The organism is Paenibacillus filicis, assembly GCF_038070315.1.
In the GTDB taxonomy this organism is placed as follows: domain Bacteria; phylum Bacillota; class Bacilli; order Paenibacillales; family NBRC-103111; genus Paenibacillus_G; species Paenibacillus_G filicis.
This window is the reverse complement of record NZ_JBBPCC010000013.1, coordinates 56391-171733: the sequence shown is the minus strand read 5'-3', so window position 1 is coordinate 171733 and position 115343 is coordinate 56391. Positions and strand designations below refer to the sequence as shown.

Annotated in this window: 102 protein-coding genes and 3 pseudogenes (2 of these 105 cut by a window edge); 102 read left to right on the top strand and 3 right to left on the bottom strand. The window is 53.8% G+C overall.

What is annotated here, in order from left to right; translation table 11 throughout:
- The 40 genes from fliR to dut all read left to right on the top strand — a co-directional run.
- A protein-coding gene (gene fliR / locus WMW72_RS20140) for a flagellar biosynthetic protein FliR (RefSeq protein ID WP_341417341.1) crosses the window boundary here: on the top strand, positions 1-332 show its 3' end. 448 nt of this gene lie to the left of the window's left edge; the window shows 332 of its 780 coding nt (coding positions 449-780); its start codon lies beyond the left edge, outside the window; it ends in the stop codon at positions 330-332.
- Between the two features lie 17 nt (positions 333-349).
- A complete protein-coding gene (flhB, locus tag WMW72_RS20135; RefSeq protein ID WP_341417404.1) occupies positions 350-1462 on the top strand; it encodes a flagellar biosynthesis protein FlhB in 1113 nt (370 codons plus the stop codon).
- Positions 1463-1503: 41 nt separating this feature from the next.
- Positions 1504-3537: a flagellar biosynthesis protein FlhA gene (flhA, locus tag WMW72_RS20130; protein WP_341417340.1), complete on the top strand. Its 2034-nt coding sequence runs from the start codon at positions 1504-1506 to the stop codon at positions 3535-3537.
- On the top strand, positions 3534-4889 hold the full coding sequence (flhF, locus tag WMW72_RS20125; protein ID WP_341417339.1) for a flagellar biosynthesis GTPase FlhF: 1356 nt from the start codon (positions 3534-3536) through the stop codon (positions 4887-4889). Before flhA ends, flhF begins: the two co-directional genes overlap by 4 nt.
- Positions 4886-5761, top strand: coding sequence for a MinD/ParA family protein (locus WMW72_RS20120; RefSeq protein ID WP_341417338.1), 876 nt, complete (start codon positions 4886-4888; stop codon positions 5759-5761). The genes flhF and WMW72_RS20120 overlap by 4 nt, the downstream gene beginning before the upstream one ends.
- A gap of 74 nt (positions 5762-5835) precedes the next feature.
- A complete protein-coding gene (locus tag WMW72_RS20115) occupies positions 5836-6972 on the top strand; it encodes a protein-glutamate methylesterase/protein-glutamine glutaminase (RefSeq protein ID WP_341417337.1) in 1137 nt (378 codons plus the stop codon).
- Positions 6973-7013: 41 nt separating this feature from the next.
- Positions 7014-9068, top strand: a complete 2055-nt coding sequence (locus WMW72_RS20110) for a chemotaxis protein CheW (RefSeq protein ID WP_341417336.1) — start codon at positions 7014-7016, stop codon at positions 9066-9068.
- A gap of 43 nt (positions 9069-9111) precedes the next feature.
- Positions 9112-9573 (top strand): chemotaxis protein CheW, encoded by a 462-nt coding sequence (locus WMW72_RS20105; RefSeq protein WP_341417335.1) that lies wholly within the window; start codon positions 9112-9114, stop codon positions 9571-9573.
- Positions 9574-9611: 38 nt separating this feature from the next.
- The gene (locus WMW72_RS20100) at positions 9612-10199 is read left to right on the top strand and encodes a chemotaxis protein CheC (protein ID WP_423227571.1); all 588 of its coding nucleotides are present in this window, start codon (positions 9612-9614) and stop codon (positions 10197-10199) included.
- Positions 10196-10690: a chemotaxis protein CheD gene (locus tag WMW72_RS20095; protein ID WP_341417333.1), complete on the top strand. Its 495-nt coding sequence runs from the start codon at positions 10196-10198 to the stop codon at positions 10688-10690. Before WMW72_RS20100 ends, WMW72_RS20095 begins: the two co-directional genes overlap by 4 nt.
- 2 nt (positions 10691-10692) lie before the next feature.
- Entirely contained in the window at positions 10693-11130 is a 438-nt protein-coding gene (locus WMW72_RS20090; RefSeq protein WP_341417332.1) for a hypothetical protein, read from the top strand.
- A 17-nt stretch (positions 11131-11147) separates the two neighbouring features.
- On the top strand, positions 11148-11930 hold the full coding sequence (locus WMW72_RS20085; RefSeq protein ID WP_341417331.1) for a FliA/WhiG family RNA polymerase sigma factor: 783 nt from the start codon (positions 11148-11150) through the stop codon (positions 11928-11930).
- 23 nt (positions 11931-11953) lie between these two features.
- Entirely contained in the window at positions 11954-13363 is a 1410-nt protein-coding gene (locus WMW72_RS20080; protein WP_341417403.1) for a DUF342 domain-containing protein, read from the top strand.
- A gap of 20 nt (positions 13364-13383) precedes the next feature.
- Positions 13384-13716, top strand: coding sequence for a hypothetical protein (locus WMW72_RS20075; protein WP_341417330.1), 333 nt, complete (start codon positions 13384-13386; stop codon positions 13714-13716).
- 28 nt (positions 13717-13744) lie between these two features.
- On the top strand, positions 13745-14380 hold the full coding sequence (locus tag WMW72_RS20070; RefSeq protein WP_341417329.1) for a DUF6115 domain-containing protein: 636 nt from the start codon (positions 13745-13747) through the stop codon (positions 14378-14380).
- Entirely contained in the window at positions 14370-14882 is a 513-nt protein-coding gene (locus tag WMW72_RS20065) for a hypothetical protein (protein ID WP_341417328.1), read from the top strand. The genes WMW72_RS20070 and WMW72_RS20065 overlap by 11 nt, the downstream gene beginning before the upstream one ends.
- 237 nt (positions 14883-15119) lie before the next feature.
- Positions 15120-15818, top strand: a complete 699-nt coding sequence (gene rpsB / locus WMW72_RS20060; RefSeq protein ID WP_159884346.1) for a 30S ribosomal protein S2 — start codon at positions 15120-15122, stop codon at positions 15816-15818.
- Between the two features lie 111 nt (positions 15819-15929).
- On the top strand, positions 15930-16580 hold the full coding sequence (tsf, locus tag WMW72_RS20055; protein WP_341417327.1) for a translation elongation factor Ts: 651 nt from the start codon (positions 15930-15932) through the stop codon (positions 16578-16580).
- A gap of 92 nt (positions 16581-16672) precedes the next feature.
- Positions 16673-17398 (top strand): UMP kinase, encoded by a 726-nt coding sequence (gene pyrH / locus WMW72_RS20050; protein ID WP_341417326.1) that lies wholly within the window; start codon positions 16673-16675, stop codon positions 17396-17398.
- Positions 17399-17401: 3 nt separating this feature from the next.
- Positions 17402-17959: a ribosome recycling factor gene (frr, locus tag WMW72_RS20045; RefSeq protein WP_341417325.1), complete on the top strand. Its 558-nt coding sequence runs from the start codon at positions 17402-17404 to the stop codon at positions 17957-17959.
- A 66-nt stretch (positions 17960-18025) separates the two neighbouring features.
- Positions 18026-18793 carry an isoprenyl transferase gene (locus WMW72_RS20040; RefSeq protein WP_341417324.1) on the top strand — a complete coding sequence of 256 codons (768 nt, stop codon included), beginning with the start codon at positions 18026-18028 and terminating at the stop codon, positions 18791-18793.
- A 21-nt stretch (positions 18794-18814) separates the two neighbouring features.
- Positions 18815-19603, top strand: a complete 789-nt coding sequence (locus WMW72_RS20035; protein WP_341417323.1) for a phosphatidate cytidylyltransferase — start codon at positions 18815-18817, stop codon at positions 19601-19603.
- A 162-nt stretch (positions 19604-19765) separates the two neighbouring features.
- Entirely contained in the window at positions 19766-20926 is a 1161-nt protein-coding gene (locus WMW72_RS20030; protein WP_341417322.1) for a 1-deoxy-D-xylulose-5-phosphate reductoisomerase, read from the top strand.
- 152 nt (positions 20927-21078) lie between these two features.
- On the top strand, positions 21079-22344 hold the full coding sequence (gene rseP, locus WMW72_RS20025; protein WP_341417320.1) for an RIP metalloprotease RseP: 1266 nt from the start codon (positions 21079-21081) through the stop codon (positions 22342-22344).
- Positions 22345-22385: 41 nt separating this feature from the next.
- Complete coding sequence (proS, locus tag WMW72_RS20020) at positions 22386-23843, top strand: proline--tRNA ligase (RefSeq protein WP_341417319.1); 1458 nt, start codon at positions 22386-22388, stop codon at positions 23841-23843.
- Positions 23844-23927: 84 nt separating this feature from the next.
- Positions 23928-28253 carry a PolC-type DNA polymerase III gene (locus WMW72_RS20015; protein ID WP_341417318.1) on the top strand — a complete coding sequence of 1442 codons (4326 nt, stop codon included), beginning with the start codon at positions 23928-23930 and terminating at the stop codon, positions 28251-28253.
- Between the two features lie 182 nt (positions 28254-28435).
- Complete coding sequence (gene rimP / locus WMW72_RS20010) at positions 28436-28894, top strand: ribosome maturation factor RimP (protein ID WP_341417317.1); 459 nt, start codon at positions 28436-28438, stop codon at positions 28892-28894.
- Between the two features lie 54 nt (positions 28895-28948).
- On the top strand, positions 28949-30046 hold the full coding sequence (gene nusA / locus WMW72_RS20005) for a transcription termination factor NusA (RefSeq protein WP_341417316.1): 1098 nt from the start codon (positions 28949-28951) through the stop codon (positions 30044-30046).
- A gap of 46 nt (positions 30047-30092) precedes the next feature.
- Entirely contained in the window at positions 30093-30410 is a 318-nt protein-coding gene (gene rnpM, locus WMW72_RS20000; RefSeq protein ID WP_341417315.1) for an RNase P modulator RnpM, read from the top strand.
- Positions 30397-30696: a YlxQ family RNA-binding protein gene (locus WMW72_RS19995; RefSeq protein ID WP_341417314.1), complete on the top strand. Its 300-nt coding sequence runs from the start codon at positions 30397-30399 to the stop codon at positions 30694-30696. The genes rnpM and WMW72_RS19995 overlap by 14 nt, the downstream gene beginning before the upstream one ends.
- A gap of 23 nt (positions 30697-30719) precedes the next feature.
- The gene (gene infB / locus WMW72_RS19990) at positions 30720-33611 is read left to right on the top strand and encodes a translation initiation factor IF-2 (RefSeq protein ID WP_341417313.1); all 2892 of its coding nucleotides are present in this window, start codon (positions 30720-30722) and stop codon (positions 33609-33611) included.
- 13 nt (positions 33612-33624) lie between these two features.
- Positions 33625-33981, top strand: coding sequence for a 30S ribosome-binding factor RbfA (rbfA, locus tag WMW72_RS19985; RefSeq protein WP_341417312.1), 357 nt, complete (start codon positions 33625-33627; stop codon positions 33979-33981).
- Complete coding sequence (locus WMW72_RS19980) at positions 33978-34964, top strand: DHH family phosphoesterase (protein ID WP_341417311.1); 987 nt, start codon at positions 33978-33980, stop codon at positions 34962-34964. Before rbfA ends, WMW72_RS19980 begins: the two co-directional genes overlap by 4 nt.
- Complete coding sequence (gene truB / locus WMW72_RS19975) at positions 34961-35908, top strand: tRNA pseudouridine(55) synthase TruB (RefSeq protein WP_341417310.1); 948 nt, start codon at positions 34961-34963, stop codon at positions 35906-35908. The genes WMW72_RS19980 and truB overlap by 4 nt, the downstream gene beginning before the upstream one ends.
- An 83-nt stretch (positions 35909-35991) precedes the next feature.
- The gene (locus WMW72_RS19970; protein WP_341417402.1) at positions 35992-36936 is read left to right on the top strand and encodes a bifunctional riboflavin kinase/FAD synthetase; all 945 of its coding nucleotides are present in this window, start codon (positions 35992-35994) and stop codon (positions 36934-36936) included.
- Positions 36937-37128: 192 nt separating this feature from the next.
- Positions 37129-37398, top strand: a complete 270-nt coding sequence (rpsO, locus tag WMW72_RS19965; protein WP_159884307.1) for a 30S ribosomal protein S15 — start codon at positions 37129-37131, stop codon at positions 37396-37398.
- A gap of 237 nt (positions 37399-37635) precedes the next feature.
- Entirely contained in the window at positions 37636-39741 is a 2106-nt protein-coding gene (gene pnp / locus WMW72_RS19960; RefSeq protein WP_341417309.1) for a polyribonucleotide nucleotidyltransferase, read from the top strand.
- Between the two features lie 192 nt (positions 39742-39933).
- Positions 39934-40977 (top strand): polysaccharide deacetylase family protein, encoded by a 1044-nt coding sequence (locus tag WMW72_RS19955; RefSeq protein WP_341417308.1) that lies wholly within the window; start codon positions 39934-39936, stop codon positions 40975-40977.
- 78 nt (positions 40978-41055) lie between these two features.
- On the top strand, positions 41056-42306 hold the full coding sequence (locus WMW72_RS19950) for a M16 family metallopeptidase (RefSeq protein WP_341417307.1): 1251 nt from the start codon (positions 41056-41058) through the stop codon (positions 42304-42306).
- Positions 42299-42754, top strand: coding sequence for a dUTP diphosphatase (gene dut, locus WMW72_RS19945; protein ID WP_341417306.1), 456 nt, complete (start codon positions 42299-42301; stop codon positions 42752-42754). The genes WMW72_RS19950 and dut overlap by 8 nt, the downstream gene beginning before the upstream one ends.
- Positions 42755-42817: 63 nt before the next feature.
- Here dut and WMW72_RS19940 read toward each other — a convergent pair.
- Positions 42818-43225: pseudogene (locus WMW72_RS19940) on the bottom strand (PD-(D/E)XK nuclease family transposase); the annotation flags it as partial.
- A 134-nt stretch (positions 43226-43359) separates the two neighbouring features.
- Here WMW72_RS19940 and dpsA point away from each other — a divergent pair.
- From dpsA to hrpB, 36 genes are all read left to right on the top strand, one after another.
- Positions 43360-44256, top strand: a complete 897-nt coding sequence (gene dpsA / locus WMW72_RS19935; protein ID WP_341417304.1) for a dipicolinate synthase subunit DpsA — start codon at positions 43360-43362, stop codon at positions 44254-44256.
- Complete coding sequence (locus WMW72_RS19930) at positions 44257-44850, top strand: dipicolinate synthase subunit B (RefSeq protein WP_341417303.1); 594 nt, start codon at positions 44257-44259, stop codon at positions 44848-44850.
- 66 nt (positions 44851-44916) lie between these two features.
- The gene (locus WMW72_RS19925) at positions 44917-45957 is read left to right on the top strand and encodes an aspartate-semialdehyde dehydrogenase (RefSeq protein ID WP_341417302.1); all 1041 of its coding nucleotides are present in this window, start codon (positions 44917-44919) and stop codon (positions 45955-45957) included.
- Between the two features lie 94 nt (positions 45958-46051).
- On the top strand, positions 46052-47266 hold the full coding sequence (gene dapG, locus WMW72_RS19920; protein WP_341417301.1) for an aspartate kinase: 1215 nt from the start codon (positions 46052-46054) through the stop codon (positions 47264-47266).
- 26 nt (positions 47267-47292) lie between these two features.
- On the top strand, positions 47293-48168 hold the full coding sequence (dapA, locus tag WMW72_RS19915) for a 4-hydroxy-tetrahydrodipicolinate synthase (protein WP_341417300.1): 876 nt from the start codon (positions 47293-47295) through the stop codon (positions 48166-48168).
- A gap of 217 nt (positions 48169-48385) precedes the next feature.
- Entirely contained in the window at positions 48386-50062 is a 1677-nt protein-coding gene (locus WMW72_RS19910) for a ribonuclease J (protein ID WP_341417299.1), read from the top strand.
- 170 nt (positions 50063-50232) lie between these two features.
- Positions 50233-50994, top strand: a complete 762-nt coding sequence (locus WMW72_RS19905; protein WP_341417298.1) for a ClpP family protease — start codon at positions 50233-50235, stop codon at positions 50992-50994.
- Positions 50991-51236: a YlzJ-like family protein gene (locus WMW72_RS19900; RefSeq protein WP_341417297.1), complete on the top strand. Its 246-nt coding sequence runs from the start codon at positions 50991-50993 to the stop codon at positions 51234-51236. The genes WMW72_RS19905 and WMW72_RS19900 overlap by 4 nt, the downstream gene beginning before the upstream one ends.
- 64 nt (positions 51237-51300) lie before the next feature.
- The gene (locus WMW72_RS19895; RefSeq protein ID WP_341417296.1) at positions 51301-53901 is read left to right on the top strand and encodes an FtsK/SpoIIIE family DNA translocase; all 2601 of its coding nucleotides are present in this window, start codon (positions 51301-51303) and stop codon (positions 53899-53901) included.
- Positions 53902-54038: 137 nt separating this feature from the next.
- Positions 54039-54863 carry a spore cortex-lytic enzyme gene (sleB, locus tag WMW72_RS19890; RefSeq protein WP_341417295.1) on the top strand — a complete coding sequence of 275 codons (825 nt, stop codon included), beginning with the start codon at positions 54039-54041 and terminating at the stop codon, positions 54861-54863.
- A gap of 113 nt (positions 54864-54976) precedes the next feature.
- Entirely contained in the window at positions 54977-56260 is a 1284-nt protein-coding gene (yfmF, locus tag WMW72_RS19885; protein ID WP_341417294.1) for an EF-P 5-aminopentanol modification-associated protein YfmF, read from the top strand.
- The gene (gene yfmH, locus WMW72_RS19880; RefSeq protein WP_341417293.1) at positions 56261-57547 is read left to right on the top strand and encodes an EF-P 5-aminopentanol modification-associated protein YfmH; all 1287 of its coding nucleotides are present in this window, start codon (positions 56261-56263) and stop codon (positions 57545-57547) included.
- Complete coding sequence (ymfI, locus tag WMW72_RS19875; RefSeq protein ID WP_341417292.1) at positions 57544-58305, top strand: elongation factor P 5-aminopentanone reductase; 762 nt, start codon at positions 57544-57546, stop codon at positions 58303-58305. The genes yfmH and ymfI overlap by 4 nt, the downstream gene beginning before the upstream one ends.
- Positions 58306-58382: 77 nt before the next feature.
- The gene (locus WMW72_RS19870; protein ID WP_341417291.1) at positions 58383-58637 is read left to right on the top strand and encodes a DUF3243 domain-containing protein; all 255 of its coding nucleotides are present in this window, start codon (positions 58383-58385) and stop codon (positions 58635-58637) included.
- 142 nt (positions 58638-58779) lie between these two features.
- The gene (locus tag WMW72_RS19865; protein WP_341417290.1) at positions 58780-59628 is read left to right on the top strand and encodes a hypothetical protein; all 849 of its coding nucleotides are present in this window, start codon (positions 58780-58782) and stop codon (positions 59626-59628) included.
- Between the two features lie 84 nt (positions 59629-59712).
- The gene (locus tag WMW72_RS19860; RefSeq protein WP_341417289.1) at positions 59713-60498 is read left to right on the top strand and encodes a DUF3388 domain-containing protein; all 786 of its coding nucleotides are present in this window, start codon (positions 59713-59715) and stop codon (positions 60496-60498) included.
- 54 nt (positions 60499-60552) lie between these two features.
- Positions 60553-61428, top strand: coding sequence for a helix-turn-helix domain-containing protein (locus tag WMW72_RS19855; RefSeq protein ID WP_341417288.1), 876 nt, complete (start codon positions 60553-60555; stop codon positions 61426-61428).
- Positions 61429-61552: 124 nt separating this feature from the next.
- Positions 61553-62044 carry a YajQ family cyclic di-GMP-binding protein gene (locus WMW72_RS19850; RefSeq protein ID WP_341417287.1) on the top strand — a complete coding sequence of 164 codons (492 nt, stop codon included), beginning with the start codon at positions 61553-61555 and terminating at the stop codon, positions 62042-62044.
- A gap of 148 nt (positions 62045-62192) precedes the next feature.
- Entirely contained in the window at positions 62193-63521 is a 1329-nt protein-coding gene (rimO, locus tag WMW72_RS19845) for a 30S ribosomal protein S12 methylthiotransferase RimO (protein WP_341417286.1), read from the top strand.
- Positions 63518-64096 (top strand): CDP-diacylglycerol--glycerol-3-phosphate 3-phosphatidyltransferase, encoded by a 579-nt coding sequence (pgsA, locus tag WMW72_RS19840; RefSeq protein ID WP_341417285.1) that lies wholly within the window; start codon positions 63518-63520, stop codon positions 64094-64096. The genes rimO and pgsA overlap by 4 nt, the downstream gene beginning before the upstream one ends.
- 78 nt (positions 64097-64174) lie before the next feature.
- The gene (locus WMW72_RS19835) at positions 64175-65422 is read left to right on the top strand and encodes a competence/damage-inducible protein A (protein WP_341417284.1); all 1248 of its coding nucleotides are present in this window, start codon (positions 64175-64177) and stop codon (positions 65420-65422) included.
- A 184-nt stretch (positions 65423-65606) separates the two neighbouring features.
- Positions 65607-66656, top strand: a complete 1050-nt coding sequence (gene recA, locus WMW72_RS19830; protein WP_341417283.1) for a recombinase RecA — start codon at positions 65607-65609, stop codon at positions 66654-66656.
- A gap of 69 nt (positions 66657-66725) precedes the next feature.
- Positions 66726-67430, top strand: a complete 705-nt coding sequence (locus WMW72_RS19825) for a RecX family transcriptional regulator (protein WP_341417282.1) — start codon at positions 66726-66728, stop codon at positions 67428-67430.
- 256 nt (positions 67431-67686) lie between these two features.
- Entirely contained in the window at positions 67687-69234 is a 1548-nt protein-coding gene (gene rny / locus WMW72_RS19820) for a ribonuclease Y (protein WP_341417281.1), read from the top strand.
- Between the two features lie 84 nt (positions 69235-69318).
- Positions 69319-70113, top strand: coding sequence for a TIGR00282 family metallophosphoesterase (locus WMW72_RS19815; protein ID WP_341417401.1), 795 nt, complete (start codon positions 69319-69321; stop codon positions 70111-70113).
- A 129-nt stretch (positions 70114-70242) separates the two neighbouring features.
- Positions 70243-70503, top strand: a complete 261-nt coding sequence (locus tag WMW72_RS19810; protein WP_006286829.1) for a stage V sporulation protein S — start codon at positions 70243-70245, stop codon at positions 70501-70503.
- 117 nt (positions 70504-70620) lie between these two features.
- Entirely contained in the window at positions 70621-71562 is a 942-nt protein-coding gene (locus tag WMW72_RS19805; RefSeq protein WP_341417278.1) for a dipeptidase, read from the top strand.
- Between the two features lie 224 nt (positions 71563-71786).
- Positions 71787-73538, top strand: a complete 1752-nt coding sequence (locus tag WMW72_RS19800) for a 2-oxoacid:acceptor oxidoreductase subunit alpha (protein WP_341417277.1) — start codon at positions 71787-71789, stop codon at positions 73536-73538.
- Entirely contained in the window at positions 73526-74392 is an 867-nt protein-coding gene (locus tag WMW72_RS19795; protein ID WP_341417276.1) for a 2-oxoacid:ferredoxin oxidoreductase subunit beta, read from the top strand. The genes WMW72_RS19800 and WMW72_RS19795 overlap by 13 nt, the downstream gene beginning before the upstream one ends.
- A 122-nt stretch (positions 74393-74514) precedes the next feature.
- Entirely contained in the window at positions 74515-75087 is a 573-nt protein-coding gene (pduL, locus tag WMW72_RS19790; RefSeq protein ID WP_341417275.1) for a phosphate propanoyltransferase, read from the top strand.
- Between the two features lie 258 nt (positions 75088-75345).
- Positions 75346-76938 carry a tRNA (N6-isopentenyl adenosine(37)-C2)-methylthiotransferase MiaB gene (miaB, locus tag WMW72_RS19785; RefSeq protein WP_341417274.1) on the top strand — a complete coding sequence of 531 codons (1593 nt, stop codon included), beginning with the start codon at positions 75346-75348 and terminating at the stop codon, positions 76936-76938.
- A 14-nt stretch (positions 76939-76952) separates the two neighbouring features.
- The gene (locus WMW72_RS19780; RefSeq protein WP_341417273.1) at positions 76953-77396 is read left to right on the top strand and encodes a YlbF/YmcA family competence regulator; all 444 of its coding nucleotides are present in this window, start codon (positions 76953-76955) and stop codon (positions 77394-77396) included.
- A 150-nt stretch (positions 77397-77546) separates the two neighbouring features.
- On the top strand, positions 77547-78026 hold the full coding sequence (nikR, locus tag WMW72_RS19775; protein ID WP_341417272.1) for a nickel-responsive transcriptional regulator NikR: 480 nt from the start codon (positions 77547-77549) through the stop codon (positions 78024-78026).
- 132 nt (positions 78027-78158) lie between these two features.
- On the top strand, positions 78159-78344 hold the full coding sequence (locus WMW72_RS19770) for a hypothetical protein (RefSeq protein ID WP_341417271.1): 186 nt from the start codon (positions 78159-78161) through the stop codon (positions 78342-78344).
- Between the two features lie 83 nt (positions 78345-78427).
- Complete coding sequence (locus WMW72_RS19765) at positions 78428-78862, top strand: YmaF family protein (protein WP_341417270.1); 435 nt, start codon at positions 78428-78430, stop codon at positions 78860-78862.
- Between the two features lie 137 nt (positions 78863-78999).
- Positions 79000-81522, top strand: a complete 2523-nt coding sequence (gene hrpB / locus WMW72_RS19760; RefSeq protein WP_341417269.1) for an ATP-dependent helicase HrpB — start codon at positions 79000-79002, stop codon at positions 81520-81522.
- A 160-nt stretch (positions 81523-81682) separates the two neighbouring features.
- On the opposite strand, the gene WMW72_RS19755 is transcribed toward hrpB, so the two are convergent.
- Complete coding sequence (locus tag WMW72_RS19755; RefSeq protein ID WP_341417268.1) at positions 81683-82006, bottom strand: hypothetical protein; 324 nt, start codon at positions 82004-82006, stop codon at positions 81683-81685.
- Positions 82007-82243: 237 nt separating this feature from the next.
- Between WMW72_RS19755 and WMW72_RS19750 the strand changes: the two genes are divergently transcribed.
- From WMW72_RS19750 to WMW72_RS19720, 7 genes and pseudogenes are all read left to right on the top strand, one after another.
- Positions 82244-83512: a M48 family metallopeptidase gene (locus WMW72_RS19750; protein WP_341417267.1), complete on the top strand. Its 1269-nt coding sequence runs from the start codon at positions 82244-82246 to the stop codon at positions 83510-83512.
- The gene (locus WMW72_RS19745; protein WP_341417266.1) at positions 83496-84239 is read left to right on the top strand and encodes a hypothetical protein; all 744 of its coding nucleotides are present in this window, start codon (positions 83496-83498) and stop codon (positions 84237-84239) included. Before WMW72_RS19750 ends, WMW72_RS19745 begins: the two co-directional genes overlap by 17 nt.
- A gap of 264 nt (positions 84240-84503) precedes the next feature.
- Positions 84504-84752 (top strand): HPr family phosphocarrier protein, encoded by a 249-nt coding sequence (locus tag WMW72_RS19740; RefSeq protein ID WP_341417265.1) that lies wholly within the window; start codon positions 84504-84506, stop codon positions 84750-84752.
- A 339-nt stretch (positions 84753-85091) separates the two neighbouring features.
- Positions 85092-85778: an L-serine ammonia-lyase, iron-sulfur-dependent subunit beta gene (sdaAB, locus tag WMW72_RS19735; RefSeq protein ID WP_341417263.1), complete on the top strand. Its 687-nt coding sequence runs from the start codon at positions 85092-85094 to the stop codon at positions 85776-85778.
- Positions 85775-86712 (top strand): annotated as a pseudogene (gene sdaAA, locus WMW72_RS19730) (L-serine ammonia-lyase, iron-sulfur-dependent, subunit alpha). Before sdaAB ends, sdaAA begins: the two are co-directional and overlap by 4 nt.
- 358 nt (positions 86713-87070) lie before the next feature.
- On the top strand, positions 87071-87940 hold the full coding sequence (locus WMW72_RS19725; protein ID WP_341417262.1) for a sugar phosphate isomerase/epimerase family protein: 870 nt from the start codon (positions 87071-87073) through the stop codon (positions 87938-87940).
- 816 nt (positions 87941-88756) lie between these two features.
- The gene (locus tag WMW72_RS19720) at positions 88757-89800 is read left to right on the top strand and encodes an alpha/beta fold hydrolase (protein WP_341417261.1); all 1044 of its coding nucleotides are present in this window, start codon (positions 88757-88759) and stop codon (positions 89798-89800) included.
- 198 nt (positions 89801-89998) lie between these two features.
- Here WMW72_RS19720 and WMW72_RS19715 read toward each other — a convergent pair whose 3' ends face one another.
- Positions 89999-90733, bottom strand: coding sequence for a stalk domain-containing protein (locus WMW72_RS19715; RefSeq protein ID WP_341417260.1), 735 nt, complete (start codon positions 90731-90733; stop codon positions 89999-90001).
- 354 nt (positions 90734-91087) lie between these two features.
- Here WMW72_RS19715 and WMW72_RS19710 point away from each other — a divergent pair, with 354 nt between their 5' ends.
- The 19 genes and pseudogenes from WMW72_RS19710 to WMW72_RS19620 all read left to right on the top strand — a co-directional run.
- Complete coding sequence (locus WMW72_RS19710; protein ID WP_341417259.1) at positions 91088-92911, top strand: outer membrane protein assembly factor BamB family protein; 1824 nt, start codon at positions 91088-91090, stop codon at positions 92909-92911.
- 133 nt (positions 92912-93044) lie between these two features.
- On the top strand, positions 93045-96389 hold the full coding sequence (locus WMW72_RS19705) for an ATP-binding protein (RefSeq protein WP_341417258.1): 3345 nt from the start codon (positions 93045-93047) through the stop codon (positions 96387-96389).
- A 179-nt stretch (positions 96390-96568) separates the two neighbouring features.
- A pseudogene (locus WMW72_RS19700) lies at positions 96569-97257 on the top strand (beta-galactosidase); the annotation flags it as partial.
- A 248-nt stretch (positions 97258-97505) separates the two neighbouring features.
- Positions 97506-98117, top strand: coding sequence for a hypothetical protein (locus tag WMW72_RS19695; protein ID WP_341417257.1), 612 nt, complete (start codon positions 97506-97508; stop codon positions 98115-98117).
- 42 nt (positions 98118-98159) lie between these two features.
- Positions 98160-99083, top strand: coding sequence for a hypothetical protein (locus tag WMW72_RS19690; protein ID WP_341417256.1), 924 nt, complete (start codon positions 98160-98162; stop codon positions 99081-99083).
- Positions 99084-99535: 452 nt separating this feature from the next.
- Positions 99536-101899, top strand: a complete 2364-nt coding sequence (gene helD, locus WMW72_RS19685) for an RNA polymerase recycling motor HelD (protein ID WP_341417255.1) — start codon at positions 99536-99538, stop codon at positions 101897-101899.
- 148 nt (positions 101900-102047) lie between these two features.
- The gene (locus WMW72_RS19680) at positions 102048-102938 is read left to right on the top strand and encodes a YihY/virulence factor BrkB family protein (protein ID WP_341417254.1); all 891 of its coding nucleotides are present in this window, start codon (positions 102048-102050) and stop codon (positions 102936-102938) included.
- A gap of 160 nt (positions 102939-103098) precedes the next feature.
- Positions 103099-104199, top strand: a complete 1101-nt coding sequence (locus WMW72_RS19675; protein WP_341417253.1) for a polysaccharide deacetylase family protein — start codon at positions 103099-103101, stop codon at positions 104197-104199.
- Between the two features lie 268 nt (positions 104200-104467).
- The gene (locus tag WMW72_RS19670; protein WP_341417252.1) at positions 104468-105400 is read left to right on the top strand and encodes an ABC transporter substrate-binding protein; all 933 of its coding nucleotides are present in this window, start codon (positions 104468-104470) and stop codon (positions 105398-105400) included.
- Positions 105401-105495: 95 nt separating this feature from the next.
- Entirely contained in the window at positions 105496-106488 is a 993-nt protein-coding gene (locus tag WMW72_RS19665) for a FecCD family ABC transporter permease (protein ID WP_341417251.1), read from the top strand.
- Positions 106485-107486 (top strand): FecCD family ABC transporter permease, encoded by a 1002-nt coding sequence (locus WMW72_RS19660; protein ID WP_341417250.1) that lies wholly within the window; start codon positions 106485-106487, stop codon positions 107484-107486. The genes WMW72_RS19665 and WMW72_RS19660 overlap by 4 nt, the downstream gene beginning before the upstream one ends.
- A 28-nt stretch (positions 107487-107514) precedes the next feature.
- Positions 107515-109101, top strand: coding sequence for a helix-turn-helix domain-containing protein (locus WMW72_RS19655; protein ID WP_341417249.1), 1587 nt, complete (start codon positions 107515-107517; stop codon positions 109099-109101).
- Positions 109102-109193: 92 nt separating this feature from the next.
- A complete protein-coding gene (locus WMW72_RS19650) occupies positions 109194-109850 on the top strand; it encodes a deoxynucleoside kinase (RefSeq protein ID WP_341417248.1) in 657 nt (218 codons plus the stop codon).
- Positions 109851-109881: 31 nt separating this feature from the next.
- On the top strand, positions 109882-111333 hold the full coding sequence (locus WMW72_RS19645; protein ID WP_341417247.1) for a phosphodiester glycosidase family protein: 1452 nt from the start codon (positions 109882-109884) through the stop codon (positions 111331-111333).
- A gap of 127 nt (positions 111334-111460) precedes the next feature.
- Positions 111461-112366 (top strand): SDR family oxidoreductase, encoded by a 906-nt coding sequence (locus WMW72_RS19640; RefSeq protein WP_341417400.1) that lies wholly within the window; start codon positions 111461-111463, stop codon positions 112364-112366.
- Between the two features lie 88 nt (positions 112367-112454).
- Complete coding sequence (locus WMW72_RS19635; protein ID WP_341417399.1) at positions 112455-113153, top strand: response regulator; 699 nt, start codon at positions 112455-112457, stop codon at positions 113151-113153.
- Positions 113140-114294, top strand: a complete 1155-nt coding sequence (locus tag WMW72_RS19630; RefSeq protein ID WP_341417246.1) for a sensor histidine kinase — start codon at positions 113140-113142, stop codon at positions 114292-114294. Before WMW72_RS19635 ends, WMW72_RS19630 begins: the two co-directional genes overlap by 14 nt.
- Positions 114295-114437: 143 nt before the next feature.
- Positions 114438-115250: a class I SAM-dependent methyltransferase gene (locus tag WMW72_RS19625; RefSeq protein ID WP_341417245.1), complete on the top strand. Its 813-nt coding sequence runs from the start codon at positions 114438-114440 to the stop codon at positions 115248-115250.
- Positions 115251-115313: 63 nt separating this feature from the next.
- Positions 115314-115343, top strand: the beginning of a protein-coding gene (locus tag WMW72_RS19620) for a VOC family protein (protein WP_341417244.1). The gene runs 648 nt beyond the window's last position; the window shows 30 of its 678 coding nt (coding positions 1-30); the start codon lies at positions 115314-115316; its stop codon lies off the right edge, out of view.

Genomic DNA, 115343 nt, shown 5'->3' with positions numbered 1-115343 from the left:
AGTGGATTCCGCTTTCGAATGATTTGTTTGACAGGATGTACGGGGGACAAATTTCGGAATTCATCGTGAAGACATTCTCTGAGGTGTTTGCGTTAAGCTTTCAGATGGCGGCGCCCCTCGTCGTAGCGATGTTTCTGACCGATGTCGGTCTCGGGCTGCTCGCCCGGGTGGCCCCACAGTTCAATATTTTCGTCATCGGGCTGCCGCTCAAATTATTGATCGGGCTGCTGATGCTGGTGCTGTTGTTTCCGGGCTATGAAATTTTGTTTACGGACATATTCGCCAAGATGATGGAAGCCATGAAAGGGTTCTTCGGACTCTTTCAGAATTGATGGGAGGAATGGCTGGTATGGAAGGGATGGACGTGGCGAGTCCGGCATTTCGCCTGCGGCTTGACCTCCAGCTGTTCGCTGGAGAGAAGACGGAGCCCGCGACACCTAAGAAAAAGCAGGATGCCAGGAAAAAAGGGCAAGTTGCGAAGAGCATGGAATTACCTGCCGCCTTCATTCTTTTTTTCTCCTTTCTCTCGTTTTTTGTTTTCGGAGGGTTCATGAAAACCCATCTTGTCGGCATGTTCCGTTCCGTCTACACGGATTTTCTGCTGCTGAGTGTGACCGCAGACAATGTGCTTGTACTGTTCGAGAAGCTGGGTCTTCAAATTCTGATGATTGTAGGGCCGATCTTCCTGATCTCCGTAATCATCGCCATTGCAGGCAATTACCTGCAGATCGGCTTTCTGATGACGGGCGATCCGCTGATGATGAAGTTCAGCAAGATCAATCCGCTCGAAGGGGCTAAGAAGCTGTTCTCGATGCGGGCTGTCGTCGATTTCCTGAAATCGATGCTCAAGATGTCCGTTATCGGATACATTGTGTATTCGACACTGATGGGGGAGCGCGAGCATATTATGCAGCTGGCGCATCTGCCTTTGGAAGAAATCTTGTCGTTTACCTCTTCGCTCGTCCTGATGCTTGGTGTGAAGATTGGTGCCGTATTGATTGTACTGGCGGTCCTGGATTATATGTACCAGAAGTATGAGTATGAGAAGGGGCTGAAGATGTCCAAGCAGGACATCAAGGATGAGTACAAGAAGTCGGAGGGTGACCCGCTGATCAAAGGTAAGATCCGGGAGAAGCAGCGCCGCATGGCTCTGCAGCGGATGATGCAGGATGTGCCGAAAGCCGATGTGGTCATTACGAATCCGACTCACTTTGCCGTCGCGCTTCAGTATGACGGATCCCAGATGCAAGCACCTACAGTGATTGCCAAGGGTTCGGATTACGTCGCTCTGAAAATCAAGCAAGTTGCCAAAGATCACGGGGTTACGACGATTGAAAATAAACCGCTCGCCCGTGCTTTGTACGCACAAGTGGAAATCGGCGAAGCGATTCCCGCCGACATGTTCCAGGCTGTGGCCGAGGTACTGGCCTATGTGTACAAGCTGAAAGGCAAAGCCAATTAAGAAACGCATGATGCGTACGTTACGGAAAGGGGGCACCGGCATTGAAACCAAGAGACTTTGTCGTTCTTATTGGCGTAATCGGCATCATTCTCATGATGGTCGTACCGCTCCCGATTTGGCTGTTGGACTTTTTGCTTATTATGAATATTACGCTGGCGCTTATGATTATCCTGGTTGGCATGAATACGACCGATGCGCTGCAATTTTCCATCTTTCCTTCCCTGCTCCTGATTACAACCTTGTTCAGACTGGCGCTCAACGTTTCTACGACCCGGAACATCCTGGCTCATGCGGATGCCGGTAATGTGGTCGAAACCTTTGGTTCTTTCGTCGCGGCAGGCAACCTGGTTGTCGGTTTCGTCGTGTTTATCATTCTCGTACTCGTGCAATTTATTGTCATTACCAAAGGTTCCGAGCGCGTTGCCGAAGTAGCGGCAAGATTTACACTCGATGCTATGCCGGGCAAGCAGATGAGCATTGACGCCGATCTGAACGCCGGTATGATCAACGAGCAGCAGGCCAAGGAACGGCGTGAAAAAATCGCCCGCGAGGCAGACTTCTACGGAGCGATGGACGGTGCGAGTAAGTTCGTCAAAGGTGACGCGATTGCTGGGATTATCATGCTCCTTATCAACATCATCGGCGGGTTGATTATCGGGGTTGCCATGAAGGGCATGAGCTTTGCGGAAGCAGGGGAGAAGTACTCGATCATGACGATCGGTGACGGTCTGGTCAGCCAGATTCCCGCGCTTCTGATCTCGACGGCTGCGGGAATTATCGTGACCCGGGCCGCCTCGGACGGCAACCTGGCACATGACCTGACCAGCCAGTTGTTTTCCTATCCCAAGCTGCTGTACATTGCGGCAGGTACGGTTACGGCGCTGGGTCTGTTTACGCCGATTCATTTCTGGACGACCTTCCCGATCGCTTTGCTGCTAGGGTTCGCCGCTTACCGGATGACACAAACGATGCAGCGGAAGCAAGCGGAAGAGGTGCAGCTCGAAGAAGAGCAGCAGATCGAGGAAGTCCGGAGTCCGGAGAGCGTCATCAGTCTCCTGAACGTCGATCCGATCGAGTTCGAATTCGGTTATGGCCTCATCCCTCTGGCTGATACGCAGCAGGGTGGCGACCTGCTTGACCGGATTATCCTGATCCGCAGACAGTGTGCTTTGGAGCTTGGCGTTGTGGTACCGGTCATTCGGATACGGGATAACATTCAACTGAGACCTAACGAATATATCATCAAGATCAAAGGCAACATCGTGGCTCGCGGAGATTTGCTGCTCGGTCATTATCTCGCGATGAGCCCTGGTTTCGATGACGATTCCATTACGGGCATCGATACGCTGGAGCCTGCATTCGGACTTCCAGCGCTATGGATCGATGAGCCGACCAAGGAGCGCGCCGAACTGTCTGGTTACACTGTCGTCGATCCGCCGTCTGTCGTAGCGACGCATCTGACCGAAATTATCAAGAAGCATGCCCATGAGCTTCTCGGGCGTCAAGAGACGAAGGCACTCATCGAGAATGTCAAGGAAAGCTATCCGGCTCTCGTGGACGACCTGATCCCGAATGTACTGTCGCTTGGGGATGTACAGAAGGTGCTGGTCAAGCTGCTCCGCGAGAAAATCTCGGTCCGCGACCTGGTCACCATTCTCGAGACGCTCGCCGATTACGGAACGTATACGAAGGATCCGGATGTGCTGACCGAGTATGTACGCCAGGCATTGTCCCGCCAGATCACTCAGCAGTATACGACAAGCGGAGATTCGCTCAAGGTCATTACCGTCGGGCCGAATCTCGAGAAGAAGATCGCCGAGTCGGTGCAGCAATCGGATCAGGGAAGCTACCTGTCCCTCGATCCGACCTCGACGCAGGTGATTTACCAGCGGGTGACCGATCAGGTCACGAAGCTGCTCCAATCTGGGCAGCAGCCGATCGTGCTTACATCACCGACGATTCGTATGTATTTGCGCCAGCTGCTGGAGCGGACGATGCAGGATATTCCGGTGCTGTCTTACAGCGAGCTGGAGCCGAGCGTTGAAATTCAAAGCATGGGGGTCGTTAACTTATGAGAGTGAAGCGATACGTCGTCGATTCCATGCCGGATGCCCTGCAAAAGATTCGCAACGATCTCGGCAAGGATGCGGTCATTATCAATACCAAGGAGGTCCGCACTGGCGGCTTCCTGGGGATGTTTACCAAGAAAAAGATTGAAGTTATCGCCGCTATGGATCAAGCGGCCTCCGGTCCGTCAGGGAAACCTGCGGACCCGCCGTCGTCTTCGCGCCAGTCAGCACAGCCGCAGGCTTCCTTGTCTGCGGTCGCCACGACGGCCAAACCGTTGGTGGCCGCTGCTTATGGCGCCCAGGCGGGTCATGCGCCGCAAGCCGTTCAACCCGCGATGACACAAGCTTCGCGAGAAGAGAAGCTATCGCTGGCCTTTCCTGAGGTACCGGATGTTTTCCCGGAAACGCCCGCACCGGCCGCTTCGCCGCTCCCCATCGCGCCGTTTCAGCGCTCGCAAGCAGCAGGCATGATTCGGGCCAAGGAGGATATGCTGCTCGATGAGATCAAGCAGATGAAGGACATGATGCTGAAGCTCTCTCTACGGCAAGGCGAGGTGGAGGAGCAGCACCCAAGTCTGCAGCGATATGAACGCAGATTGCTGGAGCAGGAGGTAGATCCGCTGCTCGTCGATGAGCTCATGGCTGTCGCAGCCGAAGAGGCGGTGCGGGAGGAGGCGGAGCTGACCGAGGAGTTCGTCAGACATTCCCTGGAGAAGCAGCTGCTCGCGATTCTCGCGGGCGATGGTGTAAAGTCGATCGCTGCGGATACCCGGATTGCCCATTTTGTAGGGCCGACCGGTGTTGGTAAAACGACAACCATCGCCAAACTCGCTGCGGAACAGGTGCTTAAGCATCAGCGCAAGGTAGGCTTTATTACGTCCGATACGTACAGGATCGCAGCGGTCGAGCAGTTGAAAACATACGGGACGATATTGAATGTGCCGCTGGAAGTCGTTTTCTCACCGCTTGACCTGAACAGAGCCTTCGAGAACCTGAAGGACTGCGACCTCATCTTCATGGATACGGCGGGCCGGAATTTCCGCAATGAGATGTACGTATCCGAGCTGAATGCCCTTCTGCGGTCCGGAGGGAAGAGCGAAACATTCCTCGTGCTTAGTCTGACGACGAAGTACAAGGATATAAAGGCCATTACGAGTAATTTCAATAAGTTCAAACTGGATAAAGTGTTGTTCACCAAGTTGGACGAGACGGATTCCTATGGAGCGATTCCTAACATCATCCGCGAATTTGGACTGCAGCCTTCCTATGTGGCGAATGGACAAAGCGTGCCCGATGATATTAGGGTACTGCAAGAAAAGCAAATTATTGATCTGATTCTGGAGGATCGGGAACCATGACGGACCAGGCACAAGAGCTTCGGAATCTGATCAAGCATCAAGGTGCCCTGCAAGGGGAGAAATCAACGCGCATCATAACGATTACCAGTGGCAAGGGAGGCGTCGGTAAGTCTAACTTCACGTTAAACTTCGCGCTGGCTTTGCAAAATAAAGGGTTTAAGGTGCTGATCTTCGACGCCGATATCGGCCTCGCTAATATTGACGTGCTGATGGGGATTACATCCAAATACAGCCTCTATCATCTGCTCAAACGGGAGAGGACGGTCTGGGATATTATTAACACCGGGCCGCAGGGGCTGCAGTTTATTGCCGGAGGCTCGGGGTTCAATGACCTGATCAGGCTCTCGGAGGAGCAGCTCGATTATTTTGCCGACCAAGTCAATCAATTGAATGGGCATGTTGATTTCATCCTGTTTGACACGGGAGCCGGCTTATCGAAGGAAACCTTGAAATTTATTCTGGCGGCCCAGGAAACGATCGTCGTCACGACGCCGGAGCCGACCTCGATTACCGACGCGTACGCGATCATTAAAATGGTTCATTCGATGGACCACAACGTAAATTTCAGGCTGGTCGTCAACCGGGTGCTGGACTGGAAGGAAGGCCGGCAAACCGCTGATAAGATCAGTATGGTAGCTAAGCAGTTTATGAATCTGGACATTCCCACGATCGGTTATGTATGGGATGATGCGGCAGTTTCGCGGGCGGTCAGAAAACAGGTGCCGTTTATGCTGGCTTTCCCGGAGAGCTCCGCAGCGAAGTCCCTAGGCCATCTGACGAATGATTTTCTAGCCAATCAGATGCCTGCGGAGACTCAGTCCGCTTCGGTCAAGGGCTTCCTGAACCGGATGGTCCGTCTGCTTAAACAATAATCGACCGGTATTCCTTCCTGTGCGAATCAGCTACTGGCCTTCAGACCTAATTGACAACGTAGAGGAGTGGTACTATGCAGCAGCCGTATGATGTTCTGGTCGTGGACGACTCGGTCTTCATGAGGAAGCTGATCTCGGACTTCATATCGGAGGACCCGTCATTACGCGTCGTAGGTACGGCGAAGAACGGTAAAGAGGCTATTGAACTTGTGAAAAAATTCCGTCCCCATGCCGTAACGATGGATATCGAAATGCCCATCATGAACGGCCTGGAGGCGTTGCGTGTCATTATGAAAGAGTGCCCGCTGCCCGTCATTATGCTGAGCAGCTTGACTCAAGAAGGAGCCTCCGAGACCATCAAGGCATTGGAGTGGGGCGCTTTTGATTTTGTAGGCAAGCCTTCGGGCTCCATTTCGCTCGACCTGCACAAGGTAAAAAGGCTCATCTTGGAGAAGCTTCACGCCGCTGTCCGCACCAAAATGAAGCGGGTCAGCTTCTCGCCAGAGGTATTGGAGCGACAGGCGCCCTTACCGCCTCCGTTATCCAATCCGCTGCTGCCTCGTCCTGTGGCTGCTCGTCCGCCTTCGGCGGAGCCTTTGTCCGGGCGCAAGCTTGGACCCGTGCAGCAATTGGTTGCCATCGGTACATCTACGGGGGGCCCGAGGGCACTGCACCAGGTGCTTGCCCATCTTCCGGGGGAGCTGGCCGCTCCGGTCGTTATCGTTCAGCATATGCCTCCCAATTTCACCAAATCGCTGGCGATCCGGCTTGACTCGGTCTCCGGGCTGAAGGTTGTCGAGGCCGAGGAAGGCATGGTGCTGGAAAACGGAGCGGCCTACGTGGCTCCCGGCGGATTCCATATGGCTGTCGCGCGGAATGGATCAGGCGGATACCGGATTCATCTGAGCAAGGATGAACCCCGTGGCGGACACCGGCCTTCTGTGGATGCGCTGTTCGAATCGCTGCTGCCGCTCAAGGAGCTGAAGCGTCATATCGTTATTATGACCGGTATGGGCTCGGACGGAGCGAAGGGAATGAAGGCTTTGCTCGATGCGGGAGCTGTCACGACGATCGCCGAAGCCGAGAACACTTGTATCGTCTACGGGATGCCTCGCGCCGCAGTGGAATTGAAAGGAGTCACTCACGTATTGCCGCAGCAGGAAATTGCTGGGAAACTGGTAGCCGTTGTCGGTGCTGCAAATCTGTCTTAGTGTGAAATACATAAAATGATGACCATGACGGAGGTGTGCTTATGGAGATGAATCAATATCTCTCGATGTTTATTGACGAATCCAAGGATCATTTGCAAGCGATCAATGAAAACATGTTAAGCCTCGAGAGCAGTCCGGAAGACATCAGCATTGTTCAGAACATATTCCGCTCCGCCCATACCCTCAAGGGAATGTCGGCTACGATGGGCTTCGAGGATATCGCTTCCCTTACCCATGAGATGGAAAACGTGCTGGATTTGGTTCGCAATCATAAGCTGAAGATGGACTCGTTCATTTTCGATTGTTTGTTCAAGAGTTTGGATTCTCTCGAAACCATGGTTGACGATATTATTCAAGGCGGAACCGGTAAGGCCGATGTTACCGCCGTCGTTGCTGCACTCAAGTCCATTGTCTCCGGAGATTATCTGAAGGCTGCCGGCTCAGCAGGAGCCCAGGTTTCTACGGCTGCCAATGGCCAAGGGGGCGCTGCTGAGCTTGACGAGTTCCAGCTGTCGATTCTCGAGCAGACGATTGAGGCAGGCATTCCGGTATTCTGGATTGAGGTATCCGTCAGACCGGATTGCGTCCTGAAGGCGGCGAGAGCCTACATGGTGTTCAACGTGCTGGAGCAGAATGGGGAAGTGATCAAGTCGCTGCCGGCTGTCGAAGACATCGAGCAAGATAAATTCGATCAGAAGTTTTCTGTTTACTTCATATCCCAGACGGACCAGGACACGCTCCATGCTCAGATTGCCAGTGTCTCTGAAATCGATCGTGTAGAGATCGTCGTGCTGGATCAAGAGAAGCTGACTGCTCGGATGCAGCCGGCAGCTGCGGAGATCATTCAGGCGAAGGCTGAGGTAGCCGCTGGTTCCGCTCCGGCTCCTATAGCGGAACCAGCCAAGGCGGTGGAGAAGAAGCCTGCGGCATCCGGTACGCCGGTTGCCAACCGTACGATCCGCGTCGATATCGAGCGTCTGGATACGCTGATGAACCTGTTCAGCGAGCTGCTGATTGACCGCGTGCGGCTGGAGCAGTTAGCCAGCGAAATTCGCAAGAATGATTTGACCGAGACGGTCGAGCATATGGCCCGCGTAAGCAGCGACCTGCAGAACATCGTGCTCAAGCTGAGAATGGTGCCGGTCGATACCGTATTCAACCGGTTCCCGCGGATGATCCGCGACGTTGCCAAAAGCCTGGACAAAAAAGTCGATCTCATTATCACCGGCGCCGAGACCGAAATGGACCGTACGGTAGTCGATGAAATCGGCGACCCGCTCGTGCATTTGCTGCGTAACGCGGTCGACCATGGACTCGAGCCTACGGTGGATCGCATTGCTGCCGGAAAGCCTGAGACGGGAACGATCAACCTGCGTGCTTATCATAGCGGAAATCATGTGTTCATCGAAATTGAAGACAACGGTCGCGGAATCAACCGGGACAAGGTGCTGGATAAGGCGATTCAGAACGGAGTCGTCACCAAGGAGCAGGCGGCCCGTCTGTCGGACAATGAGGTCTTTCTGCTGCTGTTCGCCTCGGGCTTCAGTACGGCTGACAAGATCTCGGATATTTCCGGCCGGGGCGTCGGTCTGGATGTGGTCAAGACGAAGATCGAGAGTCTCGGCGGCCGTGTGCAGGTAGAATCGACCTATGGCGCAGGGTCCAAGTGGACAGTTCAGCTGCCTCTGACCTTGTCGATTATCTCGGCGATGCTGGTGCGGCTGAAGAACGAGAAGTATGCCATCCCGCTTTCGTCCATTGTGGAGACGGCTGCCATCAAGCAGGAGCAGATCCGCAAGGTTCACGGTAACCGCATGGTCGATTACCGCAATTCGGTCATTCCGGTCGTGTCACTGGCCGAGCTGTTCGATGTACCGGGTGAAGAGAGCAGCCGTACTGCTGATACCCAGATCGTCGTCATCCGCAAGGGGGAGAAGATGGCTGCGCTCGTCGTGGATGAGTTCATCGGTCAACAGGAGATCGTCCTGAAGACGCTTGGCAAGTATTTGACCAACTTGTTTGCCACTTCCGGAGCGACAATTCTGGGAGACGGGCAGGTTGCCTTGATCATCGATACGAACGCCTTAATCAAATAAACTGCCGATTTCAGGCGAGCACGATCATTTAAGGAGGATGGGTATGGGACAAGAAATGAAGGTCATCGTATTTGCACTTGCTCATGAAGAGTATGGGGTCGAAGTAGAGAAGGTCAAAACAATCGAACGGCTGCAGCCGATGACACGGGTGCCCAAAACGCCGGAGTTTGTGAAAGGCGTCATCAACCTGCGGGGCGTGGTTACGCCTGTTATCGATTTGCGGGGGCGGTTCGGTTTCCCGGAGAGCGAGTATACGGACAACTCACGCATTATTATTGTAGCGGTAGGTGATATAGAAGTCGGATTGATTGTAGATTCGGCCAATGACGTGATCGATGTCGACTCCGATCATATCGACGACCCGCCGGAGATTGTGGGCGGCATCAAAGCGAAATACCTGCATGGCATCGCTAAGGTAGGCGATAACCGTCTTTTGATCCTGCTCAACCTGCAGGAAGTGCTCAATAAAAGTGAAATCGTTCAATTGGAAAACGCAGAGGAGTAGTCAGCGTGGAAGCATTTAACGCATTTGCCGAGTTTCAAATGGACGTACTGAAGGAAGTAGGCAATATCGGTGCCGGACATGCTGCTACCGCGTTGTCCAAGCTGCTCGATAAGCCGGTCGATATGCTGGTGCCTAAGGTGCGGATGGTTCCCTTCGAAGAAATTGCCGATAGCGTAGGCGGAGCCGAACAGGTCGTGATTGCGATCTTCCTCCGGGTCGAAGGGGAAACGCCAGGCAACTTGTTCTTTATCCTGAGCTTGGATTCCGCAAAGAGGCTGCTGCATAATCTGGTCGGCATCGATGTGGTGAGCGATGAAGAATATACGGAGATGGAGCTTTCGGCCTTGAACGAGATCGGCAATATATTGGCCGGATCGTACCTGACCTCTCTCGCCGACTTCACGAACCTGAATATGCAGCCTACGGTTCCTTCCCTGGCGATCGATATGGCCGGTGCCATCCTCGGTTACGGATTGCTGCAGTTCGGTGAGATGGGTGATCAGGCGCTTCTGATTGATACGAAGTTTCTGGATGGACAGGAAGAGATGGAAGGTCATTTCTTCCTGATCCCTGATCCGGAATCTTTCGAGAAAATTTTCATTGCTTTGGGAGTGCATACTCCATGATCCAAGAGAACCTCATCAAGGTCGGGATGGCCGATCTCAATGTGGCGCATCAGACAGGTGTGCTGAAGACGACGGGACTCGGCTCTTGCGTAGGCCTGACTTTGTACGATGCAAGAGCGAAGGTTGCCGGCATGGCTCATGTCATGCTGCCAAGCTCTGAGATTGCCAGAGAAGGCAAACTCAATATCGCCAAATATGCCGATACGGCGCTGCCGGAAATGATACGCCAGATGGAGCAGCTCGGCGCGCAAGCCAGCCGGATGGCTGCGAAGATGGCTGGAGGCGCACAAATGTTCTCTTTCGGCAGCCAGTCGGACACGATGCGGATTGGTCCGCGAAATGTCGAGTCCTGCAAGGAAGTTCTCGCCCGTTACCGCATTCCCATCCTGGGGGAGGATACGGGCGGCAACTATGGAAGAACGATCGAATTCGACTGTGTGACGGGAGTTCTCGTCATCCGCAGCGTCCAACACGGAGTGAAGGAATTGTAGCCATGATCGGATCAATCAAATGGAACTTCATCGTCGGCGGCCTTGCTTTTGTCATTACCTTCGCGTTGTCTGCCGGGAATAATATCTGGCTTACTACATTATTAAGAAGCTGTTACAGCTTTGCCATCCTGTTCGTCGTGATCTTTGCCTGCCGGTGGCTGCTCGGGACGTTTGCAGGGCTTGGCCATGCAGGCCAGTCCGAGTCTGAGGAAGAAGGGGATCCCGGCAAGGGTACCACCTTCGACGCCGTTACGCCGCCGGATCAGGACGCTGAGCTTCACCAGATGCTGAAGAACCGGATCGACGAGGCTGCTCCGGCTGCCCAGGACGCCTTGTTCGCACCGTTAAACCCGCCGAAATTGTCAACCAAGGTCGACGAATCGTCTGAGGAGACTTCCAAGGAGCTCTCTGAGGCGCTTCGCCGGATGATTGAAAAGTAAAGGTTGGTGAATCCTTCATGATCGGGCAAAAATCGCATCTAGCGAATATAGATAAATGGAAGCAGTGGAGAGAGGAACGGAAGCTGGAGGCCAAGCAGACTTTGATCGAAACCTATCTGCCTCTGGTCGACTATGTGTCCGGGCGCCTGTCCATCGGCTTGCCCAAAAATGTATCGAAGGATGATCTCACGAGCTATGGGGTCATGGGCCTCATCGATGCGATTGAGAAGTTTGACTACGAGCGCGGTCTGCAATTCGAAACGTATGCTTCCTGGCGGATTCGCGGTGCGATTATCGACGGTCTGCGCCAGGGGGACTGGGTGCCTCGCTCGGTCCGCGAGAAGGCCAAGAAAATCGAGGAAGGCTATCAGAAGCTGGAGCAGCAATATCTTCGCTCGGTGACGGATGCCGAGATGAGCCAGTACCTGCAGATCACTGAAAGTGAATTCCAGCAGATGGTGCAGGATATTGCTGTGACGACGGTTTGCTCTGTCGATGACCCGATTCGTGAGGAAGAGGCGGAGACGCGCTTGTCCATCCTGATTGATGATAAAGCCAAAAGCCCGGAGTCTACGGTTCATGATGTGTACTTGAAGGACACGCTGGCTCTGGCCATCGAGCGTCTGACAGAAAAAGAAAGAACGGTCGTATCCTTGTTTTACTACGAAGAACTTTCATTGAGCGAGATTGCCGAGGTCATGAGTCTTTCCCCATCCAGAATCTCGCAGTTGCACTCCAAAGCGATTCTGCGGTTGAGGGGTTCCCTAAGCCGCCACAGAACGCAATTGTTTCAAGACTAAAGCGAGGAAAGCGGGGGATCATGATGGGCGAAATGACGATGCCGTTAAATTATTACTTGGATGTCGTATTATCTGATGATAAGCTGACAGCATTTTTGCAATTTACGAACCGTGATGAGAAATTTGCGGCTACGCTGGAGCAACTGCAAGAACTGATCCGGTCCTATCATGTTGTGCACGGAGTGGACCAAGCGATATTACTGGAAATTGTGAAGGATCCATCCTCGTTTTTTTATGCGAAGACGGCTATTGCCACCGGACAGGCGCCTAATCATGGTGCTGACGGACAAATTCGGATGCTGTACGATCTGAGCGGTCATGCGAAGAAGCCGACGGAGATGGAAGATGGGAAGGTTGATTATAAAGAAGTAACTACTTTTCATAATGTGCGTAAAGGCCAGCTTATTGCGCAGCGTATTCCGGCCGGTCAGGGCGCACCTGGGAGGGCCGTAACGGGAGAAGTCCTCTTTGCCAAGGATGGTAAGGAAGCACGGTTCAAGTTGGGGAAAAACGTCGTGACCGACCCGGAGCAGTTGGCGCTGTATGCGGCCATCGATGGAATGGTGACGAAGACCGACAGGGAAAAAATTAATGTGTTTCCGATTTTCGAAGTCAACGGGGACGTCGACTACAATATCGGCAATATCGATTTTGTCGGGTCTGTTGTTATTCGGGGCAGCGTGCTTCCGGGCTTCCGGATCAAAGCTGCGGGGGATATCCGTATCACAGGCAACGTAGACGGAGCAGATCTCGAAGCCGAAGGCTCTATCGAAATCAGTGCTGGAATTCTCGGACATAACAAGGCTGTCGTGCGGGCAGGTAAGCGGGTCAAGTGCTCCTTTATCCAGGACGCTACCGTGGAAGCCGGCGAGGAAGTCTTGGTTACGCAGAGCATCATGCATTCGCAGATCCGTGCAGGCAGATTCGTTTACTGTCAAGGAGCCAAAGGGCTGATTGTCGGAGGCCAGATCCAGGCCGGCGAGTGTGTCATTGGACGGACCGTGGGCAATGCGATGTCTACGGTTACGGCTATTGAGGTGGGTGTGCTGCCGGAACTTCGTAACGAGATGCAGCAGCTTCGCGCAAACTTGAGGTCCTATAATGAGAACCACGACAAGACCGATAAGGCGCTGGTGTTGCTTGATCAGCTTGCCGCCGCAGGTCATCTGACCCCCGACAAGGTAGGGCTGCGGATTAAGCTGAACCACACCAAGAAGCAGGTGGCCGAGGATATATCCAATGCCAAGGAACGGATCATGGAGATTGAAAAATCGCTGGAGGATTCGGAACAGGCGAGGGTAGAGGTTATCGGCAATGTATTTAGTGGAACCAAGATTGTGATCGGCCGTTATACCAAGTTTATTAAGGATACTTCTCCGCGAGTGAAGTTTCAGCTGGTCGATGGCGATATCGCGATGATGCCGATACATTAAGGAGCCGGGAGGGAAGCCGGATGAGTATGAAAGCCGTCGAAATGCAGTTCGCCCTCCATAAGAATGATGAGGCCGGGCTGAAGCAGCAGCAGATGATGCACAAGCCGGTGCATGATCAGGCTGCCCTGTCTCAGGAGTCGGAGAAGCAGCTGCTTGAGCAGCGGCGAATCAGCACGAAGGCCGAAGAATCGAACCGGACCGCTGCGGATCGGGAGGGTGGACGGGAAGGCCGGCCGCGCAAACGTCGTTCCGCTGGGCCAGCGGAACGCGTGCAGAATGCTCAGGAGCGTGCAGACTCGGCTCCCCATGACGGACATCCTTTCAAGGGACATCATATCGATATATCGCTTTGACATCTTGTTGTGAAATTAGGTGATAGCTTTGAATCAACCCTGGGTTTACATCGTGCTGTTCGGTTTGCTCCTGATCGTCTATGCCAAGCTGCTGCCTCGTACGCCGGTTAACTCCAAAGAAAGCTCAGGCATGAAGGAAGTCGAGAGCGCTATGGACCATTTCGCCGTAGAGCTGGAGGAGCAGAACAAGGCCATCGTTCAGTTATTTACAGATACCAAGAAGGACTATGACACGCATGCCGCCAAGCTGGCCGTCCGTGTCGAGACGCTGGAGAAGCATAACCAGCAGCTGCAGTCGGAGCTCAGCCGTGTCGGATTCGTAACCGAGCAGATTCAGAAGCAGCAGACCGCTACAGCGCCTGAGGCTGTCCTGGGAACGCAATTAGAGGCCAATCCGAGTAATTATGCCACAGCTGTCCGTGCATCGGATTCGAGTGCTGCAGAAGCTCCCGTACCCTCTCAAACGGAAGCGGATAGGGCTGCCGTTCAGGTAGAAGTCAGTGAGAAGCCGATGAATATCAGGCAGCGGTATGCCGAAGTCTTCCAGTTATACGCCCAAGGCAAATCCATAGACGTGATTGCCAAGAAGCTCGATATAAACAAAGGCGAAATCGCCCTGATCCTGCAGCTCGGCAAACAGGAGGAGAGTGCGAATGTCGAATAAAAAATCGCTCTTCTACGGGCTCGGCAGCGGATTGATTGCCGGGGCCATTCTGCTGCAGTTGATGAACGCCGCACCGAGTGCAAGCTCTCTGACCCAAGAAGGAATGGACAAGCCGGCTCCGGCAGTCGCTGCGGAGTCATGGTCTCGCGAACAGCTCAAGGAGGCTGCCGCGGTTCATTACCAGGTCTACGAAAAGGATGCCAAGGTATATCTTCAGCCTCAGGTCGACGAGCTGATCCGTCAGCGGCTTGCCGAGGAGAAGGACAAGCAGCAGGCTCCTGAGCCTCCCAAAGACGTCTATATTTACGTGCAGAGCGGTCTTGTGCTGTGGCAGGTATCGGACATGCTGGTACAGAGCGGTCTGATCACTGATAAGAAAGCGTTCGAGGATGAGATGCGCAAGCGCCGTCTGACCGGCAGTATCATCACGGGCGTGCATGAGTTCAAAGGAGCACAGACCTTGGATCAGATCATTACGAATCTAACAACCAAGCAGGGCTAGGGGCCGGTTTTGTTGAGTTATGACGAAACAGCTCGCTAGTTGCAACCTTATGAGACTTATGATATAGTAAACCTTGGTGTAAAAATCCACACGCCGATGAATTCCGGTGAGGGTGCTTCCGCGTTGCGGCTGCTGCGCTGTCAGTGTACAGTTCTTGCAATAATCTGGAAGTTTCACCGTGAAGATGATATCGCGCGGAGGTACCAAAAACAACTATATTTGAGGAGGTGCGTGAGGATGGCAGTAATCTCCATGAAACAGCTGCTCGAGGCTGGTGTACATTTCGGTCACCAAACCCGTCGCTGGAACCCTAAAATGGATCGTTACATCTTCACCGAAAGAAACGGAATTTATATTATCGACCTGCAAAAAACGGTTAAAAAGGTTGAGGAAGCTTATAACTTCGTTAGATCAGTAGCCGAAGAGAACGGAACTATTCTGTTCGTAGGTACGAAAAAACAAGCTCAAGACTCCGTGAAGGAAGAAGCAGAGCGCAGTGGTCAATTCTACATCAACCAACGCTGGTTGGGTGGTACGCTGACGAACTTCTCCACGATCCAACAACGGATCAATCGTCTGCACGAGCTGGACAAATGGGAAGTGGACGGCACGTTCGACGTTCTTCCTAAGAAAGAAGTTATTATCCTTCGCAAAGAAAAAGATCGCCTCGAGAAGTTCCTGGGCGGTATCAAGCATATGAAGGGTCTGCCGAGCGCATTGTTCGTTATCGATCCTCGTAAAGAGCGCATTGCCGTGGCTGAAGCCCGCAAGCTCGGTATCCCAATCGTGGGTATCGTTGACACGAACTGCGATCCGGACGAAATCGACTACGTTATTCCTGGTAATGACGATGCGATCCGTGCCGTTAAGCTGCTGACTGCCAAAATGGCTGACGCTGTGATCGAAGCTCACCAAGGCGAGCAAACGACAGCTTAATACACATAACGTACGAATACGAAAAAGGGTGGTTCAAAGGTGCAAAATCCTTTCACCGCCCTTTTTTTAAGGTGTACATTTAAATCAGGAAACTATTAAGGAGGCCCTATCATGGCAGTAAATGCATCAGCAGTAAAAGAATTGCGTGAAAAAACAGGAGCAGGTATGCTCGATTGTAAAAAAGCGCTTGAAGAAGCCAATGGCGATCTGACGAAAGCATCCGAGCTTTTGCGCGAAAAAGGTTTGGCCGCTGCGGCTAAAAAATCCGACCGCCTAGCTACGGAAGGCATGATCGAGTCCTACATCCATGCAGGTGGTAAAATCGGCGTTTTGGTCGAAGTAAACAGCGAAACAGACTTCGTTGCGAAAAACGAGCAGTTCAGAACGTTCGTACGTGATGTTGCTCTCCACATCGCAGCTTCCAATCCTAAGTTCCTTCGCCGTGACGAAGTTCCTCAAGACGCGCTTGACAAAGAGCGTGAGATCTTGACGAACCAAGCTCTTAACGAAGGCAAGCCTGAGAAAATCGTTGAAAAAATCGTAGAAGGCCGCCTGGCTAAATACTACGAAGAATACTGCTTGCTGGAGCAACCGTTCATCAAAGATCCGGACAAAACGGTTGAGCAAGTGTTGAAAGAAAAAATCGCCACGATCGGCGAAAACCTCTCGATCCGCCGTTTCGTTCGCTACGAGCTCGGTGAAGGCCTGGAGAAAAAGCAAGAAAACTTCGCAGAAGAAGTTATGAGCCAAGTGAATCTGTAAGTCTTATAGCAACAATCATGCAGGGGACACCGACGTGTTCCCTGTTTGTTAAGTACGGGAAATGTGCTTGAACGAAAGGGAGGTATGTGGCTTTGGAACGTCCGAGTTTTAAAAGAGTCGTATTGAAATTAAGCGGTGAGGCCTTGGCAGGACAGCAAGGTTATGGGATTGATTCGGAGATGATCAGCTCCATTGCGCAGCAGGTGAAAGAAGTGATCGATCTTCAAGTTGAGGTTGCAATCGTCGTTGGCGGCGGCAACATCTGGAGAGGGATCGCCGGCAGCGCAAAAGGCATAGACCGGGCGACAGCTGATTATATGGGTATGCTTGCTACCGTGATGAATTCCCTTGCCCTCCAAGACGCACTGGAGACGATCGGCGTTCCGACACGCGTACAATCCTCCATTAACATGCAGCAGGTGGCTGAGCCTTATATCCGCCGCAGGGCGATTCGGCATCTGGAGAAGGGCCGCGTTGTGATCTTCGCAGCGGGAACAGGTAACCCGTTCTTCTCCACCGACACGACGGCCGCGCTCCGTGCAGCAGAGATCGAGGCGGAAGTCATCCTGATGGCGAAAAATAAAGTGGACGGCGTTTATTCCGCCGACCCATTCAAAGATCCGACTGCGAAGAAGTTCGAGACGCTTACATACCTCGAGGTGCTGAACAAGGACCTTGGCGTTATGGATTCCACCGCTTCTTCCTTGTGCAAGGATAATAATATCCCGCTGATCGTCTTTTCGATTACGGAAAGCGGCAATATCAAGCGCGTCGTGCTTGGCGAGAAGATTGGCACGATTGTAAAAGGGAGTGTATAGCCAATGCCTCAATCGATTAAAAAAAATGCCGAAGAGCGTATGGACAAAGCGATCTCTTCGTTGAAAAAGGAACTGTTGTCGCTGCGTGCAGGTCGTGCCACTCCGGCACTGCTCGACCGCGTCCAGGTTGAATACTATGGAGCGATGACGCCCGTGAACCAACTGGCGAACATCAATACGCCGGATTCCCGTACGCTGATGATTCAGCCGTGGGATAAAAGCTCGATGTCGGCCATCGAAAAGGCGATCCTGAAATCCGATCTGGGCTTGAACCCGTCCAATGACGGAAGCAGCATCCGGATCATCATCCCGGCCCTGACGGAAGAGCGCCGCGCTGAGCTGGTCAAGATGACCCGCAGATCCGGCGAGGATGCAAAGGTAGCAATCCGCAACGTCCGCCGCGATGCGAACGACGATATCAAAAAACTGGAGAAATCCGCCGGCTTGTCCGAGGACGAATCGCGCGGTCACCAGGAAGACATCCAGAAATTCACCGATAAATTTATCGCCGAGGTCGACAAGACGCTGCAAGCAAAAGAAAAAGAAATCATGGAAGTGTAATGGGCAAAGACCCCCTTTTTTTAGGGGGCTTTTAGTCTTTTAGTCTTTCCTGATGGAGGATTGGCAATGAAACCATTTGTAAAGTGGTTCGGCGGTAAGACGGAAACGACGGAAGCGGCTCAAGGGCTGGATTCCGACAACATTCCGAGCCATGTGGCCGTTATTATGGACGGCAACGGCCGATGGGCCCAAAAACGCGGACTTCCGCGTATTGCAGGACATCATTCCGGCATGAAAAACGTGAAAAAAATAACGATGGCGGCAAACGACATTGGGGTTCGGGTTCTTACGATGTATGCCTTCTCTACAGAGAACTGGAAGAGGCCCAAGGAAGAAGTCGATTACCTGATGAAGCTGCCGCTAGAGTTTTTCCCTAAAGAGATCGAAGAGCTGATCGCCAACAATGTGCAGATCCGGATGACAGGCTGGCCGCAGGATCTTCCTGATTACACGCTCAAGTCGATACAGGATGCCATTGACCAAACGAAGCATAATGATGGACTTATTCTTAATTTTGCACTCAATTACGGCAGCCGGAAAGAGATGCTGTCGGGCGTACAGCAGCTGGTTCGGGACGCGCAGGCAGGCAAGGTGAAGCCTGAAGAAATCGATGAAGCGATGTTCTCGCGTTATCTGCTGACCGATCCGCTACCCGATCCGGATTTACTGATCCGTACCAGCGGAGAGCTGCGGATCAGCAACTTTATGCTGTGGCAGCTGGCTTACTCGGAGCTTTGGTTTACAGACTTATGCTGGCCGGAGTTCACTGAGCGGCACTTTTATGAGGCCATACAAGAATACCAGCGGCGTGCCCGCAGATACGGCGGCTTATAAGCGGCAATTGGAGGAATAGTTTTGAAACAGCGGATCGTTACTGGAATCGTGGCAGGGCTCGCATTTTTTATTCTGCTGTATTTGGGCGGCTACTGGTTTACCGGTCTGATTGTCGCGCTCGCCGTCATCGGCTATGATGAATTTTTAAGAATGAACGGACTGAAAAGCAACCGGATGGTCGAGGGAATCGGTTACATCGGGCTTTTGCTTCTGACGATTCCCTGGCAGCTCGGAGCCTTGGACAATGGGCAGCTCCTCTGGCTGCTGATGTTTTTGTTCCTGGCGGCAACGGTCCTGACCAAGAACAAAACGACCATTGACCAGGTAGCCATGGCATTTCTTGGCATGGTCTACGTGGGTCTCGGTTTCCATTATATGATCGTAACCCGGGCCATAGCCGAGCATGGTCTTTTCTGGACGCTGCTCGTGTTTTTGTGTATCTGGACGACGGACTCCGGCGCTTATTTTACCGGTTCCAAATTCGGAAAAACGCCATTGTGGCCTACGATCAGCCCTAAGAAGTCGGTCGAGGGGGCTCTCGGCGGGGTTGTTCTGTCCATTGTGGTGGCGCTTGCTTTCGCATGGGTTCAGCCGGAACTACTCAGCTTCGGCCAGGCGATCTGGCTGGGCCTGCTGATCGCCATAGTCGGCCAGATGGGGGATCTGATCCAATCGGCTTATAAGCGGGTCAAGGGCATTAAGGATTCGGGCACGCTGTTGCCAGGACATGGTGGGGTGCTTGACAGGACGGACAGCTGGCTCATCGTCTTTCCGTTCCTGCAGCTGTTGTCGCTGATTCCCCATGCCTAATTAGACATTATTTATGGCGCTGCTATGCCGCGCCGCCAGCAGAAGATAAAATGTCGAGGAAGACTCTCAAATCGGCGTTGCCGATTTCGAGGCTTCCCTAACAAGGTCCTGCCATTGGCCCGGACCCTGTTGTTTCAGGATAGTACGGGAGGTATAACACGAGTGAAAAAGATCAGTATTCTCGGCTCCACAGGCTCCATCGGCACCCAGACACTGGATGTCATTTCGCATTATCCGGATCTCTATCAGGTAGTAGGTTTGGCCGGAGGCCACAATCTCGATTTGATCCGCGAGCAAATGAACCGGTTCCGTCCTGCCATGGTGTCGGTTGCCACCCGTGAGCTGGCGGAGCAGCTGCGTACCGAGGCTCCTGCAGGTACCCATGTGTATTATGGTCCAGAGGGACTGATGGAGATAGCGGCTGGCAATGATGCCGAACTCGTCGTCACGGCGATTGTGGGGAGCCAGGGGCTGGAGCCGACGCTTGCTGCTATTGAAGCGGGCAAGCATATCGGACTCGCCAACAAGGAAACGCTGGTCAGCGCCGGGCATCTGGTGACAGAAGCAGCGGCGCGGCGCAGGGTCACCCTGCGGCCTGTGGATAGCGAGCATTCCGCTATTTTCCAATGCCTGAACGGGGAAAACGCATCACGTATACATAAAATTACACTTACGGCCTCCGGGGGCTCTTTCCGGGATCGCACCCGGGAGGAACTCGTGGGCGTCACCGTACAGGATGCGCTCAAGCATCCGAACTGGTCGATGGGCGCGAAGATTACGATCGACTCGGCTACGATGGTGAATAAGGGCTTAGAGGTTATTGAGGCGCATTGGTTTTTCGGTCTGTCGTATGACCAGATCGAGGTACTCATTCATCCGGAAAGCATCATTCATTCTTTCGTTGAATTTGTGGACTTCAGCATCATTGCCCAACTTGGCTTGCCGGACATGCGGGTGCCGATTCAATACGCGCTTACCTATCCTGACCGGATGAGCGCGCCAGCCGAGCGGCTCCGTCTCTCTGAGATCGGGAAGCTGAATTTCAGCGAGATGAGCTTCGAGCGTTTCCCAGGACTTGCACTCGCCTATGAAAGCGGCCGGAAGGGCGGAACCATGCCGACGGTGTTCAATGCTTCCAATGAGGTCGCGGTCGCGCGGTTCCTGCAGGGTGCCGTTCCATTCCTGGCGATCGAAGAGATCATAGCTGGTGTGATGGCCAAGCACCATACGGTGGCCTCTCCCGATCTCGGCACCATTCTAGACAGTGACGCCTGGGCCAGGGCCGAGGCGGAGCGAATCGTAAAGGAGTCGTTCACAAAATAGCATGTTTGGGCTGCGGCGCTAATATGTTCATAGCATGGGGCTCGGCTTGTGTTCGGTTTATCATTAATGGTAATCTAAGAACACATGGAAAACGCCCTTCCCATGACTTGCATAGGATGAACATTCGTGTATTAAGGAGGCCGTGAGCTAGAGTGGATGTACTTCAAATCATCGTACTAAATGTGCTCTTGTTTTTTGTCCTTGTAACGGTTCATGAATGGGGACACTTTTATTTTGCCAAGCGCGCGGGTATTCTGACCCGCGAGTTCGCGATAGGCTTCGGCCCCAAGGTGCTGTCTTTCGTCAAGGGGGAAACCCGCTATACGCTTAGACTGCTGCCCATCGGGGGATTCGTACGGATGGCCGGGGAGGACCCGGAGATTGTGCAGATCAACCCGGGACAGCGTGTGGCCGTTGGTCTCAAGAATGATCAGGTTACGCATGTTTATCTGAATGATTTCGATAGCCGCCGGGGCGCGCTGGAAGGCGTCGTGGAGGAAATCGATCTGGAACGTAAGCTGTTTGTCTCCTTGGATGTCGATGGTGCCGTACAGAGGTATGCCGTTCATCCGCAGGCCATGATGGTAAGCAAGGATAAGGAAACGCAGATCGCGCCTTGGGACCGCCAGTTCGGGAGCAAGACCGTCGGTCAACGGGCGATGGCGATCTTTGCGGGACCACTGATGAACTTTATTCTCGCGTTCCTGTTGTTTGTGACGGTTGTCTTCGTTGCAGGAATGCCTCTGCCGGACCGGGTGCGCATCTCCGACGCCGTTCCCGGAGGGGCCGCTCAACAGGCGGGCCTGCAGAGCGGCGACGTGATCGTCGATGTCAACGGCGACAAAATCGCGGGGGACATGAAGAAGCTGACCACTCTGATTCAAGCCTCGCAAGGCAAGCCGATGAACTGGGTGATCGAGCGCGGCGGCCAGCAGGTGAGCAAGCAAGTCAAGCCTGTGCTTAGCGAGGACAAGGTATATCGGGTAGGCGTGTCACTAGGCCCGGATACCCGCCCGGCGTCGTTCGGCGAAGCGATTGGTGGCGGTGCGAAGAGCATGATGTCGGCTTCCACGATTATTCTCGACGGCTTCGGCAAGCTGGCGACGCTGCAAGTGAAGATGGACGATCTCGGTGGACCGATCCGGATTGTAGAATTTACCAGCGAGCAAGCAAGCGCCGGCTCGATTCAATACATCTACTGGATGGCGCTGATGAGTCTGTACCTCGGCTTGTTCAACCTGCTGCCGATCCCGGCACTGGATGGAAGCCGGCTCGTATTTCTGGCGCTCGAAGCAGTGCGCGGCAAGCCTGTCGATCCGAATCGGGAAAGCCTGGTTCATTTCGTCGGCTTTGCGATGCTGATGCTGCTGATGATCGCAGTGACGTACAACGATATTTTACGATTGATCAAAGGGTAGCGCTTCGCGCTGCCCGTTTACGTAGGGGGAGCATCCGGACCATGTCGAAGGATAAGCAGGAAAAACAATTTGTCAAAGAAATTACGCCACAGAGCGAAGACTTCTCGCGCTGGTATATCGATACGATCAAAAAAGCCGACCTGATGAGCTATTCGCCAGTGCGCGGGTGTATCGTATTCAAGCCGGACGGCTACGAAATTTGGGAGAATATCCAGCGGGAGCTGGACGGCCGTTTCAAGGAAACGGGTCATCGCAATGCCTACTTCCCTCTTTTCATCCCGGAAAGCTTCTTCCAGAAGGAAAAGGAGCATGTCGAGGGCTTTAACCCCGAGCTGCCGTGGGTCACGGAAGCCGGCGGCGAGAAGCTGGAAGAGCGTCTGGCGATCCGTCCTACCTCGGAGACGATGGTGGGCCATATGTACGCCGAGTGGATCAACTCGTACCGCGATCTGCCACTCCTGATCAATCAATGGGCCAACGTGGTCCGTTGGGAGAAAAAGACCCAGCCGTTCCTCCGTACTAGTGAGTTCCTGTGGCAGGAAGGCCATACGGCTCATGAGGATGAAGAGGATGCACGCAAGGAAACGATGCAAATGCTGGAAATTTATCGTGACTTCGCAGAGAATTTCCTCGCAATCCCTGTCATCATGGGACAGAAAACGCCATCCGAGAAGTTTGCCGGCGCTGTAGATACGTATTCGATCGAAGCGATGATGAAGGACGGCAAGGCGGTACAGGCGGGTACCTCGCATTACCTGGGAACGAATTTCGCCGTAGCTTTCGATATCAAGTATCTCGACCGCGAGAATCAGCATACGTTTTGCCATACGACTTCCTGGGGCGTAAGCACGCGGCTGATCGGCGCTTTGATCATGGTTCACGGCGATGACAGAGGGCTTGCACTGCCTCCTAAGGTAGCTCCGACACAGGTCGTGATGATTCCGATCGGACCTCCGAAGACGAGAGATGCCGTCATTGCCTGCGTAGACGGCTTGTACGCCGAGCTGAAGAAGGCTGGAGTACGGGTGAAGGTGGATGATCGTCAGGATCAAAGCCCGGGCTGGAAATTCAACGAATACGAGATGCGCGGCGTACCTGTACGTGTCGAGCTAGGACCTCGTGACATGGAGAACGGACAGGTTGTGCTGGTGTCCCGGATCACGGGCGAAAAGCGTATCGTCGCACAAAGCCAGATTGTGGAAGAAGTCCAAAAGCTGTTGACGGAAACCCAGCAGGAAATGTATGATCGAGCGAAGAAGTTCCGTGATGAGGCGATGACGAGTGCGGATACGCTGGATGAGCTGAAGGGCTTCCTGGCGCAAAAGCGCGGCTTCTCGCTCTCTGGCTGGTGCGGATCTGCGGCCTGCGAAGCAACGGTAAAGGAAGAGACCGGAGCGACAAGCCGGAACATTCCATTCCATCCGGAAGTGCAAAAGTCTACATGTCTGGTCTGCGGAGAACCGGCTAAGCATACGGTCGTATTCGGACGGGCGTATTAAGTTGAAGCGGATGTAAATAAGGAGGCAAACGGAATAGCAATTGGATTCCATTTGCCTCCTGCTTGTTTGAGGGGGAGGAACAAGATGAGCGGGAGCAGTACAGCGTTGAAGCGGGACAGGTTCGAGATGCTGATGCAGCAGGCAAGCGTCCCGTCGGAAGTAGTCCGAACCTTTTTTGCCGACGGCTACATTGATAAGGTGGAGACGAGCCGCAAGAACAAGGAATGGGTTTTTTATATCGTCAAAACACAGGTCGTGCCGAGCGATATTTACCGGACCTTCTGCAAGATGATCCGCGACAAGTTCGCGCATATCGCGACGATCCGTTTCGTGCTTCAGTATACACCGGATGTCGATTCCGAGAGCGTTGCTCATGAATATTGGAGCATGTTTCTCGAATGGGTCCAGCGCGAGGCGGCCTCCATCAACGGCTGGATGACCAAGGCCAAGATCGAGGTCAAGGGCAATGTGTTGACCTTATGCCTGCTCGACTCGATCGGGTTCGAACTGGCGAAGAAGAAGAACATCGGCGATTGGATTCGGCAATACTTTTTGGGATTTTTCGGCGTGGAGTTCCATGTGAAATACACGGTCAGCGAGTCCCGCGAGGAAGAGCTGGAGAAATTCACAAGAATTATCGAGCAGGAACAGAAGGAAGTGACGAGCCAGATCATCTCGGCGGTGGAGGCGGAAGAGGCTGCGATGGCAGCGCTCGCCGAAGTGCCGGAGGGTGAGATCAGGCTGATGGTCGGCTACGACATCAAGGAACCGGCCGTTTCGATCCAGAAGGTACAGGACGAGGAGAAGAAGATCACGGTGCAGGGCACGGTGTTCGGACTGGATATGAAGGAGCTGCGCAACGGGAGTACGCTGTTTACCTTCAACATCACGGATTTCTCCGACTCCATCATGGTGAAAAGCTTCGCCAAGACCAAGGAAGACGTCAAGATCTACAGTCTGATCAAAAACGGCTCGTGGCTGAAGCTGCGCGGGCGGGTGGAATACGACCGGTTCATGCAAATTCCAGAGCTGGTGATGATTCCTTCCGATGTGAACGAGATTATTGCGCCGCCGGACCGCAAGGACGATGCAGCGGAGAAGCGGGTGGAATTCCACCTGCACACAGCGATGAGTACGATGGACGGGATTACGCCGGTCGATCAGTACATCAAGATGGCTGCCAAGTGGGGCCATAAGGCGATCGCTATAACGGATCACGGGGGTGTGCAGAGCTACCCGGAAGCTCACAAGGCCGGCAAGAAGAACGGCATCAAGATCATTTACGGCGTGGAAGCGAATATCGTCGATGACTCGGTTCAAGTGGCCATGAATGCTGTGGATATGGCGCTTGCTGATGCCGAATACGTGATCTTCGACGTAGAGACGACAGGACTCTCGGTAACAAACAACAAGATCATCGAGCTAGCTGGCGTCAAGATGAAGGAAGGCAAGGAGATCGACCGGTTCGCTACTTTCATCGATCCGCATGAGCGCATTCCTTACAATATCCAGCAGTTGACGAATATTACGGATGACATGGTGCGCGGAGCGCCTGATATTTCGGAGAAGCTGCCTGAATTTCTAGATTTCGTAGGGGATGCTGTTCTCGTTGCGCATAATGCGCGCTTTGATATGGGGTTCCTCAATACGAACTGCAGACGGCTCGGCTTGCCGGAAGCTGCCAATCCGGTCATTGATACGCTGGAGCTGGCCAGGCTACTCTATCCGACGATGAAAAACCACCGGTTGAACACGTTGTCCGATAAGTTCAAGGTCAGCCTCGATAATCATCACCGCGCGATCGATGACTCCATTGCGCTTGGATTTGTCTTGTTTCATATGCTGAAGGAAGCAGCCGAGCACGGCTATGTACAGTTGAGTCAGCTGAATTCCCAAGTCGGTAAAAACCTGAAGACTCAGCGTCCGTTCCATTGCTGCATTTATGCGCAGAATATGGTCGGCAAGAAAAACCTGTATACGTTGATTTCCTTGTCTCATACCGAATACTTTCATCGGGTTCCTTGTATTCCCAGAACGAAGCTAATGGAGCTGAGGGAAGGGCTGATCATTGCTTCCGGCTGCGAGAAGGGCGAACTGTTCGAGACCGTGCTGAATAAATCGCAGGACGAAGCCGAAGCGGTAGCGCAGTTTTACGATGTGCTGGAGATCCAGCCGACACTTGTGAATATGCATTTGGTTGATAAAGGTTTGGTCGGAAGTCCTGCTCAACTGGAGGATGCGGCTCGGAAAATCATGCAGATCGGCCGCAAGCTGGGCAAGCCTGTCATCGCTACCGGCAACGTGCATTATTTGCAGCCTCGTGAAAAAATTAATCGGGATATTACGATTCACGGGATTACGGGCTTCAGCCCGCTCAAGGATATCCGTAAGCCGGATGTGCATTTCCGTACGACCAAAGAAATGCTCGCTGAATTCCAGTTTCTCGGAGAAGAAGCCGCGCATGAGGTTGTGGTAACCAACACTGCGGCGTTAGCCGACAGATTCGAGGAACTAGAGCTATTCCCAGACAAGCTGTTCACTCCAATCATCGACGGAGCGGATGACGAGATTCGCGCTACCTGCTATCAGACGGCCAAGGACATCTACGGGGAGCCTATTCCCGAGGTTATCGTAGCCCGCCTGGAAAAGGAACTCGTACCGATTATCAAATACGGCTTCTCGGCGAACTATCTGATCTCCGAGCGTCTGGTCAAAAAGTCAAACCAGGACGGCTATCTCGTCGGTTCCCGGGGTTCGGTCGGTTCCTCTATCGTGGCTACGTTCCTCGGCATCTCTGAGGTTAACCCGCTTCCGCCGCATTACATCTGCAACTCATGCCGGCACAGCGAGTGGATTCTTGACGGCTCCATGCCTTCGGGCTTCGATCTGCCGGATAAGATGTGCCCGAACTGCGGCAGCAAGCTGAAGGGCGAGGGACAGGATATCCCGTTCGAAACCTTCCTTGGCTTCAAGGGCGACAAAGTTCCCGATATCGACTTGAACTTCTCGGGCGAGTATCAGCCGCATGCCCATAACTTCACCAAGGAAATGTTCGGGGAGAAGAATGTGTTCCGGGCCGGAACGATCGGTACAGTCGCGGAGAAAACCGCGTTCGGCTTTGTAAAGAAATTTGAGGAAGAGCAAGGCCAAAAATGGCGCGGCGCCGAGGTAAGCCGGCTCGCTCTGGGCTGTACCGGGGTTAAGCGCAGCACGGGCCAGCATCCCGGCGGTATCGTCGTCGTGCCCGATTACATCGATGTCAATGACATCACCCCAGTACAATTTCCTGCGGACGATACGAGTGCCGATTGGAAAACGACGCATTTCGATTATCACGCCTTCGACGCGAACCTGCTGAAGCTCGATATTCTGGGGCATGATGATCCGACGATGATGCGGATGCTGCAGGATCTGACCGGTGTCGATCCGACGACGATCCCGATGAATGACCCGAAGGTCATGAGCATGTTTAACTCGGTCGATGCGCTCGGCGTTCCCCCGGAGAAGATCCGGACGCCAGTCGCGACCTATGGCGTTCCCGAGATGGGAACGAAGTTCGTCCGTCAGATGCTGGAGGAAGCGAGACCGTCGAGCTTTGCCGACTTACTGCAGATCTCAGGGTTGTCTCACGGTACGGGTGTCTGGTTGGGCAATGCCCAGGAGCTGATCAAAAAAGGCATCTGCACCATTAAAACGGTAATCGGCTGCCGGGACGATATTATGCTGTACCTGATCTACAAGGCAGGGATGGATGCAGGTCTGGCGTTTAAGATTACAGAGAGTGTGCGGAAGGGGAAGGGTCTGACCGAGGAATGGAAGGATGATATGAAGAAGCATCAGGTGCCGCAATGGTATATCGACTCGTGCGAGAAGATCGAGTACATGTTCCCGAAGGCGCATGCTTCCGCTTATGTCATCTCGGCCGTGCGGACGGCATTCTTCAAGCTCTATCATCCGATTGCTTACTACGCGACGTATTTCTCCGTTCGCGCTACGGACTTTGAGCTGGACCTGCTGTGCCAGGGCTATGATGCTATCGTACGCAGACTGGTTGAGATTGAGGATAAAGGCTTCCAGGCGCTGCCGAAGGAAAAAAGTATGATCTCGATTTTGGAGATGGCGATCGAAATGACGGCGCGAGGCTTCTCCTTCAAGCCGATCGATCTGTACAAGTCGGACGCGACGAAGTTCATTATTGAAGGTGATTCGCTGATTCCGCCGTTCTCGGCGCTTGCGGGTATCGGAGAGAATGCAGCGAAGAACATTGCGGCTGCCCGGGATGCAGGTCCGTATTTATCTGTAGAGGATTTTCAGTCGCGGAGCAAGGCTTCGAAAACCGTCATCGAACTGCTCAGCGGGATGGGCTGCTTCCGGGGTCTTCCAGAGACGAACCAGCTCTCGCTATTTTGATTTGAGGCGCGGGGAGCCGCCCGTGGACCGCCTACTTCCAGTTGCAAGCAGGCTGTTATCTATGGTATAATCTGCTATGGTAACAATGGTATATCTCGAAACCGGAGAGTGGGGAAACCCACTCTTTACATTTTGTATGAGTGTTTTCAGCGACTCGTTACGATGGAACAGGAGGATAACGTTTGAGCAATCAGATCAAATCGACGGTGGAAGCGTTGGTGCGTCCGTTTCTGGACGAGAATCAATTCGAGCTGGTCGACATCGAATATGTAAAAGAAGGCGGCAATTGGTTCCTGCGGGTATACTGCGATAAGGAAGGCGGTATCGATATCGACGATTGCGGACGCATCAGCGAATATCTGAGCGCCAAACTGGATGACAACGATCCGATTCCGGACGCTTATTTTCTCGAGGTCTCGTCTCCTGGAGCCGAGCGTCCTCTTAGGAAGGCGCAGGATTACATCCGCGCGGTCGGCCAACATGTTTTCGTTACGACCTATGAGCCTATCGACGGCTTGAAGGAATTCGAAGGAAAGCTTGCTTCCTTCGACGAAGCCTTTGTTGAGGTGGAGGTCGGTAAGAAGACGCACCGGCTGCCTGTCGAGAAAGTGGCCAGCGCACGGCTTGCCATCGTATTCTAACACCGCTGCCCGTTTTCGGGCTTCGCATTTTATGAGAGGGGGAGCTCCAAGCAAATGAATACGGATTTTATCGAAGCGTTAAACGAAATCGAGCGCGAGAAGGGCATCGCCAAGGAACTGCTGATCGATGCGATCGAAGCGGCTTTGATCTCAGGCTACAAGCGTAATTTCAACACGGCGCAGAACGTACGTGTAGACATCAACCGGCATACCGGTTTGATTAAAGTATACGCGCGCAAGACTGTGGTGGATGATGTGCTTGATGCCCGGCTCGAGATTTCGCTCTTCGCTGCCAGAGAAATCAATCAGAACTACCAATTGAATGACATCGTGGAGATTGAGGTCACGCCTCGGGATTTCGGCCGTATCGCCGCGCAGACGGCGAAGCAGGTTGTGACCCAGCGCATCCGCGAAGCGGAGCGAGGCTTGATCTACAATGCTTACGTAGACAAAGAAGAGGACATTGTAAACGGGATCGTGCAGCGCCAGGATCAGCGCAATATTTATATCGATCTGGGTAAGATCGAAGCCGTCATGCCGCTGACCGAGCTCATGCCTACGGACAAGTTCAAGCAGGGCGACCGTGTTAAAGCGTATATTACCAAAGTCGAGAATACGACTAAGGGACCGCAGATCATTCTCTCGCGTACGCATCCGGGATTGTTGAAGCGGCTCTTTGAGCTTGAGGTACCTGAAATTTTCCAAGGCGTCGTCGAGATTCGTTCCGTTGCCAGGGAAGCGGGCTTCCGCTCGAAGATTGCGGTACATTCCCGCAACGCCGAGGTTGATCCGGTCGGCTCCTGCGTAGGTCCGAAGGGCATGCGAGTTCAGACGATTGTCGGCGAATTGAAGGGTGAGAAGATCGACATTGTCCGCTGGGTGGAGAATGTGGATGAATACGTCGCGAATGCGCTCAGTCCATCCAAGGTTATCGAGGTGCAGGTATTCGAAGCCGAGAAGATGGCACGTGTGATTGTACCGGACTATCAGCTTTCGCTGGCGATCGGTATTAAGGGTCAAAATGCACGGCTGGCTGCGAAGCTGACCGGCTGGAAGATCGACATCAAGAGCGAAACGCAAGCCGAGCAGGAATACGGCCGTCCGAAGACGTACACGGAAGAAATGCATCAGGATTCGGTCAGCATCGATTAATTCGGTACTTGCGGGTCCGACATAAGCCATACGGGGGGAATAGCCGATGAAGCCGAGAAAAACACCGCTGCGCAAGTGCGTCGCATGCCAGGAAATGATGCCGAAGCGGGAGCTGATCCGCGTTGTCAAAACCCCGACCGGTGAGCTGCTCATTGATCTGACAGGCAAGAAGGCTGGCCGCGGGGCTTACCTGTGCGGCAAGCAGTCCTGTTTCAAGCTTGCGAAGAAATCAAGGGCGCTTGACCGCGCGCTGAAGGCGCAGGTCAGTCCGGAAATTTACGACGCACTGGAGCAGGATTTTATCAAAGTCGAAGACGAGTTTATTGCCGGGAAACAATCGGCGGATGAGGATGACGATGAATAAGCGCTTTTTTTCTAATTTAGGCCTTGCGATGCGCGCCGGCAAGATCATTACCGGCGAAGAAGCAGTTATTGAGTCGGTCCGCAGCGGGGAAGCTAAGCTGGTGATTGTCGCGGAGGATGCTTCCGAGAACACGCTGAAGAAGATAAACGATAAGTGCAGTCATTACCAAGTTCCTATTCATCAGTACGGCAGCCGGGAGCAGCTCGGAGGCAGTATCGGAAAAGAAACGCGGGTCGTTATTGCCGTCGCCGATGAGGGATTTGCACGACTGCTGCTGAAGCCGTAAATAAAGCTCGGAGGTGGACTGTATTGACAAAACAGGACAACAATAAAGACAAACTCAGAGTTTACGAATATGCAAAATCCTTGAGCATGAGCAGTAAAGAGATTATTACGATTTTGAAAAGGCTGGGACTTCCGGTTAACAACCATATGAGCGTAATGGAGAACGATGCGGTGAATAGTGTAGAAAAGTTTTTCAAAGACATCAAAGCCAATGCAGCGGCAAAACGTGATGGAGGCGCCGGTCAAGGTGCCAAGCCATCAGAAAGAGGTGCGGGTATTTCTAACTCGTCGAAACCACAAACAGTAGCAGTTCAACCAAAGCCGGAGCAACGTGCGAACGGCGGCCAGCAAGTTCAGGCGGCAGCTTCCAAAGCTGGCAGCCAGCAAGAAGAAAGAACGCCGAGCCAAGGCTCCGAGCGTCCGCAAGGCAGCGGGGCGGGTCAGACCTCTGAACGTCCGCAAGGCAGCAGCCAAGGCGGCCAGAACCGTCAAGGCGGTCAAGGTGGCGGATATCGTCAAGGCGGCCAGGGAGGCCAAGGCGGCGGATACCGTCAAGGCGGCCAAGGTAGCAGCCAGAACCGTCAAGGCGGTCAAGGTGGCGGATATCGTCAAGGTGGCCAGGGAGGCCAGGGAGGCCAGGGTGGTGGACAAAGCCGTCCGGCTGGTCAAGGCGGTCAAGGCGGTGGCTATCGTCAAGGCGGCCAAGGCGGGCAGGGTGGCGGACAAAGCCGTCCAGCCGGTCAAGGTGGTCAAGGCGGTGGCTATCGTCAAGGCGGCCAAGGTGGCGGTCAGAGCCGTCCGGCTGGTCAAGGAGGCCAAGGCGGAGGAGGCTATCGCCAAGGCGGAGGCCAAGGTTCCTATGGTGGAGGCGGCCAGGGTCAAGGCAGTCGTCCGGCTGGAGGCGCGAGTGCAGGCGGAGCTGCGGGACAGCGTTCCGAGAATCGCCGTGGTAACTTCAACAGCCGTCCGGCGGCAGCCGGTTCGTCTAGACCGAATACTTCGGTCGACAATGATGCGGATAAAGCAGGCAAAAAGCCGTCGAGACCGGGTCAAAGACGCTTTGACGACAACCGTCAGGGCGGTAAAGGACCAGGCAACCGCGGACGTTCGCAAGGCAAGGGCGGCAGATTCAATTCCGAGCCTCCTAAGCCGAAGATTGACAACACGCCGAAGAAAATTATTGTACGCGGCACGATGACAGTCGGCGAGCTCGCCAAATCGCTGCATAAGGACGCTTCTGAAGTCATTAAGAAGCTGTTGTTCCTTGGCGTAATGGCGACGATCAACCAAGAGCTGGATCTGGATGCGATTCACCTTCTGGCTTCCGATTATGGAGTCGAGATTGAACTGAAGATCCCGGTCGAGGAAGATAAGTTCGAGAACTTCGAAGAGAAGGACGAGGACGAGGATCTGATGGAGCGTCCGCCGGTTGTTACGATCATGGGTCACGTTGACCATGGTAAAACGACATTGCTGGATGCTATCCGCAAAACAAATGTTACCGAAGGCGAAGCCGGAGGGATCACCCAGCACATCGGGGCCTACCAGGTGGAGACACACGGCAAGAAAATTACGTTCCTGGATACCCCGGGTCACGAGGCATTCACATCGATGCGTGCCCGCGGCGCACAGGTTACAGATATTACGATTATCGTCGTTGCTGCAGATGACGGCGTCATGCCGCAAACGATCGAGGCGATTGCCCACGCTAAGGCAGCTAAGGTGCCGATTATCGTAGCGGTCAACAAAATCGACAAGCCGGATTCCAATCCGGATCATATCAAGCAAGAGCTTACAGCTTACGAGCTGGTTCCTGAAGAGTGGGGCGGCGACACGATTTTCTGCAACATTTCTGCGAAGCAGCGGATCGGACTTGAGAATCTGCTCGACATGATTCTGCTCGTATCCGAAGTGCAGGAATACAAAGCCAACCCGAACAAACGGGCCAGAGGTACGGTCATTGAGGCCGAGCTGGATAAAGGTAAAGGCCCGGTTGCCCGCGTCCTGATTCAGCACGGTACGCTCAAGGTGGGCGATAGCTTCGTAGCCGGCGTTCATTTCGGCCGTGTGCGCGCTATGGTCAACGACAAAGGCAAGAAGCTCAAAGAAGCGGGTCCTTCGACTCCTGTAGAAATTACAGGGATGACGGAAGTGCCGCAAGCCGGCGACCCGTTCCTCGTGTTCGAGGACGAGCGCAAGGCCAGAGCCATCGCCGAGAAGCGCACGATTACACTGCGTCAATCCGAGATGGGAGCGAACTCCCGCGTTACGCTGGACGATCTGTACAAACAGATCAAGGAAGGCGAGATCAAGGATCTGAACGTCATCATCAAAGCAGACGTTCAAGGTTCGGCTGAAGCGCTCAAAGGCTCCCTCGAGAAGATCGACGTGGAAGGCGCTCGCGTCAAGATCCTGCTTAGCGGCGTAGGTGCGGTTACCGAATCCGACGTTATTCTTGCTTCAGCATCCAATGCGATCGTCATCGGCTTTAACGTTCGTCCGGAGCCGCAAGCGAAAAACACAGCGGATCAGGAGAAAGTCGACATCCGTCTGCATAGCATTATTTACAAGGTGATGGAAGAGATCGAAGCAGCCATGAAGGGCTTGCTGGATCCGACCTTCAAAGAAGTGGTCATCGGTCAAGCCGAAGTCCGCAATGTCTTCAAAGTTTCCAAAGTCGGCACCATTGCAGGCTGCATGATCACTTCCGGTAAAATCAACCGGAATGCGGAGCTTCGCGTGATCCGCGGCGGTATCGTGGTATTCTCGGGCAAGGTAGACTCGCTCAAGCGCTTCAAGGACGATGTGAAAGAAGTGTCCCAAGGCTACGAGTGCGGTATATCTGTAGAGAAATTCAACGATATTAAAGAAGGGGACATTATTGAAGCCTTCGTCATGGAGACTGTAGAGAGATAAGAGGTGATTCGCTATGGCTAAAATTCGCGTAGGTCGAGTTGGCGAGCAAATCAAGAAAGAAATCAGCCAGATTATCCAATCTGAGCTGAAGGACCCGCGGATCGGTTTTATTACCGTGACCGGCGTCGATGTTACCAATGATTATTCTCAGGCTAAAGTGTACCTGAGCGTGCTGGGCACCGACGAGCAGCGGGAGGAAACGCTGAAGGCTTTGGCCCGCAGCTCCGGCTTTATCCGCTCCGAGCTGGGCAAAAGAATCCGGATACGCAAAATTCCGGATCTGCTGTTCAAGTTCGACGCCTCGATCGATTACGGCTCCAAAATTCAAAATATCCTTCAACAAATCCATGAAGGAGAAACGAACGCATGACGAATTCGGACTACGCCGTACAGCTTCAAGCGGCAGCCGATTTCATCCGCAATCACGACGACTTTCTGGTGGTGTCCCATGTCCAGCCTGACGGGGATGCCGCCGGATCGACGTTCGGTGTAGCCTGGATGCTGCATGCTCTCGGCAAAACCTTTACGCTGATCAATGAAGGGAAGATGCCCGGTAAGTTTCTTTACATGGCAGGCCCCCATCCCATTGTGAATTTTGAAGAGAATCCGCCTGCGCGCGTGTTTGGGGCGGTGATCTCGGTCGATTGCGCCGACTTTGGGCGGATCGGACAGGTTCACCAATGCTTTGCAGAGGATGCTTTGCTGCTCAATATCGATCACCATGCGACCAACGACGGCTTTGGCGCTGTCAATCTGGTACGGTCTGATGCTGCGGCAACGGTCGAGATCTTATATGATCTTGCCGGTGAACTGGGCATAACCTGCTCCGATGAGTGGAATATATGTATCTATTCCGGCTTGTTAACGGATACCGGAGGATTCCGCTACTCGAGCACGTCGCCCAAGGTGATGCGGATCGCAGCGGACTTGCTGGGCCGCGGTGTTCAGGGGCATCAGCTGGCGGAAAAGTTGTTGGAGACCATGACGTTCCCGCAAATTTCTCTGCTGAAGTCCAGCTTGAATACGCTCAGCTTTGCCCATGACAAGCGGGTCGCCTGGCTATCGGTATCCGAGGAGGAGCTGAATGCCTCGGGAGCTTCCAGCGAAGACATGGACGGGCTCGTGAATTACGCTCGCAACGTGGAGGGTGTATGGGTAGGTATACTGTTCAAGGAGAAGCGCCGGGGACTTGTGAAGGTTAGCCTTCGCTCGGGCGGGGAAGCCAATGTTGCGGAAATTGCCCAGCGCTTCGGCGGGGGCGGCCATATCCGGGCAGCCGGCTGTGCAGTCGAAGGCTCGCTGCAAGAAGTGATTGATCGTGTAGTTCAGGAAGTAGGGAGTGCGCTGTTATGACACTGGACGGCATATTGCCGATATGGAAGCCCAAGGGCTATACCTCTCATGACGTTGTTGCCAAAGCGCGCCGTATCCTGAAGATCAAACGTATCGGACATACCGGTACGCTTGATCCGATGGTGACCGGCGTGCTCCCTTTATGTATCGGGAAGGCAACGCGGGTCGTTGAATATATACAGGATCTCCCGAAAGAGTATGAGGCCTGTCTGTGGTTCGGCCTGTCAACGGACACTGAGGATTTGAGCGGGACGACGATCGACAAGGACGACACAGTGAAAGAGCGAATTACTCCGGAGGCTGCTGCTGACGCTGTCCGCAGCTTCGTCGGACAGATCGAACAGATCCCTCCGATGTATTCCGCTGTCAAGGTCGACGGCAAACGCTTGTACGACTTGGCGCGGCAGGGGATCGAAGTCGAACGCAAATCGCGCACGGTCACCATTTACCGCATCGAAGTGCTGGAGACGGATTGGAGCGGGGAATACCCGACGATCCGCTTTCGCGCACTCTGCTCCAAAGGAACCTACATTCGCACCTTGTGTGCGGATATCGGCAAGTCACTCGGAGTGCCTGCTGTGATGGGCGAACTGGTGAGAACCTCGACAGGCAGTCTGACGCCTTCAAGCTGTCTGACGCTGGAGGAACTTCAGGAGCTGGTGGACGGCGGAGACCTGGCATCGAGGCTGGTGCCGATCGAAGAAGCGCTTCGTCATCTTCCTAACGTGAGGCTTTCGGAAGAACAGACACTGAGAGCCAAGCAAGGCCAGAGAGTACGCTTAAATCTTGAACAGTATCATTCTATTCAATCTGCAGCTCCAGAGCAGCTTAGCCGGATCGCGGGCTTCTCCGGTTCGCCGGAGAGGGCCGTAGGGGTGTTTGAATGGAATCCGGATATGCAGGTGCTGCAAGCCGTCAAAATTTTCTCGCAAGAGCCATCCTAAGCTGTGTAAAGTGCGAGTTCAATAAGTTCATAGCTTCTTGAACGACCTCTTTTAGCCGAATTGTAGGTGAACGTAACGACATGATGCAAACCGTATCGCTCTCGTTTCCGCTCGAAGCCGGGCGTTGGGCCGATCAGCCGCCGCAAGTGCTGGCGATCGGAGATTTTGACGGTGTCCATCTGGGACATCAGGAAGTCATCGGGCGTGCTGTAAGCCGCAGCCGTGAGCTGGGAGCCGTCAGTGCGATTATGACCTTCCATCCGCATCCGCGCCAAGTGCTTGGCCAGGACCACTACATCCGGCTGCTCACGCCGCGCTGGACCAAACGGGAGTTTTTAAGCGAGCTTGGGGTAGATGTAACCTATATGGTTGATTTCAATGAGTCGTTCATGCGGCTCAGTCCGGAAGAGTTCGTGGAGCATATGCTTGTCCCGCTCAATCTGGATACGGTGTATGTCGGGTTTGACTTCAGGTTCGGGCATCGCGGGGCGGGTACGCCTGACACGTTGTGCGAGCTGGCCAAGGGACGCTTCGCCGTGGAGATCGTACGCCCTTACGAGCGTGGGGGAGAGAAGGTAAGCAGCACGCGAATACGGCAATGTCTGCAGGACGGACAAGCCCGTGAAGCGGGAGAACTGCTGGGCCGCTCCTACCAGATGGAGGGCGAAGTCGTACATGGGGATGCTCGCGGACGGACGATTGGATTTCCGACAGCTAATATTTTGCTGAAGGACCCGTATGTGCTGCCTGCCAATGGCGTCTATGCCGTCCGGGTACTCGTAGGAGCGCTTTGGTACGGCGGGGTGATGAATATCGGGGTCAAGCCTACGTTTGAAGGGGCGCTGATTCATCCCACGCTGGAAGCTCACTTATTCGACTTCGAATCCGATATTTATGGGGAAAACGTACAGGTAAGGCTCGTCGATTTTATCCGTCCGGAGCGCAAGTTTGGATCCGTCGGGGAGCTCGTCGATCAGATCAGGCACGACGCCGATCAGGCACGCCAGATGCTGTCCGAAAATAATTAGGCTTATCCTTTGTTTTTATTTTACTTTTAGCTATTCCTTATGCTATACTATGAAACGTTGTCGATTCGGAAAACGCCGTTCTTGGACGGCGGCTCGTCAAGGGTCCGTAATCGAATAAACCGTAGCGTGGAGAAACGAGACTCCGACGGTCTCTGGGCTACCGGGGATATACTATTATGGAGGTGAATCAACATGGCATTGACACAAGAGCGCAAGCATGAACTGATTGCTACTCACAAAACCCACGAGAACGATACGGGATCTCCAGAGGTGCAAGTTGCGATTCTCACTGAGAACATCGTAAACCTGACAGCTCACTTGAAGACCCACAAGAAAGACCATCACTCTCGTCGCGGTCTGCTCAAAATGGTCGGTCAACGCCGTAAGCTGCTGACGTACTTGAAAAATAAGGACGTTAAGCGTTACAGCGCACTGATTGAAAAACTCGGTCTGCGCCGCTAATCGCGCATGTCACGCAATCAAAGCAACCACGTTTGTCTTTGGGCGCTTCCAGATCATCGTCATTTGGATGCTCCAGGACCTCGGGGTTGCTTTTTTTGGCTAATGTTTTCACAAAAAGAAGGAAATACTAACCATTATGCAGAATGGTTAGATGATGAGCATGCGTGCGAACGGGCATACATAAGCGAATCCTCGCGACACATGTTATGAACGAACGCCAATAATAGGAGGTTGTTTATGGAGAGCAAGGTGCAAATGGATCTAGGCGGCCGACAGCTCGTGCTGGAGACGGGCCGCTTGGCCAAGCAGGCCAACGGCGCCGTTGTCGCCCGCTATGGAGATACGGTTGTGTTGTGTACAGTTACAGCTTCGGCTGAGCCGAAGGACCTGGACTTTTTTCCGCTGACGGTAAACTACGAGGAGCGTCTGTACTCCGTAGGTAAAATTCCCGGAGGCTTCATCAAACGTGAAGGACGTCCAAGCGAGAAGGCGATTCTGGCCAGCCGTCTGACAGACCGTCCGATTCGTCCATTGTTCCCGGAAGGGTTCCGTAACGATGTACAAGTCGTCGCGATCGTGATGAGCGTGGATCAGGATTGCACGCCTGAGATGGCTGCGATGATCGGTGTATCCGCAGCGCTGAGCATCTCGGATGTTCCGTTCAGCGGTCCGGTCGGCGGTGTCATCGTAGGCCGTGTGGACGGCCAATTTGTCATTAACCCAACCTTGGCGCAAGCTGAGAAAAGTGATATCCATCTGGTCGTTGCCGGCACCAAGGATGCGATCATGATGGTCGAAGCAGGCGCCGATGAAGTGGCGGAAGAAGTGATGCTTGAAGCGATCATGTTCGGACATGACGAGATCCGCAAGATCGTCGCCGTACAAGAGGAACTCGTCGCTCAGGTTGGCCGTCCGAAGATGGAAGTGAAGCTGCATGCCGTTGATCCAGAAGTCAACCAAGCCGTTCGCGAGTTTGCAGAGGCCCGTCTGGTCGAAGCGGTCAAAATCCCTGAAAAGCACGCGCGTCAGGATGCGATCGATGCGGTCAATGCGGAAGCGAAGGAGCATTTTGTAGCGGTATACGCCGAAACGCCGGACAAGATGGACGACGTGAAGGAAACGCTGTATGACATCGTGAAGGAAGAAGTACGCCGCCTGATTACGCATGATAAGGTGCGTCCTGATGGACGGGCTCTGGAAGAGATCCGCCCGATCGAGTGTGACATCAATTTGCTGCCTCGTACGCATGGTTCCGGTCTGTTCACCCGCGGGCAAACGCAAGCCCTGTCCATTTGCACACTAGGTGCGCTGGGCGATGTGCAAATTCTCGACGGCATCGATCTGGAAGAGACCAAGCGGTTCATGCATCACTATAACTTCCCTCCGTTCAGCGTAGGTGAAGCGAGACCTCTTCGTCCTCCAGGCCGCCGCGAAATCGGACACGGAGCACTTGGCGCACGGGCGCTCGAAGCGGTTATTCCGAATGAGGTTGAATTCCCTTATACGATCCGTCTCGTGTCCGAAGTACTGGAATCGAACGGTTCGACCTCCCAGGCTAGTATTTGCGCAAGCACACTGGCGATGATGGATGCAGGCGTTCCGATCAAAGCACCGGTAGCCGGGATCGCGATGGGATTGATTAAAAGCGGCGAGCATTTCTCCATCCTCTCCGATATCCAGGGTATGGAAGATCACCTCGGAGATATGGACTTCAAGGTGGCAGGTACGGCCAAGGGTGTTACGGCGCTGCAAATGGACATCAAGATCGACGGCATCAACCGTGAGATTCTGAGTCAATCGCTGGAGCAAGCCAAAGAAGGACGGATGCACATTCTTGGTAAGATGATGGAGCGTATCTCCACACCGAAGACCGAGCTTTCGCCTTATGCGCCTAAGATTGTTACGATGCAGATCAATCCGGACAAAATCCGCGATGTTATCGGTGCTGGCGGCAAGATCATCAACAAAATCATTGAAGAGACCGGCGTAAAAATCGACATTGAGCAGGATGGCCGCGTATTTATCGCATCGTCCAACAGCGAGATGAATGAGAAAGCCCGTTCGATCATCGAAGGCATTGTCCGCGAGGTCATCGTCGGCGAGATTTACCTGGGTACGGTTAAGCGCATTGAGAAGTTCGGTGCATTCGTTGAAATTTTGCCGGGTAAAGACGGACTGGTACATATTTCCCAGTTGTCGACCGAGCGCGTAGCCAAAGTCGAGGACGTTGTCAAGATCGGTGATCAGTTGACCGTCAAGGTCACGGAAATCGATGCGCAGGGTCGTGTGAACCTGTCCCGCAAAGTGCTGCTGACGCCACCTGCAGCTCCAGCTCAAACCTAATTCAATAACGCGCCTCCGGGCGTTTCATGAAGAAAGAGCCAGATCTTGTCTGTCTCTTTTTTGCTGTGTGAAGAAGCGTGTGAGGAATGACGTCGAACAGTTCTCAGCCGTACCCGGTTTTTGTACAAGGTCTAAACTCGTCCTTCCCAGCATATGAATGGGACAAACAAGGAAGAAACGGGAGACCTGACTATGAACCGGAAAAAGCAAAAATTACTGCTGTTTGCGACAGCCAGTCTTGGCGTTGTTCTGGTGCTGCTTCAGCAATCCACGGCTGTGGAGAGGTTTGTGACCCATGCCCGTCAAGCAAGCGGTACCCCCGGCAGCTTCGGAGAGGGAGAATCTCTGCAGACGCTGGCGCGCTATTTCCGGGGAGAGGATGAATCTGCCCGGTCCCATGCTCTGCAATGGATCCAGACGGAAGCAGGCAAGCGGTACATCGCACCGGTCGATGCCAAGATCGACCCGGTATGGAAGGCCGTACCTGGCTACAACGGCCGTGAGGTCGATGTCGAGAAGTCCCTCGCCGCGGCAGAAGCGAAAGGTTACCCGATGCCGCCGCCGTTGGTGTATCGCGAAATTCAGCCCCAGATTGGTCTTGACCAGCTTGGCCCGCATCCGGTCTATAAGGGAAATCCCAACAAGCGGCTAGTGTCCTTCATGATCAATGTCGCCTGGGGAGACGAGTACTTAAGCAAGATGCTGGCTACGCTTGAGAAGGAAGGGGTACACGCAACCTTTTTCCTCGACGGGATGTGGTTATCCAAAAATGTTGCGATGGCCAAGACCATTGCAGAGAAGGGGCATGAGCTGGGAAATCATGCGTATTCCCATAAAAATATGAGTACGCTCTCGCGAGGTCAGAATGAAACGGAAATTGTCAAGACGGAGAAGCTGCTTAGAGAACAGGTTGGAGTAGACGGAGGCTTGTTCGCTCCACCGTCGGGGGACTTTAATCAAACAACGGTGGATGTTGCCCACAGTCTCAAGCTGAGGACCGTCTTATGGACCCTGGACACGGTCGATTGGAAGAAGCCTCCCGCTTCCTCCATTATCCGCAAAATATCGTCCCGCGTGGAGCCTGGTACGCTCATCCTGATGCATCCGACCGCCTCCAGCAGCGAGGCGCTGCCAGAAATGATTCGTATCATCCGAAGCAAGGGGCTGCAGCTCGGCACCGTCAGCGAGGTGCTTTCCCCGCAGCGACTCCCTGAGGTTGAGTCCACCGGACAATAATGGTAATATCTAAATATTATGCCTGCATAGCAACTGGGGCAGGGGTATCAGTGAATACGAACGAGGAGGCATCCGTGCTTGGACAAATATACCCTGGGTAACGGTCTGCGGGTTGTGATCGAGAAAATTCCGACTTGCCGTTCCGTCGCTTTTGGCATCTGGGTGAAAACCGGATCGCGCAATGAGACGGAGACGAACAACGGGATTTCCCATTTTATTGAGCATATGCTTTTCAAGGGAACCGAGAAATACTCGGCCAAGGAAATCGCAGAAATTTTCGATGGCATCGGCGGGAACATTAATGCCTTTACATCCAAGGAGTACACCTGCTATTACTGCAAAGTACTCGATGAGCATTTGCCTATCGCCGTTGAGGTACTCTCCGATATGTTTTTCCGCTCCGTCTTCGATCCTGAGGAGCTGGAGAAGGAAAAAAACGTGATCTACGAAGAGATTTCCATGTACGAAGATACGCCGGATGATATGGTGCATGATCTGATCGCACAGGCTGCTTTCGGCGACCATACGCTGGGATATACGATCATCGGAACGGAAGAGAATTTGTCGGCCATGAACTCCGATACGCTGCGGGATTATATGAAATCCTACTATACCCCCGGCAATACGGTCGTCAGCATCGCAGGAAATGTCGGCGATGATGTGCTGTCGCTGATCGAAAGCCACTTCAGCGGCTTTGCCGGTTCAACAGCGCCGGAGATCCGTCAACCGCTTGGATTCCACAGCGAGCTGGCATACCATAAGAAGAAAACCGAGCAAAACCATATCTGTCTATCGCTGCCCGGACTACCGATTACAGATGAGAATCTGTATGCAATGATCCTGCTGAACAATGCGATCGGGGGCGGGATGAGCTCCCGCTTGTTCCAGGAAATTCGCGAGAAGCGGGGATTGGCGTACTCTGTTTATTCCTACCACACTTCCTACCAGGACGGTGGGATGTTTACCATCTATACGGGAACGGCTCCCAAGCAAACTTCCGAAGTGCTCAAGGTAACGCTGGAGATGATGGCGGAGCTGAAGGAGCAGGGATTGACGCCTGCCGAGCTGCGCAAAGGGAAAGAGCAGATGAAAGGCAGTCTGATCCTCAGTCTGGAGAGCACGAGCAGCCGGATGAACCGTATAGGCAAGAACGAGCTGATGCTGGGCAGACATTATAATCTCGACGAAATTATCGAACGTATCGAGCGGGTTGAGATGGAACAGATCCGCGAGCTAACAGCCAGCTTGCTGTCCACGCCTTTCGCTGTTGCTATGGTCGGTCATACGGATGATGCGATTCAAGGATTCAGGAGGGATCAGCTTGTCTGAACAATTTCAAGTGCAAATTAAACGACTGCCTGGCAATGAGGATGTCCCGCTGCCGGTGAAAATGTCAGAGCTCGCCAGCGGCTTCGATCTGTATGCCGCCGTGGCAGAGCCTGTCATACTGGCGCCGGGCCAGCGTGCCCTCATCCCTACGGGTTTCGCGCTGGCGATGCCGGGCGAGCTGGAGGCACAGATCCGGCCGCGCAGCGGTCTGGCCTTCAAGCACGGCATCACCAGCCTGAACTCCCCGGGAACGATCGATGCAGACTATCGGGGCGAAGTGAAGGTGCTGCTGATCAACCATGGCTCCGAGTCGTTCACGATCGAGCGCAAGGAACGGATTGCGCAGATGGTTTTTCAGCGCGTGCCGCAAATTATCCTGCAAGAAGTCGAGGAACTCGACGCGACGGTCCGTGGCGCCGGCGGCTTTGGCCATACGGGTACGAAATAAGAAAGAAGCATAGAAAATCGGCGAGCCTTTGTATAGGGGCCCGCCGTTTTTTTGTCTTTTTGATCAAATTTTCTTCAGCGCTGTGACTTCTTCTCTGGACAAACCGGAGGCTTTGGAAATAGCTTCTATGTCGAGTCCCATAGACAGCAAATTAGCAGCAATCTCCACAACTTTCTTGTACTCGCCCTCAGCTCTGCCCTCTGCTGGGCCTTGGGCTTTCGCCTCAGCCTTCACTCCTTCGATTCTTGAGGTTTCATCCCTTAGAAACTTGAGACGCGCTTCATACTCCAAGCGAGTCTCAGCGTCTTGACTTAAAAACTCCAAGGTGGTCATCGCCTTTTCAGCAAAGGTTCGTTCACCGTCAACGCCTCCCAGTGTTTGGTCTGCTTCCCGCAGAAATAAAAACCAGTTCACCAAGCCGCCGGTCACAGGGACCTCATGCTTATCCAGCTTTGGCAATTCCGTTACATGGCCTCCCCCTATCATGAAGCAACCTCCGTTAGCCAATCACGCGTATGAAGCGCACCTGTGTCTCGGTTGGAACCCATCTCTGGGCAGACGCATAAGATGACGTATCGAAAGCGATCTAGAAAGAGGTGAGAAAGATGCTTACCGGGATTCAAACGGCTCTGATCGGGGGGGACGCGAGACAGCTTGAGGTCATTCACAAATGCTCAGAGCTGGATGCGTCCGTAACGCTGATCGGATTCGACAATCTTCAGAACGGATTCAGCGGAATCACCAAGGCAGAGCTCACGCCGGAAGCCCTTGAAGGGATGGATGCGGTTATTTTGCCTGCGGTGGGAACGGATGATCATGGCCGGGTAGACAGCCTATTTTCCTCCAAGGAACTTCGTCTGACCCAAGAACATATAGCGGCTTTGCCGAAGCACGCCACCATATTTACCGGGATGGCAAAGCCTTACTTACGCGAGCTATGCGCGGCCCAAGGGATTGCTCTTGTTGAGCTGTTTGACCGCGACGATGTAGCGATTTACAACTCCATACCAACGGCAGAGGGCGCCATCATGATGGCGATCCAGAATACGGACATTACGATTCACAGTTCCGAATCGATGGTGCTTGGCTTCGGACGCACCGGGATCACACTTGCCCGCACTCTCCAGGGAATGGGGGCCCGTGTGAGCGTGGGCGTCAATAAGCCTGACTATTTTGCAAGAGCGGCAGAGATGGGGATGAATCCCTTCTATACCAAGGATCTGATAGGCCGGGTATCCGGGGTGGATTTTCTGTACAATACGATTCCTGCCTTAATCCTCACGGCGCAGGTTATTGCCAATATTCCCCACCGCGCCCTGATTATCGATCTGGCATCGAAGCCGGGCGGCACCGACTTTCGTTTTGCCGAGAAACGGGGGGTCAAAGCCTTGCTCGCCCCAGGCTTGCCCGGTATTGTTGCGCCGAAAACAGCAGGACGGATCATCGCCGATACGATCAGCCGTATTATTATGGAGCATCCACAGCCAAGGGGGAATGCATAAATGGATTGGAATCAAGTGACCGTAGGCTTCGCGCTGACGGGATCGCACTGTACATTCGAAGAGGTTATGCCGCAAATCAAACGGTTTATAGATGCCGGTGCTAAGGTTGTGCCGATAGTCACCCAGACGATTATGACGACCAATACACGCTTCGGAAGCTCGGAAAGTTGGCAAAAACAGTTGAAAGAGATCACAGGAAATGATATTATTTCTTCAATTGTAGATGCCGAGCCGCTAGGTCCATCCAAGCTCTTGGACGTGATGGTGATTGCTCCTTGCACCGGAAATACAACAAGCAAGCTGGCTAACGCGATGACCGAGAGCCCTGTTCTGATGGCGGCGAAGGCCCAGATGCGGAATCAACGTCCGCTTGTGCTGGCCATCTCCACCAATGACGGACTCGGACTCAACGCGACGAATGTCGGTAAACTGTTGATCACGAAGAACATTTACTTTGTCCCGTTCGGACAGGACGCGCCGACTGCCAAACCGAATTCGCTGGTCGCCCGTATGGATCTGATTATGGAGACATGCGAGGCCGCGCTGGCCGGCAAGCAGCTTCAGCCGATGCTGATCGAACGATTTAATTATTGATTCACCTTACAAGCAATAAGCAGAATCAGCGTATAAGTCATCATTTACCGCAGGGGAGAGAACTACATGTCGAATCAGAAGTTGTTTAACGTTGCCGTCGTAGGCGCAACAGGTGCCGTAGGAGAACAAATTATCCGTTTGCTGGCTGAGCGGAATTTCCCCATTCAAGAGTTGAAGCTGCTGTCTTCTGCTCGTTCGGCTGGCTCCAAGATAGCGTTTAAAGGACAGGATATCGTTGTGCAGGAGGCAACTCCGGATTCCTTCGAGGGTGTGGACATTGCTCTGTTCAGCGCTGGAGGAGACGTAAGTAAAGCGCTCATCCCCGAAGCGATCAGCCGCGGAACGGTCTGCGTCGATAACACAAGTGCTTTCCGGATGGACCCTGAAACTCCGCTGGTTGTGCCGGAGGTCAATATCGATAAAGTCAGCGATCACAAGGGTGTCATTGCCAACCCGAACTGCTCGACGATTCAAATGGTTCAAACGCTTAAGCCGTTGTATGACCGTTACGGTATTTCCCGGATCATCGTGTCCACGTACCAGGCGGTTTCCGGAGCAGGAGCAAGCGCTATTCAGGAGATGCTGCGCCAATCCCGCGAGGTCCTTGACGGCCGTGAAGTAGAGCCTAAGATCTTGCCAGTAGGATCGCTGCCTAAGAAGCATCAGATTGCCTTCAACGCTATTCCGCAGATCGACAAATTCGTCGATAACGGATTTACTTACGAAGAGATGAAGATGATCAACGAAACGAAGAAAATCATGGGCGACGACACGCTGGAAGTAACGGCAACCTGCGTTCGTATCCCGGTAGTTTATGGTCATTCCGAGTCCGTCTATGTGGAGCTGAAATCCGACTTCGACGTGGAGGAAGTTAAGCAGCTTCTCGCAGACTCGCCGGGAATCGTACTTCAGGACAACGCGGCTGAGCAGGAATATCCGCTCGCAACCGAAGCTGCCGGGAAGCTGGAAACGTTCGTCGGGCGTGTACGCCGCGATCTCAGCAATCCGCGGGCGCTGAACCTGTGGATCGTATCCGACAACCTGCTGAAGGGCGCAGCCTGGAATGCCGTGCAGATTGCGGAATACATCGCGATCGAACAGAATTAGAATCATGCCTATTCGTCTGGCTTCCTGTCCTTAGTGGCAGGAAGCCAGGCTTTTGCTTCATGAAATGAATGCTCATGGAGAAAGGGAGATCTGATTGAAGATCCTGGTGCAGAAATTTGGGGGCACCTCCCTTTCCACAGCCGAAGCCAGAGCACATGTTATTGAACATATCCGGGAAGCCATTGATCAAGGACTTGCACCAGTTGTTGTCGTATCGGCTATGGGACGGAAGGGCGAGCCCTATGCTACGGACACGTTGTTGGGTTGGATCAGCCAGAACGGGGATCGGCTGCCTGCCAGAGAGCGAGACATGCTGCTGGGCTGCGGTGAGCTGATATCGGCCGCAACCTTATGCAGTTTGCTCCAGGCGGAGGGTATTCCCGCTACCGCGTTCACAGGCGCTCAAGCCGGTATTAAAACGAATAACGACTACGGTAACGCACAGATCATCTCCATCTCTCCAGAACGCGTAATCGAAGCCCTGCAGCAGGGGCTGGTAGTGATTGTGGCGGGATTTCAAGGCGCTGCCGCTAGCGGAGATCTGACCACCCTCGGCAGGGGGGGCAGCGATACATCCGCGACAGCACTTGGTGCTGCGCTGAAGGCGGAGATGGTTGATATCTTTACCGATGTAAGCGGAATTTTGACCGCAGACCCGCGGATTGTAGAGGATGCCAAGGCTCTTGAGGTGGTGTCTTACGCCGAGATATGCAACATGGCTCATCTGGGGGCCAAGGTGATCCATCCCAGGGCTGTAGAAGTGGCGATGCATGCGGGCATCCCTGTTCGCGTGCGCTCAACCTTCTCCAGGGATCCCGGGACGCTGGTCACGCATCCGGATCTCGTTAGGGCGGCAGGGACCGTTCATGACAGATTCGTCACGGGAATTGCCCATGCAGCCGGCATATCGCAGATCCGGGTAGCTGCTCCAGAGGGGATGTTTGACCTTCAGCTCCGCGTGTTCAAGGCCATGGCTGAGGAACGTATCAGCGTTGATTTTATCAATGTGAATCCATTGGGCGTGACGTACACGGTCTTCGATTCAGAAGCGAAGCGGGCGATTGAGGCGCTGCAGGAGCTGGGGTTGTCGCCTGTCGTCACCGGCGGATGCGCCAAGGTATCGATTATCGGGGGCGGCATGAATGGCGTTCCGGGCATTATGGCGATGATCGTGGAAGCATTGACGGATCAGGATATTCACATCCTGCAGTCTGCGGACTCCAATACGACAATCTGGGCTTTGGTTGAAGGCCAGGATATGGTACAGGCGGTAAGAGCACTTCACCGTAAATTCAAGCTGAATAAATAGATCATCACAATCAGGAGGAGAATGTCGTGGATTTCGGAAGATTGATTACAGCAATGGTTACTCCGTTCGATGAGCAGCTCCAAGTGGATTGGGCTCAATTTGACAAATTGCTTGATTATTTGATAGATGAGCAGCAAAGCGACAGCCTTGTCGTATGCGGAACTACCGGGGAATCCCCGACGGTAAACGATGAGGAAAAGCTCCGTCTGTTCGAGGCAGCCGTCAAGCATGTTGAAGGCAGGGCTAAAATAATCGCGGGGACCGGGAGCAACAATACGGCCCATTCGATTCACTTGTCCCAGGAGGCCGAGAAGCTTGGCGTAGATGCGCTGCTGCTTGTCGCTCCTTATTACAGCAAGCCTTCGCAGGAAGGACTCTACCAGCATTTCAAAGCCATCGCGGAATCCGTATCGATTCCGGTTATTCTGTATAACGTACCTGGTCGTACAGGCGTGAATATTGATCCTGACACCACCATCCGCTTATCGCAGATACCGAATATCGTAGCGACCAAGGACTGTGCAGACACGGATCAGCTTACGCAAATTGTCGCGGGCGCAGCTCCAGGATTCCTTGTGTACAGCGGCGATGATACGACAGCGCTGCCGGCTTTGGCCGTTGGTGGGCACGGAATTATCAGCGTGGCTTCTCACGTGATTGGAAAAGAAATGAAATCTATGATAAACTCCTATTTACAGGGGAATGTGAAGGAAGCGGCCGAATGGCATGGCAAGCTTCTGCCGGTTTTCAGAGGATTGTTCTTCTGCCCGCATCGTGTACCTAATCCTGCTCCGGTGAAGCATGCGCTGAACCTGAGAGGCGTGCAGGTGGGCGGCGTGCGGCTCCCGCTCGTGAATGTGACCGAACAAGAAGGACAATTCATTGCTTCCCTGCTTGGATGAAGTCTTCGATGAATCGGTGCCGCTCGCGGCATCGGTTTTCTTTTTTTGGTTACTCTAACAAGTACCAGGTTTAAGGTGAGCATTTGTATATAAGCTTACTTGTAAAGTCAAGATTCTTTCATGTATAATGGTGCCAAGTGACTGGTGCGGTTTAGTAATGGGTTTGTACGTTCATATGAATAATCGTCGTCAAATAAATGGAGGAGGTTTCAATACTTTGTCTAAGAAAAATATAGATAAATTGACGATCTTTGCCCTTGGCGGCGTGGGCGAGATCGGTAAGAATATGTACGTTGTGCAATATGCCAACGATATTGTGGTGGTGGACTGCGGTCTTAAGTTTCCTGAAGAGGACATGCTTGGTATCGATATTGTCATTCCCGACATTTCCTACCTGACAGAAAATCGCGATAAGGTGCGCGGCATTCTGATTACGCACGGACATGAGGATCACATCGGAGGTCTGCCTTACGTCCTCAGAAGCCTGAATGTTCCGCTATTCGCCACGCGTTTGACCATGGGACTGATCGAAACGAAGCTGAAGGAAGCCGGGTTGCTTGGAGAAACCAAGCGCTCCATCATCACGTCGGATTCGGAGCTGAAGCTCGGTACGATCACAGCCACATTCTTTAAGACCAATCACAGTATTCCGGATTCGGTCGGCGTGTGCTTGGCAACTCCTGAGGGAAATGTTGTACACACCGGGGACTTCAAATTCGACCAGACTCCTGTGAATGATCAGTATGCCGATTTGCACAAGATGGCGGCGCTCGGACAGCAGGGCGTACTTGCCTTGCTGTCTGACAGCACGAACTCGGAACGTCCAGGCTATACAGGCTCGGAGCGCAGTGTAGGTGCGGAAATCGAAGAGGTGTTCCGCAAAGCGAAGCAGCGCGTCATCATCGCGACGTTCGCATCCAATATTCACCGGGTTCAGCAGGTTATTGACGCTTGCCAGGTTACACGCCGCAAGCTTACCGTCATCGGCCGGAGCATGGTGAATGTCGTATCGATTGCCAGCGAGCTGGGCTACTTGAATATTCCGGACGGCATGCTGATTGAGCCGGAGGAAGTCAATAAGCTGGCTGCAGACCGTGTCGTCATTCTCTGCACGGGTTCCCAGGGTGAGCCGATGTCGGCTTTGACGCGGATGGCTCGTTCCACACACCGCAAGATTGATATTTTACCAGGGGATACGGTTATCATTGCGGCGACGCCAATTCCGGGCAATGAACGCTACGTAGGACGTACGGTCGATGAGCTGATGCGCATCGGAGCGCATGTTATCTATGGACCGGGTTCGGTTACAGGCGTCCACGTATCGGGCCACGGCAGCCAGGAAGAGCTCAAGCTGATGCTCAATATCATGCGTCCCAAGTACTTTATCCCGATTCACGGAGAGTACCGGATGCTTCGTCATCACGGGCTGCTTGCAGAGTCTGTCGGAATCCCGCGTGAGGATATCTTCATCGTGGATAACGGGGAGACCGTTGAGATTTTGGACGGCGTTGCCCGCAAAGGCTCGAAGGTACCTTCCGGTAACGTGCTGATTGACGGTTTGGGTGTGGGCGATGTTGGTAATATCGTGCTTCGCGACCGCAAGCTGCTGTCCCAGGACGGCATTCTGGTCGTCGTGGTAACGCTCAGCAAGCAAGACGGGAAGATCTTATCCGGACCGGATATTATCTCCAGAGGCTTCGTTTACGTTCGGGAGTCCGAAGGACTGCTTGACGAGGCGAACCGGATCGTAACAAGCACGTTGCACCGATTGATGAATGAGAACGTGAATGAGTGGGCGTCCCTCAAAACACATGTGAAGGACGCACTCGGACGATTTTTATATGAACAAACCAGAAGAAGACCAATGATTCTTCCAATCATTATGGAAGTCTAGTCACTCGCATTAGTCACTTGACACTTTACCTATAAGCTTTAACCGCAAGTCCAGAAAGCTTCCCGGGCCGGCTGCCGCCGCGATCAAGGGAAGCTTTTTGCTTGCGCGCATATTCCTGGCGGGTGGACCCATACTAAAGGCAGATTTGGACATCTGTGAGGGGGTTGTGAATGTTGAACAATGAAAAGCTGGAACAGCAACCGCAAGCACCGGTACAACCGCCGGGTAATCCGTCGCCAGAAGATATACGTAAAAATGGAGCGGTAGAGGCGATTCAGCAGCTTGGACAAACGGCTGTGCCGAACGGGGAATCCAATATATTTTGTATGACCATCATCGGGCAGGTAGAAGGGCATGTCGTGCTCCCGCCTCAGAATAAAACGACGAAGTATGAGCATTTGATTCCGCAATTGGTAGCGGCCGAGCAAAATCAGAAAATAGAAGGCGTATTGATCATTTTGAATACGGTCGGAGGCGATGTGGAGGCCGGTCTGGCGATTGCGGAGATGATCGCTACACTATCCAAGCCGACGGTGACGCTTGTATTGGGAGGAGGCCATAGCATCGGGGTGCCGATTGCCGTTTCGGCGAGTTACTCGATCATTGCGGAAACCGCCACGATGACGATCCATCCGATTCGTCTTAACGGCCTTGTCATCGGAGTGCCGCAAACCTTCGAATACCTGGATAAAATGCAGGAGCGCGTCATTCGATTTGTAACCCGGCATTCAAGGGTCGAGGAGGAGAAGTTCAAGGAGCTGATGTTCAAAACCGGTGAGCTGACTCGTGATATCGGCACGACAGTCATCGGAGCGGATGCCGTTAGGTACGGATTGATGGACAGTCTGGGAGGGATCGGAGAGGCCATCCGTAAGCTCAATGATTTGATTGAGGAACGGCGGAAGCAGCAGACGGGCGGGATGATACAATGACCCATTATACCGTACTTCCTATGGATGTGGTGATGGACGGATTTGATGCTCCTCCCCCTGCCATGCCGTCGCCGATGGAGATTTCGGTAAATGGCATCACCATGCAGGTGCAGCCGCTGAATGGCTCGCAGGCAGCTATTGTCAGGCTGATCGACTGTAAGCTGGAGGATTATCTCAACCCTAGGCTGGCCCCAGGGCAGATCATTGAATTTAAGCCAACAATGGGCGGTCAGTTATTCTGAGAAAATGGAAACGTATGTTTTCACCCCAGTTTATGGTATAATGAGCTGACGGGGGTGAACGGCGTTGGCCAAAAGGAAGAAGAAGGGCAAAGGAATCAAAACAAATTTAAAATTCGAGCTCTACGGGATACTCATACTGACGCTATCTGTCATTGCGTTGTCCCGCGAAGGCTCGGTAGCCCGTTCGCTAACATACTTATTCCGATTCGTGATCGGAACGTGGGATTTCATCATCCCCCTTGTATTCATATACGTAGCCCTCTATGCGATGATGAAGCGCCGCTGGCCGCTCTGGCGGACGGCGAGAAAGACCGGCTTGCTGCTGATTTTGTTGTCTCTGCTGCTGATGAGCCACATCAGCCTGTTCGCTATGCTTTTCCCCAAGGCTAACTTCGAAGCTGGACAAATTGTATCGCAGACGTGGACAAGTCTGGTCGACGGACTGGAAAGCAGCGCACAGGGACAAAACATCCTGACCGACAGTGTTGGCGGCGGGATGATCGGGGCCATCCTCTATGCGGTCTTTTTCTTTATGTTCGGGAATTTGGGCGCCAGACTGATTCAGATCACACTGATTCTTGCGGGACTCAGTCTGGTTACCGGATGGTCGATCGGCGATTTGGCGGAGAAGCTCCGCGCAGGGAAAGCATTCAAGGATACGCTGCTTGGGCAATTTCTGAGACAGAAGGCGCTGGAGCGGCGTCAGGCCCGGACGGCTGAAGCGGCAGCGCGCAAGAAAAAGGCTGCCGCTCCCGTACTTCACGCGCAGGCGGATGACGACGAGTTCAGTGAAGAATCCTACAAGCCTGCCGCCAAAGCTCGCAAACCGGAAGGGAAGAAACGCTCTCTTTTCTTCGAATTGCTCAAGCCATCTGACGATGAGGGTAAGACGACCCATAAGCGTAAAGCGAAAGCTTCAGGAGAGCAGGAGGAAGCAGACGAAGAAGTTACGGTGTACGCAGCCGATGATAGGCATTCAGATGATGATGCGGCTAGGATACAAGAGGAGCAGGAAATGGATTCTCCGATCCCGGTTATCCGCGACTTTCAGGAGCAGGTTCGTCAAGAGACTTACACAAGCGAGGTTCCAGATCGGAATCACGCGGCAGGCGGTACTGGACTGACCGTGGTAGCCGGAGCGGCAGCTTCGGGACAGCCAGCAGAGGAATCTGCCGAAGCCCGGGGTGAGGTGGCCGAGGGCAGTGGTGAGGATTTCGATATCAAAGCCAAGCCGCTCATGATCCCTTACGAGCTGCCCTCCCTGCAATTGCTCTCGAAGCCGGCTTCCGGCAAGGGAGGCGATTCGCTCGATTACAAGGCGGTTGCACGCAAGCTGGAGGCCACGCTGGAAAGCTTTGGCGTGAGGGCCAAGGTGCTGGAGGTTGTACGCGGTCCGGCAGTCACGCGTTATGAGATTCAGCCCGATGTTGGAGTGAAGGTCAGCCGGATTGTGAGTTTGACCGATGATATCGCGCTGGCGCTCGCTGCCAAGGATATCCGGATGGAAGCGCCTATTCCCGGCAAGTCCGCTATCGGCATCGAGGTGCCGAATACGGAAGTGTCCATCGTCACGATGCGGGAAGTTATGGAGACGGCAGCCTTCCAGGATGCGTCTTCGAGACTCTCGATTACGCTGGGACGGGACATTTCCGGACAGCCGATTGTCGGCAATTTATCGAAGATGCCGCATATGCTGGTCGCGGGAGCTACAGGGTCAGGGAAATCGGTATGCGTGAACGGCATTATTACGAGTATTTTGTTCAAGGCCAAGCCGGATGAGGTCAAGTTCCTGATGATCGATCCCAAGATGGTCGAGCTCAATGTGTATAATGGCATCCCTCATTTGCTTGCGCCTGTAGTCACCGATCCGAAACGAGCCTCGCTGGCGCTCAAAAAGGTCGTCGTGGAGATGGAAAAGCGCTATGAGTTGTTCTCCAAGAGCGGAACGCGGAATATCGAGGGATACAACAATATGCTGGTCGAAACGCAGACGGGTGTTCCGTTGCCATATATCGTCGTCATCGTCGACGAATTGGCTGATTTGATGATGGTGGCGGCCAATGACGTAGAGGATGCGATCTGCCGGCTAGCCCAGATGGCGCGGGCGGCAGGCATTCATCTGCTGATCGCCACACAGCGTCCGTCCGTAGATGTAATTACGGGGGTTATCAAAGCCAATATTCCGTCGAGAATTGCCTTCGGCGTATCCTCACAGGTGGACTCACGGACTATACTGGATTCCGCGGGGGCTGAGAAGCTGCTAGGCCGGGGCGATATGCTGTACTTGCCTATGGGTGCTTCCAAACCAGTGAGGGTACAGGGAGCGTTCCTGTCCGATCAGGAAGTCGAGACGGTGTGCAATTTTGTACGGACTCAGCGGCAGGTTGAATATGTGGAGGATATGGTTCCGCAAGTCGAAGACAAGCAGGATGAGCAAGGTGTGTTCGAGGATGAGCTGTACGAGCAGGCTGTCCAGATTATTCTGGAAGCGAAGCAGGCATCCGTTTCCCTGCTCCAGCGGCGCATGAGGATCGGTTATACGCGTGCGGCGAGGCTGATCGACACGATGGAAGCGAGAGGCGTTGTCGGGCCTTACGAGGGAAGCAAGCCGCGTGAGGTGCTCGTATCGATGGAGCAGTACCAGATGAACCGGATGAGTTCTTAGCCTAGTGAACGGCTTGATGCCGCCTAACTGACAAATCCCGGATGAAACGCCAAGCTTGAATAATGATGCATTCCCTTTCTCATAATAACCTTATATTAGGTTGCCAATCTGATGGCGGGAAAGGTGAGTTGCCGCACATGAACAAACGATTGATAGTGATCACCGTTTCACTGGTTGCTGTGCTGTTTGGCGGGCTTGAACTGAAGCATAGGCTTCACATCGAGCAGACCTTCAGTAAGAATGAGATCCGCTACGGGGCTTCCGGCACAGCCGATACGTATGAGCTTCAGGGAAGGCTGAAGTATCTCGGATTCTATAAGGGGAATGTGGACGGCGATTTCGGCTATCAAACGCTCAAGTCGCTCAAGTGGTTCCAATCCGAATTCGGTCTGTCCGTGGACGGTATCGCGGGAGACAAGACCAAGCTGAAGCTCTGGGAAGCGACGAAGGATTGGAAAGCGAAAGCCGAAGATCTGCCTCCCTGGGTAACAGGGAGCACCTCCGGCAAAACAGGCACTGCAGGAGGAGGCTCGGCAGCAGGCGGTGGCGGGGGAGGAGCTCCAAGCTCCGTGCCTTCGGGAATGACGCAAGCGACCAAGCTGGGCCTTTCCCAAGAGGATCTCAAGCTGATGGCCAATGCGGTCAACGGCGAAGCCCGCGGCGAGCCGTATATCGGTCAAGTGGCTGTAGCGGCGGTTATTCTGAACCGTGTGAAATCAGCCAACTTCCCGAACACCGTCTCTGGTGTCATCTTCCAGCCGGGTGCCTTCACGGCTGTAGCAGACGGCCAGATCTGGCTGACGCCTAACGAAACATCGTTCAAGGCGGTCCAGGAAGCGGTGAACGGCTCAGATCCGACTAACGGCTGCGAATACTATTTCAATCCCGAGACGGCGACATCCAAGTGGATCTGGACCCGTCCGCAGGTGAAAACGATCGGCAAGCATATTTTCTGCAAATAGCAGGGCGAAGAAGTAACCCTTTTCGTAGCGGTTGCTTCTTCTGTTTATACAGGAATATAATGGAACATAACCGGAAAGGCGGTAATGCGATGTCGAGAGGAGTTGCTGCGGCAATGAAACAGGTACAATTCGAAAGGGGAACGGTGCGGGGCATACGCGTACACGTTCTGCCTACCGATCAATTCAAGACGTTTGCGATATCTGCGTATGTGGGTCGCCCTCTGCAAGAGGATACGGTCACGCCGACCGCTCTCATTCCGTTCGTGCTGCGGCGCGGCAGCAAGTCGTTTCCTGAAACCAAGCAGTTTCGGGAAAGACTTGATGATTTGTATGGAGCAGGCTTTGGCTTTGACGTATATAAGCGCGGCGATTACCAGATGGTCCAATTCCGGATGGATATCATCCACGATGACTTCGTCTCCAGCCCGGAGTCACTGCTTCGTCAAGGCCTGCAGTTCCTGGGAGAGGCGGTTACCCAACCTGCTCGTGAGGAAGGCCGACTCGTCAAAAAATATCTGGAGTCGGAGAAAGCGACCGTACAGAAAAAGCTGGAAGCGATTATCAATGACAAGATCCGTTATGCAGCCGAGCGCTGCCTGGAGGAGATGTGCAGCGGCGAGCCTTACCGCCTGCATCCGCTAGGCAGAATCCAAGATCTGGCGAGGCTGGACGCGGAGTCGTTGACGGCTGTTTATGAGAGCTGGCTGCAGCAGGCGCCGATCGATATATACGTCGTCGGCAATACAACGCTGGAGGCCGTACTGCCACTGGTGTCGGATTATTTCGCTATCGACCGGCAGGAGCAAACGGATTATTCGCTCAAGACCGAGCACCGCGAGGTATCGCAAGTGAAGGAAGTGGTGGAGCGGCTGGATGTCAATCAGGGCAAGCTGAACCTGGGGCTGCGCATTCCTACTTCCTATGGGGACGACTCGTATCCGGCTGCGCTGATGTACAACGGTATTTTGGGAGGATATCCGCATGCCAAGCTCTTCACCAATGTACGGGAAAAGGCGAGCCTTGCCTATTACGCCTCCTCGCGTCTGGACGGCCACAAAGGCATTCTGACGATTCAGTCCGGCATCGAGATTGCGAACTATGAGAAGGCAGTCGCCATCATTAAGGAGCAATTGCAGGCGATGGAGGAAGGCCGGATCAGTGAAACCGAGCTGCAGCAGACGAAGGCGATGATTACGGGCCATCTGCGCGAGCTACAGGACTCAGCGTTCGAGTTGATTGCCTTCGATTTTAATAACCGGTTATCCGGTGCGGAGCGTACCGTGCCTACGCTGATCGAAGCGGTCGAGAACACCTCGCCTGCACAGATTCAGGCGATAGCGCAAAGTGTTGCGCTAGACACCATTTACTTTTTGACCGATAGCAAAGGGGGACAATAAATGCAAACCATCCCTTACCCTCAGGTGAAAGAAACCTTGTACGCGGAAACATTGCCTAACGGCCTGTCCGTATTTATACTGCCGAAGCCTGGTTTTCAGAAAACCTACGCCACCTTCTCCACAAAGTATGGTTCGATTGATAATCATTTCCGTGTAGAAGGCCAGCAGGAGCAGAAGGTTCCGGATGGCATCGCACACTTTCTGGAGCATAAGATGTTCGAGGAGCCGGAGGGAGACATCTTCGCTGTCTTTGCGGCGCAGGGAGCCTCGGCCAATGCCTTCACGAGCTTTGATCGTACCGCGTATCTCTTCTCGGCAACAGGTCAGATCCGGGAAAACCTGACTACCTTAATTAATTTCGTCCAAAATCCTTATTTTACGGATGAAAACGTTGAGAAGGAGAAAGGCATCATCGGCCAGGAAATCAATATGTATGCCGATAACCCGGACTGGCGCTCCTATTTCGGCCTGATTGAGACGATGTATCATGTTCATCCGGTACATATCGATATCGCGGGGACGGTCGCCTCGATCGGAGAAATTACGAAAGAAATGCTGTATGAGTGCTACCATACGTTCTATCATCCGACCAACATGAGTTTATTTATCGTTGGCGGGGTGGATGCCGACGAAATGATGGAGCTGGTCCGCAGCAATCAGGCGGGCAAGACGTTTAAGCCGCAAGGCGAGATTCACAGGCTCTTCGATAACGAGCCTGCAGCCGTCAAGCAGGCTCGCAACACGATCAAGCTGCAGGTTTCGGTACCGAAGTGCCTGTTCGGCTGCAAGGAGCCGGGACAGCCGCTGCGCGGCCGCGAGATGCTGAGGCGCGAGCTTGCGATGCGGGTGCTGCTGGATGCTTTGCTCAGCCCGAGCTCGGCGATTTATCAGAAGCTATATGACGAGCAGTTGATCTCGGATAGCTTCGGATCGGAATACAACATTGCGGAAGGGTATGCATTCTCCGTCATAGGCGGCGATACGAAAGACCCTGAGCAGCTGATTTCCCGGATCCGGGAAGAAATTGACCAGGTCAAGCAGACCGGAGTCGATCAGGCGGATTTCGAACGGAGCAAGCGGAAGAAAATCGGGGCATTCCTGCGTCAACTGAATTCCCCGGAGGCGATTGCCAATGAATTCACGAAGTACCGGTTCAAGGATGCGGATCTGTTCGACGTGCTGCCTTTGTACGAGGAACTGAAGGTAGAGGACATTAACGCTTTGCTTGCTTCTCATTTCGATTGGAATCAGCTTGCTGCGTCCATTGTCCAAGGCGAGACAAAATGACCTCTCCTCCGGCTAAATCGTTTACCGAACAAACGGTACTTGTAACAGGGGCGAGCCGCGGCATCGGGGCTGCGATCGCCCGCCGCTTTGCTTCTGTTGGGATGAACGTGATCATTCACTATCTCCAATCGCATGAGGGGGCCAATGAAACGGCACGCGAATGCATGCGTTACGGAGCTCGTGTGCTCACGGTAACCGCCGATCTGCGCTCACGCGAGCAGATTTTGCGGTTGAAGGAGAAGCTGGAGCAGCATGGGCTTGTACCTGATATTCTTGTGAACAATGCCGGCATCTCGCATTATGGGATGCTGGCGGATGTGAGCGAGGAAGAGTGGGACGACATGATGGGCATTAACCTGAAGGGCATGTTTCTAATGACCCGCGAATTCATGCCGGCTATGGTCGCCCAGAAATTCGGGCGGATTATTAACGTATCGTCCATCTGGGGCATCTCGGGCGCTTCCTGCGAGGTAGCTTACTCCACGGCCAAGGGCGGTATGAATGCCTTTACCAAAGCGCTCGCCAAGGAGCTGGCCCCTTCCGGTATTACGGTCAATGCCGTAGCTCCCGGAGCTGTCGATACGAAGATGATGGCCGGATTCGATGCCGCTGAGAAGGCCGCGCTGGAGAATGACATTCCGGCAGGCCGGTTCGGTCAGCCGGACGAGATTGCATCGCTCGTTTATTTTCTTGCATTGCCCGAATCTGGCTATATTACCGGACAAATCATCAGTCCCAACGGAGGCTGGCTGACTTAGGGCGGTATAAAGCTGCCGGATTTTGCGAACTCTAACCTTTGTAACGTCAAACTGACTTCTAAGGGAGGAATTCGAGCATGGCTACGGTACTGAAAATTTTTGACCGGTGGAAAGAATTTTTGGGTGAGCGCGTCGAGCAAGCGGAAAAAGCGGGGATGAGCGAAGAAACCATTTCCAAGCTGGCCTTCCAGATCGGGGAGTTTTTATCCGATAAGGTAGACCCCGAGAACAAAGAAGAGCGCGTGCTGAAGGAACTATGGGATATCGCGGACGAGCAGGAGCGCAGAGCGCTTGCTTCCACCATGGTTAAGCTCGCCAAAGCACACAATTAATCATATCGTTATTTTACCGGCCTCCTCTAGCAGGAGGCTTTTCCTATGTGTTCGCCTTCCGCTTGGATTGATTCCCGGAAACGTTTATACTAAAGACAACGATCAAGAGAGGCTTGGTCTTAACGTTCAGGAAATGAGGGCAATGATTTACATGAAGGCATTCGTTCGTACCTGGGTTTTGTTTGGCGTGCTGATGATTCTTTGTACGGCCTGCGGCAAGCAAATTCCAAAGATAGACCCGGCACTTCTTCAGAGCAAATCTTCCCTGCTTGTGGTCACGGACCCCACATTGTCTGCGGACGCGAGACAGCGGCTGCAGAATGCATTGACAGAGTGGAGAAACACCAAGCAGCTGGCATTCGAATGGATCCCGGATGTGACCTCCTTGACGGCAGAGCAGCTGGACAAGATCAAGACGACCGCCTACGACTATGTGTTTGTAGCGGGACATAGTCTGGTACAGTCTACCCTCCCCCAAGCCGAAGAGATCACAAACCGGAAGTGGCTGATGATGGATAATCAGGTGCTGCGCCAGACACTGGCCGTGAAGGGCTCCCATATTACCTTGAAGGCCGTCCAGGAAAGCCGGCTCCGCAGCGAGTGGGAGGAGTGGGTGCGCCAGCAGATTGTGTCCGACCGGGCGATAGAGTGGGTCACGACATCGGCCTATCCGATCCCGTCTGAGTGGGCGCCTGCCGAAGAGGCGGAAACCATACATCTGGCCGATGCCGAAGGCTGGCAGCAGCAGTTTCAATTCGCCGTGAAGGCGCATAGACCGGCGTGGATCGCTGCGTTCGCTCCACTAGATGCGGCACAGCTGCAGCGGCTCCGGTCGGCTCAGGTACCTGTTGTCGATATGAACAAAACGATCGTTGACCTGCAGTGGAACGAACTTCTGCTGTCTCTGCAGCAGACGATGAGCACCGGCACATGGAAGCCGGGTCTTCAGCCCTACGAGGAGCGAGAGATCCGCATACAGAAGAATTTATAATTTCCTTGCCGGCCCGGGAGGATTTTATCGAATACTGTAGAATAGTTTTCTAGCCCCAAATTCAACAGGATCGGAGCCTTATCTATGATAAACGGAACAGAATCGAATGAAATGAAGCAATGGTATATGGAATACCGTATACATAAAAACCGTCCTGGCCTCTTGGGCGACATCGCCTCTCTGATGGGGATGCTCGATATTAATATCGTGACAATCAATGGGGTTGAGGACCGTACCCGGGGGATGCTTCTGCAGACGCGGGATGAAGAAAAAGTGGAACTTATGGGTAAAATGTTAAAAAAAGTGGATAATATAACAATAACTGCTCTTCGTACACCCAAGCTTGTGGATATTTTAGCTGTTCGGCATGGCCGTTATATCGAGCGGGATTCCGACGACGAGAAGACGTTCCGGTTTACCCGGGACGAGCTGGGTCTTCTGGTCGACTTCCTAGGGGAAGTCTTCAAGCGCGAAGGCAACCATGTCGTCGGTCTGCGCGGGATGCCCCGGGTCGGCAAGACGGAGTCGATCATCGCCGGCAGCGTGTGCGCCAACAAGCGCTGGACATTCGTATCGTCCACCTTATTGCGCCAAACGGTACGCAGCCAGCTGTCCGAGGATGAGATGAGCCCGAATAACGTGTTCATTATCGACGGCATTGTCTCGACACTGCGCTCCAACGAAAAGCATTATAGCCTGCTGCAGGACATCATGGCCATGCCATCTACGAAAGTGATTGAGCATCCGGATATTTTCATCCGCGAATCGGAATATACGTATGACGATTTCGATTGCATCGTCGAGCTGCGTACGACACCTGATGAGGAAATCACTTACGAAACATTCACCGGAGGCTTCGATAGCTATTAATCGCGAGCGGCTTCGGTAATCAAGCAGCAATCACAACGACACATAACGGGAAGGGTGACTGGCGTGACTGATCTTGGTCTGCTATTGAGAAAAGCGAGAATGGAAAAAAAAATATCGCTTGACGATCTCCAGGAGATGACCAAAATCCGCAAACGCTATCTGGAAGCAATCGAAGAAGGCAATTACAAGGTGCTTCCCGGCAATTTTTATGTGCGCGCATTTATCAAGAGCTATGCCGAAGCCGTCGATCTGGACCCGAACGAAGTCCTGAATCTATATCAGAACGTCATTCCGCAGGCGGAGCCTGAGCAGATTGAGGCGACGATCCGGACCAAGCGGTCCGGCGGATTCCGTAACACGGAGCGCATCGGCAAGTGGGCGTCCAGTATTATGGTCATTTCCTTTGTGGTGCTTATATTGGGCATCATCTACTATTTCATGAGTGTCAACTATAGCGGAAAAAGCAATGCAAGTGAGAATTTGCCGACGAAAATTTCCGATAAAATCGAGCCGGCGGGCCAGCTCACGGTATCCGGAAACACCTACCAGACACCTGGCGGAAGCGGGACGGTGGCTCAGACCCCGCCGCCGCAAGCCCCGGCAACACCGGCACAGAATGAAGTTAAGCTGGCCAAGAGCGAACGGGGCATTGATTACTACTCCGTCAGCGGAACCGATAAGCTGAAAATTGAGGTCAAGGTCACCGGAGACCAGTGCTGGATGAAGATCGACGCTCTGTCGACTCCGCGCAAGCAGCTGCATGAGGGCTTGTTGACGAATGGAGAGAGCAAGAGCTGGGAGCTTACGGATTCTGCTGCCCTGCGATTCGGCAAGGCGAGCGCCGTGGAGATCACCATCAATGGACAAACCTTTCCTGTAGGCGACCAGGCCAATGTGAAAAATTTGCAGGTGGATTTGGTGAAAGCGTAGGGATAAACAATCGCGGACATGCGGTGCCTTTGTGCAGCGGGTGTCTTTTTTGTTAGAATAGGAACGTATGCAAGAGAAGGCAGTCAAGGAAATTTTATATTGAGACGGAAGGGTGCAAGGAATTATGAGTAGTGAAAGTTCATTCGACATCGTATCCAAGCTTGACATGCAGGAAATGAATAATGCCATCAACCAGGCGGAGAAGGAGATCGCTACGCGCTTTGACTTCAAGAACAGCAAGAGCAGCATTGCGCTGGAGAAGGAAGAGCTCGTCGTCATTTCGGATGATGATTTCAAGCTGCAGAATGTGCTCGATATTCTTCAGTCCAAAATGGCCAAGCGGGGCATCTCGCTGAAAAACCTGGAGTACGGCAAGGTGGAGTCCGCAGCGGGCACTACAGTACGCCAGCGCATTAAGGTCAAGCAAGGAGTCGACCAGGATATCGCCAAGAAAATTAATATTATGATCCGCGACTCCAAGCTGAAGGTGAAGAGCCAGATTCAGGGCGATCAGATTCGGGTTACCGGCAAAAATAAAGATGATCTCCAGCAGATTATTCAACTGCTCCGCAAAGCTGATCTGCCGCTGGACCTGCAATTCATCAATTTCCGTTAGTCTGCCAGACTCCGGCGGGATAAGGCGAATAACCTTGTGGCGAGGGGCCGCAGGGTTGTTCGTAATTTTGACACTCTTCAACGGGTTATATTATACTTGTTACAAATGTTAGGAAGTAAAGGCGTATAGCCGTTCTGGAGGAAAGTTCATGACAGAGAAAGTCAAGGTTGTTACTCTGGGGTGCGAGAAGAATCTCGTCGATTCCGAGATCATGTCCGGCCTGGTTTACGAACGGGGCTACGAACTTGTGGCGGACAAGGAAGACGCGACCATCATCATCGTCAATACCTGTGGTTTTATAGACGCAGCGAAGGAAGAATCGGTTAATACGATTCTGGACATGGCCGAGCTGAAGGAAACGGCCAATCTGAAGGCGCTGATCGTTTCCGGCTGTCTGACCCAGCGCTATAAGAAAGAACTGATGAATGAAATGCCTGAGATCGACGGCATTGTCGGCACGGGCGATTTTGATAAAATCAACGATATCATCGATGATGCACTTGCCGGCAAGCGGCCGATTCTAATCGGCAATCCGGTGTTTAATTATGATAAGAAGCTGCCGAGACGCGTATCAACACCACGCTATACCGCGTATGTCAAGATTGCCGAGGGCTGCGACAATGCCTGTACGTTCTGTAGTATCCCGCTGATGCGGGGGAGCTTCCGCAGCCGCAGCATCGAATCGATTCTCGATGAGGTCAAGCAGCTTGCGTCGCAGGGCGTCAAGGAAATCAGTCTGATTGCCCAGGATTCTACGAACTACGGCACCGATTTGTACGATTCCTTCATGCTGCCGGCCCTGATGAACAAGGTCAGCGAAGTGGAGGGGGTCGAGTGGGTGCGGCTTCACTATGCGTATCCGGGCTTCTTTACGGACGAGCTGATCGAGACGATCGCTTCGAACCCGAAAATCTGCAAGTACATCGACATGCCGCTTCAGCATAGCGAGGACAGCATTCTCAAGCGGATGCGCCGTCCGGGACGCCAGCGTGATACGCGCGAGCTGGTACGCAAAATTCGCGAGCGGATACCGGGCGTGTCGCTGCGCACTTCGCTGATAGTCGGATTTCCGGGAGAGACGGAGCAGGATTTTGAGAATCTCAAGGCATTTGTCCGCGACGTGCAGTTCGACCGTCTCGGCGTGTTTACCTACTCCAAGGAAGAAGATACGCCAGCTTCCCGCCTGCCGGATCAGCTTAAGGAAGATGTCAAGGATTACCGCGCGAATGTGCTGATGGAGATCCAGCGCGAAATCTCCAATGAGCGCAATAGCAGCCGGATCGGTCAAGTCATCGACGTGCTGATTGAGAAGTATGACGGGCGCAATGACGTGTATGTCGGACGCTCCCAGTTCGATGCGCCGGAAATCGACGGCGAGGTCTTTGCCAAGGGCGCAGAGCTGCAGATCGGGACTATCGCCAAGGTGCGGGTTACCCATTCGTTCGAGTTTGATTTATCCGGGGAGGTTGTGGCATGAATTTAGCCAACCGGATCACGGTGGCGAGAATTTTTTTGGTTCCAATCATTATGTTTTTTCTGCTTGTCAACGTGAAATTTCCCCATCTGCGCATTGAGCAATTCACCATTACGTACAACCAGATTATCGCTGCACTGATCTTCATCATTGCAGCCAGTACAGACAGCTTGGACGGTTATATTGCAAGAAAGCGGAAGCTGGTCACGAATCTGGGCAAGCTGCTTGATCCGCTCGCGGACAAGCTGCTCGTATCCGCTGTGCTCATCTCGCTTGTCGAGATGGGCAAGCTGGATGCCTGGATCGCGATCGTGATCATCAGCCGCGAGTTTGCGGTGACCGGTTTACGTCAGATTGCGCTGCTGGAAGGCATCGTCATGGCGGCGAGCAAGTGGGGCAAATGGAAGACTGGCGTGCAGATTACCGCGATTATCGCGCTGCTCATCAACAACTTTCCGTTTGCGTTCATCGACTTCCGCTTTGATCTCATAGCCAGCTGGGTAGCGGCTCTCATCACGCTTTATTCGGGCTTCGACTACTTTTTGAAAAACAAGCATGTATTGAACTTTAGCGAATAGCGTCTGCAAAACAGTAGGGAAACCTATTGTTTTTGTTTATCCGGGCGCAGACCTACATAATGATCGAGGGGATCTCTGATGAAAGCTGAAATTATTGCCGTCGGCACAGAACTGCTGATGGGACAAATTGCGAACACAAATGCGCAGTACTTATCCAGCGGTCTTGCTGAAATCGGGATAGGCGTCTACTTTCATACCGTGGTGGGCGATAATGTAGGCCGGATCAAGGAGGCACTAGCTATCGCCAAGAGCCGGGCCGACTTGATCATCTGCACCGGCGGTCTCGGTCCGACGCAGGACGATCTGACCAAGGATGTGCTGGCCGAGGTGCTCGGCTGGCCGCTCGTGATCCATCAGCCGTCGATGGACAAGATGACGGAGTTTTTCGCCAATCGCGGCGTGCCGATGGTGGAAAGCAACATCAAGCAGGCCCAGATGCTGGAGGGCAGCACCCCGCTGGCCAATGAAACGGGGCTTGCTGTCGGCAACGCGCTGACCCAGGACGGGACCCATTATATCGTGCTGCCTGGGCCGCCGCGCGAGATGAAGCCGATGTTCGAGCATGAGGTCAAGCTCTGGCTCCAGGCACGGATTGAGAATCTGCTGCCGCTGCATTCGATCATCCTGAAATTCGCGGGGATCGGCGAATCGCTGCTGGAGCATCGGCTGATCGACCTGATCGACGGACAGACAGACCCTACGATCGCTCCTTATGCCAAGGAGGGCGAGGTTGCGATCCGGCTGACTACGCGCGCCACAGGGCCTGAGGACGCCGCCCAGAGGCTTCGCCCCCTGGAAGCGGAGATCCGCAGCCGAGTAGGCGAATTCATCTATGCCGATCAGGATGTGACGCTCGAGGAGTTCATCGTTCGCAAGCTGGGCGATGAGGGACGGACTCTGGCGGTAGCCGAGAGCTGCACAGGCGGGCAGCTCTCCGATCTGCTGACGGCGGTTGCGGGCGGCTCGGGAGCTTTCGTAGGCGGCGTGATCAGCTATACGAATGAAATCAAGCGGCAGGTGCTGGGCGTGCCGGCCGAGCTGCTCGAAGGCGAGGGGGCTCCTGGCGCCGTCAGCAGGGAAACCGCATGCGCGATGGCGGAGTGTGTCATGGAGCTGTGCGGCGCTGATTACGGATTATCCGTGACAGGCGTTGCGGGTCCCGCAGAACTGGAGGGCAAGCCCGTAGGGCTCGTCTACGTGGGCGTAGCGGTCCGCGGGCAAGCGGTTACGGCTGTAGAGCTTCGGATATCCGGCAACCGCCCTACGATCAAGCTGAGGGCTTCCAAAAGCGCGCTGTACCAGCTCTGGCAGCGGCTGAAATCATAGTTGCCGCTAGATAGAAAATAAAGTATAATAGTTTATGCGGAAGCACCGTAACAACCTCAACCCTTGTTACGGTTTTTATTTGGATTTGAATGCGAATGTATGTTCGAAAAATAGCTTGGCAAACGATTAGAAAAGCGTTATGATGGTAGTATCATAGAAAATAGATGAAGAGGAAGTGAGTCTCTTGACGGATCGTAAAGCAGCTTTGGAAAATGCCCTTCGTCAAATTGAGAAGCAATTTGGCAAAGGTTCAATTATGAAGTTGGGTGAGTCCACCCACATGCAGGTAGAGACGATTCCGAGCGGTTCGCTGGCGCTCGATATTGCACTGGGGATCGGCGGATTCCCGCGCGGCCGGATTATCGAAGTCTACGGACCGGAATCCTCCGGTAAGACGACTGTAGCGCTGCATGCGATTGCAGAGGTTCAGAAAGCGGGCGGCACCGCGGCTTTCATCGATGCAGAGCATGCGCTGGACCCGTTGTATGCAAGCAAGCTCGGCATCAATATCGACGAGCTGCTGCTCTCCCAGCCGGATACCGGCGAGCAGGCTTTGGAGATTGCCGAAGCGCTGGTGCGCAGCGGCGCGGTTGATATCATCGTTATCGACTCCGTAGCCGCACTTGTGCCTAGGGCTGAGATTGAAGGCGAGATGGGTGACTCTCATGTGGGGCTTCAGGCACGTCTGATGTCTCAGGCGCTTCGCAAGCTGTCTGGCGCAATCAACAAATCCAAGACCATCGCAATCTTCATCAACCAGCTTCGTGAGAAGGTAGGCGTTATGTTCGGAAATCCCGAGACAACACCGGGCGGCCGGGCATTGAAGTTCTATTCCTCTGTACGGTTGGATGTTAGACGGATTGAGACCATCAAGCAGGGCAATGATATGGTCGGGAACCGGACACGGATCAAGGTTGTGAAGAACAAAGTAGCTCCACCGTTTAAGCAGGCTGAGATCGATATCATGTACGGGGAAGGCATTTCCCGCGAAGGCAGTCTGGTCGATATTGCGACGGAGATGGATATTATCCAGAAGAGCGGGGCCTGGTATTCGTATAACAACGACCGTCTTGGACAAGGTCGTGAGAATGCCAAGCAGTTCCTCAAGGAAAATATTCATGTTGCAGACGTGATTGAGCAGAAAATCCGTGAGAACAGCAACCTGATCACGGTGTCGGGGCCGAATACGGACGACGAGCTGGAAGACGAAGAGGAATTGGCAGTATTGGAATAACAGGCACAGGGCACCTTTTCTTCCGGAAAGGGTGCCCTTTTTGCCTTTCATTGCGGAGGGAAGCTGGGCATGACAGAGGAGACGGAACGGACGCCGCTTGAAGGCGTCATTACAAGGATAGAACGGCAGCCAAGATCCAAGCAGCGGTACAATATCTTTTTGAATGACGTATTCGCGTTCTCGGTGCACGAGGACCTGATGATCAAGTACCGGCTGCTCAAAGGGGTTCACATCGAGGCGGAAGAGTATACACGCATCTTGACCGAGGAGGAGCGGTATCGGGCCTATTTAAGCGCAATCCGCCTGCTGTCAAGCCGTCTGCGGTCCGAATTCGAAATCCGCCAACGGCTGAAGCAGAAGGAAACTGAAGATGAGGTCATCGGACATGTGATATCTCGCCTGCGGAATGAGGGCTATCTCAATGATGGGCTGTTCGCTGAGATGCTGGCCAAGCAGCGATCCGAGTCGCAGAAGAAAGGCCGGCACTGGATCAAGCAGGAGCTGCAGCAGAAGGGCATTCCGAAGGATGATATATTGGCAGCACTTGACCAGGTGGATGAGAAGACGGAAACGGAAGCGGCTTACCAGCTAGCCAGCAAGCGATACCGCAGAGCCTGGGAGGAGGATCCACTCAAGGCGCGGCGAAAAATCGCCGGTTTTTTACAGCGGCGCGGGTATTCTAGCAGTGTGGTTAGCCAGGTGATGGCGCGCATGCCTCATGGTACAGGCGGCGAGGAGTGGCTGGAGCTTTCCGAAGAGAACGATTTCGAATGAACGGCAGCTAGTCCGTTTTACTCAGATTGGTCTTTATTATTTGGGGGATAGCTGTCAACAGCTTGACAAGCTTTCTTCACAACCTATAAAATGTTGTTGTACATTCATGATTTACGGAATCGATCTTTGTCAGCCCAAAGAGAAGATTCGCAAAGTAAAATCGCCAATTTTTACTTTACTAACGCAAGCTGAATGGATTAAAAAACCTGAATATCCCAAGCTTACCCCTTGGAGAAACAACGAGGGAGGTGAACTGATGTCTACACCCACAGTCATCTGGATCCTGGCAATTCTCGTTGTTGGTGCACTATGCTTCGGGATCGGTTATTTTATCCGCAAGTCCCTTGCAGAAGCGAAAATTTCCAGTGCCGAACATGCCGCCCTTCAAATCGTGGAAAGTGCGCGTAAAGAAGCGGAAGCACTGAAAAAAGAAACGGTTCTCGAAGCCAAAGATGAAATTCATAAGCTGCGAACCGAAGCTGAAAAAGACATTCGTGACCGTCGGAATGAAACTCAACGACAAGAAAGACGATTGTTGCAAAAAGAGGAATCGCTGGATAAAAAATTGGAATCTCTCGAGCGTAAAGAGGAGCAGGTCGCCAACAAAGAGAAACGAATCGAAGAAACCCAATCGCAAATTGATCAGATTTACCGGGATCAAGTTTCCGAATTGGAGCGAATTTCCTCGCTTACGATGGATGACGCGAAACAGATCATCTTGAGCAACGTAGAACAGGAAGTTCGCCACGAAACCGCACAACTGATTAAAGAAATCGAGCAGCAAGCCAAAGAAGAGGGCGACAAGAAGGCTAGAGACATCATCACACTCGCCATACAGCGGTGTGCGGCTGATCATGTAGCCGAGACGACGGTATCCGTCGTGTCTTTGCCTAATGAAGAGATGAAGGGACGCATTATCGGTCGGGAAGGTCGCAACATCCGTGCACTCGAAACCTTGACCGGTATCGACCTGATTATCGACGACACCCCGGAAGCCGTTATTTTGTCCGGCTTCGACCCGATTCGCCGCGAGATTGCCCGGACGTCCTTAGAGAAATTGGTAGCGGACGGACGTATTCACCCGGCAAGAATCGAAGAGATGGTGGAGAAATCCCGCAAAGAAGTGGACGAGCGGATTCGCGAGCACGGCGAACAGGCGACTTTCGAAACTGGCGTTCATGGGCTGCATCCGGACTTGATCAAGATCCTGGGCCGGTTGAAGTTCCGTACAAGCTATGGTCAGAACGTATTGAAGCATTCTATGGAGGTCGCTTATCTGGCCGGTTTGATGGCGGGAGAGCTCGGAGAAGACGTGACATTGGCGAAGCGTGCCGGGCTTCTTCACGACATCGGCAAAGCGCTCGACCACGAGGTGGAAGGCTCGCACGTGGAGATCGGCGTGGAAATCGCCAAGAAGTACAAGGAGCATCCGGTCGTTATTAACAGTATCGCTTCGCATCACGGCGATACCGAGGCAACTTCCGTTATCGCGATGCTCGTAGGCGCGGCGGATGCACTGTCCGCAGCCAGACCGGGAGCACGCAGAGAAACGCTGGAGACGTACATCAAGCGTCTAGAGAAGCTTGAGGAAATCTCCGAATCGTTCGAGGGTGTTGAGAAATCCTTCGCCATCCAAGCCGGACGTGAGGTTCGCGTCATGGTGCAGCCGGAGAAGGTGGACGATACCGAGGCATTCCGCTTGGCTCGTGATATTACCAAGAAGATTGAGAGTGAGCTCGATTATCCGGGCCACATCAAGGTCACGGTGATCCGCGAGACCCGCGCAGTGGAATACGCCAAATAATAAGGTTCACTTGTGAGAAAGAAGTGGCTGATCGAGCCACTTCTTTTTCCTTGCATACAGCTGTATATACAGGAGGTTTTAACCATTAGACTGTTATTTATCGGAGACATCGTCGGATCGGTCGGGCGCAAGGCGCTGAAGACATGCTTACCCAAGCTTAGATCGAAATACAATCCTCATTGGATTGTCGTCAACGGGGAGAATGCGGCCGCCGGCCGCGGCATTACGGCGGCGATCACCCGCGAATTTTTCGAACAAGGCGTCCAGGCGATTACGATGGGCAATCACACTTGGGATCAGAAGGACATTTTCGAATTTATCGATGACGAGCCGCGTCTGGTGCGTCCGGCTAATTTTCCTGCAGGCACACCGGGCAACGGGATGACGTTTGTCAAAGCGAGAGACAAGGAACTGGCCATCATCAATCTGCAGGGACGTACCTTTCTCCCTCCGCTAGACTGCCCGTTCGCCAAAGCCGATGAATTGGTGGAGGCTGCGCGCAAGCGTACGCCATATATCTTTGTCGACTTCCACGCCGAGGCGACGAGTGAGAAATTAGCCATGGGGTGGCATCTGGATGGCCGCGTCTCCGCTGTCGTGGGTACGCATACACATGTGCAGACGCATGATCAGCGCATTCTGCCGCAAGGAACCGCTTATTTAACCGATGTGGGCATGGTCGGACCGCGGGACGGAATCCTGGGTATGGAGCGTGAGGCGGTCATGTACAAATTCAAAACCTCGCTTCCCGCCAGATTTGTAGTGGATGAAGGAACATGGCATTTTCATGCAGTTTGCATTGACTTTAACCCGGAAACCGGGCTTGGACAGAAGATGCAATTGATCAGGCTGGAAGAGGAGGACTTGCTTTTTGAATAGATCCCGGGCAATTGACGGACTATTCTAAGTTTTTCGATAACGCCATCTTCGGGTAGAAGGAATTAACGGCAAATTCCTAGAATATGATGAATACTGGAAGCTATCATCATTCCCGAGGAGGTACTTTTCATGGAGGTATTAAAGGTTTCAGCAAAATCCAACCCAAATTCCGTAGCTGGCGCGCTTGCCGGTGTATTGCGCGAACGTGGGGCAGCCGAGCTCCAGGCCATCGGCGCAGGGGCGCTTAATCAAGCTATTAAAGCCGTAGCGATCGCCCGAGGATTTGTGGCTCCCAGCGGGGTTGATTTGATCTGCATACCAGCATTTACTGATATTGTGATCGACGGCGAGGACCGGACGGCGATCAAGCTGATCGTCGAGCCCAGGTAGTGTGAGTTACTTACGCTTATGACCAACGTTATGTTGAAACCAAAACACCTGTTTACGACGTAGACAGGTTTTTTTTGGCTGTGCAGATCAAATCGATTCTATGGAGGCCGATTCCTCATGATCGTCATCGATGGACATTGCGACGTATTAATGAAAATGTATGAAGACCCGTCTCTCGATTTTTTCTCTGAGAGACCGAGCAGCTTGGACGTGACGTATCCGCGGATGTGCCATTCGAACATCAAGGTGCAGTTTTTCGCGATTTATATATCCGAGCGTATAAAGTTTCCCCAGTTGGATCATTACTTGGAGTACGCAGTGATTCTGCACCGCAAAATTGCCGGCGATGGCCGGATCCGCGCCATCCGCAACCGTGGCGACCTGGAGGCTGTGATGAACGGACCGCAGCGGGGAGCGCTTCTGACGCTGGAGGGGGCGGATGCTCTGCAGGGGAACCCGCTCTATCTGCGCACGCTGTACGAGCTGGGAGTGCGGATGATCGGCACGACCTGGAACTATGCGAACTGGGCGGCCGATGGAGTTCTGGAGCCGAGGCAGGCAGGCTTTACGCGCAAAGGAAAGGCTTTTATTAAGGATTGCAATGAACTCGGCATCCTATTAGACGCCTCTCATCTCTCCGTGCGCGGGTTCTGGGATCTGGCAGAATGCTCGAACAAGCCCTTCGTAGCCACGCATTCCAACGCCAAGGCGGTATGCGCACATCCGCGGAATCTGGATGACGGGCAAATTCTGGAGATCATCCGGACAGGCGGGAGGATCGGGATGACCTTCGTTCCTTGGTTCGTAGCGGGTGAGGGGGCCGCCATTGACGGGCTGCTGAAGCATATCGATCATATTCTATCGCTCGGGGGAGCGGGGACGCTGGCTATCGGATCGGACTTTGACGGAATCGACCGCTGGATTCCGGGGCTGGAGCATGCCGGACACTATGACAGACTGGCTCTGGAGCTGTACAAGCGATACCCCGATGATGTCGCAAGCGCTATCCTGCACGGCAACTGGCATTCGTTCCTGATGGAGCAGCTGCCCGTTCATTAAAAATTAACATCTGTTTTTTAGATGTATGAGCTCTAAACTATTCTCGAATCGGTATGGATATGATCTAAAATAACTATGTTTGATTTTTACGAAAACCCTTGCAATTTCCCCCCTGTCGTCATAGAATTTGGTGTGACAACTGAAAGATACTAGTCTTTCGTCTTTCGGACGATCAAGTAGGTGCAGCTGCAAGGGCGCAGCGAATTTAAAAGGAGTGGACAACGGTGATTAGCCAATTATCTTGGAAAGTCGGAGGACAGCAAGGGGAGGGCGTGGAAAGTACCGACAAGATTTTTTCCACAGCTTTAACCAGACTGGGTTATTACTTGTACGGATACCGTCATTTTTCCTCGCGGATTAAAGGCGGACATACGAACAACAAAATCAGAATCAGTACACAACCGATTCGCGCGATTTCCGACGATTTGGACATTCTCGTGGCTTTTGACCAAGAAACTATCGATGTAAATGCTCACGAACTTCGCAATAACGGCGTCATTATCGCGGATGCCAAGGTAAACCCAACTGTACCTGAAGGGGTTAATGCCCGATTGTTTGCGGTTCCAATTACGGCCATTGCCGAAGAGCTTGGTACTTCCCTATTTAAGAACATGGCTGCTTCCGGCGCATCCTGGGCTTTGCTCGGCTTGCCTCTCGAAGTGTTTAATAAAGCGGTAGAAGAAGAGTTTGGACGTAAAGGTCCAGCTGTTGTTGAGAAAAATATCGAAGCTGTACGCAAAGCGGCTGAATTCGTTCTGGAACTGACTGGCGGCCCGCTGCCTGAATTCCAGCTGGAGCCTGCGGACGGCAGACAGAAATTGTTTATTATCGGTAACGACGCTATCGGTCTGGGCTCCGTAGCCGCAGGCTGCCGTTTCATGCCTGCTTATCCGATTACGCCTGCGTCCGAGGTTATGGAATACTTGATCAAGACGCTGCCTAAATTCGGCGGCACGGTTATCCAGACAGAGGACGAGATCGCGGCCTGTACCATGGCGATCGGCGCCAATTACGGCGGAGTTCGCGCTCTTACAGCTTCAGCAGGTCCTGGCCTGTCGCTTATGATGGAAGCCATCGGCCTTGCCGGTATGACAGAAACGCCTGTTGTGATCGTGGATACGCAACGTGGCGGCCCATCGACAGGTCTTCCTACGAAGCAAGAGCAATCCGACGTGCTGGCGATGATCTACGGAACGCACGGTGAAATTCCTAAGGTTGTGCTGTCTCCTTCAACGATCGAGGAGTGCTTCTATGACACGATCGAAGCCTTTAACCTGGCTGAAGAGCATCAACTGCCGGTTATTTTGCTGACGGACCTGCAGCTTTCCCTCGGTAAACAAACGAGCGAGCTGTTGGACTACAAGCGCATCGAAATCAAGCGCGGCAAGCTGCAGCAAGGAGAACTGCCTGAAACTGCTGAGAACCAGATGTTTAAGCGGTATGAATTTACGGAAGACGGCGTATCCCAGCGTTCGGTGCCTGGACAGAAGTATGGCATTCACCATGTAACCGGTGTTGAGCATGCCGAAGACGGACGTCCTTCCGAAAGCCCGGTCAACCGTAAGAAAATGATGGATAAGCGTCTGGGCAAAATGAAAAACATCAAAGTAACCGATCCGATCAAGGTCGATGCTCCTCATGAAACGCCGGACCTACTGATCATCGGTATGGGCTCCACAGGCGGTACGATCGACGAAGCTCGCGGCCGCTTGGCAGAGAAGGGTATCAACACGAACCATATCACGGTTCGCCTGCTGCACCCGTTCCCAGTCGAAGAAATCAAGCCTTACCTGGAGAAAGCGAAGCAGGTCGTAATCGTCGAGAACAATGCGACGGGCCAACTGGCATCCCTGATCAAGCTCAACGTAGGCTATGCAGAGAAAATCAAGAGCATGCTGAAGTACGACGGAAACCCGTTCTTGCCAGCTGAAATCACTACATTCTGTCAGGAGTTGAACCTTGTATGGCAACGTTAAAAGACTTCCGTAACAATATCAAACCGAACTGGTGCCCAGGCTGTGGAGACTTCTCCATCCAAGCAGCTATTCAAAGAGCGGCCGCCGGCGTAGGTCTGGAGCCGGAACAGCTTGCCGTTGTCTCGGGTATCGGCTGTTCGGGACGGATCTCCGGCTACATCAATGCATATGGCTTCCACGGCATTCACGGTCGTTCGCTGCCGATCGCACAAGGCCTGAAGATGGCTAACCGCGAGTTGACTGTTGTCGCTGCAGGCGGTGACGGTGACGGCTTTGCTATCGGGATGGGTCATACGGTGCATGCGATCCGTCGTAACATCAATATCACGTACATCGTCATGGACAACCAGATCTATGGCTTGACCAAAGGACAAACCTCGCCTCGTTCGGCAGAAGGCTTCAAGACGAAGTCGACACCATCGGGTTCGATCGAGTCCGCGTTGTCTCCGCTGGAAGTAGCGATCGCCGCAGGCGCGACCTTCGTAGCCCAGTCGTTCTCGAGCAACCTGAAGCAGCTGACATCGCTGATTGAAGAAGGCATGAAGCATGAGGGCTTCTCCTTCATCAACGTATTCAGCCCCTGTGTAACCTTCAACAAGGTCAACACGTACGAGTGGTTCAAAGAAAACATCGTGAATCTGGAGGAAACGCCGGATTATGATTCTTCGAACCGTGCGTTGGCCATGAATAAAATCATGGAAACGAACAGCCTGGTTACCGGTCTGATCTACCAGGACAAATCGAGAAAAAGCTACGAAAGCCTGGTCACCGGCTTCAAAGAAGAAGGCTTGAACAAAGCGAATCTTCATCTGACCGAGCAAGAATTTGATAAATTGGTGTCTGAATTCAAATAAGACGCCTGATTAGAAGAAGCATACGGTCCCGGTCGTATGCTTTTTTTATGCAATCAAGGTATAATAGGGATGGAGTAGCCACATCAAGGCAAGACGATAGAGAGACGAGGAGAGAACACTTGATGAAGCAAGTACCTGTTGGCGTTTCCGCCAGACACATTCATTTATCCGCCGAGCACATCGGACTATTATTTGGTGCAGGCTATGAACTGAAGGTTATGAAGGACTTATCCCAACCGGGACAATACGCAGCTGAAGAAACGGTGGTCGTGGTCGGACCGAAAGGACGCTTTGACAAGGTCCGCATTCTGGGGCCGGCTAGACCGAAGTCACAGCTCGAAGTATCGCGCACGGATGCGTTCGCGTTAGGGTTGAAGCCTCCGGTACGGGAATCCGGAAACATTGACGGGACACCTGGCATCCGGGTGATCGGTCCCGCTGGTGAGGTTGAACTGGAGGAGGGCGTGATCGTAGCGGCGCGCCATATTCATTTTCATACGGACGATGCTGCCAAGTGGGGTATTGCCGATAAGCAGCTGCTGACTGTTCGCGTAGAGGGCGAGCGCCCACTGATCTTCGAGCAGGTCGTTGCCCGTGTGTCGGAGCAGTTCGCGCTGGATATGCATATCGATACGGATGAGGCCAACGCAGCCGGTGTCAAAACCGGCGATACGGCTACCATTCTATCTGAATAAAGCATAGCCCGTACAGGCACTGACTTGCCTAATCGTCGAGGAGCCTTTCGTACGGCTTATGCAAGCACACTCAGAGACCCCAGTCATGTATACGGCTGGGGTTTTCTGCATGAAATCAGAGAGAAGTTATAGCATGGGTGAGAGGATACGCCGTCTGCATACCCGAGATGGATATCATAGAGCTGGAATGCTATAATGTTATATTGAATTACTTTGAATATTAACAGCTTTGTATCATAAAAGGGGAAGTGACACGCCATGACCAAGGAGAGCCGGAATACATCGGACTTAAAATCCGACAAGGTGAAGGACTACTCCAAGTACTTTGATTTCTCGGATGCGAAGGTCGTGTCCCAGGAAGAGGGAAAAACGACATACCGGATCAAAGGAAGGAATATTCAAATCAATTCCCAGCCGGACTTTAAGGAAGGGAAACGCAGGGGTAAAGAATCCATCGAGGTGCATTACGACTTCGGCATTCCCCAGGATATGAAGGAATTCGGAAAGGGCCGGTTCTATCAGATTGTGACCTACGGCTGCCAGATGAACGAGCATGACACCGAGACGATCAAGGGCATGCTGGAGCAGATGGGATATCAGTCGACCGACGACCGTAAGGTAGCCGATATCATCCTGTTGAACACCTGTGCGGTGCGTGAGAATGCGGAGGATAAGGTATTCGGAGAGCTTGGACATCTCAAGCATCTGAAGATCGAGAAGCCGTCCCTCATTCTCGGGGTCTGCGGCTGTATGTCGCAGGAGGAAGGCGTCGTCAACCGGATCATGACCAAGCATCCGTTCGTCGACCTCATCTTCGGCACCCACAATATTCACCGGCTGCCGGTGTTGTTGAAGGATGCGTCCTTCAACCGGGAGATGGTCATCGAGGTATGGTCCAAGGAAGGCAACATCATCGAGAACATGCCGAAGAAGCGAGAAGGCATCAAGGCGTGGGTGAACATCATGTACGGCTGCGACAAGTTCTGTACATACTGTATCGTGCCGTATACGCGTGGCAAGGAGCGGAGCCGCCGTCCTGAGGATGTCATCGCCGAGGTGCGTGACCTGGCCCGTCAGGGCTTCAAGGAGATCATGCTGCTCGGGCAGAATGTCAACGCCTACGGCAAAGACTTCGAGGATATCGAGTACCGGTTCGGCGATCTGATGGCCGATGTTAGCAAGATCGATATTCCGCGCGTCCGCTTCACGACGAGCCATCCGCGCGACTTCGACGATCACTTGATCGAGGTGCTGGCGAAGAAGGGCAACCTGATGGAGCATATCCATCTGCCGGTCCAATCAGGCAGCAACGAGATTCTGAAGCGGATGAGCCGCAAATATACGCGTGAGCTGTATTTGGAATTGGTCGGTAAAATCAAGGCGGTCATGCCGGATGTCGTACTGACGACTGATATCATTGTCGGGTTCCCGGGCGAGACGGACGAGCAATTCGAGGACACGCTGGCTCTCGTACGCGAAGTCGGGTACGACAGTGCGTATACGTTCATCTACTCGCCGCGCGAAGGCACTCCTGCAGCCGATATGAAGGATGATATCCCTGCTGAAGTGAAGAAGCAGCGCTTGTACAGGCTGAACGATACGCTGAATGAGTACAGCAAGGCCAGCAATGACCGGTTGAAGGGGCAAACGCTGGAGGTACTGGTCGAAGGCGAAAGTAAAAATAACGAGCAGGTGCTGGCCGGCCGGTCCCGGACGAACAAACTGGTGCATTTTGAAGGTCCGAAGGAGCTCATAGGCCAATTCGTACAAGTTCGCATTACGGAAACACAGACCTTTTATATTAAAGGCGAATGGATCCACGAAACAGTCAGTTTACAACTTGGAAGCTAGGGAGTGTCGGGAACATGTCAGAGCAAAAATTTACGGATTGCGGTATGGAGCTATATACCAATACAGAGATGATCGTCAGTGAAGATATTTTGGGCAAGGCAAAGGAATTGGCCGAGATGCTGTCGGCTTCCAATGAGGTTCAATTTTTCCAGCAGGCAGAAAAACAGATTTCAGGCAATGACCAGATTCAGACGCTGATCAGCGCGATCAAGAAGAAGCAGAAGGAAATTGTCGCGTTCCAATCGTTCCAAAATCAGAAGATGGTCGACAAGATCGAAGGGGAAATCGATGCGCTCCAGGAGCAGCTCGACGCGATCCCGATCGTCAGCGAGTTCAAGCAATCGCAAGAAGATATCAACTACTTGCTGCAGCTGGTAATGGGCGTCATCCGCGATTCCATCTCGGAGAAGATCAACGTTGAAGAAGGCGAAGCTGTGAACTCGAGCTGCTCCGACTAAGAGTCAGGATCAAGGGCAAGCGCCTGTATACGGCAATGTCAGTCAGCCAAGGGACCTTCCATCTGTCGGAATGACGGGGAAGGTCTTTTGGCTTGCGGTCCGTTTGTGATAGAATGAGCAGCAGAGACGGGAATGGACGAGGTGTGAGCAATGGAGAAAGATATATTGACGAGGTTCGGCGTTTCGATGCCGGAGGAGCTTGTCAAGCAATTTGACTTGTACTTGACGGAGCAGGGGTATACCAACCGCTCGGAAGCGATCCGTGATTTGGTGCGGCGGGTGCTGCTGGAGCCGGGAGGTCTGCAGGCCGACCGTCCGGTGGCGGGGACGATTGTCATGGTGTACGATCATCATATCTCCGACCTGCCGCTGACGCTGATTGAGCTGCAGCATGATTATCATCATCAGATTATTTCAACGATGCATGTGCATTTGAATCATCATCAATGTTTGGAAATATTGGTCGTCCGCGGACTTCACGCACAGCTCAGAGAGCTGAAGCAGCGTATTCAGGTATTGAAGGGCGTCCATTACGCCGAGCTGTCCGTCACCTTCCTCGAGCAAAACGACGATACAGCGGATCATAAGCATAGTCACAGCCACCGTCCGTCGTCCGGACGTAAGCCCTGAACTCGCGCTATTCAAGAATTTGTCATGGTTGCGGAGCAGACCGTATAGGTTTCGGCGCCAAACTATGGTATTTTGAAATCGTCAGGTCTGCGCTGCAGGCTACAGGTAAACGAAAGGAGAGAAAAAATACAGATGGCAACGATTATTATGCTGGTTTGTTTGATTATTATGGGTACGTTTTTCAGCCTGGCCTTTCTGTTCGGTTTTCAGAAAAAGAAAGCATCCGCTTTTATGATGCTGGGTCTCGGCTTTGTCAGCTCGTTCCTATTTTACTATGGCATTTACAAGGGCTGGATCGAGCTTCCCGTTCAGGGGTAGTCCTCTCCGGCATGGAATGATTCTGCTTACCGCCCGCGTATAGTAGTGTAAAGCGGTTAAGGGCGGAGGCGGAAATTATCCATATGCGAAGAAAAGATGAGAAGGCAGGAAAATTCCAAGCTGAAGAGTCCATTCCCGTGATTGCAGGGGAACCTGCTATGGCGCATGCTCATTACATGCAGACGGTGACGGATGTGACATTGAATCATAGTCATATGATGGAGCTGTATACGTATGCGGTAAACGGCAATTCCACGGATGGCCACGTGCATACCTTTCAGGGACATACCTTGATGGCGGATGGCCATTTCCACCGCTTTCTCGGTACGACCGGTCCCGCTGTCGGGCTTCCGAATGGAGAGCACTATCATCGGATTGTCTCTCAGGTGGAGGATGAGCCTTTCTCGTTTCTCGGTAATTTGTATAAGACAGTGCTCACGGTTCCCCGGCATGTGCATAGGTACCGGGGGGTGACGGGCAGAGGAATTGGCTATGAGCCGGACCGCAAGCCCTCTTAGGTGATGCCATGCCCCGTATGCCGGCTCCGATGGGGCATGCTGTCGGCGTTTTATGAACCACAAAGGGGCCGCATCCTCGTCCCGTCTGTCATACCTGCAGGAGCGGAAATGCCCGAGGAAGTAAACTGAGGTGAACTATGTTCAAAGAACTGCCTATAGATAAAGTGCTGCCCGAGCTCCGCGACACCCTGGGAACGCATACAAGGGCGGTGCTGGTCGCCGAGCCTGGAGCGGGGAAGACGACACGTGTCCCGCTGGCGTTATTGCAGGAGCCTTGGCTGCAGGGACGCAAGCTGCTCCTGTTGGAGCCGCGGCGTCTGGCTGCCAAAGCAGCCGCCCGCCATATGGCTGGGGCGCTTGGGGAGCAAGTCGGCGAAACGGTCGGCTACCGGGTCAGGCTGGAGACGAAAGTAAGTGCCCGCACCCGTATTGAAGTCATTACGGAAGGCGTATTGATCCGCATGCTTCAGCACGATCCATTCCTGGAAGAGGCGGGGATCGTGCTCTTTGACGAGTTCCACGAGCGGAGCCTGCATGCCGATCTGGGACTCGCTCTATGTCTGGAGGCTCAGGGGGCGCTTCGCGAAGAGCTGCGCCTGCTGGTTATGTCGGCTACGCTGGATGCGGCGGCCGTGTCTACGCTGATGGAGCAGGCCCCTGTGATCGTCAGCGAGGGCCGGAGCTATCCGGTGGAAACCCGTTATGTTCCCCCGGCCCGGCCTGAGGAGCGTATCGAGCAGACCGCCGTACGCGTGATTGAGGCGGCTTGCCGCGACGAGGAGGGGGACCTGCTTGTCTTTCTGCCCGGTGCTCCCGAAATCCGCAGGGTCGAGGCTGCGCTGGCAGACCGGATCAGGACGATGGGTGTTCGTATCGCGCCGTTATACGGCATGCTCGCGCCACAGGCGCAGGAGGCTGCCTTGCGGCCTGCCGCTCCCGGTGAGCGTAAAGTCGTCCTGTCGACGCCAATTGCCGAGTCGAGCCTAACCGTAGATGGCGTACGCATCGTCATCGACACCGGCTTGATGCGAACGCCCCGGTTCTCTCCGCGGACAGGCATGACCCGGCTGGAGACGCAGCGCGTATCCCGCGCCTCGGCCGATCAGCGGAGAGGGCGTGCCGGACGGCAGTCACCCGGGGTTTGTTACCGGCTGTGGTCCGAGGCAGAGGATCGGATGCTGCGCGAGCACCGGGTGCCGGAGATGGCCGAGGCCGACCTGGCGCCGTTAGCCCTCGAGCTGGCGGCATGGGGCGCCTCCGACCCTGCTGCGCTGCGCTGGCTGACTCCGCCGCCTGCGGCTGCTTACGAGCAGGCGCGCGAGCTGCTGCGTCAGCTCGGAGCCCTGGATGCGCACGGCGGACTGACTGCGCATGGCCGCGAGATGGCGGAGCTCGGCATGGAGCCCCGGCTGGCGCATATGACCCTGCGGGCAATCCCGCTCGGGCTGGGCGAAGCCGCTTGCGAGCTGGCGGCGCTGCTGCAGGAGCGGGATCTGTTCCGCGGCCCGCAGGGTGCCGCCGACGGAGATATCCGCCAGCGCTACGGGGCGCTGCAGGCGTTCATACGAGAGTCGCAGACCGGGCGCAGCCAAGGGGCCGATGACGCCGCCAGGCGCCGCGTAGTGGACGAGGCCGCACAGTGGAAGCGCAAGCTGGGCCTCGGCCGCGAGGCGGCGCGAGGAGCTGAGGAGCGCTGCGGACTGTTGCTCGCCTTGGCCTATCCCGACCGGATCGCGCAGAGCCGCGGGGACGGGAGGTTTCTGCTAAGCGGAGGGCGCGGGGCGGTCTTTGCGAAGACGCAGAGCCTGTCGTTTGCCCCGTTCCTGGCCGTGGCCGAGCTGGATGATCAGGGGACGGACAGCCGTATACTGCTGGCCGCTCCGATTGCCGAGGATGAGCTGTATGCCTGTCTGGAGCCGAGTATGGTGAAGGAGTCGGCCGTTTACTGGGATGCTCAGGCACGGAATGTGCGGGCCCGGCAGCGGGTAAAGCTGGGCGCGCTGGTGCTGAAGGAATCCGTGTGGGCCAAGCCGGATCCGGAATCGGTGCTGGCCGCCCTGCTCGAAGGGGTCCGGGCCGAAGGGCTGGGTCTGCTGACTTGGAGCAAGCCGGCCAAGCAGCTTCGCGAGCGGCTGTCGTTCATGCACCGCCATACGGGCGGGGGAGCGCATGGCTGGCCGGATGTGTCCGATGAAGCACTGCTCGCTACGCTGGAGGACTGGCTGGCTCCTCATGCCTATGGGATGAAGCAGCGCGAGGAGCTTCAGCGGCTGCAGCCCGGGGCTCTGCTGGAGGGTATGCTGTCTTGGTTGCAGCGCCAGGCGCTGGAGACGCATGCGCCTACCCACTGGACGGTGCCGAGCGGCTCCCGGATCCCGATCGACTACAGCGATCCTGACGCGCCGCTGCTGGCCGTTAGGCTGCAGGAGATGTTTGGCCTGCAGCAGACGCCGCTGCTGGCGGAGGGACGGGTTCCGCTGGTGCTGCATCTGCTATCCCCGGCGCACCGGCCTGTTCAAGTGACGCGCGATTTGGCGAGCTTCTGGCGCGACGCTTACTTTGAAGTCAAGAAGGATTTGAAGGGACGGTATCCCAAGCATGTGTGGCCTGACGATCCTCTGTCTGCGACTCCTACCAATAGGGCCAAGCCGCGGGTCTGACACTTCGTGCCGCCGATACGTCTTGCAACCCTCTTTCAGGGGATCACCGCAACCCCTTTGACTTCTTTGAGTAGGGGGGTGTCATGATGACCAACACAAAGAGACTGCTCCGGCCGCATTCATCGTGCGGCGGAGCAGTCTCTTGCCTCCCTAGGCTTGTTTATTTCACACGGTACGAATATCCGGCAGACTGGCCTGTGCGGTACAGCCACCAGCCTCCGAGAATCATAGCAGTGGCAACGAGCAGAGCAATAAATTTGGGGAGCCAGTAGAGCAGCAGCAGCAGGCCCGCCAGCATGCCTAGGCCGCTGCATATCTGCTTGAACAAGTTGTCCGCTTCCCGCCAAAATCTAAATCCAAAAAAGAGCAGGGCAAATGCCAGTGCGTAAGATATTAGCGCCCACAGCGCTCCCCATATGAATACTGAACACACGCCGAGCAGGATCAGGGCAATTCCCCCGATGCTTCTTCCGTTCCATTTCATCGTCCTCACCTGTCCTTTGTTCGATCATTCTTATAGTTGTATTGTAAACCATTTCAGAGGATTAGAAAACCGCCTGAGGGCTGACGCCAGGCTGGACCTTGGTCGAGGAAACTTCCCGACTCGCGATCCCTCTCGCAATTTATAAGGCTTCGGTAGGGAAGAATAGGGAATCGGTTATAATGGGAGCAAACGGTAAACGACGGTATGCGAGAATATCGATAAAGGAGTGGAAGTGAAATGAAAGCGGCCGTCTCACGGGGAATGTGGCTGACTCTGGGCCTGATCGGTTATACCGCGGCGATCGGCCTGTATCTGATCATAGCGGCGAAGCATCCAATTCCCCAAGCGGATATAGGCTCGGCGGCTGATCCGGCTACCTTCCTGGAGCCGGAGCGTTACCGTCAGAGCATCGCATATGCAGCCTGGAGCAACTGGCTCTTCTTTATAAGCTATCCTTGGGAGTGGGGCATCTATGTCTGGCTGCTTGTCAGCGGCACGGGTGCGCGTCTACAGGCGCGATGGGACGGAGATGGAAGGTTTTCGAGATTGCGGCTTCCGTTGATGGTATTGCTGCTTCAGGCCGCTGTATCTCTAGGGCTTCTGCCGCTGCGTATAACGGGCTTCCTGCTGTCCCGCGCCAACGGGATCTCGACACAGAGCTGGGGGAGTTGGGTATACGACAGAGCTATCGACTTTGGGCTGGAGTATCTGGTTATGGTGGTCGCCGCTGCAGCAGCGTTCTGGATGATTAGACGCGGAGGACGCTGGTGGCTGAAGCTGTGGCTCGTATCTGTTCCGTGCCTCCTGCTGGCGGTCTATGTGCAGCCTGTCGTTATTGATCCGCTGTACAACACATTCAGCCGGTTATCGGACCCTCAGCTCGAATCGCGCATTCTGGAGCTGGCTTCCAGGGCGGGGATCTCAGCCGACCGGGTATATGAGGTCAGGATGTCCGATCAAACGAATGCGATGAACGCGTATGTCAGCGGGCTTGGCTCCAGTCTGAGGATCGTGCTCTGGGATACGACCATGAATAAGCTGTCTCAGCCTGAGATACTGCTGATCATGGCTCACGAAATGGGCCATTACGTCATGCACCATCTGGAATGGAGTACCGCAGCGGCCGCAGCCTCGACTCTTGTCCTGCTGGTCGCGGGCAGCTGGATAGCGCGTTTGCTTCTGCGGCGGTACGGGGAAAGCTGGAGGATTGGGAGGCTTCATGAGCCTGCTGCCCTTCCGCTTGCACTACTCGTGTTGTCCGTGCTATCTTTCGTCACCCTGCCGCTAAGCAATGCGGTGTCCAGACAAGCAGAACTGGTTGCGGATCGGTATGCGTTCCGGCTGATCGGAGATGCGGACAGCGCCGTGACGATGTACCAGCAGCTTGCCGCATCCTCACTCAGTGAGATGAATCCGCCGATGCTGGTCAAGCTGTTTCGGTCCACCCACCCAAGCTTGCTGGAGCGTATCCGTAACGCCCAGCAGTTCGATGGCAGCCATGCGTAGGGCGCTCATCGTACTGCTGCCGGGGCTTGCCACGGCTCCGGGGTTTATGGATGCCATCGGGGCGGAGATGGCAGCGCGACTGGAGGAACACGGCTTCCAGACAGAGACGGAATCCGTCTATGCCTATGGGGATTGGAGCCGTTCGGTCATCCTGCAGACAGCTGAGATCGGATATGATCTTGCCCTGCCGCCTACGCGGTATGGCAGGAGCATCGGAGCGGCCAGGCTGCGGAGCCGGCTATCGGAGCTTGTGTGCGGAAGACTTGCCGGGGCCGAAGGTCCGCTCGAGGTGCTGATGCTCTGTCACAGCGGAGGAGGGATGGCCGGGATGCATGGGGCCAGATGGCTAAGGCACCAGAAGGGAGAGCTGGTGCGTGTACGCACGGTGCTCATAGGCACACCCAAATGCCGAGTCAGGGCGGAGGAGCGCCAGGACGTACTGGCTATTACCTTCTCGCCGCGTCCGCGGAGATTCATTGCCGGTGATCCGGTACGGTTATTCGGCGTCTGGGGTGGTTGGGAGCGGCCATCGGGGATAAGGATGCGCTGGAACCGCGACAAGCACGCACCGGCTGTTCAGCTTGAGATTCCGATCGTGGGAGGACATCCCGACTACTTCCGCGGGCATCTGCCTTATGCGGACGAAGCAGGGATGACGAATCTGCAGAAGACTGCCGGGGGTATCGAGCAATGGCTGATACACCAGTGGGACAGAGAGCGTGGCTGAGCGTGGGGATCGTACAGGGGCTCCAGGGTTTAGGGGGGCGTCATGGATCTAAGCACGGGGCTTCGGACTCTGTGATTCAACGGCCATTCCCCTTCTTGGCCGGCAGGAAAATGGACTTAGGCCGCGAATAATACGGGTACAGCTGGCTAACGCGGATCAGCGGCAGCGGAAGGATTCCCGCCGCTGCTCGTCCCGTACGTCTTGCATATCGTAGAGCAAGGAAAAGTAATGCATCTTGTTTAGTGCAGGTGGTGGTGGAATCCGATGAGAGTGCATGAGATTACGGTTAGACGTTCGTTCGAATTTCAGGATTGGCAGATACTGTCTCAGAAGGCCAATGGCTTCAAATCCGATATTATGCTTCTCTGTGAGGAGCTTGAGATGAGGCTGGACGCCAAGAGCGTGCTGGGGATGATGGTGATGCCACTGCGTGAAGGCACCCGGCTGCGGATTCAAACCCGCGGAGGGGATGAGGAAGAGGCGCTGGACGCCATGTGCGAGCTATTGGAATAGGAGAGTTACGGCTGAAAAGCGCCGCGGGTACAGAGATGTATCTGTGGTGCTTTTTGGCATAACAGCAGCACTTATTTCACCGGATGAAGCGGCCAATGTCAATAAGCCTGCTTCGGGTTACTTTATTGAGCGCATTAGGCAAGCTCAGCGATCTGTTTGGTTATCCTATGCAAGTAGGAGCTCAAGCACCCGATCCGTGCTTATTACATACTGATCACTATGCGGATGGGAGATCAACTGGTCATCTGCTGGTGCTGCAAGGCAAAAGAACCTATCCCGTCTGGAACGGTAACGGGTAGAGTGCAAACGAGCGGAAGCAAGGGTTGGAGGTGTAAGCGGATGCGATTCAAGGATGTCTTCTCCATTATCGGACCTGTGATGATCGGCCCGTCCAGCTCGCATACGGCTGCCGCCGTACGGATCGGTCTCGTAGGCCGGAAGCTGCTGGGCTGCCAGCCGGCTAACGCTGAGATTATATTCTACGGCTCGTTCGCTGACACTTACCGCGGGCATGGAACCGATCTGGCGATTGTCGGAGGCCTGCTGGGCTTTGCCACGGACGACCTGCGGATACCAGGGGCGCTGGCAGAAGCCGAACGCTGCGGACTGAGACTGTCGATCCGGACAGGGGCCGGACGCATAGCCCATCCGAATACGGTGGACTTGCAGCTATCGGCTGGAGCAAGGTCTGCCTCTCTACGGGGAATCTCCATCGGTGGAGGCAATATCGAGATTCAGGAGGTTGACGGGCATGACGTCACCTTTTCAGGAGAGTACCCGACCCTGCTGATCTATCATGAGGACTATCCCGGCGTGCTGGCGGACATCACCCGTATGTTCAAGGAGGCCGAGATGAATATCGGATATATGGACGTAGATCGCACCTCGCGTACGGGCCGGGCGATGACTGTGATCGAAGCGGATCAGCTCTTTGGGGCAGATATCATGAGCCGGATCGCGGAGGTGCCGCATGTGAAGCGGGTGGTGGCCATCGACTTGAAGGAAGCGGAGGGGAAGCTCTTATGATGGTTCATTCCTTGCGGGAATTGGCCGAACGTTGTATGCTGGAAAAGAAGGCTATCGGGGTATTGATGCTGGACGATCAGGCTCAGGAAAGCGGGCGCAGCCGGGACGAGGAGTTTGCCAAGATGTCCGGCTATTACGGCGTGATGAAGGAAGCGGTCCGCAAAGGGCTGACGGAGAACACACGGTCCCGCAGCGGCATGACCGGATTGGATGCCCAGCGCGTAACGGCTTATGCTGCTGGCAACGTACCCCTGCTCGGGGAAGAGGCGTGCCGGGCTATGGCCTATGCACTTGCCGTATCAGAGGTCAACGCCTCTATGGGGCGCATCATAGCTACGCCGACGGCTGGCTCCTGCGGGATTATTCCTGGTGTGTTCATCAGCGCACAGGAGCGGTTCGGCTGGGATGACGAGCATCTCGTCTACGGCTTGTTCGCTGCGGGCGCTATAGGCTATGTCATTGCCAACCGCTCCTTTGTCTCGGGGGCGGAGCGGTTACGGAGCTGCGCGGAGGGAATCCTGAGCAAGCTGTCCATGCCGTGGGGCTGGCGCTCAAAAACACGCTCGGTCTGATCTGCGATCCTGTAGCAGGGCTTGTCGAGGTGCCCTGCATCGTCCGCAACGGCTTTGGTGCAGTCAATGCGCTGGCAGCAGCGGACATGGCTTTGGCAGGGGTTCGCAGCGTGATTCCTTCCGACGAAGTGATTCAGGTAATGTACGAGGTCGGTTCATCCATGCCGGAGAAGCACCGCGAGACAGCCAAGGGGGGCTTGGCCGGGACGAAGACAGGTCAGAGACTGATGCAGGAGCTCTATCAGCGGGGAGGGCTATCTCTCCAACCTGCAGGAGAGGCTCCCGGGCAGCCAGGAGAGCAAGATGAAGCATCCCAGACCTCAGATTGGGGAATTGTTGTTCCTGTTCCTGAGGAGAATTAGGCATGGGCCCCGCCCGAATACAGAATATGCGGAACGGACTGTCACAGAAGTTGATCAGACCGTTTCGTCGGGTAGCATTCAGGTATGGATTGGCAAAACTCACTCTTGGCTTGCCTTGCTCGAACGTTAGTATGCCGGTGCTTCATTTTCAGATGGAGTTTTTCCTGATCGACCCAGCAGAGATCATACCAGCCTTGCTTGCATCATTGAAACGTTTCAGTTGTCCTGGCGAGGTGACGGACACGAACACAGGGAAACATCGAAAGTTCGGAGCAGCTATTCGGGGGCATGTCTGGATCTCTGCTGCACTATGAACAAGGAATGACAATCGAAGGAACCGATAGGGAGGAAACATATCATGAAATTGGGTCTCAGTACATACAGCCTGCACCGGTTATTGAATACCAATGAATTGTCGCTGACAGATGCGATCCGCTGGGTGGCCGAGCATGGCGGGGAGCATGTCGAAATCGTCCCGATCAGCTTCAACCTTCTGGACAGCCCGGAGCTGATCGATGACATCCGCCGGACGGCCGAAGAGGTAGGCATTGAAATTTCCGGATACTGCATCGGCGCCAATTTCGTCAAGGATACGGAAGAAGAATACGAGCAGGAAATCGCGAAGACGATCAAGCACGTAGACATCGCACACCGTCTAGGCGCCACCCGGATGCGTCATGATGTCGCTTCCCGCCCGATTCCCGAAACGACGCTCGAAAACTTCGAAGCGGATCTGCCACGGCTGGTGGAAGCTTGTCGCCGAATTGCTGATCATGCGGCTACGCTCGGCGTTACGACGAGTCTAGAGAATCACGGATTCTATCTGCAGAACAGCGAGCGTGTCCGCCGCCTGGTCATTGAGGTCGACCGTCCGAACTTCAGAACGACCCTAGATATCGGCAACTTCCTATGCGTAGATGAGGATCCGGTGAGCGCCGTCATGAACAATATTTCTTATGCCTCGATGGTGCATCTGAAAGACTTCTACCGCCGTCCGTCCACCCGCAACCCGGGTGAAGGCTGGTTCCGCTCGAGCCATGGCGCCTATCTGCGCGGAGCTATCTTCGGACAAGGGGATATCGACACGCCGGCAGTTATTTCGGTGCTCAAAAGCTCCGGCTATGACGGGTACTTGTCTCTGGAGTTCGAAGGCATGGAAGATCCGCGCCAAGGCGTGCGTATCGCCCTCGACAATGCACGCCGGCTGTGGGCGGAGGCATCCGTTTAATACGGAGTCCACGGGCTCCTTTGATCTTTATATTAGCTATCATTCCGCCCGCTCCATGCCTTCCGAGGCTGAGCGGGTTTATTGACGATGCGAAGAAGAGAGTCAAAGATATGGAATATAAAGTGAAACACTACTGAAAAGGAGCAACTGTGGCTCCGCGGGCTTGATAGGGAGCCTCTGTTGACATGATAGAGGGCAATGTGGCTGGCGGATATGACGAATACTAGGCCCAGGAGATGGCGAGAAATTTGTCAATCTGCAGCGATTTATGCGCTTGCCTGGGAAATAATCGTGAGGTGCGGGAAATGGAGCTCTATCGTGAGGTTCGATGAATCGGGCCCAGGTGAAAAGAGCGGAGAGGCAGCTAGCAGCTAGCTTTGGCTCGGCTGATTAGACTTTCGAGATCGCGAGATCAAAAAGAGGCCGCCTGAGAAAGGATAGCCTTTAAACTTGCCGTTACAGACAGCGCGGTGGACCGTATCACAAATAGTGCTAAAGCAGAGAGTCGAGCTAAGTGTCGAAGCGGCAATGCTGAATCAGCAGGTTGGAGCTTAGACTGTCGAGGCATTCGTCACATGTGGGGTGCTTAATATTGATGATTCGCAAAGAGTAGATGAGATGTGACAGATTTGCTCAAATACATGGGTTGAAAGGATGGTGTATACTTAGGTTTTATATTGCAATTGGAAGGATAGCGCCTGCGATGAGCATTATTTTGATTCCTATCTGCTGGAAACAATATGCGGTCAGTACATGGGCGACAGTTACTTGGAATATCGGCTGCGTCATCTTATCTATATATGAAGGAGCCGTCAATTGAAAAGAAAATACATAAAGATAACAAAAATAAGTATATTTATTATTGTTTTGCTTCTTGCAATCGGATTGGTTTTTCCAACAGGGACACCTCGAATTGAAGGAGATAATAGCATAAGTTCTTTAAAACAGATCAAGATTAATGGCACTGATCATGAAGTTATGATTAGGGGAGCGGACCGACGCAATCCGATAGTAATCTTTGTGCATGGCGGTCCTGGCTGTTCTGAAATTCCTTATGTGCGGAAATATCAAGATTTGCTTGAAAAAAACTATACAATCGTACACTATGATCAACGCGGAAGCGGGAAGTCGTATCACTTTTTTGAGGATTACTCTACATTATCGTCAGACTTGCTCGTAGATGATTTGTTGGCATTAACAGATTATGTTGAAAAGGAATTTGGACAAGAAAAAGTGTTGCTGATAGGCCATTCTTTTGGCACATATATTGGGATGAAAGCCGCCGCAAAAGCACCTGAAAAATTCGTTGCTTATGTTGGAATCGGGCAGGTTGCCGATCATGGGAAAAGCGAATTGGATAGCTTGAATTATTCTATTGAACAAGCAAAATTAGCCGATAACTTAAAGGATGCAGAACGATTAGAACAGCTTCGAGGTCCAATAGAAAAAGGGGAGCAACTTACTCCAAGAGATATGGTTCGAAAATATGGCGGAGCAGCTAGATTAATTGATGATAATAGGGATTATTACACAGGGTTTCTCTTCAATCCGGAGTATAATTTGCTCGATGTCATTCGCTATTTAATAGGAGTTTCATTATCGCAAGAAATTTTGTTGGAGGAAGAGTCGAAAAATAATATGACAAGCATTGTCGAGAAAGTAGATATACCCGTTTATTTTGTAATGGGACAATATGATTATATGACATCTGTAAACGCGGCAAAAGAATACTTTGAAGTACTGCAAGCGCCGAAGAAGGAGTTTGTTATTTTCGAAAAATCCGCTCATTATCCTCAGTTTGAGGAGGAAGAGTTATTTGCTGAGTGGTTGAAAAAAACATGGAGTCAGCTTAAATTCTGAGGAGCAGTCAGATCGACAGGTGAAAGTATAGTTCGATTGAAGTTAAAGCGGATGGCTCGGTAAACATTCACTAAAAGTTTACCGCCACCGCTCTTCTTACGGCTTAAATTACAGTGACGACACTCAAGTCATGTGGGGTGCTGTTCACTGTTAACGTTGCTAGTAGAATAACTGAAACGGAATGGTTATCCTTCAGATTTATTTCCGAGAATCCGTAATGGCTGCTGTCTTAACATAGCTGTCTTTCAAAACATAGAGAAGAGGTTTTTCAGATTGAATAACGGCATCGTAAGCCGATAGAACTACATATTGGCTGCCTTGCAGATCTACATCCAGCTCCGTAACCTGATCAGCCTCGAGACTGATGTCATCCGTCAATTGCTGATTGCTGCCGTTCAGCACCCTGATCTTCATCGACGAGGGGGAGTACAGGATCAAATGCAAAGTATTGTATTTTGTTCCAAAGTTAAATTTCAGGTTAGGCGATCCGTCATACCAACCCAACCCCACGTTTTCCGCCGTAAAGGCATAGGCCCCAGCATACTGATGATTGCCGAAAACAAGTTGTTTTTTGTCAATCACATCGTAAAACTTCTCGCTCCAATTATCCACTTTCACCTCCTTGGAATACAACGTAAGGTTGCTGCTCTCACGCATGCCGATGGTTTGCGTGGAGGCTTCCCATGTGATCGGAATGTCAAAGGCGTTGGCAACTACCCGAAGAGGCAAATAGGTCGTTCCGTCATACGTGATCGGAAGCACTTGCTTGCCATTATCATCGAGAGGGAGCCAAGGTTTGCCGTCCAGGCGGAATTTGATCCCTGAGTTGAGGTATGCTTTGATCTCGGAAAGATTGCTGGCGGCGTACGCTCCGGCCGAAAGCGAGAGCATGGCGGTGATGACGAGCAATAGAATAACGCGTGTCTTCTTCATCAATGATCTTCCTCCAAGGTTTTGATGGATACATTATGAAAAAGCATATCAGCATAAGCGCTTCAAAAGCGTTTCAAAATGGGCAATAGCAAGGGAAGCGCTTTTGAAGCGCTTACTTCATTAGAATAGTCCAAAGGTGCAAGTCAAGTATTGAAGAATCCTGTTTCTACCGAAAGGGGCCTCCATATGTTTGCTAAAAAATTGTTTTATGCTGCTTTCTATGCGGCCGTGCTGCTGGCTTGTCTCCATCCACTACAACCCGCTAGGGCGCTTGATCTTCAGTTAAATCCGGAGTTAAGAATAGAGGCCAATCCGAACATGAACATAAACCTATATCTGCCAAGTTCAAACGGCGTGGAGCGATGGAGTTTTGAAACAGGTGGGAAGATCAGCTCTTCCTCGCCCGCAATCAGTATAGACGGCACTGTGTACGTTGGATCTACAGACGGGAAGCTCTATGCAGTCGATAAAAAGGGGAACAAAAAGTGGGAGTTCTCAACGGAAGCTGCCATCTATTCTTCGCCGGCAGTTAGCGCAGACAACACCGTATATGTCGGATCTGGGGTCCATCTGTATGCAATCGCTCCTGATGGAAAGCTGAAATGGAAGTTCGAAGCAGGAGATGCCCTATACTCCACAGCAGCTTTTGGTAACGACGGTACTGTCTACGTTGAATGCGAGGATGGGAAGCTCTACGCGCTCAAACCTGACGGAACGAAGAAATGGGAGTTCGTATCGGGAGGTGGAATGAGTGGCAAGCCCGCCATCGATTCTAACGGCACCATCTACGTAGGTTCCCGCGATAAGAAGCTCTATGCGATCAATCCGAATGGAACCAAGAAGTGGGAATTTACAACAAGTAATGAAGTGAAGACCTCGCCGGCGATCGGAACAGACGGTACTGTCTATATGGCTTCAGGTGCTGAGAGACTGTATGCGATCAAGCCGGATGGAATGAAGAAATGGGAATATCTCTTGGATAATAAACTAGTTGGAGGCAATTCCTACTCATCGCCAACAATAGGTTCCGACGGCACAATCTATGTCGGCTCGGGCGGCTCAGGTATTTATGCAATCAAGCCCGACGGAACGAAGAAGTGGAAATTCGATTCGGCTGGTATTCTCATAGCCGCACCTGCAGTCGGCGCAGACGGCACCATCTATGTTGGATCGGCCGATACGAAGTTCTATGCGATTAAAACGGATGGAACGAAGAAATGGGAGTTCAGAACCGGTGGCCAGATCATTGCCACAGCGGTGATCGGTCCTGACGGAGCGGTATATATAGGATCTGGCGACAATAAATTGTATGCCATCGGTATGGTACATGTTAACGGTGTAAATCTGAATAAAACCGAGCTCAAATTGGACGCCGGGCAAATCGAGACGCTGCAGGCGATCATTGTCCCGGGCAATGCTTCCTATCAAGAAATCGTATGGTCGAGCAGTGACGATCGCATTGCCAAAGTGGACGTTACAGGCAAAGTAGCGGGCATCGCTGCAGGCAAGGCTACGATTACGGCAACCTCAGAGGATGGAGGATACTACAAACAATGCGTCGTGACTGTATCCCCAATAAACGATCATTCTCCTGCTCCTGCAAACCATCCTCCTTCCCCTCATACGGATGAGGTGAGCCTGACGGACGTTGCAGGGCATAAGTTGGGCTCGGAAATCGCCAGAGCGGTGACGCTCGGCATCGTTTTCGGTTACCCGGACGGCACGTTTCGGCCCGAAGAGAGCGTGACTCGAGCCGAGTTTGTCAGTATGATCGTCAGAGGGCTCCCCCCGGGAGAGGAAGGAACGCCGCTCGCCTTCAAAGATAAGGGGACAATCGGAGCCTGGGCGGTGAAAGCCGTGGAGCAGGCGATGAAGCTCGGCATTATCGAGGGGTACGAAGACGATACGTTCCGGCCCGATGCGAACATTATCCACGCGGAAATGATCACGATGGTTATTCGTGTCTCTGGCCTCTCTACGGCCAATCATGTGCCGCACACCAGCTTCCCCGACGATGCGGACATTCCGAAATGGGCGAAGTCCGCCGTTTCTAAGGCCGAGGAGAGCGGCATTATCAATGCCAGGGATATCCCAGACGGCAAATTTGCGCCGCAAGCGATGTCCACCCGTGCGGAAGCCGTGTCGGCCATCGTCCGCATGCTGAAGGTTCGCAACTAGAAATCTTCGTCATTATGATGTAGAGCCTTTGCCCCCGTCAAAGGCTTTTTTTATCTGCCTTGTCGAAAGGGATTTCCACCCAATAAGCGAATACAATTGACAATGATCCAATTGACGATTGGGGGAGACCCATTTGGCAGGCTTCAGTTCTCAGTTGTTAGGCAGTTTGAAATTAACCCTCGACGGCGAAGAGCTATCGGAAATCCCCGGCAAAAAAGTCGGACTGCTGCTGGCATACTTGATCCTAGCTATGGATGCGTCTCCCAGCAGAAGGCAAATCGCTTTTCATTTCTGGCCCGACTCCACCGAGAAGCAGGCATTATCCAACTTGCGGAAGCTTCTTCACGATCTTCGGGAATCCGTTCCGAGAATCGATCGCTATCTGAAGATCACGCCCGCAACTATCCGCCTGAATCCTGAACTGCCCGTCTATTCGGACGTGCGCGAGTTCGAACAGGCGGCGCAAGGAACAACCGTTCATGAGCTGTGCAGAGCGGAAGAGCTGTATAGAGGAGAGCTGCTGCCGGGGTTCGGCGAGGAATGGCTCATCCAGAGACGGGACCAGCTGGCGCAAACGTATGTGACCGCGCTCGATAAGCTCGTATTCGCTCTGCAACATCAGCGGGAGTATGCGTCGGCTCTATTTTTCGCACAAAAGCTGCTGGGTCAGGACCTGTTAATGGAGGCAACGTATCGTACGCTGATGCGGCTGTACGCCTTGAATAAAGATATGGCGGGCGTTGTGCAAACATTTCGAAAGCTGCAAGGTGTTCTGTATGCCGAACTCGGAATTGAACCTTCGGAGGAGACGCTGCTTTTGTATGACGGACTGACGAAAAACGGAAGTGGAATGTCCAAGGACTTGCCAAGCAAAATCCCGCTGATCGGCAGAATAAGCGAATGGGAAAGCTTGCTGGGCGCCTGGAAACAAATCGCGGCCGGCGGAAACGCCCTGCTTCTGTTGAAGGGAGAGGCAGGAATCGGCAAAACCCGGTTAGCCATGGAGTTTAAGTCATGCTTGGAAAGCCTGGGGATTCAAACCGCTTTTGCCGGCTGCTATCCGTCGGTCAGGTCGCTATCCTATAGGCCGGTAATGGGCTGGCTCCGGAGCCTTCCGCCGCCGAAGCTCGGTTCGGTATGGCTGTCCGAATTGGCGCGTCTGCTTCCCGAACTGCTGGAGCAACATCCCGACTTGTCGAAGCCGTCTCCGATTCAAGAGAAATGGCAATTGAACCAATGGTTCGAAGCGATCGAACGAATGCTGTTGGCCAGCGAGCCGCTGATGCTTCTCCTTGACGATATCCAGTGGTGCGACGAAGAGACGCTTCAGTTACTCTCCTACCTGATCCGAGGCGATTCCAAAGCCAGACTGCTTTTGGTGGCGACGATGAGAACGGACGAAGATGCAGGAGATGCCGTTGCGCGTGTTCTGGGTGAGCTTCGATCCGAGCGGAAGCTGATCGAGATTGAGCTGGCTCCGCTTAGCCGGGGCGAAACGGCCCGCTTGGCGGTCGAAACATTCGGCGATGCGCTAGCGGATCGCCATTCCGCGAATTTATACAGGGAAACCGGTGGAAATCCGCTATTTATTGTGGAAACGTTGCGTGAATGGCAAACGAGCGGGGACAGCAGCGAATTCCGGCTGTCGCAAGTGGCGAAATCCGTTATCGAGAATCGGTTGAGTAGGCTGTCGCCGGTCAACCGCAAGCTTGTATCGATCATCGCAGCCGTCGGAAGGCCCGTTACCGCAGCGCAATTGGCGAAGATAACGGACCTGCAGGAGAAAGTGATTCTAGCGCGTACGGAGCGGCTGATGCAATTGAAAATTTTGCAGGAGACGGGGGGCGGGAGTTATGGATTCACTCATGACATCGTCAAGGAAACCGCGTACAAGCTGAACAATGAGAGCAGGCGGCGCAGGTGTCACCGGCAGATCGCGGAAGGTCTGCTTGTCTACCATCGCGTGCAGATCGAACCGGTTGCCGGGGAAATCGCCTTTCACTATGAGCTTGCGGGGATGGATCGAGAGGCCATTGCCCACTATGAATTGGCCGCTACAGAGGCAGAAAAAATCTATGCCAATGAGACGAGAATCCATTATTATCGGAAGCTCTTCGGGCTGTTGCTACCTAAACAGACTTTGCCCGTTCTGCTGAAGCTCGGCGACGCTTTGATTGTGACGGGAGATTGGAATGAGGCGGAGAAGACTTACAAGCACTGGTTTGAGCATTACGGATACTTGGTTACGCTCAATGAGCGGTCCTATTGCGACGTCGCTCTCGGCAACTGCTTGCGACTGATGGGCAAATATGAGGAAGCCGGATTTCATCTCGAACGGGCGTCTTACCACTTCAAGCTGACGAAGGACTACGACGGACTCGGCTTCGCATTCGGAATGCTCGGTATTTTGCATTACTTTATGGCAAGCTACGACAAGTCGCTTCAATACTTCTTGGAAAGAATGGAATTGCCCCGTACCGGAAAACAAACACAAACGCAAGACGATGTCCGGTTCCTCGGCATGATCGGCTTCCTGCATTATGACCAAAGCGAGTACGACCAAGCGATTTATTGGTTTCAGAGACAAATTGGTCTTGCCACGGAAATTCGGGACGCTCTATTCGTCGGAGAGGCAATGGGCGGATTGGCGTTGGTTTATTTTGAGACGGACGATATGGATCTCGCTTATGACTGCATCGTTGAGAAGCTGGAGATCAGCAAGTCGATCGGGGCGAAAATGGGCTTCGCGATGGCGTTAGGCATGCTGGGCAAATATTATTATTTGCTCGGCTCCCGCCTGCAAGCGGAACAATGCATCGTCTTCTGCCTTGAGGAAGCGGTGCGTATTCAGGACTGGCATATTGCCGCCGTTGTTCTTGGCATCGAGGGTTGCAATCTGATGGAGCAGCACCGATATGAGGAAGCCGGCCGATGGATCGAACGATCGGTGAGGCTAACCAAACAGCTTCGTATCCCTTTCTTCGAATGCGAGGCGCTCTATTTCACGAGCCTATTCATGGAGCGGCAAAATCAAATGGCAGGCTGCGTGGAGGTTGCCGATGAAGCGCTGAAGTTCGCCATTCGGCTAAAACGGCGTGACTTGCAGGTCAAGCTTCTTGTACAGCAGCTGCATCTGAAAACGCGCTTGGGACAGATCAGCCCTGGCAAGGCATTGGACGAACTGCAGCGCATGACGGAACAATACGCCGGTGAGCAGGAACAGGCTGCCGTTCGCTTCATGATGTGGCGGCTGGAGCCTGACTCGGACGAACTTCGGACTGCCGCGTACTCCTTGAACGAAGCTCTGTTCAGAAAGTCGGGCAAACAGGAATATTTGGGACGTTTGCGCGAGCTTGCCGGTTTCGACAAAGTCACCGCAGCGCGTCCGATGCCGAGGCTTGCAGCGGAGGCCGTGCGGCAGAGGCCGGTTTCCACGGACCTGTTGTTGGATATCGATCGTTTTTTAATGCTTGAGTGATTTGGATGGGACGTGCGCGAGAACCACTGTCCTTGAGCGTTTTATTTTCAGAACCGCATTTACCAATATTATTGCCAGATAAAGCTCAAGCTGAGTAGATGCTTGGGCTTTTCTTTATGTGCAGAAATGACTTGAAGACGCTCCCGACTAGAGCTAACATACAACAAACTCAATGACCGGGAGGCTACGGCAATGACGCGGAATATCTGGCTTATTTGCGGGACGGGCTTATCAGGCGTGGAGTGGACGTACTGCTATTTACCTCCGACGGTCAAGCGGATGGGATGCTGCAGATGGGAGCCTCTGTCAATTTCTACATGTTCCATGGTGGAACTAATTTCGGATTTTACAACGGGGCGAACTTTCAAGAGAAGTATGAAGGGACGATTACCAGCTACGATTACGATTCTCCCTTATCCGAATGGGGTTTGTGGTTGAGAATATGGGCCGGGTCAACTATGGGTCTAAGCTGAAGGATAATAAAGGGATTTCGGAACGTGTCCGACTGAATAACCAGTTCCTGTATAATTGGACCATGTATCCGCTCCCCCTCGAGAGCTTGGCTTCTATCCCCTTTACAAGTATCGCTGGGAAAGCTGTCGTAAGGAAAGACCGGCCTGCTTTCTACCGAGGAGAGCTATCCGTAGAGGAGCGAGGAGATACCTTCATCCGTATGGAGGGCTGGACCAAGGGCATCGTATGGCTGAACGGCTTTAACCTGGGTCGCTATTGGGATCAGGGACCGACTCGAACGTTGTATGTGCCGGCTTCGCTGCTGCGGGCAGGCCGCAACGAGATTGTGGTTCTCGAGCTTCACCACACGGAGAAGGCTGAGATTCAATGGGTGGACACACCTGATTTGGGCTGAAAACAACGGTGAGCCGGACTTGCAGGAGCTTGCTTGGTATGACGTTGGAGAGTAAAAGGTTACCTATACCAATCGCGGTTTTACCACTGCTGAAGCGGCGGGGAAACCGTGATTTTTTTGCGAATAGCTAAAGATGGGACAGTTCAATGGTTTGAGTAAATATTACCTATTTTAAGTAATTCATGAAACTTTTCCCTTGTGTTCTAGTCTAATATCTTAGAATGAATGATAAGATGGAGGCAAAGATCATGGGTAATCGATGGGTTGCCGCGCTGCTATTCGTTGGCTGCTTCGTTCTGTGGGAAAACCACTGTCCGGCCGAGGCCAGCTCTGTTGGGGATCAAGTAGGTGAGGTGGTCTCTACCGATATCGCCGCCTATGTGAATGGGAAGCTGCTGCCTTCTATGAATATCGCGGGAGAAACGGCCATCGCGGCCGAGGATTTACGGGAAAGCGGCTTCGATGTGGCGTGGTCGCCGAGGGCGAGAACGATACGAATTGATCCAAAGGCTGCGGGGGAGCTGGCTGCGGTTGAACAGGCGCCTCGGCCAGACCCGAACCGTCTGCCGAACGGAACGCATCTGAAGGATGTGCTGTATACCGACATCCAAGCCTATTACGGCGATACACCGCTTCGTTCCTTTAACATCGACGGGCGGACGGCCATCGTCCTGAATGATCTTGATGCCTTCGGCACGGTAGTGTGGAGCGAAGCGGAACGGACGATCCGGTTCCAATCGACCCCCCTTCCGGAGGAGGGGACGCGGGATGCTTGGCGGGAAGCGGGGGCGAACCTTGTGCTCCGCACGGTCAAGGATGTGAGCCTTACCCTAGATTTCAAGGATGAGGGACAGTTCTAAGGACAGGAGCAGGTCGGGTTCGGGGAGGACGGTCTGCCCTATATGAGGCTGGATTTTTTCGCCGACAAGTTTGGGTTTACACAAATCCAGGATACAGGCAGCAAGAGCATTCGGCTTAGCGACGGGTTCTACTCCTTCTCCATTCAGCCGGGGAGCAAACAGACGGTCACGTATTGGGGAGGGCAGGCTGTGCACACGCATGAGCTGATCTTTGCACCGCGGATGAAGGACGAAGAAATTTATTTATATAGCATTGATCTGGAATACCTGTTTGGTTATATCGGAGGATGGAATCAGAATTCCCGGAATCTATGGATTCGGTATACGAGCTATGATGTGAAGGATTATGGCTTTCCCGCTCAGGAGAGCAGCGATAAGCTGACCGTCAGGGCCGCTGCGTCGGTGCCGCCGCATGACTTCTCGTTGAACGGGGTGATGGCTCTGAGTCTAGATAACGACAGCATCTTCGGCAATCTCTTCACGGCTCTGCAGAAGACAGGGGCTCAGGGAGAGAGTGTCTCCTGGATGGAAGCGCCAATTCGGCTGCACCTGGGAGATAATCGCATCAGCGCGAAGCTGGTTCAGGGTAACCGCATCCTGTATTCGACTTCGTACCCGGTACGGACCAGCTACGAAGCGGTTCCGCTGCATGTCGGCATCCCCGGCTTCAAGCTGCTTCAGACTGAAGAGGGCTACATAAAGACCCATGTGTCGAATCTGACGTTAACGGGGAAGGCGGATTCGGGCTTTGCGTTTAGCGTCTCCAGATTTGAAGAAGGTCAAGGCTTCGTTCCTTTTACTTCCCAGGTTCCGGTGGGACTAAAGGACGGCATGTTCCAGATGCCGCTTACCTTAGGCAATAGCAATGGATTGTATCAAGTAGACCTGTACCTTCCGGTGGCCACGCCACGAGGGCCGGGTTACAGCTACGAAGGCTATTTCTATGTGATGCTGCTGCAGCCGTAGGGAGTTGTGATTCGTTAGCAAGCAATATTTTCCAGCATTCAGAGGATGAATCAAGTATTTACACGTTCCCCTCTGGACGTTAGCTGTGAGCAAATCATCAACATAGTTCAACAGTCGAAGCGTTGACTCCAGGCCGGCTTCGGGAGGAATGGCTATGGCTCGAGATACGACGAAGTCGGCCTAAAACGATATGCTATTCGGACACTGTGTGGGTTTTACAAGCACGCAAAAAAACGAAGCCATGAGGCTTCGTTCTGTCGTTGTGAGAGAAAGTACATATGTAAGAGTAGCACGTGAAATAAAATTGCGTTGCCCAGAAAATCATGATAAGATAGTAAAATCACGTCCAGATAAACATTAATTTAAAGCATAGAATTACATAGGTATCATAGCATATTAACTGCGCGTATGTCAAGCATATCTCGTCAATTGGATGAAAAGGAGAACGATGCATGAGTTTGAACGTACACCCGGAATGGCATGAAGAGCAGCAGCGTGCAAACGCAGTTGGGGAACTGATCCGCAGCCGAATCTCCCAGCTTCAGGAGCAAGTCGGTGTAGTTAGATCGGAAATCGTCACGATCCGCAAGGAGTTCTGGGACGATGTGACCGTTAACTTTGAGGATGCAGCCGAAGCTGCAGAAACCTTCGCCAGCATGAAGCAGCAGGCGGAGGTACTCTCCGAGCGGGAACGCAGTCACCGGCATGCACACGCTCAGCTGAAGCTGCTGGAGCGGCTGAAGGAAACCCCGTATTTTGGCCGCATCGATTTCCAGGAGACAGGTGAGAGCCTCTCTGAGCGAGTATATATTGGGATTGGTTCCCTGCTGGACGATGAAGGCGAAACGTTCCTGATCTACGACTGGAGGGCCCCGGTCTCCGGGATGTACTATGACTTCGCTCCCGGACCGGCCGATTATGAGACTCCGATGGGTCGTATCGAAGGAACTATGGATCTGAAGCGCCAGTATATGATTCGCCATGGCGAGATCCTCAGCTTATTCGACACAGGCATTACCATCGGCGATGAGCTGCTGCAGCAGGTGCTGGGCAAGCATTCCGATGCGCAGATGAAGAGCATCGTAGCTACCATTCAGCGGGAGCAGAACCAGGTCATCCGCGACACGGCCCACCAGCTGCTGGTGGTACAGGGGGCTGCCGGAAGCGGGAAAACATCCGCAGCTCTGCAGCGAGTCGCCTACTTGCTGTACCGCTACCGGGAGACGTTAAATGCGGAGCATATCCTGCTGTTTTCGCCGAATTCCATGTTCAACAGCTATGTGGCCACCGTGCTGCCGGAGCTTGGAGAAGAGAACATGCAGCAGACGACGTTCCAGGAGTACGTCGAACACCGGGTCGGGGAAGCGTTCCGGGTGGAGAATCCGTTCGAGCAGCTCGAATATGCGTTGACGGCCATGGATGAGACTATTTATCCGGCGCGCAGGGCGGGCATCGGATTCAAGGCAAGTACGGACTTTCTCGCGGTAGTGGAAGCTTATGTCGGCCGGTTGAAAACGGAGGGCCTCGTCTTCAAAGCGATCGAATTCCGCGGCAGGGAGCTGCTGTCTGCAGACGAGCTTCGTGAGAAGTTTTATGCCTACGATCCCACCTGGTCGATCCCGAACCGGCTCGTCGATCTGGCGGAATGGCTGCAGCAGCGTCTGCGGCAATCCGCCAAGGCCGAGCGCCAGGCCCCCTGGGTAGAGGATGAGATTGAGCTGCTCGACCGGGAAGCGTATCTGGAAGCGTACAACCAGCTTCGCCGTCAAAAGCAGTTCACGGAGCACACCTTCGACGACTTCGACCGGGAGAAGGCGACACTGGCCGCGATGGTGGTGAATGAGCATTACAAGCCGCTGCGCAAGGCGGTCAAGCGGTTGTCCTTCATCGATCTTCCGGCTACCTATGCCGCCCTGTTCGCCGATCCGGAGCTGGCACAGACGCTGGCTCCGGCCGCATCGCTGCCTGAACGGTGGCCTGCCGTCTGCGCGGATACGGCCCGCCGTCTGGCGGCTGGTGTGCTGCCCAACGAGGATACCACGTCGTACGTGCTGCTTAAGGACCGGATAGAGGGCAGTCACCGCAATCTGAAGGTGCGGCATGTATTTATTGACGAGGCCCAGGATTACTCGCCGATCCAGCTTGCGTATTTGCATCAGCTGTTTCCCTTCGCCAAATGGACGGTGCTTGGAGACTGGAATCAGGCGATTCACGTCCAGGCTGCCGAAAGCGATGGCTTCCAGGACCTGCTTCAGCTGTTCGGAGAGGGGCAGGCACGGACCGTGCCGTTCAGCAAGAGCTATAGGTCTACCAGGCAAATCGTCGATTTCACCCGCGGCATGATGCCTAACGGAGCGACCATCGAGCCGTTCAACCGGGACGGGGCCAAGCCGACGATGACTGTGGCGGCAGATACCGCCCTCATGCGGGAGCTGGTATACCGCAAGCTGGCAGAGCTGAGCGCGGACGGGAACCGGACGGTCGCCGTAATCTGCAAGACAGCGGAGGAAAGCCGCGAGGTGTACACATTCTTGAAGGATCGGATTCCGGTGCGGCTGATCGGGATGGAGACCGTCACCTTCGAGCAAGGGCTGGTCGTCATTCCCGCCTACTTGGCCAAGGGCGTTGAGTTCGACGCGGTACTGCTGTATAACGCATCCCAAGCAAGTTATGGGCGCGAATCCGAGCGGAGGCTGTTTTACACGGCTTGCACCAGAGCCATGCATGAGCTTCATTTATTCGGCACGGGGGAGATCAGTCCGTTCGTGACGGATACGCCGGACGACACGTATTCGATCTTGCGCGTTTCCTCCTGAAAGTTGGACTTTTCTTGTAAACCGGTTCTTAGATGAGCCGGTTTTTTTGTGTCATCGCCCGTGAAATCGGTTATTCTTGAATAAAAACCTTTATACGGCTTATGCTTGTATAAGACTGGAAATGCAGACGGAAAGGGGAGTAAGGCCCATGAAAGCGATAGAATTTGTGCAGACGCTATTCTGCCGGTTCGAAGATGACGACTTGCCTGCGTTGTCGGCGCAGCTGACGTATTACTTGATTTTGTCCTTCTTCCCGTTTCTTATTTTGATGGGGGCGATCCTCAGCTTTACCGATTTCAGTGCCGAGGATGCGATTGAACGGCTGGCGTTGCTGCTGCCGGAAATGTCCAACCGGACGATTGCAGAGGTTCTGATGGAGATCGAAGGAACACGCAGCGGTTCGCTGCTGTCATTCGGTCTGATTGCTACGCTATGGTCTGCCTCCAATGGTGTGAATGCAATTATTAAAGGTATTAATAAAGCTTATAATCAAGAGGAAAACCGTCCGTTCTGGCGCGTCCGCCTGCTCTCGATTCTGGCTACGATAGGTTTGGCCGTTGCCATCGTGCTCAGCTTCGTTACTCTCGTCTTCGGGCGTAAAATTATCGATTGGCTGTACAGCACGATCCATATCGAAGCGGATTTCTCGATACTCTGGGCTATTTTCCAATACGTCGTTCCCCTTGTGGTGCTCTGGATCTTGTTTGTGTTTGTCTACGCTTATTTGCCCAATGTACGATTGAAGTTCAAGGGCGTTCTTCCAGGAGCTATCTTTACGACGATAGGCTGGATTACCGTGTCTCTATTGTTCTCCTTCTACGTGAACCAGTTCGACAGCTATACGAAAACATACGGCAGCCTAGGCGGCATTATCGTCCTGCTGATCTGGCTGTATTTGTCCAGTATGATCATTTTACTAGGCGGCGAGATCAACGCTACACTGCATTTTATCCGAACGGGGCAGACGAAGCCCCCTTGCAAATCCTTTGCGCTGTCGCTGCCCTTCTTCGGCAAGAAAAACAAGCAGGTCAAGAAGTAAAGAAGTAAATCCATAACCTTCATAGCCTTAACAATAAATGAGGTTAAACTGGGTTCGGAAGAAAGTGGCACGCTGACCGAATAATCAAGTGCTCTCCATGCATGGATACTGGAAAATTGGATATACATAGGCCTATAAGGAAGAGAAAGGGGCCAAGCCGATGAACCGATCCTTCATGAAAGTCTGCACAATTCTTGCTGCTCTAGCAATCTTCTCCTGGCTCTCGGGCTGCACCGGCAGGGCGAATGAGCGGAACGAGCATCTCGTGCCGGCCATGCCTTCCACTCCGCTCTCCTGGCTGAATCCTGCGCAAGATCTGGGGCAAGCGGGGACTGTTGTTCCTAGCGGTCCGGTGAACAATGGGTTCCCGGGACAAGCATCCGCTTCACCTCTGGAGGCGTTCAAGCCCGAACTCACCCCGGATCTAGCTGTATCTGCTACCGGTCCGGCAGAAGAACCGGCTGAATCGGCATCAGCGGTAGCAGAGACGACTTCAGCCCGGGATAGGCTTTCGGATCAGCAGCTCCAGACCCCGGCAAATTCCTCCGCAGCGCCTGTATCAGCCGAGACGGTATCGGCTGCGGCTTACGAGAAAAAGGCGAAGCTTGTGTCCATACCGGTACTGAACTACCATAGCATCGGCAAGAAGCCTGGGAGCACTCTCGTGCTTGATCCCGAGCTGTTGGCGGCCCAGATGGATTACTTGGACCGGGAGGGGTATACACCGCTCACTTTATCCGATTTTATGCTTGTGTTGGAGCATAAGCTGGAGAAGCCTGACAAGCCGGTGCTTCTGACCTTCGATGATGGCTACATGGATAATTACGAGCTGGCGATGCCTATTCTGCAGCGGTACAACTTCCCTGCAACCCTGTTCATGTCGCCGGGCTCTGTCGGTCAGCCTGACTATCTAACCTGGGAACAGGCCAAGGAAATGAAGGAAGCCGGCTGGGACATCCAGCCTCACGGCATGACGCATCCCCGGCTATCCAAGCTGTCTGCTGCCAAGCAGCGGCTTGAAATCACGGAAGCCAGCCGGCTTATTGAGGAGGAGCTTGGGGTGAAGTCCTTGGTGTTCTGCTATCCGTATGGAGATTTTAATAATGATACGCTTGCCATTTTAAAGGAAGAGGGGTTTAAGTATGCTTTTACGATCGAGCAGGGCTTGACGACCTCCCGCCAGCATCCGCTGCAGCTCAAGCGCATCTACGTGAATGCGCAGGACAGCCTGAAGCAGTGGGCCCGCAAGCTCGGAGGCTAAGGCGGAAGCTATCATAACGAAAGGCTAACGACTAAATCCTCCTGGATGTGCAGGAGGATTTTTTATGCTTCGCAGACTCATGGACTGCTGCCAGGCATCAGAAACAATCCGGGGGGAGCGAGTTTCAGGGGGTAGGTTGCTTTTCAAGAAGCAGGTACTGCGAATAAGGGCATGAGATCGGCGAATTTGTGCATGGACAAAGAAACCCGTCTCCCGTATCCTGATTAAGAATAATTATCATTATCAGTACATATAGGGGGCAAAGTACATGTTGGCAAGATGGTTAAGCGGCTATCGGAATGCCTGGGGACTGTTGGCGGTCATGCTGGCTGCTGTGTTTCTCATGGCAGGGTGCGGAGCAACGGCATCCAAGGGTGAGACTCGGGTTGTCAAGGATGCATACGGGGATGTGCAGGTGCCGGTCAATCCGGCTAGGGTCGTCGTATTGGATGTTGGGGCGCTGGACAACCTGCTTAAGCTGGGGATCAAGCCGGTAGGCGCTCCGTCGATATTGGGGCCTGGAGAGCCGTATCCCGCTTACCTGAAGGGAACGGAAGGAATCGAGAACATCGGATCGGTCAACGAGCCGAATCTGGAAACCATCGATCGTCTGAAACCGGACTTGATCATAGGCAATAAGGATACCCATGACAAGATTCATAAGCAGCTCGGGCAGATCGCCCCGACCGTATTCGTGGAAACACTGGGTGTTACCTGGAAAGCGAATCTGAACATTCATGCAGAGGCCGTAGGCAAGGCTTCCGATGGCAAGCGTCTGCTCGAGGACTATGACAAGCGGATTCAGGAGCTGAAAGGAAAGCTCGCGGGTCAGGCGAAAAGCCCGGAGGTGTCGGTTCTGCGGCTTCGTAAGGACAAGGTTCAGATTTACTTGGGAGAAGCCTTCAGCGGTGTGATTCTGGCGGATGCGGGAATCAAGCGGCCGGGAGCGCAATCGGGGAAGGGCTTCTCCAAGGATTTGACGGACGAGCAGCTCGCTGACGCGGATGGCGACTTCATCTTCTGGTTCACACGGGACAAGGGCAGCTACGAACGGCTGCAAAGCGTTCCGCTATGGGCGCCACTGAAGGCCGTCAAGCAAAAAAAGGTTCAAGAGGTGAACTGGGAGACCTGGATGAGCGGACTGGGCATTCAGGCTGTCCATAAAGTCGTGGATGACCTGGATCAATACTTGGCCAAGTAGAAAAGTTCAAGGACAGTTAGCTTGCCTAACGGTGGGTTGTCTTCATAGACAGCCCTCTCTTTGTGCGTATTGGGGTCAAATCCGGGGAGGTAAGTATGTCATACGGAAAGCTGGCGGGACTCAGTCTTTTATCGGTTCTCGTCATCCTTGCATGCATAGCGAGTTTGGCATTTGGTCTTGCCGGAGTGGGGATTCACCCCGTATCGGAAGCATTTATGGCGTTTGACGGGTCCCGGGAGCAGGTGATCGTCCGCTCCATACGCCTGCCCCGAGCCTTAATCGCAGGTCTGGTGGGGAGCTCGCTGGCTGTGGCCGGTGCGGTGATGCAGGCGCTCGGGCGCAATGCGCTGGCTGGACCGGAGCTGTTCGGGGTGAATTACGGGGCCGCGCTCGCCACGGTGCTGGCGTCGTTCTGGGTGACGGATGCCTCGCTCCATGTTCTGGTCTGGTATGCACTAGCGGGAGCGGGCGCGGCGGGAGCTGCCGTGTTCCTGCTCGGTTCTTGGGGACGGGAGAAGCTGACATCCGTGAAACTGGTGCTTGTCGGAGCGACGATCAACCTGCTGCTGGCCTCTGTGACTCAGGGCGTATTGATTTTGCACCAGCAATCTCTGGATACGATGAGGTTCTGGCTGGCAGGCTCACTGACAGGACGCGATCTGAACATGCTCGGCATCGTGCTGCCTTATATGCTGGCAGGGATGGGGATCGCCTTGCTGATGGGCAGGCAGATCAGTCTGATCAGTCTGGGCGATGATATTGCGCAGAGCCTGGGCCAGCGGCTTCTGCTGACGAAGGCTGTGCTGATTGGAATTATTCTAGTGCTGGCCGGCAGTGCGGTGGCGCTGGCTGGGCCGATCGGGTTTATTGGTTTGGCTGTTCCCCATCTCGCAAGGTTTATGGTTGGCACGGATTACCGCTGGATTTTGCCGTATTCGGCGCTTCTCGGCGCACTCCTGCTGATCGTAGCCGATATCGGGGCAAGGTTCGTGCTTCCTTCCCAGGAGATTCCTGTGGGCGTAGTCACTGCCTTTGCAGGAGCGCCGTTCCTGATCTACCTGGCGCAGAGGAGGGGGAATGCCCTATGAAGCCCGGTAGGAATCGCAAGCGCTGGCTGATCTGGCTGGTGATGCTTGGAGCCGCCAATGCAGCTCTGCTGGTATTGAACCTCATGCTGGGTGAACGGAATATTCCTATGCCAGATACGGTTGCAACCTTGCTCGGCATGAGCAGCGGGGAATACCGGTTTACGGTTATGAATTTGAGATTGCCTAGAGCAATAGGTGCATTGCTGACCGGCTGCGCGTTAGCGCTATCAGGGGTTATTCTTCAAGCGATCACGGGAAATCCGCTGGCTTCGCCTGGCGTCATGGGGCTTAATGCCGGAGCGGCAGCCGCTGCAGTCGCTGTCATCGTGCTCGTTCCGTCCTTGCCGGCGGCGGCCCTGCCGTTTGCAGCTTTTGCCGGGGCACTGCTTGCGGCCTCGCTGATCTACACGCTGTCATGGCGCAGAGGAAGCTCACCGGCCCGTATGCTGCTGGTCGGGATCGGGATATCGGCTATGGCAGGGGCTGCCATCACTTATCTGATGACGATCGGCGGCATCTTTCGCGTCACGCAGGCTTCCACCTGGATGGCCGGGAGCTTGTACGGACGCTCCTGGGACCAGGTATTGCCACTGCTTCCCTGGATCGTGGTGCTATTTCCGCTTGCACTGCGGATGGCGTCCTCGCTCGATGCCTTCCAACTGGGGGATGCTGGGGCCATCGGGCTAGGAGTGCCACTGGAGCGGTCGCGAGGCCTGCTAATTCTGATCAGCGTAGGCTTGGCCGGGGCTGCTGTATCTGTAGCCGGTACGGTGTCGTTCATCGGGCTGATGGCCCCGCATCTGGCCCGGCGTCTGGTCGGCAACCGCAGCTTCAGACTGCTGCCCGCTGCAGGCTTGATGGGCGGCGCACTGCTTCTATTATCGGACTTGCTCGGCAGAACTGCGTTTGCTCCGTATGAAATTCCCGTCGGACTGATTACCGCCTTGATCGGAGCTCCGTTCATGATCTATTTGCTGCTGCGCCGCAAGCCTCTATAATAAGGAGCAGGCGGATCAGGGAAGGCAGGTGGCGGCAGCAATGGCTTCGCATGGCAAGGAACCGAATATCGTTTATTTATTTTCGTCCGTTCGCAGGCGGACATTCGCGGATACACCGGAGGCGCGGACTTATCGTGTCCCGGTGTATATGCTTTGTCTCATCACCAAGGGCGAGATGGTGCTGCTTCTCGATGGAGAGGTGCGCCGCATACGCCCGCTGGAGCTGTATATGCTTGTACCGGGCATGAGGATCGAAGCGCCTGCCAAGTGCGGGCCGATCGAATATACGGCGGTGTTGTTCAAGCCTGTGGTGCTGGTCCGGGAGAAGGGAGGCTTTGTTGTCCAGGCAGCGGCCAATCTGGGGGCGAAGCTTGCTGCGGGGCCAGTCCCCCTCAGGCATCCTCAACAAGTGCTAAGCCGGATCATGCGGCTGGAGCAGGACAGCAGGAAGCTCGGACGGCAGGGCGCTTTCACGCTGCGTCAGCAGCTGGAAACGCTGATCAGCGGCTTGACGGAAGACGCTGCTGAGATCCCCGACCGGGGTGACCCGCGTATCGACAGAACCATTGCCTTTATGGAGAGCCATTATGACAGCAAGATTCAAGTGGAGCCGCTGGCTCGGATAGCCGGGATGACTCCTCCCGCTTACTCCCGGCTGTTTCGCAAGGCAACAGGGCTGCTGCCTATCGAATACGTCAATCAGTTACGCATCGACAAGGCCAAGCAGCTGCTCCGTCAGGAGGACAGCCGGGTCAAGGAAGTATCGGCGGCTGTCGGCTTCCAGAGCGAGTTTTATTTCAGCCGGTTGTTTCAACGGAAGGTAGGGGTAGCTCCGACCCTTTATATGAAGCGGGATAGGCTCAGGGTGGCTGTCGTCTCATCCCTCGGCTTTGAGGATTACTTACAGTCGGTCGGTGTAGAACCGGTGTATACGGCGGATTTATTTCTGTATCCAGGGATGGATGAAGGGGAGTACGAAATTCTGCAGCAGCAGCGGTTAAGCAGTCTGATGGAGAGCCGTCCGGATCTCATTGTCGGGGATCATTATCACACGGAATTTCAGGAGCGGCTCCGGACTGTGGCGCCTCAAGTAACCGTGGATTTTCAGCTCTGGGATTGGCGGACCAACTTTATGAAAATCGCAGAGCTGGTGGACCGGAGACGGGAAGCGGAGGAGGCGATGGCGCGCCTGGAGCTGAGGATCGCCGATGTCAGGGAGCAGCTGCGGTCCATGCTGGGCACAGAGCGGGTGACGGTCATGCAGGTGAGCCACCGGGCCGTCGGCATTCAGGGGAAGGTGAATCATCCGCTGAATGAGCTTCTGTATGAAGAGCTGGAGCTGACTCCGGGAGGGCAGGTCCCCTCCGACCAGTGGAGATGGGAGCTGGCGCCGGAGTCGCTGCCGACTCTGGATACGGAGCATGTATTCCTTCAACAGCATCATGTACGCGCCGGAAGCGGGGCGTTGTTCGAGCGGATGACAAGGACGACCGCCTGGGCGGACACACCCGCTGTAGCCATGAATCAAGTGAAGCTTATCCCCAACTGGTTTGTCATGAGCTGGACGCCGGGAGGCCGGCACCGGATAATGGATTTTCTTCTTTCTCTCAAATAGCCTCCCTTCCAGCCGCATTCCCTGCTATAATAGATAGGCTTCTTGCTGAGAACGGCAGGAAGTCGGGTTGGAACAGAAAGGGGATAGCGCTTGTGATTGTAGTTGGAGGAATGATTGGACTTGGCAAGACATCAGTTGCCACTCTGCTCGGAGAAGCACTGAAATCGGATGTTTTTTTGGAGAGTGTCGACGATAATCCGATACTGCCTTTATTCTATACGGCAACGCCGGAAGAGATTGAGAAGAACCGCTATCCGTTTTTGCTGCAGATGCACTTTCTGAAGACGAGGTTTCAGGCCATACGCAAGGCGAAGGCGCATCCGCTCAACGTGCTGGACCGCAGCATCTATGAGGACTGGTATTTTGCCAAGGTCAATGTGCAGCTCGGCCGCATCAACGATCAGGAGTTCACCGAGTACGAGGCGCTGGCGGACCGGATGATGGAGGAGCTTGCCGGTATGCCCAGACAATCGCCGGATTTGATGGTTTACTTGAAGGCGTCGTTTGAAACGGTGATTCATCGAATAGGGCTCCGGGGCCGCAGCTTCGAGCAGGACCAATCGCTGGTCGATTATTACCGGCTGCTGTGGAAGGGCTATGACGAGTGGGTGATGAAGCATTACAATACGTCGGAGATGCTCATCGTCGACATGGACCGGACGGATGTAGTGAATCGACCCGATGATGCCAGTCGGCTTGTCCGGGAGATCGAGGACAAGCTGTACAGCATGCAGATCGGGATGGTCTGATCCAGCCTGGGGATAAGGAGTGGTAAACAACATGAGATATAGGCTGCGCAAGACTCGTACGCTACTAGTGATCGCTTTCCTGGCTTTGGCTTCGGTGGTTATAGCTCCCAGCGCGAAGGCGGCCCCTTCGGTTACCAGTACACCCGTCAAGGTGAGCGTCGGCGGCAAGTCGTTCACGGTTCAGACCGTGACGGTCGATGTCAAGGACCCGTCACTGGAGGTCGTTCCGGTGTTGGCTGAAGGCGGCATCGGTCATGACGAGCCGCTGTCGTCCATCGTGCAGCGCGAGCAGGCTTTGGCTGCCGTGAATGGAACCTTCTTCAATGCCTATGAGAAAAATAACTACATCCGATACCCGAATGGTGCTTTGCTGGCAGACGGAGAGCTGATCCATTCCGGTGACAATCAGATGCTGGTGATTGGCCCTGACAAGGTGCCGGATATCCGCAAGCTGTCTCTTGGTGTGGCCCTGAAGGTCGCACATGACAAGGATACGTATACCGTGCGTCCTTGGGGGGTCAATAAGTATTACGGGGAAGATAATCATGATCAGACGATCTGGTTTACGGATGATTTCGGCGGCTGGATCGGCTTCGACCGCGGGACGAAGATTGTCGTGGAAGCGGGCCGGATTACGCGCATTACCCCAGATGCCGTACCTGTCCCTGCAGGCGGCAACGTGCTGTTCCTGGGCGACAGCGCCAACAACCGGACGCATGTGCTGCCCCGTCTCCATGTAGGCGATTCGGTCATCGTGGAACAGCAGACATCTGGAGAAGGCGAAGACGTACAATCCGATGGCTGGCTGGCAGCGCTGGGCGCGGGCCCGAGACTCGTGACCGACGGGGCGGTAGATGTGGATTTTGACCGGGACGGCTTCGACGACCCGCGCATCACGCAGAGTGCGGCTGTGCGCAGCTTTGTCGGGGTTGACGGAGAGGGGCGCCTGGTGTTCGGCACGGTATCGACTGCGACGATCCGGGAGCTCGCCGGAGTGGCCGTGCAGCTCGGACTTACGAAAGCGATGAATCTGGACGGAGGAGCCAGCTCCGGCCTGTATGCGGATGGGAAGATGCTGACGGCGCCGGGCCGCAGCCTGAGCAATGCGCTGATCGTCCGCCGGACGGCCTCGCCCAAGGTGCAGATCGAGCTGCAGGGCAAGCTGCTGACAGACTTCAAGGGCCGCATCGTCCAAGAAACGACCCTGGTGCCGATCCGGCCGTTCATCACAGCGCTGAAGGCGGATTTTCAGTGGGATGCGGGAGCTCGGGAGGCTACTATCGCTTATGGGGGCATGATGCTGAAGCTGCGGGACGGGCAGACGGAGGCCCGGGTCAATGATAAGCAAGTGGCTCTGCCGGTACCGCTGTCGATTCTGGAGGACAGCCGAATGTATGTCCCGCTGCGGTTCGTCTCGGAAGCGCTGCATGGGAAGGTGGAGTGGAATCAGGAGCTGTACCGGGCCATCATCGATCTCCCTTAGGCCTTAGGCCTAGATGTTCCCAACACTCGAAATACGTCCCTGCGAATGACCGCAGGGCGTCTTTTTTTTACCCGATATGAGGTATAATAAGGAAAAAAAGGAGCGATGCGGAATGGCTGACGGGAAGATGAACGATCGGATCGTGATTATTACGGGTGCGAACTCGGGGATGGGGCTGGCGACCACGGTAGAGCTGGCGAAGCAGGGTGCGACGGTTGTTATGGCATGCCGGAGCGAGGAGCGGGGCAGGCAGGCGCTGCAGGAAGCTCAAGCCGCCAGCGGCAGCGACCGTCTGGAGCTGATGCTCTGCGATCTTGGGTCACTCTCAAGCATCCGCAGCTTCGCGGCGGAGTTCCATGCGAAGTATAAGCGGCTGGATGTGCTGATTAATAACGCCGGAGTGTTTGCAGTAAAGCGCGTCTTGACCAAAGATGGCTTCGAGTCCATGATAGGGGTCAACCATCTTGGCCATTTCCTGCTGACGCTCTTGCTGCTTCCTCTGCTGCTGAACGCGCCTCAGGGCAGAGTCGTGAACGTTTCCTCCGGCGCGTCCAAGGCGGGGCGCATTAACCTGGATGACCCGCATATGAGCCGTTCGTACGGCTTCTGGAAGGGTTATGCCCAGTCCAAGCTGGCGAATGTACTGTTCACCCGGGAGCTGGCCCGGCGCCTGTCCGGTACGCGGGTCACGGTCAATTGCCTGCATCCCGGCGCTGTCGCTACCAATATCGGAGTCGACCGGGGTACTGGTTTCGGGCGGAATCTGATCAAGATGGTCAAGCCGTTTTTTCTAACGGCGGAGCAAGGGGCCGACACAATCGTATACCTGGCTTCGAGCGACGAGGTTGCCCAGGCAAGCGGGGAATATTATTACAAGCGCCGGATCGCGTCCAATACGGAGTTATCCCGCGACGAGGAACTGGCACGCCGGTTCTGGGCATGGAGCGAGGAGCAGGTAGGACAGACCTATGAATGGGAGCCGGTGCACAGCGGCATAGACGACGGTAACGGGTCCGGCAGCGCGAAATTGTAACGATTTCGTAAGCTTTTTGAGAGAAAGAAGCAAAGGTTGTCGGGTATGATGAATCATGAGGATTAAGCAAGGATAAGGGATGATGAAGATGCAGCGCAATGTGCTGATTGCCGACGACGACCCGAAAATTGCGGAGCTGGTCGGCATTTATTTGCGAAATGAAGGCTATGGCGTCTATGTGGCTGCCGACGGTATCGAGGCGCTTCAGGTCATGGACGAGGAAACGATCGATCTCGTTGTCCTCGATGTGATGATGCCCAGGCTGGACGGCATCCAGACCTGTATACGTATCCGGGAGACGCGCACGGTTCCGATTCTGATGCTGAGCGCCAAGGACGGGGATCTGGACAAAATATCAGGCTTGATGACAGGTGCGGACGACTATATGGTTAAGCCGTTTAATCCGTTGGAGCTGTTGGCGCGGGTAAAGTCGCTGTTTCGGCGTCTAAGCTTTGCCGCCAAGGAACGCCTGCAGGAGCAGGGAGAGACGATCGTCATCGAAAGTCTGCGGATCGACACGGCCAACTATTCGGTGACGGTGGACGGCCGTCCGGTTAAGCTGACGCCGATCGAATTCGGAATTCTGAAGCTGCTGGCATCCCATCCGGGCCGTGTGTTCAGCTCCGAGGATATTTTCGAGAAGATCTGGAAGGAAAAGTATATGGAATCCAGCAATTCGGTCACGGTGCATATGAGCCGACTGCGGGATAAGCTCGAGAAGGAGATGGACGGCGAAAAGCTGATCCAGACGGTATGGGGGGTCGGCTATAAAATTGAACTTGCCTAACCGCTGGCCCCAAACGATCGTTTATAGCTTGATTACAGCAGCAATGGGGCTGTTGGCCATCTATGTGCTGGCGAAATTTTTGTGGATGTCTGAATTGTCGTCCATAGACCTGAACAACCTGATTCGCTGGGTGAGCCGGTATATCGGGTATCCCGATGTATATTGGCTGGTCGGCGCAGTGCTGCTGCTGTTATCCTTCGTGTATTTCAATCACAGAGCCCAACAGGTCCGTCATCAGCAATATTTGGCCCATATTATTGCTGGGGCCGGCGAGATGGCTTCCGGCATGCCGCGCCGCCGTCTCCCGGTACACGCGGTCGGTTCGCTCGGCCAACTCGCGGATGCCGTCAACAGGGTGATCGAACGTATGGAAACGCTGGCCCGCGAGGAGAAGCAGGCTGAGCTGACGAAGAATGAGCTGATCACCAATGTCTCGCATGATCTGCGCACACCGCTCACCTCCGTGCTCGGGTACTTGAGTCTGATCGAGCAGGACCGTTACCGGGATGAAGTGGAGCTGCGATACTATACGAGTGCAGCCTATGAAGAGGCCATGCGGCTGCACCGGCTGGTCGAGGACTTATTCGAGTACACGAGGCTCCGTAATCAGGAGCTGCGCATCCATCCCGTGAAGATTGATGCGGCCGAGCTGCTGCGCCAGATGATGCCTCAATTCACCCTACCTCTGCGAGAAGCGAATGTGGAATTGAGACTATTCGCCCGGGATGTCCGTCTCCCGGTGAATGCCGATTCGGACAAGCTGCGCCGTGTGTTCGACAATGTCATTATGAACGGGATCAAGTACGGAAGCAGCGGACGCTATGTCGACGTCGCCTGCAGCGTGGAGCGCGGCTGGGCTGAGATCGTGGTGGCCAATTATGGGGAGCCGATCCCGCAGGCGGATCTTCCGCTGATATTTGACCGGTTTTACCGGGTGGAGCGCTCGCGTTCGCTGCATACGGGGGGATCGGGATTAGGTCTGGCGATCGCCAAGCAGATCATGGAGCTGCATGGCGGTACTATTCATGCCGAGAGCGATAGCCATCAGACACAGTTCGTGATTCGGCTGCCTTTGGCGGAGCCGGTACGGAGAGACGGTACTGAACATCAAGCATCAGCCCAGAGCGGTTCCTTTTCGTAAGGGGCCGCTTTTTTGCGCCTATGCACGGTTGGCGAAGTATGGCCAAACCATGTAGGGGTTATTCTGTTTACAGCAGGGAAAAACTGTGATACATTGATTATAGTTTCACTAAATGATATTAAGTTTCATATAATGAAACAAAAATGGTGTATAAGACTAGGAGGAGACATACCATGAATGAATTCATCAAGGAATCCGTACAGAAGCAATTTTCCAAAAATCCTGAGAATTACGTGAAAAATGCCTGGCATGCAAAGGGTGATGATTTGGCATTTCTGGTTGCTTCATCAGAGGTAGAAGGAAGCATGACGGTTCTGGACATCGCGACGGGCGGCGGGCATGTAGCCAATGCGCTGGCTCCTCTTGCTGCCCAGGTGACAGCTTATGATTTGACTCGAGATATGCTTCAAGCCGCGGAGAACTTTATACGGGGCAATGGCCATGATAATGTCGTCTTCACCGAAGGAGATGCCGAGCAGCTCCCATTCGCGGACGAGACCTTCGACCGGGTGACCTGCCGGATTGCGGCGCATCACTTTCCCGATGTTCCCAAGTTTGTCTCCGAAGCCTTCCGTGTCCTGAAGCCGGGAGGCAAGCTGCTGCTGATCGATAATGTTGCGCCTGAAGCGGATGAGCTGGATATCTTTTATAACGACGTGGAAAAGCTAAGAGATCCGAGTCATGTCCGCGCCTGGAAAAAATCCGAATGGATCCGAGTGCTTGAACTCTCCGGCTTGAGGATCGAGCTCGTGAAACGGTTCCGCAAAGCGTTTCAGTTCCAAAGCTGGTGCCAGCGTGGCGGAGTTTCCCCAGAGGACACCGCTCTGCTGGAGACGAAGCTGCTGCAGACGTCACCGGACGTGTATCGCTTTTTCTCTATAGAGACCGATGAATCAGGCTCGCTTGTGAGCTTTGCCGGCGAATCGGTATACATTCAGGCGGTTAAGCTTCCTTAAAGCCTATGGATTGAGCTTGGAAAGTGGATTCGCTCAGATAACCAACGGAAAGGATGATCCTCAATGAAAATCAAGGAGATTGTGCTCGGCACG

Bases quoted from the DNA above. Each gene is read 5' to 3' on its own strand.
- WMW72_RS19805 (WP_341417278.1), top strand. From the start codon at position 70,621: ATGATCGTCATCGATGGACATTGCGACGTATTAATGAAAATGTATGAA.
- ymfI (WP_341417292.1), top strand. From the start codon at position 57,544: ATGACCTCTCCTCCGGCTAAATCGTTTACCGAACAAACGGTACTTGTA.
- WMW72_RS19660 (WP_341417250.1), top strand. From the start codon at position 106,485: ATGAAGCCCGGTAGGAATCGCAAGCGCTGGCTGATCTGGCTGGTGATG.
- helD (WP_341417255.1), top strand. From the start codon at position 99,536: ATGAGTTTGAACGTACACCCGGAATGGCATGAAGAGCAGCAGCGTGCA.
- WMW72_RS20080 (WP_341417403.1), top strand. From the start codon at position 11,954: ATGGGCGAAATGACGATGCCGTTAAATTATTACTTGGATGTCGTATTA.
- truB (WP_341417310.1), top strand. From the start codon at position 34,961: ATGACACTGGACGGCATATTGCCGATATGGAAGCCCAAGGGCTATACC.
- WMW72_RS20075 (WP_341417330.1), top strand. From the start codon at position 13,384: ATGAGTATGAAAGCCGTCGAAATGCAGTTCGCCCTCCATAAGAATGAT.
- WMW72_RS19750 (WP_341417267.1), top strand. From the start codon at position 82,244: ATGAAAGCGGCCGTCTCACGGGGAATGTGGCTGACTCTGGGCCTGATC.
- WMW72_RS20040 (WP_341417324.1), top strand. From the start codon at position 18,026: ATGAAACCATTTGTAAAGTGGTTCGGCGGTAAGACGGAAACGACGGAA.
- yfmH (WP_341417293.1), top strand. From the start codon at position 56,261: ATGCAAACCATCCCTTACCCTCAGGTGAAAGAAACCTTGTACGCGGAA.
- WMW72_RS19835 (WP_341417284.1), top strand. From the start codon at position 64,175: ATGAAAGCTGAAATTATTGCCGTCGGCACAGAACTGCTGATGGGACAA.
- yfmF (WP_341417294.1), top strand. From the start codon at position 54,977: ATGAAACAGGTACAATTCGAAAGGGGAACGGTGCGGGGCATACGCGTA.
- flhB (WP_341417404.1), top strand. From the start codon at position 350: ATGGAAGGGATGGACGTGGCGAGTCCGGCATTTCGCCTGCGGCTTGAC.
- WMW72_RS19795 (WP_341417276.1), top strand. From the start codon at position 73,526: ATGGCAACGTTAAAAGACTTCCGTAACAATATCAAACCGAACTGGTGC.
- WMW72_RS19970 (WP_341417402.1), top strand. From the start codon at position 35,992: ATGCAAACCGTATCGCTCTCGTTTCCGCTCGAAGCCGGGCGTTGGGCC.
- WMW72_RS19870 (WP_341417291.1), top strand. From the start codon at position 58,383: ATGGCTACGGTACTGAAAATTTTTGACCGGTGGAAAGAATTTTTGGGT.
- rnpM (WP_341417315.1), top strand. From the start codon at position 30,093: ATGAAGCCGAGAAAAACACCGCTGCGCAAGTGCGTCGCATGCCAGGAA.
- pnp (WP_341417309.1), top strand. From the start codon at position 37,636: ATGGAGAGCAAGGTGCAAATGGATCTAGGCGGCCGACAGCTCGTGCTG.
- WMW72_RS19740 (WP_341417265.1), top strand. From the start codon at position 84,504: ATGAGAGTGCATGAGATTACGGTTAGACGTTCGTTCGAATTTCAGGAT.
- WMW72_RS19640 (WP_341417400.1), top strand. From the start codon at position 111,461: ATGAACGATCGGATCGTGATTATTACGGGTGCGAACTCGGGGATGGGG.
- WMW72_RS19725 (WP_341417262.1), top strand. From the start codon at position 87,071: ATGAAATTGGGTCTCAGTACATACAGCCTGCACCGGTTATTGAATACC.
- WMW72_RS19810 (WP_006286829.1), top strand. From the start codon at position 70,243: ATGGAGGTATTAAAGGTTTCAGCAAAATCCAACCCAAATTCCGTAGCT.
- WMW72_RS20120 (WP_341417338.1), top strand. From the start codon at position 4,886: ATGACGGACCAGGCACAAGAGCTTCGGAATCTGATCAAGCATCAAGGT.
- miaB (WP_341417274.1), top strand. From the start codon at position 75,346: ATGACCAAGGAGAGCCGGAATACATCGGACTTAAAATCCGACAAGGTG.
- WMW72_RS20085 (WP_341417331.1), top strand. From the start codon at position 11,148: ATGATCGGGCAAAAATCGCATCTAGCGAATATAGATAAATGGAAGCAG.
- WMW72_RS19715 (WP_341417260.1), bottom strand. From the start codon at position 90,733: ATGAAGAAGACACGCGTTATTCTATTGCTCGTCATCACCGCCATGCTC.
- nikR (WP_341417272.1), top strand. From the start codon at position 77,547: ATGGAGAAAGATATATTGACGAGGTTCGGCGTTTCGATGCCGGAGGAG.
- rpsB (WP_159884346.1), top strand. From the start codon at position 15,120: ATGGCAGTAATCTCCATGAAACAGCTGCTCGAGGCTGGTGTACATTTC.
- dpsA (WP_341417304.1), top strand. From the start codon at position 43,360: ATGCTTACCGGGATTCAAACGGCTCTGATCGGGGGGGACGCGAGACAG.
- WMW72_RS19980 (WP_341417311.1), top strand. From the start codon at position 33,978: ATGACGAATTCGGACTACGCCGTACAGCTTCAAGCGGCAGCCGATTTC.
- WMW72_RS19860 (WP_341417289.1), top strand. From the start codon at position 59,713: ATGATAAACGGAACAGAATCGAATGAAATGAAGCAATGGTATATGGAA.
- WMW72_RS19955 (WP_341417308.1), top strand. From the start codon at position 39,934: ATGAACCGGAAAAAGCAAAAATTACTGCTGTTTGCGACAGCCAGTCTT.
- WMW72_RS19770 (WP_341417271.1), top strand. From the start codon at position 78,159: ATGGCAACGATTATTATGCTGGTTTGTTTGATTATTATGGGTACGTTT.
- nusA (WP_341417316.1), top strand. From the start codon at position 28,949: ATGAATACGGATTTTATCGAAGCGTTAAACGAAATCGAGCGCGAGAAG.
- WMW72_RS19925 (WP_341417302.1), top strand. From the start codon at position 44,917: ATGTCGAATCAGAAGTTGTTTAACGTTGCCGTCGTAGGCGCAACAGGT.
- WMW72_RS19995 (WP_341417314.1), top strand. From the start codon at position 30,397: ATGACGATGAATAAGCGCTTTTTTTCTAATTTAGGCCTTGCGATGCGC.
- WMW72_RS19900 (WP_341417297.1), top strand. From the start codon at position 50,991: ATGACCCATTATACCGTACTTCCTATGGATGTGGTGATGGACGGATTT.
- WMW72_RS19635 (WP_341417399.1), top strand. From the start codon at position 112,455: ATGCAGCGCAATGTGCTGATTGCCGACGACGACCCGAAAATTGCGGAG.
- WMW72_RS19765 (WP_341417270.1), top strand. From the start codon at position 78,428: ATGCGAAGAAAAGATGAGAAGGCAGGAAAATTCCAAGCTGAAGAGTCC.
- WMW72_RS19905 (WP_341417298.1), top strand. From the start codon at position 50,233: ATGTTGAACAATGAAAAGCTGGAACAGCAACCGCAAGCACCGGTACAA.
- WMW72_RS19930 (WP_341417303.1), top strand. From the start codon at position 44,257: ATGGATTGGAATCAAGTGACCGTAGGCTTCGCGCTGACGGGATCGCAC.
- WMW72_RS19625 (WP_341417245.1), top strand. From the start codon at position 114,438: ATGGTGTATAAGACTAGGAGGAGACATACCATGAATGAATTCATCAAG.
- WMW72_RS20110 (WP_341417336.1), top strand. From the start codon at position 7,014: ATGGAGATGAATCAATATCTCTCGATGTTTATTGACGAATCCAAGGAT.
- WMW72_RS20100 (WP_423227571.1), top strand. From the start codon at position 9,612: ATGGACGTACTGAAGGAAGTAGGCAATATCGGTGCCGGACATGCTGCT.
- rpsO (WP_159884307.1), top strand. From the start codon at position 37,129: ATGGCATTGACACAAGAGCGCAAGCATGAACTGATTGCTACTCACAAA.
- WMW72_RS19745 (WP_341417266.1), top strand. From the start codon at position 83,496: ATGGCAGCCATGCGTAGGGCGCTCATCGTACTGCTGCCGGGGCTTGCC.
- WMW72_RS19780 (WP_341417273.1), top strand. From the start codon at position 76,953: ATGTCAGAGCAAAAATTTACGGATTGCGGTATGGAGCTATATACCAAT.
- WMW72_RS20015 (WP_341417318.1), top strand. From the start codon at position 23,928: ATGAGCGGGAGCAGTACAGCGTTGAAGCGGGACAGGTTCGAGATGCTG.
- WMW72_RS20090 (WP_341417332.1), top strand. From the start codon at position 10,693: ATGATCGGATCAATCAAATGGAACTTCATCGTCGGCGGCCTTGCTTTT.
- WMW72_RS19670 (WP_341417252.1), top strand. From the start codon at position 104,468: ATGTTGGCAAGATGGTTAAGCGGCTATCGGAATGCCTGGGGACTGTTG.
- frr (WP_341417325.1), top strand. From the start codon at position 17,402: ATGCCTCAATCGATTAAAAAAAATGCCGAAGAGCGTATGGACAAAGCG.
- WMW72_RS19695 (WP_341417257.1), top strand. From the start codon at position 97,506: ATGGGTAATCGATGGGTTGCCGCGCTGCTATTCGTTGGCTGCTTCGTT.
- WMW72_RS20105 (WP_341417335.1), top strand. From the start codon at position 9,112: ATGGGACAAGAAATGAAGGTCATCGTATTTGCACTTGCTCATGAAGAG.
- WMW72_RS19850 (WP_341417287.1), top strand. From the start codon at position 61,553: ATGAGTAGTGAAAGTTCATTCGACATCGTATCCAAGCTTGACATGCAG.
- pgsA (WP_341417285.1), top strand. From the start codon at position 63,518: ATGAATTTAGCCAACCGGATCACGGTGGCGAGAATTTTTTTGGTTCCA.
- WMW72_RS19825 (WP_341417282.1), top strand. From the start codon at position 66,726: ATGACAGAGGAGACGGAACGGACGCCGCTTGAAGGCGTCATTACAAGG.
- sleB (WP_341417295.1), top strand. From the start codon at position 54,039: ATGAACAAACGATTGATAGTGATCACCGTTTCACTGGTTGCTGTGCTG.
- pduL (WP_341417275.1), top strand. From the start codon at position 74,515: ATGAAGCAAGTACCTGTTGGCGTTTCCGCCAGACACATTCATTTATCC.
- WMW72_RS20115 (WP_341417337.1), top strand. From the start codon at position 5,836: ATGCAGCAGCCGTATGATGTTCTGGTCGTGGACGACTCGGTCTTCATG.
- rbfA (WP_341417312.1), top strand. From the start codon at position 33,625: ATGGCTAAAATTCGCGTAGGTCGAGTTGGCGAGCAAATCAAGAAAGAA.
- sdaAB (WP_341417263.1), top strand. From the start codon at position 85,092: ATGCGATTCAAGGATGTCTTCTCCATTATCGGACCTGTGATGATCGGC.
- rimO (WP_341417286.1), top strand. From the start codon at position 62,193: ATGACAGAGAAAGTCAAGGTTGTTACTCTGGGGTGCGAGAAGAATCTC.
- WMW72_RS19645 (WP_341417247.1), top strand. From the start codon at position 109,882: ATGAGATATAGGCTGCGCAAGACTCGTACGCTACTAGTGATCGCTTTC.
- rny (WP_341417281.1), top strand. From the start codon at position 67,687: ATGTCTACACCCACAGTCATCTGGATCCTGGCAATTCTCGTTGTTGGT.
- flhF (WP_341417339.1), top strand. From the start codon at position 3,534: ATGAGAGTGAAGCGATACGTCGTCGATTCCATGCCGGATGCCCTGCAA.
- WMW72_RS20065 (WP_341417328.1), top strand. From the start codon at position 14,370: ATGTCGAATAAAAAATCGCTCTTCTACGGGCTCGGCAGCGGATTGATT.
- tsf (WP_341417327.1), top strand. From the start codon at position 15,930: ATGGCAGTAAATGCATCAGCAGTAAAAGAATTGCGTGAAAAAACAGGA.
- WMW72_RS19865 (WP_341417290.1), top strand. From the start codon at position 58,780: ATGATTTACATGAAGGCATTCGTTCGTACCTGGGTTTTGTTTGGCGTG.
- hrpB (WP_341417269.1), top strand. From the start codon at position 79,000: ATGTTCAAAGAACTGCCTATAGATAAAGTGCTGCCCGAGCTCCGCGAC.
- WMW72_RS20095 (WP_341417333.1), top strand. From the start codon at position 10,196: ATGATCCAAGAGAACCTCATCAAGGTCGGGATGGCCGATCTCAATGTG.
- proS (WP_341417319.1), top strand. From the start codon at position 22,386: ATGTCGAAGGATAAGCAGGAAAAACAATTTGTCAAAGAAATTACGCCA.
- WMW72_RS19680 (WP_341417254.1), top strand. From the start codon at position 102,048: ATGAAAGCGATAGAATTTGTGCAGACGCTATTCTGCCGGTTCGAAGAT.
- WMW72_RS19690 (WP_341417256.1), top strand. From the start codon at position 98,160: ATGAGGCTGGATTTTTTCGCCGACAAGTTTGGGTTTACACAAATCCAG.
- WMW72_RS19755 (WP_341417268.1), bottom strand. From the start codon at position 82,006: ATGAAATGGAACGGAAGAAGCATCGGGGGAATTGCCCTGATCCTGCTC.
- WMW72_RS19665 (WP_341417251.1), top strand. From the start codon at position 105,496: ATGTCATACGGAAAGCTGGCGGGACTCAGTCTTTTATCGGTTCTCGTC.
- WMW72_RS19675 (WP_341417253.1), top strand. From the start codon at position 103,099: ATGAACCGATCCTTCATGAAAGTCTGCACAATTCTTGCTGCTCTAGCA.